The 107513-nt window shown below is 65.1% G+C and carries 124 protein-coding genes and 5 pseudogenes (1 of these 129 running past the window's edge); 57 read left to right on the top strand and 72 right to left on the bottom strand.

Annotation, left to right across the window (positions count from 1 at the left end):
• Together DVW87_RS16985 and DVW87_RS16980 are read left to right on the top strand one after the other, a co-directional pair.
• A protein-coding gene (locus tag DVW87_RS16985; RefSeq protein ID WP_239017982.1) for a DUF4396 domain-containing protein crosses the window boundary here: on the top strand, positions 1-565 show its 3' portion. Its footprint begins 323 nt before the window's first position; 565 of the gene's 888 nt are visible here — the last part of the coding sequence; its start codon lies off the left edge, out of view; it ends in the stop codon at positions 563-565.
• Between the two features lie 92 nt (positions 566-657).
• Entirely contained in the window at positions 658-990 is a 333-nt protein-coding gene (locus DVW87_RS16980) for a four-helix bundle copper-binding protein (RefSeq protein ID WP_114689004.1), read from the top strand.
• A 44-nt stretch (positions 991-1034) separates the two neighbouring features.
• Here the strand turns inward: DVW87_RS16980 and DVW87_RS16975 are convergent, their stop codons facing one another.
• From DVW87_RS16975 to copC, 3 genes are read right to left on the bottom strand one after another with little or no spacing between them, the layout of a single operon-like run.
• Complete coding sequence (locus tag DVW87_RS16975; protein ID WP_114688990.1) at positions 1035-1304, bottom strand: flagellar biosynthetic protein FliQ; 270 nt, start codon at positions 1302-1304, stop codon at positions 1035-1037.
• A 52-nt stretch (positions 1305-1356) separates the two neighbouring features.
• Positions 1357-2283 carry a copper homeostasis membrane protein CopD gene (gene copD, locus DVW87_RS16970; RefSeq protein ID WP_114688989.1) on the bottom strand — a complete coding sequence of 309 codons (927 nt, stop codon included), beginning with the start codon at positions 2281-2283 and terminating at the stop codon, positions 1357-1359.
• Between the two features lie 4 nt (positions 2284-2287).
• Positions 2288-2656: a copper homeostasis periplasmic binding protein CopC gene (gene copC / locus DVW87_RS16965; protein WP_114688988.1), complete on the bottom strand. Its 369-nt coding sequence runs from the start codon at positions 2654-2656 to the stop codon at positions 2288-2290.
• Positions 2657-2782: 126 nt separating this feature from the next.
• Here copC and DVW87_RS16960 point away from each other — a divergent pair, with 126 nt between their 5' ends.
• From DVW87_RS16960 to DVW87_RS16915, 10 genes are all read left to right on the top strand, one after another.
• Positions 2783-3052 carry a hypothetical protein gene (locus tag DVW87_RS16960; RefSeq protein ID WP_114689003.1) on the top strand — a complete coding sequence of 90 codons (270 nt, stop codon included), beginning with the start codon at positions 2783-2785 and terminating at the stop codon, positions 3050-3052.
• Positions 3049-3489, top strand: a complete 441-nt coding sequence (locus tag DVW87_RS16955; protein WP_114688987.1) for a periplasmic heavy metal sensor — start codon at positions 3049-3051, stop codon at positions 3487-3489. The genes DVW87_RS16960 and DVW87_RS16955 overlap by 4 nt, the downstream gene beginning before the upstream one ends.
• Before the next feature lie 14 nt (positions 3490-3503).
• Positions 3504-4091: an RNA polymerase sigma factor gene (locus DVW87_RS16950; protein ID WP_114688986.1), complete on the top strand. Its 588-nt coding sequence runs from the start codon at positions 3504-3506 to the stop codon at positions 4089-4091.
• Positions 4092-4166: 75 nt separating this feature from the next.
• On the top strand, positions 4167-4490 hold the full coding sequence (locus tag DVW87_RS17875) for a sulfite exporter TauE/SafE family protein (RefSeq protein WP_147276298.1): 324 nt from the start codon (positions 4167-4169) through the stop codon (positions 4488-4490).
• Positions 4491-4631: 141 nt separating this feature from the next.
• The gene (locus tag DVW87_RS16940; protein WP_114688984.1) at positions 4632-6695 is read left to right on the top strand and encodes a copper resistance system multicopper oxidase; all 2064 of its coding nucleotides are present in this window, start codon (positions 4632-4634) and stop codon (positions 6693-6695) included.
• Complete coding sequence (locus tag DVW87_RS16935) at positions 6692-7948, top strand: copper resistance protein B (RefSeq protein ID WP_114688983.1); 1257 nt, start codon at positions 6692-6694, stop codon at positions 7946-7948. Before DVW87_RS16940 ends, DVW87_RS16935 begins: the two co-directional genes overlap by 4 nt.
• 76 nt (positions 7949-8024) lie before the next feature.
• The gene (locus DVW87_RS16930) at positions 8025-8591 is read left to right on the top strand and encodes a c-type cytochrome (RefSeq protein WP_239017979.1); all 567 of its coding nucleotides are present in this window, start codon (positions 8025-8027) and stop codon (positions 8589-8591) included.
• Between the two features lie 25 nt (positions 8592-8616).
• Positions 8617-9369: a PepSY domain-containing protein gene (locus DVW87_RS16925; protein ID WP_114688981.1), complete on the top strand. Its 753-nt coding sequence runs from the start codon at positions 8617-8619 to the stop codon at positions 9367-9369.
• A complete protein-coding gene (locus tag DVW87_RS16920) occupies positions 9369-9959 on the top strand; it encodes a DUF305 domain-containing protein (RefSeq protein ID WP_220149845.1) in 591 nt (196 codons plus the stop codon). The genes DVW87_RS16925 and DVW87_RS16920 overlap by 1 nt, the downstream gene beginning before the upstream one ends.
• Positions 9960-10399: 440 nt before the next feature.
• Positions 10400-11785, top strand: a complete 1386-nt coding sequence (locus tag DVW87_RS16915; protein WP_181814887.1) for a calcium-binding protein — start codon at positions 10400-10402, stop codon at positions 11783-11785.
• A 102-nt stretch (positions 11786-11887) separates the two neighbouring features.
• On the opposite strand, the gene DVW87_RS16910 is transcribed toward DVW87_RS16915, so the two are convergent.
• On the bottom strand, positions 11888-12262 hold the full coding sequence (locus DVW87_RS16910) for a DUF305 domain-containing protein (protein WP_114688979.1): 375 nt from the start codon (positions 12260-12262) through the stop codon (positions 11888-11890).
• 275 nt (positions 12263-12537) lie between these two features.
• On the opposite strand from DVW87_RS16910, the gene DVW87_RS16905 reads away from it, so the two are divergent.
• The 5 genes from DVW87_RS16905 (at position 12538) to DVW87_RS16880 (ending at position 19954) form a co-directional block, all read left to right on the top strand.
• Entirely contained in the window at positions 12538-12978 is a 441-nt protein-coding gene (locus DVW87_RS16905; RefSeq protein ID WP_114688978.1) for a DUF411 domain-containing protein, read from the top strand.
• A 1072-nt stretch (positions 12979-14050) separates the two neighbouring features.
• Positions 14051-15028: a TolC family protein gene (locus DVW87_RS16895; RefSeq protein WP_476712797.1), complete on the top strand. Its 978-nt coding sequence runs from the start codon at positions 14051-14053 to the stop codon at positions 15026-15028.
• Positions 15025-16494 (top strand): efflux RND transporter periplasmic adaptor subunit, encoded by a 1470-nt coding sequence (locus DVW87_RS16890; RefSeq protein WP_114688975.1) that lies wholly within the window; start codon positions 15025-15027, stop codon positions 16492-16494. Before DVW87_RS16895 ends, DVW87_RS16890 begins: the two co-directional genes overlap by 4 nt.
• Positions 16491-19631, top strand: a complete 3141-nt coding sequence (locus DVW87_RS16885) for an efflux RND transporter permease subunit (protein ID WP_114688974.1) — start codon at positions 16491-16493, stop codon at positions 19629-19631. The genes DVW87_RS16890 and DVW87_RS16885 overlap by 4 nt, the downstream gene beginning before the upstream one ends.
• The gene (locus DVW87_RS16880) at positions 19628-19954 is read left to right on the top strand and encodes a copper-binding protein (RefSeq protein ID WP_114688973.1); all 327 of its coding nucleotides are present in this window, start codon (positions 19628-19630) and stop codon (positions 19952-19954) included. The genes DVW87_RS16885 and DVW87_RS16880 overlap by 4 nt, the downstream gene beginning before the upstream one ends.
• Before the next feature lie 57 nt (positions 19955-20011).
• Here the strand turns inward: DVW87_RS16880 and DVW87_RS16875 are convergent, their stop codons facing one another.
• Positions 20012-20779, bottom strand: a complete 768-nt coding sequence (locus DVW87_RS16875) for a MauE/DoxX family redox-associated membrane protein (protein WP_114688972.1) — start codon at positions 20777-20779, stop codon at positions 20012-20014.
• Positions 20780-20842: 63 nt separating this feature from the next.
• Between DVW87_RS16875 and DVW87_RS16870 the strand changes: the two genes are divergently transcribed.
• Positions 20843-21250 carry a MerR family DNA-binding protein gene (locus DVW87_RS16870; protein WP_114688971.1) on the top strand — a complete coding sequence of 136 codons (408 nt, stop codon included), beginning with the start codon at positions 20843-20845 and terminating at the stop codon, positions 21248-21250.
• A 3-nt stretch (positions 21251-21253) separates the two neighbouring features.
• Here the strand turns inward: DVW87_RS16870 and arsH are convergent, their stop codons facing one another.
• Genes arsH through DVW87_RS16840 form a run of 6 tightly spaced genes read right to left on the bottom strand, consistent with a single transcriptional unit; the run spans position 21254 to position 25119 of the window.
• Entirely contained in the window at positions 21254-21994 is a 741-nt protein-coding gene (arsH, locus tag DVW87_RS16865) for an arsenical resistance protein ArsH (protein ID WP_114688970.1), read from the bottom strand.
• Positions 21994-22428: an arsenic resistance N-acetyltransferase ArsN2 gene (arsN2, locus tag DVW87_RS16860; protein ID WP_239017977.1), complete on the bottom strand. Its 435-nt coding sequence runs from the start codon at positions 22426-22428 to the stop codon at positions 21994-21996. The genes arsH and arsN2 overlap by 1 nt, the downstream gene beginning before the upstream one ends.
• On the bottom strand, positions 22425-23711 hold the full coding sequence (locus DVW87_RS16855; RefSeq protein WP_114688969.1) for an arsenic transporter: 1287 nt from the start codon (positions 23709-23711) through the stop codon (positions 22425-22427). The genes arsN2 and DVW87_RS16855 overlap by 4 nt, the downstream gene beginning before the upstream one ends.
• Positions 23711-24139 carry an arsenate reductase (glutaredoxin) gene (gene arsC / locus DVW87_RS16850; protein ID WP_114688968.1) on the bottom strand — a complete coding sequence of 143 codons (429 nt, stop codon included), beginning with the start codon at positions 24137-24139 and terminating at the stop codon, positions 23711-23713. The genes DVW87_RS16855 and arsC overlap by 1 nt, the downstream gene beginning before the upstream one ends.
• A gap of 11 nt (positions 24140-24150) precedes the next feature.
• Positions 24151-24483, bottom strand: coding sequence for an ArsR/SmtB family transcription factor (locus tag DVW87_RS16845; protein ID WP_114688967.1), 333 nt, complete (start codon positions 24481-24483; stop codon positions 24151-24153).
• 60 nt (positions 24484-24543) lie between these two features.
• The gene (locus DVW87_RS16840; protein WP_114688966.1) at positions 24544-25119 is read right to left on the bottom strand and encodes a recombinase family protein; all 576 of its coding nucleotides are present in this window, start codon (positions 25117-25119) and stop codon (positions 24544-24546) included.
• Positions 25120-25215: 96 nt separating this feature from the next.
• Here DVW87_RS16840 and DVW87_RS16835 point away from each other — a divergent pair, with 96 nt between their 5' ends.
• Entirely contained in the window at positions 25216-26742 is a 1527-nt protein-coding gene (locus DVW87_RS16835; protein ID WP_239017976.1) for a transposase, read from the top strand.
• 23 nt (positions 26743-26765) lie between these two features.
• Here the strand turns inward: DVW87_RS16835 and DVW87_RS16830 are convergent, their stop codons facing one another.
• The 4 genes from DVW87_RS16830 to DVW87_RS16815 all read right to left on the bottom strand — a co-directional run bounded on the left by DVW87_RS16830 (position 26766) and on the right by DVW87_RS16815 (position 29843).
• Positions 26766-27410, bottom strand: a complete 645-nt coding sequence (locus tag DVW87_RS16830) for a recombinase family protein (RefSeq protein WP_114688965.1) — start codon at positions 27408-27410, stop codon at positions 26766-26768.
• Between the two features lie 284 nt (positions 27411-27694).
• Positions 27695-27982, bottom strand: coding sequence for a hypothetical protein (locus DVW87_RS16825; RefSeq protein ID WP_114688964.1), 288 nt, complete (start codon positions 27980-27982; stop codon positions 27695-27697).
• Positions 27983-28266: 284 nt separating this feature from the next.
• Positions 28267-28779 (bottom strand): MgtC/SapB family protein, encoded by a 513-nt coding sequence (locus tag DVW87_RS16820; RefSeq protein WP_114688963.1) that lies wholly within the window; start codon positions 28777-28779, stop codon positions 28267-28269.
• On the bottom strand, positions 28776-29843 hold the full coding sequence (locus DVW87_RS16815; protein WP_114688962.1) for a molybdopterin-dependent oxidoreductase: 1068 nt from the start codon (positions 29841-29843) through the stop codon (positions 28776-28778). The genes DVW87_RS16820 and DVW87_RS16815 overlap by 4 nt, the downstream gene beginning before the upstream one ends.
• A 146-nt stretch (positions 29844-29989) precedes the next feature.
• On the opposite strand from DVW87_RS16815, the gene DVW87_RS16810 reads away from it, so the two are divergent.
• From DVW87_RS16810 to DVW87_RS16790, 5 genes are all read left to right on the top strand, one after another.
• On the top strand, positions 29990-30862 hold the full coding sequence (locus DVW87_RS16810; RefSeq protein ID WP_114688961.1) for a LysR family transcriptional regulator: 873 nt from the start codon (positions 29990-29992) through the stop codon (positions 30860-30862).
• Entirely contained in the window at positions 30859-32010 is a 1152-nt protein-coding gene (locus tag DVW87_RS16805; protein ID WP_114688960.1) for a TDT family transporter, read from the top strand. Before DVW87_RS16810 ends, DVW87_RS16805 begins: the two co-directional genes overlap by 4 nt.
• 88 nt (positions 32011-32098) lie before the next feature.
• Complete coding sequence (locus tag DVW87_RS16800; protein ID WP_114688959.1) at positions 32099-33334, top strand: molybdopterin-dependent oxidoreductase; 1236 nt, start codon at positions 32099-32101, stop codon at positions 33332-33334.
• A 12-nt stretch (positions 33335-33346) separates the two neighbouring features.
• Positions 33347-33829 (top strand): c-type cytochrome, encoded by a 483-nt coding sequence (locus DVW87_RS16795; RefSeq protein WP_021224435.1) that lies wholly within the window; start codon positions 33347-33349, stop codon positions 33827-33829.
• Positions 33830-33921: 92 nt separating this feature from the next.
• On the top strand, positions 33922-35190 hold the full coding sequence (locus DVW87_RS16790; protein WP_239017975.1) for a site-specific integrase: 1269 nt from the start codon (positions 33922-33924) through the stop codon (positions 35188-35190).
• 112 nt (positions 35191-35302) lie between these two features.
• Here the strand turns inward: DVW87_RS16790 and DVW87_RS16785 are convergent, their stop codons facing one another.
• Positions 35303-36052 carry a hypothetical protein gene (locus DVW87_RS16785; protein WP_114688958.1) on the bottom strand — a complete coding sequence of 250 codons (750 nt, stop codon included), beginning with the start codon at positions 36050-36052 and terminating at the stop codon, positions 35303-35305.
• Between the two features lie 129 nt (positions 36053-36181).
• Between DVW87_RS16785 and DVW87_RS16780 the strand changes: the two genes are divergently transcribed.
• Positions 36182-36352: a hypothetical protein gene (locus DVW87_RS16780; protein WP_239017974.1), complete on the top strand. Its 171-nt coding sequence runs from the start codon at positions 36182-36184 to the stop codon at positions 36350-36352.
• A 5-nt stretch (positions 36353-36357) separates the two neighbouring features.
• Entirely contained in the window at positions 36358-36990 is a 633-nt protein-coding gene (locus DVW87_RS16775) for a hypothetical protein (protein ID WP_114688956.1), read from the top strand.
• 73 nt (positions 36991-37063) lie between these two features.
• Here DVW87_RS16775 and DVW87_RS16770 read toward each other — a convergent pair whose 3' ends face one another.
• Positions 37064-37546 carry a hypothetical protein gene (locus tag DVW87_RS16770; RefSeq protein ID WP_114688955.1) on the bottom strand — a complete coding sequence of 161 codons (483 nt, stop codon included), beginning with the start codon at positions 37544-37546 and terminating at the stop codon, positions 37064-37066.
• An 89-nt stretch (positions 37547-37635) separates the two neighbouring features.
• Here DVW87_RS16770 and DVW87_RS18180 point away from each other — a divergent pair, with 89 nt between their 5' ends.
• Entirely contained in the window at positions 37636-37797 is a 162-nt protein-coding gene (locus tag DVW87_RS18180) for an RNA-binding protein (RefSeq protein ID WP_181814885.1), read from the top strand.
• A gap of 48 nt (positions 37798-37845) precedes the next feature.
• Positions 37846-38685 (top strand): GIY-YIG nuclease family protein, encoded by an 840-nt coding sequence (locus tag DVW87_RS16765; RefSeq protein WP_114688954.1) that lies wholly within the window; start codon positions 37846-37848, stop codon positions 38683-38685.
• A gap of 10 nt (positions 38686-38695) precedes the next feature.
• Here the strand turns inward: DVW87_RS16765 and DVW87_RS16760 are convergent, their stop codons facing one another.
• On the bottom strand, positions 38696-39253 hold the full coding sequence (locus DVW87_RS16760; RefSeq protein ID WP_114688953.1) for a hypothetical protein: 558 nt from the start codon (positions 39251-39253) through the stop codon (positions 38696-38698).
• A gap of 160 nt (positions 39254-39413) precedes the next feature.
• Positions 39414-39737 carry an HNH endonuclease signature motif containing protein gene (locus tag DVW87_RS18645; protein ID WP_420822352.1) on the bottom strand — a complete coding sequence of 108 codons (324 nt, stop codon included), beginning with the start codon at positions 39735-39737 and terminating at the stop codon, positions 39414-39416.
• Between the two features lie 371 nt (positions 39738-40108).
• Between DVW87_RS18645 and DVW87_RS16750 the strand changes: the two genes are divergently transcribed.
• Genes DVW87_RS16750 through DVW87_RS16740 form a run of 3 tightly spaced genes read left to right on the top strand, consistent with a single transcriptional unit; the run spans position 40109 to position 42899 of the window.
• Positions 40109-40498 carry a LexA family protein gene (locus DVW87_RS16750; RefSeq protein ID WP_114688999.1) on the top strand — a complete coding sequence of 130 codons (390 nt, stop codon included), beginning with the start codon at positions 40109-40111 and terminating at the stop codon, positions 40496-40498.
• Positions 40495-41766 carry a Y-family DNA polymerase gene (locus tag DVW87_RS16745; protein ID WP_114688951.1) on the top strand — a complete coding sequence of 424 codons (1272 nt, stop codon included), beginning with the start codon at positions 40495-40497 and terminating at the stop codon, positions 41764-41766. The genes DVW87_RS16750 and DVW87_RS16745 overlap by 4 nt, the downstream gene beginning before the upstream one ends.
• 38 nt (positions 41767-41804) lie before the next feature.
• On the top strand, positions 41805-42899 hold the full coding sequence (locus DVW87_RS16740) for an ATP-dependent DNA ligase (protein WP_114688950.1): 1095 nt from the start codon (positions 41805-41807) through the stop codon (positions 42897-42899).
• On the opposite strand, the gene DVW87_RS16735 is transcribed toward DVW87_RS16740, so the two are convergent.
• Positions 42880-43557, bottom strand: a complete 678-nt coding sequence (locus DVW87_RS16735; protein ID WP_114688949.1) for an SOS response-associated peptidase — start codon at positions 43555-43557, stop codon at positions 42880-42882. The two genes, DVW87_RS16740 and DVW87_RS16735, sit on opposite strands and share 20 nt — an antisense overlap.
• 155 nt (positions 43558-43712) lie before the next feature.
• On the opposite strand from DVW87_RS16735, the gene DVW87_RS16730 reads away from it, so the two are divergent.
• The 3 genes and pseudogenes from DVW87_RS16730 to DVW87_RS16720 all read left to right on the top strand — a co-directional run.
• Complete coding sequence (locus DVW87_RS16730) at positions 43713-45332, top strand: site-specific DNA-methyltransferase (protein WP_147276297.1); 1620 nt, start codon at positions 43713-43715, stop codon at positions 45330-45332.
• Entirely contained in the window at positions 45329-47923 is a 2595-nt protein-coding gene (locus DVW87_RS16725; protein WP_114688947.1) for a DEAD/DEAH box helicase, read from the top strand. The genes DVW87_RS16730 and DVW87_RS16725 overlap by 4 nt, the downstream gene beginning before the upstream one ends.
• A 69-nt stretch (positions 47924-47992) precedes the next feature.
• Positions 47993-48940 (top strand): annotated as a pseudogene (locus DVW87_RS16720) (IS3 family transposase); the annotation flags it as partial.
• A 249-nt stretch (positions 48941-49189) separates the two neighbouring features.
• Here DVW87_RS16720 and DVW87_RS16715 read toward each other — a convergent pair.
• A complete protein-coding gene (locus DVW87_RS16715; protein ID WP_114688946.1) occupies positions 49190-50221 on the bottom strand; it encodes an IS110 family RNA-guided transposase in 1032 nt (343 codons plus the stop codon).
• A gap of 74 nt (positions 50222-50295) precedes the next feature.
• On the opposite strand from DVW87_RS16715, the pseudogene DVW87_RS16710 reads away from it, so the two are divergent.
• Positions 50296-50517: pseudogene (locus DVW87_RS16710) on the top strand (integrase core domain-containing protein); the annotation flags it as partial.
• A gap of 46 nt (positions 50518-50563) precedes the next feature.
• Positions 50564-50983 carry a hypothetical protein gene (locus DVW87_RS16705; protein WP_114688945.1) on the top strand — a complete coding sequence of 140 codons (420 nt, stop codon included), beginning with the start codon at positions 50564-50566 and terminating at the stop codon, positions 50981-50983.
• Between the two features lie 42 nt (positions 50984-51025).
• Here the strand turns inward: DVW87_RS16705 and DVW87_RS16700 are convergent, their stop codons facing one another.
• The 3 genes from DVW87_RS16700 to DVW87_RS16690 form a co-directional block, all read right to left on the bottom strand.
• The gene (locus DVW87_RS16700; RefSeq protein ID WP_114688944.1) at positions 51026-51322 is read right to left on the bottom strand and encodes a hypothetical protein; all 297 of its coding nucleotides are present in this window, start codon (positions 51320-51322) and stop codon (positions 51026-51028) included.
• Positions 51319-51924 carry a hypothetical protein gene (locus tag DVW87_RS16695; RefSeq protein ID WP_114688943.1) on the bottom strand — a complete coding sequence of 202 codons (606 nt, stop codon included), beginning with the start codon at positions 51922-51924 and terminating at the stop codon, positions 51319-51321. The genes DVW87_RS16700 and DVW87_RS16695 overlap by 4 nt, the downstream gene beginning before the upstream one ends.
• A 285-nt stretch (positions 51925-52209) precedes the next feature.
• Positions 52210-52524 (bottom strand): hypothetical protein, encoded by a 315-nt coding sequence (locus DVW87_RS16690; RefSeq protein WP_114688942.1) that lies wholly within the window; start codon positions 52522-52524, stop codon positions 52210-52212.
• Positions 52525-52681: 157 nt separating this feature from the next.
• Between DVW87_RS16690 and DVW87_RS18530 the strand changes: the two genes are divergently transcribed.
• On the top strand, positions 52682-53329 hold the full coding sequence (locus tag DVW87_RS18530; RefSeq protein WP_114688941.1) for a methyl-accepting chemotaxis protein: 648 nt from the start codon (positions 52682-52684) through the stop codon (positions 53327-53329).
• 12 nt (positions 53330-53341) lie between these two features.
• Here the strand turns inward: DVW87_RS18530 and DVW87_RS16680 are convergent, their stop codons facing one another.
• From DVW87_RS16680 to DVW87_RS16655, 6 genes are all read right to left on the bottom strand, one after another.
• Positions 53342-53680 carry a hypothetical protein gene (locus tag DVW87_RS16680; protein ID WP_114688940.1) on the bottom strand — a complete coding sequence of 113 codons (339 nt, stop codon included), beginning with the start codon at positions 53678-53680 and terminating at the stop codon, positions 53342-53344.
• 113 nt (positions 53681-53793) lie between these two features.
• On the bottom strand, positions 53794-54009 hold the full coding sequence (locus tag DVW87_RS16675; RefSeq protein ID WP_114688939.1) for a DUF5818 domain-containing protein: 216 nt from the start codon (positions 54007-54009) through the stop codon (positions 53794-53796).
• A complete protein-coding gene (locus tag DVW87_RS16670) occupies positions 54006-54269 on the bottom strand; it encodes a hypothetical protein (protein ID WP_114688938.1) in 264 nt (87 codons plus the stop codon). The genes DVW87_RS16675 and DVW87_RS16670 overlap by 4 nt, the downstream gene beginning before the upstream one ends.
• A 12-nt stretch (positions 54270-54281) precedes the next feature.
• A complete protein-coding gene (locus tag DVW87_RS16665) occupies positions 54282-54947 on the bottom strand; it encodes a DUF805 domain-containing protein (RefSeq protein WP_114688937.1) in 666 nt (221 codons plus the stop codon).
• Positions 54948-55198: 251 nt separating this feature from the next.
• Complete coding sequence (locus DVW87_RS16660; protein ID WP_114688936.1) at positions 55199-55396, bottom strand: hypothetical protein; 198 nt, start codon at positions 55394-55396, stop codon at positions 55199-55201.
• 153 nt (positions 55397-55549) lie between these two features.
• The gene (locus DVW87_RS16655; protein ID WP_114688935.1) at positions 55550-56092 is read right to left on the bottom strand and encodes a DUF736 domain-containing protein; all 543 of its coding nucleotides are present in this window, start codon (positions 56090-56092) and stop codon (positions 55550-55552) included.
• A 233-nt stretch (positions 56093-56325) separates the two neighbouring features.
• On the opposite strand from DVW87_RS16655, the gene DVW87_RS16650 reads away from it, so the two are divergent.
• Together DVW87_RS16650 and DVW87_RS16645 are read left to right on the top strand one after the other, a co-directional pair.
• Positions 56326-56592, top strand: a complete 267-nt coding sequence (locus DVW87_RS16650; RefSeq protein ID WP_220149844.1) for an antitoxin — start codon at positions 56326-56328, stop codon at positions 56590-56592.
• Between the two features lie 14 nt (positions 56593-56606).
• The gene (locus tag DVW87_RS16645; protein WP_114688934.1) at positions 56607-56996 is read left to right on the top strand and encodes a type II toxin-antitoxin system VapC family toxin; all 390 of its coding nucleotides are present in this window, start codon (positions 56607-56609) and stop codon (positions 56994-56996) included.
• An 89-nt stretch (positions 56997-57085) separates the two neighbouring features.
• Here DVW87_RS16645 and DVW87_RS16640 read toward each other — a convergent pair whose 3' ends face one another.
• The 13 genes from DVW87_RS16640 to DVW87_RS16585 form a co-directional block, all read right to left on the bottom strand.
• Positions 57086-57391 (bottom strand): hypothetical protein, encoded by a 306-nt coding sequence (locus DVW87_RS16640; protein WP_114688933.1) that lies wholly within the window; start codon positions 57389-57391, stop codon positions 57086-57088.
• Between the two features lie 467 nt (positions 57392-57858).
• Positions 57859-58908 (bottom strand): endonuclease domain-containing protein, encoded by a 1050-nt coding sequence (locus DVW87_RS16635; protein ID WP_181814882.1) that lies wholly within the window; start codon positions 58906-58908, stop codon positions 57859-57861.
• A 499-nt stretch (positions 58909-59407) separates the two neighbouring features.
• Entirely contained in the window at positions 59408-59626 is a 219-nt protein-coding gene (locus DVW87_RS16630; protein ID WP_114688931.1) for a hypothetical protein, read from the bottom strand.
• Positions 59623-59772 (bottom strand): hypothetical protein, encoded by a 150-nt coding sequence (locus DVW87_RS18170; protein ID WP_181814881.1) that lies wholly within the window; start codon positions 59770-59772, stop codon positions 59623-59625. The genes DVW87_RS16630 and DVW87_RS18170 overlap by 4 nt, the downstream gene beginning before the upstream one ends.
• Positions 59773-59774: 2 nt before the next feature.
• On the bottom strand, positions 59775-60242 hold the full coding sequence (locus tag DVW87_RS16625) for a DUF7673 family protein (protein ID WP_476712796.1): 468 nt from the start codon (positions 60240-60242) through the stop codon (positions 59775-59777).
• Positions 60243-60302: 60 nt separating this feature from the next.
• Positions 60303-60587, bottom strand: a complete 285-nt coding sequence (locus DVW87_RS16620; protein WP_114688930.1) for a hypothetical protein — start codon at positions 60585-60587, stop codon at positions 60303-60305.
• A gap of 10 nt (positions 60588-60597) precedes the next feature.
• Complete coding sequence (locus tag DVW87_RS16615) at positions 60598-61296, bottom strand: hypothetical protein (protein WP_114688929.1); 699 nt, start codon at positions 61294-61296, stop codon at positions 60598-60600.
• Positions 61297-61306: 10 nt separating this feature from the next.
• Positions 61307-61663, bottom strand: a complete 357-nt coding sequence (locus DVW87_RS16610; protein ID WP_114688928.1) for a DUF6915 family protein — start codon at positions 61661-61663, stop codon at positions 61307-61309.
• A 3-nt stretch (positions 61664-61666) separates the two neighbouring features.
• Entirely contained in the window at positions 61667-62095 is a 429-nt protein-coding gene (locus tag DVW87_RS16605; RefSeq protein ID WP_114688927.1) for a DUF6878 family protein, read from the bottom strand.
• Positions 62092-62601 (bottom strand): hypothetical protein, encoded by a 510-nt coding sequence (locus tag DVW87_RS16600; RefSeq protein WP_114688926.1) that lies wholly within the window; start codon positions 62599-62601, stop codon positions 62092-62094. The genes DVW87_RS16605 and DVW87_RS16600 overlap by 4 nt, the downstream gene beginning before the upstream one ends.
• A gap of 140 nt (positions 62602-62741) precedes the next feature.
• Positions 62742-63215, bottom strand: coding sequence for a DUF736 domain-containing protein (locus DVW87_RS16595; RefSeq protein ID WP_114688925.1), 474 nt, complete (start codon positions 63213-63215; stop codon positions 62742-62744).
• 150 nt (positions 63216-63365) lie between these two features.
• Positions 63366-63686 carry a hypothetical protein gene (locus tag DVW87_RS16590; protein ID WP_114688924.1) on the bottom strand — a complete coding sequence of 107 codons (321 nt, stop codon included), beginning with the start codon at positions 63684-63686 and terminating at the stop codon, positions 63366-63368.
• The gene (locus DVW87_RS16585) at positions 63683-63880 is read right to left on the bottom strand and encodes a hypothetical protein (RefSeq protein ID WP_064311150.1); all 198 of its coding nucleotides are present in this window, start codon (positions 63878-63880) and stop codon (positions 63683-63685) included. The genes DVW87_RS16590 and DVW87_RS16585 overlap by 4 nt, the downstream gene beginning before the upstream one ends.
• Positions 63881-63953: 73 nt before the next feature.
• Between DVW87_RS16585 and DVW87_RS16580 the strand changes: the two genes are divergently transcribed.
• On the top strand, positions 63954-64673 hold the full coding sequence (locus tag DVW87_RS16580; protein WP_147276296.1) for a CPBP family intramembrane glutamic endopeptidase: 720 nt from the start codon (positions 63954-63956) through the stop codon (positions 64671-64673).
• Between the two features lie 16 nt (positions 64674-64689).
• Here the strand turns inward: DVW87_RS16580 and DVW87_RS16575 are convergent, their stop codons facing one another.
• The 5 genes from DVW87_RS16575 to DVW87_RS16555 all read right to left on the bottom strand — a co-directional run bounded on the left by DVW87_RS16575 (position 64690) and on the right by DVW87_RS16555 (position 70330).
• Complete coding sequence (locus DVW87_RS16575) at positions 64690-65049, bottom strand: DUF3768 domain-containing protein (RefSeq protein WP_114688923.1); 360 nt, start codon at positions 65047-65049, stop codon at positions 64690-64692.
• A complete protein-coding gene (locus tag DVW87_RS16570; RefSeq protein WP_064311177.1) occupies positions 65049-65960 on the bottom strand; it encodes a hypothetical protein in 912 nt (303 codons plus the stop codon). Before DVW87_RS16570 ends, DVW87_RS16575 begins: the two co-directional genes overlap by 1 nt.
• A 13-nt stretch (positions 65961-65973) precedes the next feature.
• Positions 65974-68643, bottom strand: a complete 2670-nt coding sequence (locus DVW87_RS16565) for a DNA cytosine methyltransferase (protein WP_181814880.1) — start codon at positions 68641-68643, stop codon at positions 65974-65976.
• 74 nt (positions 68644-68717) lie between these two features.
• Positions 68718-69731, bottom strand: a complete 1014-nt coding sequence (locus tag DVW87_RS16560) for a deazapurine DNA modification protein DpdA family protein (RefSeq protein ID WP_114688921.1) — start codon at positions 69729-69731, stop codon at positions 68718-68720.
• The gene (locus tag DVW87_RS16555; protein ID WP_114688920.1) at positions 69728-70330 is read right to left on the bottom strand and encodes a DUF7007 domain-containing protein; all 603 of its coding nucleotides are present in this window, start codon (positions 70328-70330) and stop codon (positions 69728-69730) included. The genes DVW87_RS16560 and DVW87_RS16555 overlap by 4 nt, the downstream gene beginning before the upstream one ends.
• Positions 70331-70437: 107 nt before the next feature.
• On the opposite strand from DVW87_RS16555, the gene DVW87_RS16550 reads away from it, so the two are divergent.
• Together DVW87_RS16550 and DVW87_RS16545 are read left to right on the top strand one after the other, a co-directional pair.
• A complete protein-coding gene (locus DVW87_RS16550) occupies positions 70438-70935 on the top strand; it encodes a hypothetical protein (RefSeq protein WP_064311166.1) in 498 nt (165 codons plus the stop codon).
• A gap of 161 nt (positions 70936-71096) precedes the next feature.
• Positions 71097-71792: a hypothetical protein gene (locus tag DVW87_RS16545; RefSeq protein ID WP_114688918.1), complete on the top strand. Its 696-nt coding sequence runs from the start codon at positions 71097-71099 to the stop codon at positions 71790-71792.
• A gap of 23 nt (positions 71793-71815) precedes the next feature.
• On the opposite strand, the gene DVW87_RS16540 is transcribed toward DVW87_RS16545, so the two are convergent.
• The 12 genes and pseudogenes from DVW87_RS16540 to DVW87_RS16485 all read right to left on the bottom strand — a co-directional run bounded on the left by DVW87_RS16540 (position 71816) and on the right by DVW87_RS16485 (position 78366).
• Positions 71816-72481: a hypothetical protein gene (locus DVW87_RS16540; protein WP_064311168.1), complete on the bottom strand. Its 666-nt coding sequence runs from the start codon at positions 72479-72481 to the stop codon at positions 71816-71818.
• Between the two features lie 6 nt (positions 72482-72487).
• A complete protein-coding gene (locus DVW87_RS17870; protein WP_147276295.1) occupies positions 72488-73615 on the bottom strand; it encodes a hypothetical protein in 1128 nt (375 codons plus the stop codon).
• Positions 73612-74145 (bottom strand): thermonuclease family protein, encoded by a 534-nt coding sequence (locus DVW87_RS16530; protein WP_239017973.1) that lies wholly within the window; start codon positions 74143-74145, stop codon positions 73612-73614. The genes DVW87_RS17870 and DVW87_RS16530 overlap by 4 nt, the downstream gene beginning before the upstream one ends.
• Positions 74136-74339 (bottom strand): hypothetical protein, encoded by a 204-nt coding sequence (locus tag DVW87_RS16525; protein WP_064311170.1) that lies wholly within the window; start codon positions 74337-74339, stop codon positions 74136-74138. The genes DVW87_RS16530 and DVW87_RS16525 overlap by 10 nt, the downstream gene beginning before the upstream one ends.
• Positions 74340-74379: 40 nt before the next feature.
• Complete coding sequence (locus DVW87_RS16520; protein ID WP_114688915.1) at positions 74380-74991, bottom strand: DUF6927 domain-containing protein; 612 nt, start codon at positions 74989-74991, stop codon at positions 74380-74382.
• Positions 74992-75014: 23 nt separating this feature from the next.
• Complete coding sequence (locus DVW87_RS16515) at positions 75015-75332, bottom strand: DUF5983 family protein (protein WP_232318411.1); 318 nt, start codon at positions 75330-75332, stop codon at positions 75015-75017.
• A pseudogene (locus tag DVW87_RS16510) lies at positions 75329-75610 on the bottom strand (zincin-like metallopeptidase domain-containing protein); the annotation flags it as partial. The pseudogene DVW87_RS16510 and the gene DVW87_RS16515, both read right to left, overlap by 4 nt.
• A pseudogene (locus DVW87_RS16505) lies at positions 75601-76326 on the bottom strand (conjugal transfer protein TraB); the annotation flags it as partial. The pseudogenes DVW87_RS16505 and DVW87_RS16510, both read right to left, overlap by 10 nt.
• A 3-nt stretch (positions 76327-76329) precedes the next feature.
• A complete protein-coding gene (locus DVW87_RS16500) occupies positions 76330-77133 on the bottom strand; it encodes a type-F conjugative transfer system secretin TraK (RefSeq protein WP_114688914.1) in 804 nt (267 codons plus the stop codon).
• Positions 77130-77696: a type IV conjugative transfer system protein TraE gene (locus tag DVW87_RS16495; protein WP_114688913.1), complete on the bottom strand. Its 567-nt coding sequence runs from the start codon at positions 77694-77696 to the stop codon at positions 77130-77132. Before DVW87_RS16495 ends, DVW87_RS16500 begins: the two co-directional genes overlap by 4 nt.
• A gap of 1 nt (position 77697) precedes the next feature.
• On the bottom strand, positions 77698-77988 hold the full coding sequence (gene traL / locus DVW87_RS16490; RefSeq protein ID WP_064311467.1) for a type IV conjugative transfer system protein TraL: 291 nt from the start codon (positions 77986-77988) through the stop codon (positions 77698-77700).
• Between the two features lie 57 nt (positions 77989-78045).
• Positions 78046-78366: a TrbC/VirB2 family protein gene (locus tag DVW87_RS16485; protein WP_114688912.1), complete on the bottom strand. Its 321-nt coding sequence runs from the start codon at positions 78364-78366 to the stop codon at positions 78046-78048.
• A 351-nt stretch (positions 78367-78717) separates the two neighbouring features.
• Between DVW87_RS16485 and DVW87_RS16480 the strand changes: the two genes are divergently transcribed.
• The gene (locus DVW87_RS16480; protein WP_114688911.1) at positions 78718-79167 is read left to right on the top strand and encodes a hypothetical protein; all 450 of its coding nucleotides are present in this window, start codon (positions 78718-78720) and stop codon (positions 79165-79167) included.
• Positions 79168-79245: 78 nt separating this feature from the next.
• Positions 79246-79800, top strand: a complete 555-nt coding sequence (locus DVW87_RS16475; RefSeq protein ID WP_239017972.1) for an XRE family transcriptional regulator — start codon at positions 79246-79248, stop codon at positions 79798-79800.
• A gap of 13 nt (positions 79801-79813) precedes the next feature.
• Here DVW87_RS16475 and DVW87_RS16470 read toward each other — a convergent pair whose 3' ends face one another.
• Positions 79814-80944: a lytic transglycosylase domain-containing protein gene (locus DVW87_RS16470; RefSeq protein WP_239017971.1), complete on the bottom strand. Its 1131-nt coding sequence runs from the start codon at positions 80942-80944 to the stop codon at positions 79814-79816.
• Between DVW87_RS16470 and DVW87_RS16465 the strand changes: the two genes are divergently transcribed.
• A complete protein-coding gene (locus DVW87_RS16465; protein WP_114688909.1) occupies positions 80934-82229 on the top strand; it encodes a hypothetical protein in 1296 nt (431 codons plus the stop codon). The genes DVW87_RS16470 and DVW87_RS16465 overlap by 11 nt on opposite strands.
• A gap of 4 nt (positions 82230-82233) precedes the next feature.
• Here DVW87_RS16465 and DVW87_RS16460 read toward each other — a convergent pair whose 3' ends face one another.
• From DVW87_RS16460 to DVW87_RS16450, 3 genes are all read right to left on the bottom strand, one after another.
• A complete protein-coding gene (locus DVW87_RS16460) occupies positions 82234-82503 on the bottom strand; it encodes a hypothetical protein (RefSeq protein ID WP_114688908.1) in 270 nt (89 codons plus the stop codon).
• Positions 82504-82778: 275 nt separating this feature from the next.
• The gene (locus DVW87_RS16455) at positions 82779-83669 is read right to left on the bottom strand and encodes a nucleotidyl transferase AbiEii/AbiGii toxin family protein (RefSeq protein ID WP_338056396.1); all 891 of its coding nucleotides are present in this window, start codon (positions 83667-83669) and stop codon (positions 82779-82781) included.
• A gap of 23 nt (positions 83670-83692) precedes the next feature.
• Positions 83693-84550 (bottom strand): type IV toxin-antitoxin system AbiEi family antitoxin domain-containing protein, encoded by an 858-nt coding sequence (locus DVW87_RS16450; RefSeq protein ID WP_114688906.1) that lies wholly within the window; start codon positions 84548-84550, stop codon positions 83693-83695.
• A gap of 856 nt (positions 84551-85406) precedes the next feature.
• Here DVW87_RS16450 and DVW87_RS17865 point away from each other — a divergent pair.
• Together DVW87_RS17865 and DVW87_RS16440 are read left to right on the top strand one after the other, a co-directional pair.
• The gene (locus tag DVW87_RS17865; RefSeq protein WP_147276294.1) at positions 85407-85748 is read left to right on the top strand and encodes a hypothetical protein; all 342 of its coding nucleotides are present in this window, start codon (positions 85407-85409) and stop codon (positions 85746-85748) included.
• A 394-nt stretch (positions 85749-86142) separates the two neighbouring features.
• Complete coding sequence (locus DVW87_RS16440) at positions 86143-86388, top strand: hypothetical protein (RefSeq protein WP_114688904.1); 246 nt, start codon at positions 86143-86145, stop codon at positions 86386-86388.
• Here DVW87_RS16440 and DVW87_RS16435 read toward each other — a convergent pair.
• The 3 genes from DVW87_RS16435 to DVW87_RS16425 all read right to left on the bottom strand — a co-directional run bounded on the left by DVW87_RS16435 (position 86385) and on the right by DVW87_RS16425 (position 90031).
• Entirely contained in the window at positions 86385-87410 is a 1026-nt protein-coding gene (locus tag DVW87_RS16435; protein ID WP_114688903.1) for a ParB/RepB/Spo0J family partition protein, read from the bottom strand. The two genes, DVW87_RS16440 and DVW87_RS16435, sit on opposite strands and share 4 nt — an antisense overlap.
• 45 nt (positions 87411-87455) lie before the next feature.
• The gene (locus tag DVW87_RS16430; protein ID WP_114688902.1) at positions 87456-88655 is read right to left on the bottom strand and encodes an AAA family ATPase; all 1200 of its coding nucleotides are present in this window, start codon (positions 88653-88655) and stop codon (positions 87456-87458) included.
• Positions 88656-88819: 164 nt separating this feature from the next.
• Positions 88820-90031 (bottom strand): replication initiation protein, encoded by a 1212-nt coding sequence (locus tag DVW87_RS16425; protein WP_114688995.1) that lies wholly within the window; start codon positions 90029-90031, stop codon positions 88820-88822.
• 534 nt (positions 90032-90565) lie between these two features.
• Between DVW87_RS16425 and DVW87_RS16420 the strand changes: the two genes are divergently transcribed.
• From DVW87_RS16420 to DVW87_RS16395, 6 genes and pseudogenes are all read left to right on the top strand, one after another.
• Entirely contained in the window at positions 90566-91429 is an 864-nt protein-coding gene (locus tag DVW87_RS16420; RefSeq protein ID WP_114688901.1) for a DUF7146 domain-containing protein, read from the top strand.
• A 35-nt stretch (positions 91430-91464) separates the two neighbouring features.
• A complete protein-coding gene (locus tag DVW87_RS16415) occupies positions 91465-95355 on the top strand; it encodes a strawberry notch family protein (protein ID WP_114688900.1) in 3891 nt (1296 codons plus the stop codon).
• Positions 95356-95385: 30 nt separating this feature from the next.
• A complete protein-coding gene (locus DVW87_RS16410) occupies positions 95386-95745 on the top strand; it encodes a hypothetical protein (protein ID WP_114688994.1) in 360 nt (119 codons plus the stop codon).
• Entirely contained in the window at positions 95738-96430 is a 693-nt protein-coding gene (locus DVW87_RS16405) for a type-F conjugative transfer system protein TrbI (protein WP_114688899.1), read from the top strand. The genes DVW87_RS16410 and DVW87_RS16405 overlap by 8 nt, the downstream gene beginning before the upstream one ends.
• On the top strand, positions 96411-96746 hold the full coding sequence (locus DVW87_RS16400; protein WP_338056395.1) for a hypothetical protein: 336 nt from the start codon (positions 96411-96413) through the stop codon (positions 96744-96746). Before DVW87_RS16405 ends, DVW87_RS16400 begins: the two co-directional genes overlap by 20 nt.
• Positions 96712-97491 (top strand): annotated as a pseudogene (locus DVW87_RS16395) (conjugal transfer protein TraG N-terminal domain-containing protein); the annotation flags it as partial. The gene DVW87_RS16400 and the pseudogene DVW87_RS16395, both read left to right, overlap by 35 nt.
• Before the next feature lie 8 nt (positions 97492-97499).
• Here the strand turns inward: DVW87_RS16395 and DVW87_RS16390 are convergent.
• The gene (locus DVW87_RS16390; RefSeq protein ID WP_114688898.1) at positions 97500-97682 is read right to left on the bottom strand and encodes a hypothetical protein; all 183 of its coding nucleotides are present in this window, start codon (positions 97680-97682) and stop codon (positions 97500-97502) included.
• Positions 97683-97754: 72 nt separating this feature from the next.
• On the opposite strand from DVW87_RS16390, the gene DVW87_RS16385 reads away from it, so the two are divergent.
• The gene (locus DVW87_RS16385; RefSeq protein WP_114688897.1) at positions 97755-98075 is read left to right on the top strand and encodes a hypothetical protein; all 321 of its coding nucleotides are present in this window, start codon (positions 97755-97757) and stop codon (positions 98073-98075) included.
• 363 nt (positions 98076-98438) lie between these two features.
• Here the strand turns inward: DVW87_RS16385 and DVW87_RS16380 are convergent, their stop codons facing one another.
• The 4 genes from DVW87_RS16380 to DVW87_RS16365 form a co-directional block, all read right to left on the bottom strand.
• Entirely contained in the window at positions 98439-98876 is a 438-nt protein-coding gene (locus DVW87_RS16380; RefSeq protein WP_114688896.1) for a hypothetical protein, read from the bottom strand.
• Positions 98877-99703: 827 nt separating this feature from the next.
• Positions 99704-102685 carry a TrlF family AAA-like ATPase gene (locus DVW87_RS16375; RefSeq protein WP_114688895.1) on the bottom strand — a complete coding sequence of 994 codons (2982 nt, stop codon included), beginning with the start codon at positions 102683-102685 and terminating at the stop codon, positions 99704-99706.
• On the bottom strand, positions 102685-103071 hold the full coding sequence (locus tag DVW87_RS16370; RefSeq protein ID WP_064311444.1) for a type II toxin-antitoxin system VapC family toxin: 387 nt from the start codon (positions 103069-103071) through the stop codon (positions 102685-102687). Before DVW87_RS16370 ends, DVW87_RS16375 begins: the two co-directional genes overlap by 1 nt.
• Positions 103068-103313: an AbrB/MazE/SpoVT family DNA-binding domain-containing protein gene (locus DVW87_RS16365; RefSeq protein ID WP_064311443.1), complete on the bottom strand. Its 246-nt coding sequence runs from the start codon at positions 103311-103313 to the stop codon at positions 103068-103070. The genes DVW87_RS16370 and DVW87_RS16365 overlap by 4 nt, the downstream gene beginning before the upstream one ends.
• A 278-nt stretch (positions 103314-103591) precedes the next feature.
• On the opposite strand from DVW87_RS16365, the gene DVW87_RS16360 reads away from it, so the two are divergent.
• Genes DVW87_RS16360 through DVW87_RS16350 form a run of 3 tightly spaced genes read left to right on the top strand, consistent with a single transcriptional unit; the run spans position 103592 to position 107343 of the window.
• Positions 103592-105274, top strand: coding sequence for a Mu transposase C-terminal domain-containing protein (locus tag DVW87_RS16360; RefSeq protein ID WP_114688894.1), 1683 nt, complete (start codon positions 103592-103594; stop codon positions 105272-105274).
• Positions 105271-106194: a TniB family NTP-binding protein gene (locus tag DVW87_RS16355; protein WP_114688893.1), complete on the top strand. Its 924-nt coding sequence runs from the start codon at positions 105271-105273 to the stop codon at positions 106192-106194. The genes DVW87_RS16360 and DVW87_RS16355 overlap by 4 nt, the downstream gene beginning before the upstream one ends.
• A gap of 3 nt (positions 106195-106197) precedes the next feature.
• Entirely contained in the window at positions 106198-107343 is a 1146-nt protein-coding gene (locus DVW87_RS16350; RefSeq protein WP_114688892.1) for a TniQ family protein, read from the top strand.
• Positions 107344-107513 lie beyond the last annotated feature (170 nt).

The raw sequence follows: 107513 nt of genomic DNA, 5'->3' as shown, positions 1-107513 counted from the left end.
CCTGCCGATGTGGCAGGATGTGATGGCGGAATATGTGTTCGGCTTCGCGTTCGGCCTGCTCATCTTCCAGGCGCTGTTCATGCGCGACATGGCGGGCGGCTCCTATTGGGGCGCGCTCCGCATGTCCTTCATCCCCGAGTGGCTTTCGATGAATGCCGTCATGGCAGGGATGATCCCGACGATGGTGATGCTGATGAGCCGCGACATGGCGGCGATGCACGCCAGCTCGCTTCGCTTCTGGGGCGTCATGTCGCTCGCGACGCTTGTAGGCTTTGCAATCGCCTACCCCGTCAATCTCTGGCTTGTCGGGGTCCGGTTGAAGCACGGAATGGGCACGGTGCGGGCACTCGGTCATGGCGGGCACGACATGGCGGCCGAGGGCGCCCTGACCGCGATGCCGGGCATGACACATGGGGTAGGACATAGCGGAGCCAAGACCGTGGAAAGCATGGCGATGGAGCCCGAAGTCACCGGCGCACAGATCGTGGCTATGACGGTGCTGACGTTGTTGATGCTGGCGGGCGGCATCATTCTCGCGACGCTGTTCGGCCGCTGGACGATGTAGTGCTGAGCTACGCTGCAGGAAGCCGGCGACAAGGGGTTTTCGCGCAGGGTGCGTACATAAGGGTGGGCGGGGGCTCAGACGGAGAAAGACCGATGCACCAGATCGACCCTGACATGAAGGCGTGCATGGACGCCTGCCACGAATGTCACGTGACTTGTCTCCATATGGCGATGAACCACTGCCTCGAGATGGGCGGACAGCACGCCGCGCCCGAGCACCTCAAGATCATGCTCGATTGCGCACAGATTTGCGCCGTCGCGATCGACTTTATGGCACGCAAGTCCACTCACCATCAGCATATTTGCCGTGAGTGCGCCGAGATCTGTCGGGCATGTGCAGCGAGCTGCGAAGGGCTCGATGGGATGGAGGAGTGCGTTGCGGCGTGCCGCAGGTGCGCCGACGCTTGCGACAGAATGGCAGCCTAGGCCGCGCGTGCGCGGGTGGTCCGACCGCCCGCGCATTGCGGGGTCTACTGCCCCATTCGCGCGATCACGGCGAACAGCTCGCCGGTGAACTTCGTCAGCAATTCTACTGCCGCGCTTCCGAATACAACTAGGCACACTCCCAACGCGATCAGCTTGGGGACGAAGCTCAATGTCTGTTCGCTGATCGAGGTCGCCGCCTGAATGATGCTGATGATCAGCCCTATGATCATCATCGGCACAAGCAGCACGACGCAGATCAGGCCTGTCACGGCCAGCATCCTGCCCGTTTCGTCGAGGAGGATCGATTGATCCATCAGGCGTGGGAGCCTGGCAAGCCGGGAAGCACGAGGGTGCCCCGGCTGTGCATCACATCGCCGATGCAGGAGGAGCGAGTGTTCCAAGCCAGGCGACCAGCGCGAGGATCGCGACAACACAGGCAGTCTCAATCCCGAGGCTCGCCCGAAGCCCGCCAAGGGCGCGCCTCTGATCGGCAACGGCGATTGCCCGCTCGAAAGCCGGCGTTAGCCGGAAGCGATTGAGGGAGGCGAGCCCCAGCATCGCGGCGAACAGCAGCAACTTGGCGAGCAGGAGCTGGCCGTAGAGCGTTGTGGCGAGGATGGTGAGATTGCCGACGCCGACCAGCATCCATCCGTTGACGAGACCGGTAAGAACGATCGTTCCCACCACGATCGTTCCGACCACGCCGAATCCGTGCAGTGCTCGATGGGTCAGCCCGAGGTGCGCCGCGTCGACGCGCGCCGCGGGCCGGGAAACGAGCAGGACCAGCCCAAGCAGCGCGCCAACCCACACACCCGAGGCAAGCAGATGAAGGATGTCGGCGATGAGATGAGCCCAGCCCATGGCAGCTTCATCCATCGCGCCATGCCCGGTCCATGCGAGCGTCGCGAGAGCGACCGCTGAACAAAGTGCGACGGCGCTTAGCCAGACGGTGCGGCCGGCCACGAACATTGCCGCGACGGTCGCCAGGACGAGCATGACCATGCGAAGCTTCCATGCCGCCCCAATGGCAGACCCCGTGAGCAGCGCGGTGACCGCTTCATGGTCAACCGGCCAGACAGGCGTCCCTGCCATCGACGAGGCCATCATCACAACCGAGGCGGCCGAGAACAGCAGGCCAAGGGCGCCGCTGGCAACAAGCCATGGGCGAAGCGCGAGCGCGCTGCCGCGCTCGCGCAGACGCAAGCCGTAGAGGCTGAATGCCGAGAGGCCAAACAGCGCCGCCAGCGTCAGATAAAGCGCGAAGCGGACGCCGATCAGCGACCAGTCACTCATCGTCTTACTTCACCGCGAAGGCGTAGGTCCCAGCGACCTTGTGCGTGTCGGTCGAGACGACATGCCAAGCGACATTGTAGCGGCCGGGATGGAGTGGCGCCTTCGGCGTGACGACGAGGGTTTTGCCATCCGAGGCAAGCGCCGCGGTGCTGGCGATCTTCATCTCCGGCATGCCGGGCATTGCGGCCATGATCAGATCGGCCTTGGAGAAGGCGGGAACAAGCTTCTCACTGAAATGAAGTTGGAGACGAGCGGGTTTCGCAACCGTCGCGTTCGCGGCCGGCGATGCTGAGACGAGCTTGGGATGCGCATTCGCCGTGCCGGCAACCATGACGAGAGCGGCAGCAGCAGTGAGAACAGATACGCGACGCATGTGGGGCCTTTCAACTGAGGGTTCCTGTCATTCATTACGCGTGCCGCTCGCGGACCCCTCACGGTCCGATTTGAGGGATAGGGGCATCGCCTGCGTAATCTATGCTAGAGGGGTGGAGTGAACGACATGGACCTCGACGCAGTATTGATGAGGCTGGCGCAGGCACCCACGCCTGCGAGCCTTGATGGGATTGAAGACCGCGTGCTCGCGCGCATCGCCGTACGCCCGGCTGCGCGCGCCGGGATGGGCATTGGCGCAATGGCGATCACGGCGGCGCTCGTGATGGGCATATTCGGCGCCGGCGTACCGGCGAAGGAGGCCAGTGCGGCGTCGCTATCCCCCCTAGGACCGGTATCGCCCCTTGCCCCTTCTACGCTGCTCGTTGGCGAGCCATGAGCGGGCGCACCCGCTTCCTGCTTGGGGTCCTCGCGTGCTTCATCGCGGCAATCATTGGCGTGTTCGTAGGGCGAGCGCTAATCCCGGCGCGTGCGCAGCCGGGATCGGAGCTGCACGACGTGCTGCATCACAAGCTGGCGCTGGATGCTAATCAGGAAGCGCGCCTGGCGGTTTTGGAGCAGCGTTTCGCCGTTCAACGGCGCGCATTCGAGTTGGAATTGAGGGCGGACAACGCCAGGCTTGCCGAAGCGATCGAAACCGAACACGGGAATGGACCGCGAGTTGCTGCGGCGGTCGACCGTAGCCACGCGGTCATGGGTGAGCTTCAGAAGGCGACGCTTGCGCACATTTTCGCGATGCGGCAGCTTCTGAGACCCAATCAGACTGCCCAGTTCGACCAGGCCGTGGTGAAGGCGCTCACCGACGATCAGCGCTGAGCCGCGCCGGATCGATGAGCCTCGACTGGACCACGCTATCGGACGCGGAGCTGGCGACACTCAGCATTGCGGGCAGGCAAGCCGCCTACGCCGAAATCATGCGCCGCCATCGGCAGTCGGTCTTCCGCGTCGTGCGCGCATGCGTCGGCGAGGCCGACGAGGCGCTGGATTTGCTGCAGGAGACGTTCGTCGCAGCTCATCACGCTCTATCCCGCTACGACGGCGATCGTTCGATGCGTGCCTGGCTGTCGGCGATCGCGATCAACAAATGTCGTGATTGGGGGCGCAAGAGGACCGTGCGGCGCTTCCTGACGTTCGCTACCCCGATCGGCCCAGAGGCCGAGGCGGTCGCGGATGATCAGGTGGGGATCGACGATGCTGCCAGCGATCGACAGGAGCTGGACCGAGTTACGCGCGCTATTTCCGCCTTGCCGGCGAACCTGAAGGAACCGCTGGTGCTTCGTACGATCGAAGGACTTAGCCAGGCCCAGACGGCAGATGTCCTAGGGATCAGCGAAAAGGCGGTAGAGACCCGCCTCTATCGGGCGCGGCGTACCCTGGCGGACAGGCTTGCCGCGAGCGGTCGTTCCGCCCCGGCATGAACAGACCGTTACGATCGACTTCAATGGCGGTTCAAGAGCGACGGCCCAAGTCTCTTCATCGTGAGGAGAGGTGTCATGAATTTGTTCAGCAAGGCTGCGCTGGGACTAGGACTAACCGTTGGCATTGCCGTTCCCGCAATGGCCTACGATCAAGATTGGCGGTATCAACGCGACTGGCGACACGCCGGGCAGCACCAGCAACTGCGCGACGAGCATCACGACGACCACGATGCCCTCCAGGATGAGCATGCCGAGGCGCACGCCTACGGGCTGACGCGCCGCGAACATCGTCAGCTTCATCGTGACCTACGCCATGAGCACCGCGACGAGCACCGCGATCTCAGGAGGGAGCACGGCTATGACCACGACCGGGATTATGCCGGCCGCTACGGCTACTAAGCCGCCCGAGCCTTTCGCTAGGCGATGACAGGGAGACGGTAGCGAGCACTGCCGCTCCTCGATCGAAAGTGATGAGGGGCGGCGCGCTGCGGCGCGTATCAAGGCTAGAGAGACATTCTCTTCGGGAGCCTTGAGGACTGCATGAGCCGCAATATCGATCGTCGCCAAGTGCTGCGCGGCGCCGCCCTGGTGGGCGGCGGCATGGCGCTAAGCGCCTATATGCCCGCTTGGGCTCAGCCCGTGTCGGGCGGGATCGTAAAACCTCTCCCGACCGTCAGCGGCACCGACATTGCGCTGACGATCGACAGTTTCAAACTTCCTGTCGACGGCAAATCGACGCCCGCCATTGGCGTCAACGGCACTGTGCCGGCCCCTCTCATCCGGTTGAAGGAGGGGCAGAAGGTTCGCCTTTCCGTTACCAACAATCTCGACGAGGACAGCTCCATTCACTGGCACGGGCTGCTCGTGCCGTTCCCGATGGACGGGGTTCCCGGCATCAGCTTCCCCGGCATCAAGGCGCGCTCGACCTTCGTTTACGAGTTCCCGATCGTCCAGTCGGGCACCTATTGGTATCACAGTCACTCGGGTGAGCAGGAGCAAGACGGCCTTTACGGCCCGATCGTGATCGACCCGGCAGGTGCCGATCCGATCGCGTTCGACCGCGAGCACGTGATCGTACTGTCCGACCACAGCCAGATGACCGGCGCGGAAATCTTTCGCAAGCTGAAGCAGATGGGCGGCGCTTATTTCAATTATCAGCGCCCGACGCTTGCCGGTCTGCTTGCAGGCCGGGAGATGAAGCTGAAGGATCGTATCGAGTGGGGTAAGATGCGGATGGACCCCGCCGACATCGCCGACGTGACCGGCTCGACCTACACCTTTCTGGTTAACGGCTATGGCCCGTATGACAATTGGACCGGGTTGTTCAAGGCGGGCGAGCGCGTTCGCTTGCGGATCATCAATGCTGCAGCCCAGACCAACTTCAACGTCCGGATTCCCGACCTGCCGATGACGGTCGTGCAGGCGGATGGGCAGAATGTGCGCCCGGTCAAGGTTGACGAGTTTCAGGTCGGGGTTGCCGAGACGTTTGACGTGATCGTGACCCCCGAGGACCGGGCCTACAGCTTTGTTTCCGAGGCGATCGACCGCTCGGGCATGGGCCGGGCGACGCTCGCTCCGCGCGAAGGGATGGTCGCTCCGGTTCCACCGCTTCGCCCGCGCAAGCTGCTGACCATGACCGATATGGGCATGGACATGAGCGGCATGGGGGGCATGCAGGGCATGTCCGGCATGTCGGACGAGAGCCCGGTCAAGGAGCGCGGGCTGGATCCCACTTTGGTGCAGAATGCCTCGCGCAATTTGTGGAAGCTCACTGGCTGGAAGGCACCGACCGATCACGGAACTGTCGCGGTAGGGGCAGCGGCGGCAGGCATGGCCGGCATGGACCATAGTCAGATGGGCATGTCCGGCATGGCTGGCATGGATCACGGGCAGATGGGCATGTCCGGCATGGCCGGAATGGATCACAGCCAGATGGCGGCAGGCGGTGCCTCTATGGCCGGCATGGACCACGGCGCCATGCAGGGCGGCTCTGGCCAAGCCGGCGGCATGGCTGGCATGGATCATGGCTCAGGCGGCAGCATGAGCATGGACATGCGTGACCCGAAGAATGCCCCGGGGGTCAAGATGGGACCGGGCGTCCAGACCATCTCTCCCATGCCCAAGGATCGCAGCGGCGAACCGCCTCAGGGTTTGGAAGACCTGGATCATCGTGTCCTCACCTACCGCGACCTTATGGCACTGCAGCCCAACCCGGACGTGCGTGCCCCAACGCGTCAATTGGAGATACACCTGACCGGCAACATGGAACGCTACATGTGGGGGTTTGACGGCCAGAAGCTCAGCGATCCGGCCGATCCCATTCCGTTTCGCAACGGCGAGCGTGTGCGGGTCACGTTGGTGAACGACACGATGATGCCGCACCCGATCCATCTCCACGGCCACTTCTTCGAGCTGGTGACGGGCCACGGCGACCACGCACCGCGCAAGCACACCGTCAACGTGCCGCCCGGAGGCAAGATGACCTTTGACCTCACCGCCGACGCACCGGGGGATTGGGCGTTCCACTGCCACAATCTCTATCACATGACCGCGGGCATGATGCGTGTTGTGACCGTTCGGCCGCTTGAAGGAGCGGCCGCATGAATCGGCTGATTTCGGCGCTCGCCGCCACGTCCGTGCTTGGCATCGCCGCTCCCGCCGCGGCTCAGTCGATGCAAGGTATGAACATGCCGGGCATGACGATGCCTATGCCGGCCAAGAAGAAACCGGCGGCAAAGGCCGCGACGAAGGGCAAGGCTAAGGTCGCGACCAGACGGAAGACGGCGCCCGGAAAGCGGACCGCTGCTCCGATGGCAGGTATGAAGGGCATGGATCACGGAGCCATGTCGGGCATGGATCATTCGACCATGCCCGGCATGGGCCAAGCTGCCCCGCAAGGCTCTCAGCATGACATGCAATCGATGCCGGGGATGCAGATGCCCGGAAGCGATAAGACGCCTTCCCAGGGCGCGCAGCAGCCGATGCAAGGCATGGATCATTCCACGATGCCGGGCATGACGATGCCGGCTGACCAGGGCAGCGGCCAGATGCAGGGAATGCCCGGGATGCCGGGTATGGCGATGGAGGGTATGCAGCAGACAGGCACTGCGCTCCCCGCGGGAAATGCACCGCCTCCCCCGCTCCCGACGGACCATGCCGCTGACAATGTGTATGGCTCCGACGCGATGGCGATGGGCCGTCATCATCTTCAGCAGCATCACGGCGGCCAAAACTTCAACCAGGTGCTGTTGAACCTTGCAGAGTACCAGTTCCGCAACGGCCGCGATGGCTATCGTTGGGATGGAGAAGCGTGGTTCGGTGGGGACATCAACCGCCTGTTCGTCAAGTCCGAGGGCGAAGGTGCCTTTCGCGAGGGCATCGAAAGTGCAGAGGTACAAGCGCTCTATAGCCGGGCGATCGGCCCTTATTTCAACTTACAGGCAGGTGTCCGGCAGGATTTAGGACCATCGCCGAAGCGCACTTACGCCACTGTCGGAGTGGAGGGGCTGGCACCCGGGTTTTTTGAACTCGAAGGGGCGCTGTTCCTGTCCAACAAGGGCGACGTGCTAGGCCGGCTAGAGGGATATTACGATCAACGCGTTACCCAGCGATTGGTCCTGCAACCGCGTGCCGAGCTGAACTTCGCCGCTCAGGATGTGCCAGAGAATCGTATCGGATCAGGCCTCAGCAATGCCGAATTGGGATTGCGGCTTCGCTACGAGATCAGACGTGAGTTCGCGCCCTATATCGGCGTGTCGTGGGATCGTCGGTTTGGCGACACCGCCCGCTATGCTCGGGCGGAGGGCGACAAGGCCACGTCCAAAAGCATCGTTGCCGGCGTCCGCATGTGGTTCTGAGGTCGCTCTTACGCTGCAAGATTAGCCTCTAGCTAACCGATAAAAGGGGAAAGGCATGGAAAGGGAGAGGTCTGGCATGCTGCGACGGCACCTGCCGAGCTTGTCCTTTGTCGCCGTGCTGACAACGCTGGTAGCCATAGGCGCGGCAGTGTTCATCTACCTCGGCGTCTATGATGTTGCGGCGGATCAGCCGCACACGCGACCGGTCTTTGCACTGCTCGAGACGCTGCGGGATCGCTCGATCACTGTGCGTGCGCGTGGCATCAAGCCCCCACCCGATCTTGACGCCCCCGAGCGCGTCCGGATCGGCGCCGGACTTTACGGTGAGATGTGCTCTGGCTGTCACCTCGGTCCAGGCGTTGAGCAAAGCGAGATGAGCCAGGGTCTTTACCCGCGCGCGCCCGAGCTGGCCAAAGCCGAGCATACGCACGATCCGGCGGAGGCCTTTTGGACGATCAAGCACGGGGTAAAGCTCAGCGCTATGCCCGCTTGGGGGAAAACCCATTCTGATCCGCTGATCTGGGACATGGTAGCGTTCGTGCGCAAGCTCCCGGGGATGACGCCTGAACAGTACAAGTCGCTGGTCGCGAGCGCACCTGCCGACCACGACGAGATGATGAAGGATATGCCGGGCATGAAATGAGCCCGGCACGGATGGAGAGCCGACCCTGAGAAGCACCAAACTTCGGCTGCACCTTCTTGCGAGCCGCACTCACAAGTGGCTCGCGATCATCGTCGGTGCGCAGCTCCTCTTATGGTTCATGAGTGGCGCGTTGATGAGCTTCTTGCCCATCGATCGTGTGCATGGAGATCACCTGGTGGACCGCAAGGCCGTCGCGTCCCTGCCTGGCGGCGTCGTGCTCGCGTCGCCCTCAGCGATCATCGCGGCGAGTGGAACGCCGATCAACTCCGTGACCTACCGCATGTGGCTTGGCCGCCCAGTGGCCGAGGTGGCGACGGCTGAAGGGGCGCGGCTATTCGATGCGAGGACGGGGATACTGTTACCCGCCCCGACCGCAGCCCAGGTCCAGGCTGTCGCAAGGACAGCTTGGCGCGGCGAAGGCAGACCGAGGGCGACGGTGGAGCTGATCAAGCGCGCCAGCGCCGAGTATCGCGGCCCGCTTCCCGCCTGGCGGGTGACGTTCACGGATCCGGATTCCACCCGTGTCTTCGTCACGGCCGACACTGGCCGGATTGTGGCGGTGAGGACCGGCACGTGGCGGCTCTACGACTTCTTCTGGGGCCTCCATATCATGGATTGGAAGAACCACGAGGACTTCAACACGCCGTGGCTCCTAGGGTTCGCGCTCGGTGGCCTCGCCCTTTGGCTTGGCGGCGCCGTGCTTCTCTACATGCGTTGGCCGAAGCGGTCGCGTCGTAACGCCGGGGGGCAAACCCGTCTTCAGCAAGGGAATGCGTGATGGATCACAACGACGATAAAATGAACATGGGCATGGGCTATGGCCGGTTCGCAGCGATGATCGCGACCTCCACGGTCGTGATGTTCGGCCTCATGTACGTCAACGTCTATGCGCTCGGTCACATCGAATTTAGCCAAACGCGGTTCTGGATGGCGTTCGTCATGGGCTCGACGATGGCGCTCATCATGGTCGGCTTCATGTGGTCGATGTACAGAAACAAGCGAACCAACGCCTTCATCCTGGGTGGAAGCGTCGTGGTGTTCGCCGCAGCGCTCTGGCTGGTCCGCAGCCAGGAAACGGTTGACGACGTTTCTTACATGAAGGCGATGATCCCGCACCATTCGATCGCGATCCTGACCAGCGAGCGGGCACACATCAAGGACCCCGAGGTCCGCAAACTTGCTGATGGCATCATCGACGCTCAGGTGCGCGAGATCACGCAGATGAAGCGAATGATCGCCAAACTCGAGGCGCAACCAACGCCTGACGGTGCGCCGGACCTGCCGTCCTATCGCGACAAGGGCGTTGCTCCTCCGCCACCTGAAACGGACGAAAGCACCGGCATCAATAGCCTTCAGCCGATGCGCTGAACGGGTCCGCTCCGGGGCAACCAACGCTGTCGCGTGAGGCTGGGGCGGCGGCCGTCCGGGATAGGACGGGCGCCGCTCTCCGCTGGCAAGCGGCCAGGGTTGATGGGCGTGCGCCCTCCCCTTTCCCGTGAATTTTGCATGGCCGATGAGGGTTGGACCCTCGGGCCGCGTATAAGGTTTTGAGCGCGAACGTGAGGGATAGGGACCTTCTCGCGCGCTAGATGGAAGAGATTACGACCCGCCGTAAAGACTAGGCGGGCGGGCGTGACCACTTGTATTCAGCCGCCGCGAAGGACCTCTGCTAAGGCTTGAAACTTATATTGGTATAGTCTGCGATGCCTGCTGTCTGGCAGCGCTCGGAGGAACTGTAAGACCTTCGGGGTATTCTGTGAATCGCGCTTCTTTGAAAGATGTGGGCGCACCAATACGGGAGACAGACGATGACTTGGAAGCAGGATCGTGGTGGTTCGCGCGTTGATCGGGTGATCGATGATTACCACCTCACTATCGGAGACGCTGGTTCCGACGTGGAACTTGGGCAAAGCGGCAAAATGAACATATCCTTCGGTCGGGGCGGCAGCGACGTGCTCACCGGCGGTGTGATCGATGACGCCTTTTGGGGCGGTCGTGGTGCCGATTTCCTGCTTGGCGGGAACGGCATGAACTATCTCGATGGGGGGGCGGGGAGCGATGTGCTGCTCGGGGGTGCAATGGACGACACGCTCAGAGGTGGGGACGAGCGCGACCTCCTCAGCGAAGGCGATGGCCATGGGGATATCGAAGGCGGCAAGGGTGACGACATCCTGATGGGCGGCCGCGGCGCCGACGCCTTCGTTGTCGACCGTGATAGCGGCAACGACATCATCTATGACTTCAAGCCTGGTCCCGGTATGTTCGACCACCTCGCGCTGCGCGACATCTCGCCTGAGGAGTTGCGCTTCGAGGAAACCGCCTTCGGAACCCGTGTGAGCTGGAATGAGGGTGCGAGTTCGGTGCTGCTGGTCGGCGTGGCCAAGAGCGAGCTGGCCCAGAACGACTTCATGTTCACCGACGATCGCTACCTTCTCCAACCCGCGGACGCGAGTGCGGACCGGTTGCAGGCCACCAGCTTCGCCAAAGAGGAAGGCGGCGACGTCTCGGCACCCGCAGCAACCGGCGCCACGGACCCGAGCGCAGCATACAGCTTTGACGACTTCGATGTGAAATACGGCTCCGCGCGGGCCGACACCTTCCAAGCCACGGGTGACCGCGACGTCTTTTTCGGCCTTGCCGGGGACGACAAGCTATTCGGCGGTGCCGGTGAGGATCACCTGGAGGGCGGCGCAGGGCGAGACGTGCTCGATGGCGGCGATGGTGGCGATATGCTCAAGGGGGGCGATGGCGCCGACAAGCTTTATGGCGGTGCCATGGCCGATGGCTTGATGGGTGAAGCCGGTAACGACACGATCTACGCGGGGGCCGGCCATGACATGATCGACGGTGGGACCGGCAACGATAGATTGAATGGCGGCGACGGAGCGGATGCTTTCGTTGTGCGCCCTGACAGTGGCAACGACATGATCTTCGGCGGTTTCGATGCCGGCCCGGGAGCGTTCGATCACATTGCGTTCGAAGACATTTTGCCGAACCAGGTAAGCGTCCAGGATCAAAGCAACGGTGTACTGGTGTCCTGGTCCACCGACACAGGCAAGGGATCGGTCCTGATCGAGGGCGTTTACGCGGCTGATATGTCGCAGGACGATTTCATGTTCAGCAGCGTCGAAGGGGGCGCGTTTGTGAACAATCCTGCGATTACGTACGCGGGCACGGATCTGCTCTTCATCTAAACGTTGTTAGGGGGCGGGATGCCGTTCCGCTTCCTTGGAATGTGGGGAGCCGGACAACTACCAGCTCCCCACTTGCCATTACCGATGGTCGGAACGGCAGATTTACATCTTCGCCCTGAGTTCGGCGAGGGATTTACGGTTCTCTGCTGCGGTCTTTCGTGCCTCAGCAAGCACCTTCGGATCCTTGGTATGATGCTGAATCAGCTCGGACATATCGATGGCGCCCTGGTGGTGCGCAGCCATGCTCTTCATCCAGGCCCGGCCGGGATCAGGGTCCATCATGCCCTGCATCATTCCCTGATTCATTTTTTGCATGACGCCCATCATCTCACGCCGGGTAGGAGTCATGTTCTGCATGTGGCTCATGTCCATGCCGGGCATGGAGTGCATGCTGCCGCCCTGTTGGGCGATTGCGACGCCGCCCGTCAGCGCGATCGCGGCTGCGGTTGCGGCCAATGTGAAGCGAGGGAGTTTCATGATAGTCCTTTCGGCTGGTAGCGCTGGTAGCGCTGGGACAACTCCGCCCAACTGGGATCGGTTTCCTATTCCCGCACCAAGCAAAAAACATTGGGAAACAGTGAGGGATGCGCCCGGGAGCCGCGTATTATAATGTCATTGCCCAATCAGACCGGCGAAGCGAGCATCTGCAAGCAACTGGGAGTAATCACAGGCTTGTTCTCCTGTCCGATAGTGCCCAGAGCTGTTGAGATAAACTGCTGTGCCGGTAAATTGGCTAACGAGGAAGTCGATTAATGCTTAAAAAGGCTGGCCTGATGGCCATAACAGTTCTCTCTCCGACGATGGCATCCGCTGCCGATATTGCCATGCACCGCGACCCAGGGTGCGGTTGCTGCGAGAAGTGGGCTGCGCAGGTGCGCCAGCAGTTCGGCCGGAAGGTTCAGATCATCGATGATGCGCGTCGCGATGTTTTCCAGCGCAAGATGGGCGTCCCTGCAGACCTCGCATCGTGCCACACGGCCATCATCGGCGGCATGGCCTTCGAGGGTCACGTTCCGATCGCCGACATGAAGCGCGCCCTGGCGACGCATCCAAAGGGCGTCACCGGCCTTGCGGTCGCCGGAATGCCGATGGGGTCACCGGGCATGAAGATGCCGGGCATGAAAGCGCAGCCCTATGACGTCGTTGCATTCGGCCCCGGCGGTAAGCGCGTCTTCGCGCGCCACGGCGGATAGTCGTTGACACCTCCAAGTTCGTGGCCGATGCTCCTAAGGTTGTGATGAGGCGCGTCTCCCTCTTTCTCCTCTTAGGAGCGCTTTTTGGCTTTCTCGGCCAACAGGCCGCGTATGCCGGAGGCCCTGCCTTCGCGCCAATGATGGAAGCGAGCCACACCATGCCGTCGGGCATAGGCTGCCCCGAGGCGCAGGAAATGCCGAAGGCGTCGCATGAGGCGCCTTGCAAAGGGCTGACGCTGGCCTGTATCGCTCAGATGGGATGTGTCATCCCGATGACGTTGCAGGATCGGCTGCCGCTAGTTACGCCACCTGCCACTGTCCCGCTCGCGCTCCATGCCGCGGCGGTCACGTTCTTGACCGGACGGGACGTGCCGCCAGAGCCAGAGCCTCCCACCGTCTGAGCTGACGAACCCGACCTAGCGCTCTCTTTCCGCCTCCGGGCGGCGAGAACCCGGTCACATATTCAGCTCGGAACGGAATTTGCTATGAACAAGATACTCGTGGCGGCTTTGTCCGCCGTTGTTGCTGTATCGTCGGCATCGGCTTCGGCTGCTACGCCGTCGCAGGGGGTCACGGGGCATTGGGAATGGCGCCCAGCACCCCAGTTCGGGCCACGCTCAACCCCGGGTCAGCGACGCGAATGGGTTGCCGACGCGGCACCCGAAACCGCGTGTGCATGCCCCACGATGAAGCACGCTCCCAAAGCCTGCATGTCGATGAAGGATGAGAAGGTCGGCTGAGCCCGCCCTCAATCCGGTTCTGAGGCGGAGCGCTCCCGTGCTCCGTCTCGGATCTTCCATTCGCGATTGAAAGAGCAACGATGCGTGCATCCATGATGCTGGCTACCGCCGCGCTATCGACGAGCGCCGCGCAGGCACAGACACTTACCTATGACCAAGCCTTACGTGAAGCGGCCGCTAATGCTCCCGGAGCGGTCGCCGAGCGCGCGGGGGTGACCGCCGCCCAAGCCGAGGCTCGTGCCGCCGGGAGCCTCCCAGACCCGCGTGTGTCGGTCGGGGTTGAGAATTATCCAGTCTCGGGCCCACCGGCCTTCTCGCTTTCGCGAGATAGCATGACGATGAAGAGGGTCGGCTTCCAGCAGGACCTTCCCAACCTCGCGAAGCGCCACGCCGCACAGGCGCAGGCGCGAGCAGCCGTCGAGACCGCGCAAGCTGCCCAGGCGACCAAGGTCCGCCAAATCCGGCTGGGTGCGGGTCAGGCGTGGATTGATCTCGCCTATGCCGCGCGACGGCTGACCGCACTCGACGGCATCATTCATTCGCTCCGTGCCCTGCCGGCGGTCGCGCGAACCGCCGTGGCATCAGGGACGGCGCGCCCAGCCCAGAGTCTAGGCATCGACCAAGCCATTGCCGGCTTGGAGGATCGGCGCGACGAGCTGGTGGCTGGGGTTGCGCGCGCGCGCGCGATGCTGGCCCGCTGGACCGGCGTACAGGCTCCGGAAACGGTTGGCGACGTGCCGGCCATCGATCTGGCGCCGGCACGGCTGCGCGCGGCGCTTGAACAGCATCCCGACATCGTTTCAGCCGATGCGGGCATCCGCCGGGCTGAAGCCGACGTGGATGCAGCGCGGGCCGAGAAGCGTCCGGACTGGGGCCTTGAAGTGGCGTATCAGCGCCGCGACCCACGCTACGGGGACATGATGTCGGCCGGGGTCACAATGAGCCTGCCGTTGTTCGCGCGCTCGCGCCAAGATCCCCGCATCGCTGCGCGTCAGTCCGCCCGAGCGCAAGCCGAGGCGGAACGCGAGGAAACGCGACGGACGCTGGCGGCCGACCTCGAAGCTGCTCTTGCGGACCATCAGATGCATCATAGCCAGTGGCAGCGGGCACAACGCGTGCTTCTACCGCTTGCGCGGGAACGGTCCGAGCTGGAGACCGCCAGCTATTCGGCCGGTCGGGCGAGCCTTACCGACGTCGTCGATGCCAAGGCATCGCTCGCGGACGCCGAGCTGACGGTGCTCGATCGGGAAGCCGAGGTCGCGTCCGATGCCATCCGCCTCACTATTGCTTTCGGGAGCGAGGATCGATGAGCGACACGACGATCAGCCGCACGCGCCTCGCAACGGCCGCGGCTGCGCTCGCCCTTGTGGCAGGCGGCATTGGCTTCGGCATCGCGCGGCTCGAACATACAGCCAGCGCGCCATCCGGGCAGACCCAGACCGATCAGCGCAAGATCCTCTACTGGTACGATCCAATGATCCCGGCCGAGCACCATGATGGTCCGGGGCTGTCGTCGATGGGGATGAAGCTGATCCCCCGCTATGCCGACGAGGGGGGCAGCGCGAACGTCGGGCCGGGCGTGACCATCGACCCGGGCAGCGTCCAGCGCCTTGGCGCTCGGATCGTGCCTGTCGAGCGCGGAACGCTCACCAACGCCGTAACCGTGACCGGCAGCATCGACTTCAATGAGCGCAACCTGGCGGTGATCCAGTCGCGCAGCGCCGCCTTCGTTCAGCGCGTCTATGCGCGTGCTCCCGGTGACGTGGTCCCCGCTGGGGCGCCTCTGGCGGATCTGCTTGTCCCCGAGTGGGCAGGTGCCCGTGCCGAATACGAGGCCGTCCGTCGCACGGGCGATGCTGCGCTGGCGCGCGCTGCGCGCCAGCGCATGGCGCTCCTCGGCATGACCGGCGCGTCGGGCGGGCGCACGACGATCCGCACGCCGATCGGCGGGGTCATCAAGACGCTGAATGTGCGGGAGGGGATGACCTTGACCATGGGGCAGACTCTCGCCGAGGTGAATGGGCTCGGGACGGTTTGGCTCAATGCGGCCGTGCCGGAAGCGACCATGGGCGGCGTGCGGGTCGGCACGCCAGTGGCCGCCACGCTTGTGGCTTTTCCAGGCGAAACCTTCGCGGGCCGCATCGCCGCAATTCTCCCCCAGGCGCAGACCGAAACCCGAACGCTCACTGTTCGCATCGAGCTTGCCAACAAGGGGGGCAGGCTCCGGCCCGGCATGTTCGCCAGCGTGAGGTTGGGCCAGGGAGCACGCGACAGGCTGCTGGTGCCGAGCGAAGCCGTGATCCGCACAGGTCGCAGAACCCTCGTCATGCTCGCCAACTCCGGCGGGCGGTTCCGACCCGCCGAGGTGCGAACCGGCGCCGAGGGCGGCGGGAAAACCGAAATCCTCGCCGGGCTCGCCGAAGGCGAGAAGGTGGTCGCGTCGGGTCAATTCCTGATCGATTCCGAGGCCAGCCTTGCAGGTCTCGAGGCGCGGCCGATTGGCGGTGACGCAACAGCGCGGCCGAAACCGCAATCAGCTCCTGCCGGTCAAGTTTACGAGACGGTCGGTCAGGTCGAGGCAATGGACGCCAGCTCGATCACTTTGTCGCATCAGCCGGTGCCGGCGATCGGGTGGCCGGCGATGACGATGACCTTCCGCGTTGCCGATCCCGCCCTGCTGCGCGGCTACAAGAAGGGAGACCGCGTCCGGTTCGGCTTCGATCAGCCCTCGGAAGGGCCGACGCTTCGCCGTATTGTGCAGGAGGGTAGCCGATGATCGCGGCGATCATCCGTTGGTCAGTTGCCAACCGCTTCCTTGTCGTGCTGGCTGTCATCGCGCTCGCGATCGCCGGTGTCGTCGCAATGCGGGCAACGCCCGTCGACGCCTTGCCCGATCTGTCGGACACACAGGTCATCATCCGGACGAGCTGGCCGGGTCAGGCGCCGCAGATCGTCGAGAACCAAGTCACCTACCCGCTGACGACCACCATGCTGTCCGTGCCTGGGACCAAGACCGTGCGGGGCTACTCCTTCTTCGGCGACAGCTACGTCTATGTGATCTTCGACGAGGGCACCGACCTGTATTGGGCGCGCTCCCGCGTGCTCGAATATCTGAGCCAGGTCCAAGGCCGGCTGCCACAAGGGGCACAAGCCGCGCTTGGTCCGGACGCTACCGGGGTTGGCTGGATCTACGAATATGCGCTGGTGGATCGCAGCGGCCGTCACGATCTGTCTCAGCTCCGGTCGCTGCAGGACTGGTTTCTGCGCTACGAACTGAAGACGCTCCCCGGCGTCGCTGAAGTGGCGAGCATCGGGGGCATGGTGAAGGAGTATCAGGTCCTTCTCGATCCGACCCGGCTTGCCGCGCTCGGCATCACTCACGCGCAGACGGTAGAAGCCATACGACGCGCCAACCAGGAAGCTGGTGGTTCGGTGCTCGAGATGGGTGGGGCCGAGTATATGGTCCGCGCATCGGGCTATCTCCGCACGCCCGACGATTTTCGCGCGATACCCCTCAAGGTTGCCGGAGCTGGCGTGCCCGTCACGTTGGGCGACGTCGCCACGGTCCAGGTCGGCCCCGAGATGCGCCGCGGGATCGCCGAGCTCGATGGCGAGGGCGAGGTCGCAGGAGGCGTAGTCGTCTTGCGTCAGGACAAGAACGCCCGCGAGACGATCGAGGCGGTCAGGACGAAGCTCGCGGAGTTGAGGCAGAGCCTCCCTCCCGGCGTGCAGATCGTCACCACCTACGACCGGTCGCAACTGATCGATCGCGCGGTGGAGAACCTGTCCGGCAAGCTCGTCGAGGAGTTCGTTGTCGTCGCCCTCGTTTGCGGGCTGTTCCTGTGGCACGTGCGATCGGCCCTGGTCGCGATCGTGACCTTGCCGCTGGGGGTGCTCGCCGCGTTGCTCGTCATGCGGGTTCAGGGGGTCAACGCCAACATCATGTCGCTGGGCGGCATCGCCATCGCGATCGGCGCGATGGTGGATGCGGCCATTGTCATGATCGAGAACGCGCATAAGCGGATCGAGCATTGGGAGCATGAGAACCCCGACCGAACGCTCGCCGGCGAGGAGCGGTGGCGGGTCATCACCGAAGCGGCTGCGGAAGTCGGTCCTGCGCTGTTCTTCAGCCTGGTCATCATCACGCTCTCGTTCGTGCCAGTCTTCACCTTAGAGGCACAGGAGGGACGGCTGTTCGCCCCACTCGCCTTCACCAAGAGCTATGCGATGGCGGCGGCCGCCATCCTGTCGGTCACGCTCGTCCCGGTGTTGATGGGCTGGCTCATCCGGGGGCGCATTCCCGCCGAGCAAGACAACGTCATCAATCGGGGCCTGACCCGCCTTTACCGCCCCGCCCTGGATCGGGTGATGGCGCGCCCTTGGGTGACGATCGCGATTGCCGCCGCAGTGCTGGCGACGACAGCGTGGCCCCTTTCCCGTCTCGGGGGCGAGTTCATCCCCTCGATGGATGAAGGCGACCTGCTTTATATGCCATCGGCGTTGCCCGGCCTCTCAGCCGCGAGCGCTTCCGAGCTGCTGCAGAGAACCGACCGGCTCATCAAAACGGTGCCGGAGGTCGCAACCGTCTTCGGAAAGGCCGGACGCGCCGAGACCGCGACAGACCCGGCGCCGTTGGAGATGTTCGAGACGACCATCCAGTTCAAGCCACGTAGCCAATGGCGGGCAGGAATGACCCCGGCGAAGCTCGTAGAGGAGCTGGACCGGACGGTACGCGTACCCGGCCTCACCAACGTCTGGGTGCCGCCCATCCGCAACCGGATCGACATGCTCGCGACCGGCATCAAAAGCCCGATCGGCGTGAAGGTGTCGGGCGCCGATCTCGCCGAGCTGGACCGGATTGCGGCCAACGTCGAGCGGATCGCCAAGACCGTCCCGGGCGTCAGTTCAGCCTTGGCGGAACGATTGACCGGGGGGCGCTATGTCGACGTGGATATCGATCGCGCGAGCGCCGCCCGGTACGGCCTCAACATCGCCGATGTGCAGGAGATCGTCTCAGGTGCGATCGGCGGGGAAACAATCGGGGAAACCGTCGAGGGTCTGGCGCGCTATCCGATCAGCGTCCGCTACCCGCGCGAGTTGCGCGACGGCCTTGAGGGACTGCGCACCCTCCCCATCGTCACCGCCACGGGTCAGCAGATCACGCTCGGCACCGTCGCTACAGTGTCGGTTGCCGAAGGGCCGCCGATGCTCAAGACCGAGAACGGTCGACCATCGACATGGGTCTACGTCGACGTCCGCGGCCGTGACCTGGCCTCCACCGTTGCCGATTTGCAGCGCGCCGTGGTGAAAGGGGTGCGGCTCAGCCCCGGCGTATCGATCGCCTATTCGGGGCAGTTCGAGTATCTCCAACGTGCCGAAAGCCGGCTGATGCTGGTCGTTCCGGCGACGCTCGCGATCATCTTCCTGCTGCTCTATATGACGTTCGGACGGCTCGACGAAGCGGCGCTCGTCATGGGCACCCTGCCCTTCGCCCTGACAGGCGGGATCTGGATCCTTTGGCTGCTCGGCTATGCGCAGTCAGTTGCGACTGGAGTGGGGTTTATCGCCCTGGCGGGTGTTTCCGCAGAGTTCGGCGTCGTGATGCTGATCTATCTGAAGCACGCCCTCGCCGAGCGCGGGCCGACGCCTTCTCGGGAACAGGTGGTCGAAGCCATTCGGGAGGGGGCGCTGTTGCGGGTTCGTCCCAAGGCGATGACGGTGGCGGTCATCATCGCGGGCCTGCTTCCCGTCCTCGTCGGGCACGGTGCCGGCTCCGAAGTCATGAGCCGTATTGCGGCGCCAATGATCGGCGGAATGCTGACTGCTCCCCTCCTCTCCATGTTCATCTTGCCTGCCGCCTACATGCTGTTGCGGCAACGAGGTCTCACCAGCGCTAAAAGGAGTGCATCATGAAAATGCCGTCTACGCTTCGGGCCGGTCTCGTCCTGCTCCTCACCCCCCTCACTGCGAACGCTATGGCCGCTCCAGCATCGCCCCCGGCTTCGGCCGCGAAGGTCGGCAAAGGCGTCGGTACGATCACGGCTCTCGACCCTCGCGGTGGCACCGTGACCATCAAGCACGGCCCGATCGGCGCAATCGGTTGGCCCGCAATGACGATGACCTTTCGTGCCTCGCCGCCTGCGCTGCTCAAGAACCTGCGGGCAGGGCAGCGGGTCGGCTTCACAGCAAAGGCACAGGGCATGAACGCTGAGGTGATAGCGATCACGCCGCAGTGATGCGGGATGGATTGCAGGTTTCCCGACGGCTGCCTTGAGCGGCAGCCGTCGGGAAGCTCAGTACGGCATCGAAAGAACGGCCGGGGCTGCCACCATCCACAGCGCCATCGCGACCATCATCACGTTCTCGGTCAGTGAAAGAAAGCCGAGAGGTACGTTGCTGTCCCCGCCGACGCAGGCGCACTTGAGTTCGCGCTTGTCGACATACACCGCCTTGATGACGGACACGGCGCCGATCGTTCCGATGACCAGTGCGATCGGGACCGAGAGCCAGGTCAGCACGCCCGCCGCCATGAGCACGCCCGCCGCACCTTCCGCGTAGGGGTAGACATAGGAATAAGGCACCCAGCGCTTGGCGAGCAGGTCGTAGTTGAGGAACATGCTCGAGAAGCTCTCCACATTCTGGAGCTTGAGCATGGCGAGTACGCACATCGAGAAGGCAATGAACCACTCGCCGGTGCGAACGGTGAACGGCGTGCCGAGCACGGCATAGCTGGCGGCGAGCGCCATCAGCGCCGTCATGGCGAACACCGCGATCACCGGTCGATAGGTGACGGCCTTAGGATCTCGCACCGCCTTGCCGAAGAAGCGACGCAGATCGTCATAGCCCCCTACCCGCTCGCCCCCGATGAAGGTCTGCGGTGTGGTCTTCACGCCGTGCTCTGCCTTGAACGCGTCGGTTTCCTCGCGAGTGCGCAGCCAGTGATCCTCGACCTCGTAACCTTGGCGGCGCAGCAGGTCCTTTGCCTTTACGCCATAAGGGCAGGTGTGTGCCGGCATCACCATCCGGTAGATCGTCGCTTTCTTGGGCGCCGCTGTCGCCATCTCACTTCTCCGTCCTGTTCGCGGAGCCTATATAGGTTCCGTACTATGGTACGGAGTCAAGGCATGTCATCGCTGACAATTGCGGGTCTCGCGCGTGAGGGGGACGTCGGTGTTGAGACCGTGCGCTACTACCAGCGCCGAGGCTTGCTCGACACGCCGGATCGGCGCGGGGGCTCTGGCTTGGCCGGGGGTATCCGGCGTTACGGGGTTGATGACGTGCGCCGCCTACGGTTCATCCGATCGGCGCAGGCAGCCGGGTTCACGCTGGAGCAGATCAGCGAATTGCTGGCCCTCGACGCCACTGACGATCGTGCGCGGGCGCGGGAGCTGGCGCGAGCGCAAATCGCCGCTCTCGACGTCCGGATCGAGGAGCTTGAGCGAGCGCGCGCGTCACTTCGCGAACTCGCGCGCGAGTGCGGAAGCGGCTCAGTCGGGCCGTGTCCGATCCTTACGGCGTTCGATCGTTCTTGAGGGTCAGCGCGCGATGGCGATGCTGGAGAGATCAGTCTGCGGATCCACGGGGATCCCTGCCTGCTTGCGCTCCGAGTAGCGGTCGACGAGCTGCGCTGCGTGGGGGCGCAAGAGGACGGTGAAACGCACCAGCTCCTCCATCACGTCCACGATGCGGTCGTAATAGCTCGACGGCTTCATGCGTCCTGCTTCGTCGAACTCCTTGTAGGCCATCGCAACCGAGGATTGGTTGGGGATGGTGAACATCCGCATCCAGCGGCCGAGCAGGCGGAGCGTGTTGACCGCGTTGAACGATTGCGATCCGCCCGACACCTGCATCACCGCTAGCGTGCGCCCCTGCGTCGGGCGCATTCCCTTCATCTCGAGCGGAAGATGATCGATCTGCGCCTTCATGATGCCGGTGATTTGGCCGTGTCGTTCCGGGCTGCACCAGACCTGGCCCTCCGACCACATAGAGAGCTCGCGCAATTCGTGGACGGCCGGATGATCGTCCCCCGCGATCTGATCGGGGAGCGGCAGAGTAGAAGGGTCGAAGATGCGCGTCTCAGCGCCGAATAGGCGCAGCAGGCGTGCCGCTTCCTCGGTTGCAAGGCGTGAGAACGAGCGCTCGCGCAAGCTGCCATAGAGCAGCAGAATGCGCGGGGGCGGCTCGGTCGGCCCCAGGCCTTCGGCAGGACGCGAGCGAATATAGGCTGGATCTAGCGCTGGCAGGATGTCGGGATCGGCGAGTGTGCGAAGCGGCATTAAAGGGCTTTCACGAGATAGGCCGCCGAAGCGGGGCAGAGCGAGGTGAACTCGCGCGAGGCGGCGATCGCCGGGGGCGCCGCGTGCCTATCGGAAGGCGCATAACCCATCGTGCTAAAGAACGGGGCCGCGGTCGTTGTCAGCAGGTGGAGCCGCTGTACGCCCAACTCACGCGCTTCCTGTTCAAGAGCCGCGATCAGTGCGCGGCCGATGCCGGCGCCCCGGCGATCCGCCAGGACTACGATGGAGCGAAGTAGACGATCGGCGCCCTCACCTTCCAAACCCCCATAGCCGACCAGGGTATCCGCATCGAACCGGAAGAAGACACGAGCAGGCTCCGTGAGATCGGCGCTCGGCAGGTTTGCATCCTCAAGGAACGACGCCAGTCCTGCCAGCTCGCTCGCTTCGAGACGTGTGACCGTCAGCGCCGTCACGCGATGTTGATCCTGATCGCGAGCGCTGCGAGCGTGATGAGCAACACCGGCACCGTCAGGGTGACACCGACCCGGAAGTAATAGCCCCATCCGATCCGCACGCCTTTCTGGCCGAGAACGTGAAGCCACAGAAGCGTCGCGAGCGATCCAATGGGCGTGAGCTTGGGACCGAGGTCGCAGCCGATCACGTTGGCGTAGATCATCGCCTCCTTGATCGCGCCCGTGGCATGGGCCGCATCGATCGACAGCGCGCCAACCAGCACGGTCGGCATATTGTTCATCACTGAGGAGAGGACGGCCGCGATCACGCCCGTTCCCAAGGCCGCACCCAAAACACCGCCTTGCGCCGTGCGATCGAGCAGCGCGGCTAGATGATCGGTCAGACCGGCGTTCCGCAGGCCATAGACCACCAGGTACATGCCGAGCGAGAAGATCACGACTTGCCACGGTGCACCGCGGAGCACCTTCCGCGTCTCGATCACGTGCCCGCGTCCGGCGATCACCAGCAACAGAACCGCGCCGGCAGAGGCAACGGCGCTGACCGGCACACCGAGCGGTTCGAGCAGGAAGAAGCCGGCGAGCAGCAGAGCGAGAACAATCCATCCGGCGCGGAAGGTCGCGGCGTCACGGACCGCTTCGCGGGGCGTGCGTAGCGCCCCCACATCGTAAGCTCCCGGTATATCACGCCGAAAGAACAGCAGCAGCGCGCCCAGCGTGGCGGCGATCGACACCAGATCGACCGGCACCATCACGGACGCATAGTCGCCAAAGCCGATGCCGAAGAAGTCGGCCGATACGATGTTGACGAGGTTCGACACGACCAGCGGCAGGCTGGCCGTGTCGGCGATGAACCCCGCCGCCATGACGAACGCTAGCGTCGCCTTGTCCTTGAAGCCGAGCGCCCGCAGCATGGCAATGACGATCGGGGTCAGGATCAGCGCCGCGCCGTCATTGGCAAACAGTGCGGACACCGCCGCGCCCAGCAGGACGATCATAACGAACAGTCGGCGACCACGCCCCCTGCCCCAGCGCGCGACATGCAGTGCCGCCCATTCGAAGAACCCGGCTTCATCCAGCAACAGGCTGATGACGATGATGGCGACAAACGCGGCCGTCGCGTTCCAGACGATGCCCCATACCACCGGCACGTCGGACAGGGTGACAACGCCCGCGAGCAGCGCCACGACGGCCCCACCCATCGCGCTCCACCCGATGCCGAGGCCCTTGGGTTGCCAAATGACGAGCGCGATCGTGGCGACGAAGATCAGGACGGCCAGGAGCATCAGGCGACGCGCTGGCCCGAAGCGTCCACTACTTGCTCACCGTCTTCCTTGGCGAACGCGGCAAGCTGGCCGCTCGGCAGCAGATCGAGGACGGCTTCGGAAGGGCGGCACAGCTTCACGCCGAGCGGCGAGACGACCAGGGGCCGGTTGATGAGGATCGGATGCGCCATCATCGCGTCCACCAACGCTTCGTCGGACAACGACGTGTCGCTCAGGCTCAGCTCTGCATAGGGCGTGCCCTTCTCGCGCAGCAGATCGCGGGGCGTAATGCCGGCGCGGTCGATCAGCTCGACCAGCAACGCGCGCGAGGGAGGCGTTTTCAGATACTCAATAACATGCGGCTCGATGCCGGCATTGCGGATCATGGCGAGGGCGTTGCGGGACGTGCCGCACTCGGGGTTGTGATAGATAACGATATCGACGGCCACGGGGCGTCCTTTCAGCAGCAGGGGGCGAGTTCGGCGACAAGCGGCGCGCACAGTTCCGCGTTGCCGCCGCAGCAATCCTTGAGGAGGAACAGCATCAGCCCGCGCAGACCGTCCAGGTCAGCGCGATAGATGATCGAGCGGCTATGCCGTTCGGATTGGACGAGACCGGCGCGGGCGAGGATACCGAGATGCGCCGACATGGTGTTCTGCGGCACGTCGAGCTGACGAGCGATGTCGCCGGCTGCCATGCCGCTTGGCTCATGCCGCACCAACAGGCGGAAGACATCGAGTCGTGTCGCTTGCGCGAGCGCGCTCAAAGCGGAGATAGCCGACTCGCTTTCCATATATCCAGCATAGCGGATATATCGCGACAGGCTAGTCGCATTGGCCCGTCATTTCGTACCTTACCCTTCCGCGACGATCGCTTCCTGTTCCGGTGCGGGAAGGTGGCGGTACAAGGTCGGCACCGAGACGCCGATCGCCGGCGCGATCTCACGCATCGGCATACCAGACGCCAAGAGTTTGCGAGCCGCCTCCAGCCGCTTGGGCGTCATCACCGTTTTTCGGCCGCCTACCCTCCCCTCACGCCGCGCCACGGCCAAGGCGGCCGTCGTGCGTTCGCGATTAAGGTCGCGCTCCATCTCCGCCATCGCGGCCATGATGTGGAAGACGAGCTTGCCGGCAGTGCCTGCCGTGTCGATCCCGTCGGTCAGGGACCGGAACCCAATGCCTCGCTCGGCCAAATCAGCGGCCAGGTCGACCAGCCCTTTCATCGTGCGGCCGAGACGATCGAGCTTCCAAACTACCAGGACATCACCAGCGCGCGCGTGCGACAGCGCATCGGCCAAGCCGACGCGGTTCGCCTTGGCGCCACTGGCCTTGTCGCTGAAGGTCCGCTCGCAGCCCGCCTCGCGCAGCGCATCGAGCTGAGGCGTCAAATCCTGTTCGGGGGTCGAGACCCGTGCGTAGCCGATCAGCATGGAAGGTTCTCAAAACTCATCTCGCGTGCCTAGCATGGGCTCCAGCAATCGAGAATGTGTTTTGATACGCCCGCATCCCCTGCTAGACGTTCTCACATGGTGGCGCGTCAAAATCGATCGGGCCTGTTGAAAAATGCCGGACATGCTGGGTTGCTCCTTCGTTTCATGGCTGCCGAAAGGAGCGTCGCTATGATGGGACCAGCCTGTCGCGGTAAGCGGGACGGGGCGTCCCGCCGCACCATAGAAGCCATGTTGCCCACAGACCACCTGCTGCGTCGCGTCGATCGATGTCTCGACATCGGCGAGTTGAGACAGGCACTGGCCGGTCACTACAGCGCAAGGGGACGGCCATCGATCGATCCCGAACTCCTCATCCGCATGGCCTTGGTCGGCCGCATTTACGCGATCACGTCCGAACGGCGCCTGTGTGAGGAGCTGCGCTACAATCTGGCCTATCGCTGGTTCTGCCGTCTCGCGCCGGGAGACAAGGTTCCGCACCACTCGACGTTCAGCAAGAACCGGCACGGTCGTTTCCGCGATGCCGACGTGTTCCGGATCCTGTTCGAAAGCACGGTCCGACGCTGCATCAGTGAAGGACTGATTGGCGGAAAAGACGCCGCGATCGATGCATCGTTCATAGCGGCTGATGCGAGCTGGCAGCGCAAGACCGTTCCTGGCTACCTGCCGTATGTCGCCAACGCGTCGCGCGCGGTTAGGGAGTGGGTGCACGACACAAGAGATGCCGTCTTTGAAATGGCGCGCTCGAAAAGCTGCCAAGGCGTCTCTCGAACGGATCCTGCCGCGGCTTGGTCGGCGCGAACGGTGCGTGGCCGGTTCGGCTACGCCCTGAATGCGCTGGTCGACACCCCGAGTGGCGTCGCTCTCGATGTGAAGGCGACACCGGCTCGGTTCGCGGAGGAAGTTGATGCGGGGCGCGTCATGCTCGAGCGATCGGCCGATCGCTTTGATTATCGTCCCAAGCGGGTTGCGGCCGACAAAGCCTATGGCAGCGCCAACTTCCTCGGCTTCGTAAGGGATCACGGCGCAATCCCGCACATTCCGGTAATCGACCGTACGCAACAGACCAAGGGCAAGCTGCCGCGAACGGCCTTCAGCTATGATCGTGACATTGACAGCTTTACCTGTCCGACCGGAAAGCCGCTCCGACATCATGCCTTCCATCTGCCCACCGGCGTACACCGTTATGCAGCCGATGCGCGTGACTGCGAGGCGTGCGTGCTTCGGAAGAAATGCACGACGGCGCGGCGTCGTACCCTGGTTCGGCTGGACGATGAGGACGTCCGCGATCTTGCCAGAGCCGAAGTGGAAACCGGGCTCTACAAGCGGTCTATGCGGTTGCGGCGCGGGGTTGAACGGTTCTTCGCTGACGCCAAGGGTAAGCATGGCATGAGGCGGCTTCACCTGCGCGGTATCCGCGGAGCGGAAGAGGAGTTCCTGATCGGCGCGGCGGTGATGAACCTGATGATCCTTGCGCGATCGAACCGACTGAACGGCAAGCCGCGTCGGGGGGTGTGCGTCCCCGCGGCCCTGACTCCGGCTGAAATCTCGGCCCGGTCGATTGAACACGACGTGATCGCCTCGCCTGCTCGACGATATGCCTGATCGCTGAGGCGCGGCGTGATCTATCACGCGGCTTGCAGCCGTTCTTTGCGGTATGGCACACCGTCGAGCAGTGCCTGGCCCGGTGCCTTGGGCGTGCCGTCACCGTTCACGTACATATAGAGTGTCGTCGTCGTCATCCCGAGACGGCGCGCGACATCGGCTGCGATCGCGTTGCGATCGGACATGGCGGCCATCGCCATCGCCAGCGTTGCCTTGTCCATCTTGCGGGGTCGCCCTCCCATGCGCCCCCGCGCGCGTGCCGCGGCAAGGCCGGCCTGTGTGCGCTCGGCGATCAACTCGCGCTCGAACTCTGCAAAAGCGGCGAAGATGCCAAAGGCCAGGCGGCCGTTGGCGGTGGTGGTGTCAATCTGCGCGCCGGCGCCGGTCAGCACCTTCAACCCAATACCGCGCTCACGCAGCGCCTCGGCGGTGATGACCAAATGCCTCAGGTCGCGTCCGAGGCGATCCAGTTTCCAGAGCACCAGTGTATTGCCGGGCTGCAATGCCTTGAGACAGGCAGTCAGGCCGGGACGTGCATCATGACGACCCGACGCGAGATCCTCATAAATGCGCGAGGCATCGACGCCTGCGGCGAGCAGCGCATCGCGCTGCAGTGCCAGCGTCTGCGATCCGTCAGCCTTGGACACCCTCACATATCCGATGAGCATCGCCACTCCGCCAGAAAAGATATCTGACACCCTGCAATGTGCTGGTGGTTTCCGCAACGGGTATCCCGACCACAAGGCAGGGGGGACGAGGCAAAAACAGCAATCGCCAGAAAACCGGTCGTTTTTCTGGCACGCGCATTGGGATTCCCGTTTCTTCGTTACCAACGGCCAGTCTAGGGAGAAGGCAATCGGGAACACATTTCGTGAAAACAGCACCCTCCTTGCCGTCCAGCGTTCCGTTCTGCCGTCAGTCGTCCCGATCATCCTTTGTTTTCGCGATGCCCTCAATCCTTGGGAGGTTTGGCGAGCCGGTCGAGTAATTCGTTCAGCAACAGGCATTCGCCCGGCGTAAGCACCTCGGCGCTACCAAGGTGGGCGCGCAGCCCTACCGCCAACGACACCAGATCGGCTTGGTCTTGGTCGGGCGGGTTGGTGATGATAAATGCGATCACGCTGTCTCGTATTACGGACGATAGCTGAGGGTCGCGTTCCTCCTCGGGGATTGCGAGCAATGTCGTCACCGCGCCGACCCCGACCGCATGGATCAACGCCACCGCGCGTTCCACGGGCATCCGCAGCCGTGCTGCTCTAGGTGTTTAGTCCCGGCATCTGGTGGATCGGGTCGACGATGAACCGGTCTGGCTCTGACGTCCAGGATGAGGGGTCCTTTTTCGACGCCGATCACCCCGCTACCGGGGTCCCTTTTGCACGCCGATCCACAGTGGTGGGCGAGCGCCCCGCTTCCGAGCCGCATCCGATCGCCGACGAGGTCCGGCGCCAGGCCGATGCGGCGCTGGTGTCCTGATTGCACCTTGCCGCTTCCCGACGCCGACAGGCACCGGGCGATCCAGCGGGATCACGGCTTGCGCTCGACGTCCTTCCTGTCGGCCTCGGCCGGCGTCAGGCGAGCCCGCTCGCGGATGCGGCGTTCCAGCGGCGCACCGACGAACAGGACGAGCATTGCAAGGCTCACCCCGCCGATGATGAGCGGCCACACTGCCAACCCCGCTGCCGCGCCGATCGTGGCCGTCACCCAGATGCACGCGGCGGTCGCCAATCCATGCACTTCCTGACCCTGGCCGACCCGCAGCACCGCGCCGGCACCGATGAAACCGACGCCTGTCAGAATGCCCTGCATCGCCCGCCCTGCGGCGTCGGCGTTTACATTTGGCAGGCCACTATGCACGACCGCCTGCACGGCGATGCAGCTCGCCAGACCGACCAGACCCAGCGTTCGCAAGCCCATGATCTGCCGGTTCTCGCGCGAGCGTTCCCAGCCGAGCACCATCCCGGCCGCGGTCGCCACCACCAGCCGCCCGATCGCATCGATCCAGAAGCCGATGTCCGATGCCGCTGACGCTTCGATCATTCGACCAGCACGTGGACGTGATGCCAGGCAGTGCACAGATAGCCGGCGAAGTTCCACATCGTGTCCGGCCGTTCGGGCTGTCCCTGTCCAGCCCCGTCGAAGGCGCGCACGACAAGGTGCTGGCGACCTTTGGCAAGCGTGGCGTCGAGGGTCCAGCGCCGCCAACCCCAGTGCGTCTCCGGATCATCGGCGAACGTCGCCTGTTGCCACTCGCGACCACCGTTTACCGACACTTCGACCCGAGAGACGCGGCGATCATAGGCGATGGCATAGCCCTCGATCCGCACCTCCCCGGCCGGCAGGCTTTCGCCAGAGCCGGGCACGCAGATCGCGGCGTTGAGCGGCATGGCATTGATGGTCAGACCCCGGCTCCAGTCGACGGTGTCGCTCGTCACATCGGCGGGAAACAGCTTGTAGTCGTGCGCCTGGATCGGTGCGTCGGAAGGCATGTCTCGCACCTCGATCCGTGTCAGCCATTTGGCGCTGCGCACGCCGGCATAGCCCGGCACCACCATGCGGAGCGGTGCGCCGTGTTCGGGCGTCAGCGGCTCGCCGTTCATCGCCCAGACGAGGAGGACGTCGGGCTGCCGCGCCTTGCTCATGGCGATCGATACCCCGAACAAGGCTTCCTCGCCCTCCACGTCCACCTCGTCCGCGCCGGTGAACGCCACGAACAGGTCGGACGCATCAGGTGCGCCGACCGCATCGAGCACATCGGCCAGGCGTACGCCGGTCCACTCTGCATTGCCGATCGCGCCGACATCCCAAGGATCACCCGACGTTTTTCCGACCTGCTGGAGGTCAGTGCGCCGGTTGCCGGCGCACTGGAGAACTGCCGTCACCGTCCGCGTGGGGAACGTAGCTTTCAGTTCCTCTACCGAGAAAGAGCGGCTCGCCATGCCCGTCCCGCTCACCTCGATCCGATGATTGGCGGGCAGATCCGGCACTGGCCCGTGGCTGCGCACGTAGAACAGCGCCTGCGGCGTCAGGAACCGCTCGATCAACGCACCGGGCGTCGGCTCGGCGTTGTAGGGATCGGAATTGCGCGCGATCATATTGGTCATGGACGATCAAACGTCGCAGGCCCGCCTAACGCTTCAAGTCTTCGAGACCATCGCAGACGAAAGGCTGCCGATCATTCCGATATCCAGATTGGAATGACCATATCAAACGGTTGGTCGTATCGATCTAAGTACGCGATATATGCTGCATGACCCTGGAGCAGCTCAGAATCTTCGTCGGTGTCGCGGAGCGCGAACACGTCACCAAGGCAGCGGAGGCGCTGAACGTCACGCAGTCCGCTGCCTCCGGCGCGGTTGCGGCCCTCGAAGCGCGCTACGGCGTTCCGCTGTTCCACCGCGTCGGGCGTGGCATCCAGCTGACCGAGGTGGGCCGCGGCTTTCTGGAGGAAGCGCGCGCGGTGCTGGGGCGGGCAGCGCATGCCGAGACGATGCTCGCGGACTATGCCGGGCTTGCGCGTGGTTCGTTGCGGATCGTCGCTAGCCAGACGATCGCGAGCTACTGGTTGCCGGCAAAGCTCGCCGCCTTCCACGAACGCCACCCGCAGATCGCGGTTGAGCTCGCGATCGACAACACCGAAGGCGCGGCAGCGCAGGTGCTGAGCGGCGCGGCGGAACTCGGCTTTGTCGAGGGCGAGGTGGACGAACCGGCACTCGCCCACTGGAACGTCGGGCGTGATCCGATGGTGCTGGTCGGCCGCGAGGACGCCGAACGTGTCGACGAGGCCTGGCTGCGCACTGAACGCTGGATCGTCCGTGAGCTGGGATCGGGTACGCGCTCGACCTTCGAGGACGTGCTGCGAACGCGCGGGTTTGATCCGGCCCAGCTGACGATAGCGATGACGCTGCCGTCCAACGAGGCGGTGCGCACCGCCGTCGAGGCGGGTGCCGGCGTTGCCGTCTTGTCGCGATTGGTCGTCGCGCGCGCGCTCAAGGCCGGTGACCTTGTCGAGCTGCCGCTCGGGCTGCCCGACCGCGCCTTTCACGCGCTGCGCCACAAGGAACGCTATCGCACCCGCGCGGCCGACGCGCTGACGGACCTCATCAAGGAGCAGGTCGCATGACTGCCGACACGCACTCCGTTCTCAGCGGCCTCAAGCCGCTCAGCCGGCTCGATCATCCCCGCGAGATGATCCGTCAGTTCACGCCCAACTGGTTCGCCGCGACGATGGGCACGGGCATCCTTGCCCTCGCGCTGCCGCAGGTGCCCGGCATCGGGCCTTCGCTTAAACCCGTCGGCGAGGTGTTGTGGTTCTTCAATATCGCACTCTTCGCGCTGTTCGCCGGCCTTTATGGTGCGCGCTGGGCGATGTTCGGGCACGAGGCGCGGCGCATCTTCGGGCATAACACCGTGTCGATGTTCATCGGCACCATCCCGATGGCCCTCGCGACGATCATCAACGGCTGCCTCGCCTTCGGCATCGCACGGTTCGGGAATGGCATCGTACCGGTCGCACACGTCCTGTGGTGGATCGACGTCGCCATGTCGCTCGCCTGTGGCGTCCTGATCCCGTACATGATGTTCACCCGTCACGAGCACAGCCTGGACGGCATGACCGCGGTATGGCTGCTGCCGGTCGTCGCTGCCGAAGTGGCGGGCGCCAGCGGCGGGCTGCTCGCGCCGCATCTGACCGATCCTCACGCGCAGCTAGTCACGCTTGCGACCTCCTATGTGCTGTGGGCCTATTCGGTGCCGGTCGCGTTCGGCATCCTCGCCATCCTCATCCTGCGCATGGCGCTCCACAAGCTGCCGCATGAGAGCATGGCGGCGTCCTCCTGGCTGGCGCTGGGACCGATCGGCACGGGTGCTCTGGGCATGCTGGTGCTCGGGGCGGACGCGCCGGCGATCCTCGCGGCGCACGGGCTGGCCGGTGTCGGTACCGTCGCGGAAGGGATCGGCGTTGTGGCCGGACTCTGCCTGTGGGGCTTCGGCCTGTGGTGGCTGGCGCTCGCGACGCTCATCACCATCCGCTACTGGCGCGCCGGCGTCCCGTTCAACCTGGGCTGGTGGGGCTATACCTTTCCGCTCGGCGTCTACACCGTCGCCACCTTCCGCCTAGGCACGACGCTGAACCTCGGTTTCTTCGGTTTCGTCGGCACGGTGCTGACAGTCGCGCTTGCGGCGATGTGGCTGCTCGTCGGCGCCAAGACGCTGGCCGGCGCATGGCGCGGCAACCTGTTCGTCTCACCCTGCATCGCCACCCCGAACTGATCCGCCATGATGATCGGATCAGTCGGTCCGATCACTTGCGAAACGCCCCTCGATCCGCCAGCGTGGCTGGCCACAGGAGAGCCTTGTCATGGACAATTTCGACGCCGGACTGGCGAGTGAGACCAGCCGTCGCCGCTTTCTCAGGCATGCCGCGCTCGGTACCGCCGGCCTTGCCGCCGCGCCGGCACTGGCGCAGCAGCTCGTCGACCTGAAGCTGCCTGGCGGCAATGCCGAACGGCCGATGACCAGCGCCTTTCCCGGCAAGGGCAGCATGATCCTCCAGCGTGTCCATCCGCCCTTGCTGGAAACGCCGATGGACGTGTTCGACAAGTCGGTGTTCACGCCCAACGACCAGTTCTTCGTCCGCTGGCACTGGGCCGACATCCCGACCTCGATCGATGTCGAGACTTTCCGCCTCAACGTCTTCGGCCACGTCAACCGACCGCTGTCGATCAGCCTCGCCCAGCTGCTGCGCCTGCCGCGGGTCGAGATGGCGGCGGTCAACCAATGCTCGGGAAACAGCCGTGGGCTGTTCCAGCCACGTGTTGCCGGCGCGCAATGGGGCAACGGCGCGATGGGCAATGCCAAATGGCTCGGTGTGCGCCTGCGCGACGTGCTCGACCTCGCCGGGGTCAAGACAGGCGCGGTGCAGGTGCGCTTCGGTGCGCTCGATCAACCGGTCGTGGCGGGCGCCCCTGACTTTGAGAAGGCGCTCGACATCGACCATGCCCGCGACGGCGAAGTGATGATCGCCTTCGGCATGAACGGCGAGCAGCTGCCGCTCCTCAATGGCTTTCCCTGCCGGCTGATCGTGCCGGGCTGGTACTCGACCTATTGGGTCAAGATGCTGAACTCGATCGAGGTACTGCCCGGCCCCGACGACCAGTATTGGATGGCCAAGGCCTACAAGATCCCCGCGACGCCGGGCGCGAATGTCGCGCCCGGCGCCAGAGACTTCCCGACTGTCCCCATCAACCGCATGATCCCGCGCAGCTGGATGACCAGCCTGCCCGATGGCCAGACGATAGCCTATGAGGCATCGATCCCGGTCGGCGGCATCGCGATGGGCGGCGACTGCGGCGTCGCCAAGGTCGATGTATCGTCGGACGGAGGCCGCACCTGGTACAGGACGACGCTCGGAGCGGACGAGGGCAGGTACAGCTTCCGTCGGTGGGATGGTCGCGTGCCGCTGCGACGCGGTGCCAACCCGATCATGGTGCGCTGCTGGAACACCAACGGTGTCGCCCAGCCGATGAAGCCGATCTGGAACCCGGGCGGGTACATGCGCGGCAATATCGAGACCACCACCATCATCGCGGCCTGAGGAGCGAGTAGCATGAAGACCCCGTCTCCCGGCATCATGGCCGCTGGCCTGATCGGCCTGACCGGCATTATCCTCGTCTCGATCGGGGCGCCGAGCAGCCGCAAGGCGCCTGCCCCGATCTCCGAGACATCCGAGCCGGCACCGCCCACCAGCGTCTCAGCCCGCGGCTTTTCGCTCGCCTCGACCAGCGTCGACCTGCCGGTCGATGACGCTACCTACCCCGATGGTCCGCACGCCGACGTCATCAACGCCAACTGCACTTCGTGCCACTCGGCCAGCATGGCGCTAACTCAGCCTGCGCTATCGGCGGACCAGTGGAAGGCGACCGTCACCAAGATGCGTGAGGTGTACAAGGCGCCGGTGGCCGAGAAGGACGTTGACGCGATCGTTGCTTATCTCACCGCTATGCCGAGCCAGAAAGCGGCACCCGCAACCGGCAAGGCACAGGATCCCGACCCCAAGGTGGCTCCTGATGTCTCAGGTGGAACCGGATAAGCAAACCTCTCGCATAATCTAAAAAGGCGATTTCGACAGACGATCGGCAGCCTTCAGTAGGACTTTTTCAACAGCCACATCGTTTGCGAGAGATGCGGCTGCGCTCGCGCAAAGGGAGCCGCGCGGCTCAATCGGCGCCCGTGGCTGACAGCGAGCATGTCACGGCTGGGCTAGACGGCTCCGTCGTCCACTGTCTCAGGTGTAAGTCCACCGTTTCAGGTGACGATCGCTCGGACCAGAACGTCCACCCTTTTGGGGAAACCGACAGGGCAGAATCGGGAAAGGAGTTTCCGAAAACCGGCAACTCCTTTCCGAGGCTGGCACCGACCTTGAACGACCCGATCGACCCCGCGCCACTGCCCCCGTCGCAATCGCTCATCGTGGCGACGGCGAGCGACCTGGTGGTGCGGCCGGCGCCGATGCTGCCCGGGATCGTCGACCACGAGACCGAGCGCGCCGATGCTTATGCCCGCGCCGCGCGCGCCGGCAACACTCAGCGCGCCTATCTCGCTGACTGGGCGATCTTCACCGCCTGGTGCGCGGTGCGCGGCGAATGTCCGCTCCCGACCACGGCCGAGGTCGTGCGCCGGTTCGTCGCGGCCGAGGCAGACGCCGGCAAGTCGCCCGCGACTGTCGAGCGCCGGGTGGCGGCGATCGGGCACTTTCACCGCGCCGAGAACCTCGTCGCGCCGACCGCTCAGCCCGATGCCGGCAAGCTGCGCGAGACCATGGCCGGGATCCGCAACAGCCGCGGAGGCAAGAAGACGCGCAAGCGCGCGGCCGACGCCGCGGTCTTGACCGCGATGCTGGGCGCCTTCCCCGGCGAGGGCCTGCGCGCGGTGCGCGACCGGGCGGTGCTGGCGATCGGGATGGCCGCCGCGCTGCGCCGCTCCGAGCTGGTGGCGCTCACGCTCGACGACGTCGAGCTCGTGGCCGAAGGGCTGCGGCTCTCGATCGGGCGGTCGAAGACCGATCAGCGACAGGACGGCGCCGAAATCGCGGTGCTCGAGGGCACCGGGCTGCGACCCAGGTCGCACCTGCTGGCCTGGATGGCGGCGGCCGGGCACCAGTCCGGGCTGCTGTTCCGACGCCTGACGCGCGGCGACGAGCTGACCGAGGACGGCATGAGCGATCGGGCGGTCGCGCGGCTCGTCCAGACGGCCGCGCGCAAGGCGGGGCTCGACGAGCGGCAGTTCGCAGGCCACTCGCTGCGCGCAGGCTTTCTCACCGAGAGCGCCGCGCGCGGTGCGACCATCTTCAAGATGCAGGAGGTTAGCCGGCACAAGACCGTCCAGATCCTCTCCGAGTATGTCCGCTCGGCCGAGCGGTTCAAGGATCATGCGGGCCGTGGCTTTCTATAGGTGCGCTGCCCACATTACTCCCGGACCGAGATCGTCTAGGGCGCAGCAGCGGGTTTAACCACGCATGGCCGTACTGAGGACAACCCATTGGTTTTAGGCGCAGAGAAGAAATTCACCAATTCGCGTTCAGCACATCCAGAAGCCACCAGCCCCATCGAAGCTTCCAAGAAGCATCTTTCGGCACGACCACGGGCTTTCCTCGGTAAGCCTCAACGACCGTGATCTTGGCGACATCAACGGTTTCCACCTTTCCGGATGCGACGACGACCGCCATGCGCGTGGCATTGGCGGCGATTGGACGCCCTATGACGGGCGCGGGCCGTCCCTCTTCTCGGTAGGAGAAGCATCCGCTAGCGCAGTTGTTGGCGGCGACCAGCCATTCGGCTTGTGACACGCGCCACTGCCCGATTGCAGATCCTGACCAGAACAGGAGAAAGGCCAGAAGAGGTACGATGACGGTTGCTCCCGCCATTATCGCCCGGGGCTTCTGCTTGTCAGGGTCGGACGTGATCCAGGCTTCAAGGCTGGACAGCTTCGCTGGCTTTCCGAACCTGCCAACATACCTGCCGCTTATCCACCCGCTTACTTGGGTCACGGGCCAGCCAATTGGCCAATAGAGCGCAAAGAAAACTAGTGAGAAGGCGAGGAGAGTTCCGGCCCCGCCCATGATCATCTCACCCGCCGACCCGGAGAAGCCGGAAGCGTCCAGGCCGTAGGGCGACAGAGCGGCCTTCGTCGCGGTTTGGAACAGGAACAGAAGCGCCCCTGAGAGCACGGCCACGATCGTCGCGCCATAGGTCAGCACCCGTTTCGCCCAGCGGGCGAGGATCAGGTCCGATGTGGGCGTAGCGGGAGAGGTCATTGCAACAATGTAGCTCTCCGCTAGAGCGGATCAAACCTAGTCGCCCGGTCTGAAAGGCCGGGCTCCGGCGGACGGCTGCGATCGGCTCGAGTGCTTGCGGAGGGTCGCTGGAAAGCGCATATATCTGCCATGGCGACCAGGTCCGATACGATCAGCTCCAAGGCGGCGAAGGCAGGCGTGCTCGGGCGCAGCGCCGTCACCGGGCGCTATGTGCTGGCGCCGGCCTCGACGAAGAAGGCAACAGTTTCCGACCAGCGTATCGCTGCGGCCGTGAAGAGCGTGCTCGCCAAAAAGAAGTAAGCTCCGTGGCCGGCCAGACGTCGACCGACGACGTCTTCATCAATTGTCCGTTCGACGACGCTTTTGCGCCAACCTTTAGGGCGCTGATCTTCTCGATCCTGGTTTGTGGCTTCCGTCCACGCTCGGCACGCGAACTCGACGATGGCGGGCAGACGAGGATCGACAAGATTCTTGGGCTGATCGAGCAGTGCCGCTACGGCATCCATGACCTGTCGCGGACCGAACTCGACGCGGTTCACAACCTTCCGCGCTTCAACATGCCACTCGAGCTTGGGCTATTCCTGGGCGCCAAGCGCTACGGAGGCAAGCATCAAAAGGCCAAGCGCGTCCTGATCCTCGACGTCGAGCAGTTCCGGTATCAGCGTTTCATCTCCGATCTGGCCGGAATGGACATTCACCAGCATGGGGGCGAGCCCGCGCGCGCGCTTCGGGAGGCCCGCGACTGGCTGGCGAACGTCTCACGCCGCGAGCTGCCAAGCGCGGATCGGGTGCAGCGAGTCTATGAAGCATTCCTGGGCGACTTACCCGACCTTGCTGCCGCGCTGGAGTTCGACCCAGACCGCATTCCCTATGTCGACTTTGAGCGGATCGTCGGGCGTTGGCTGGTCGAGGCACCTCCGGCCGTCGGGGCGGACTAACACCGGAATAGGTTCAGAGTGGCTCAATCCTGCCAAACCGGACGTTGACGGTGCGCTAAAGGTCTTAGGTTAATCAAGCGGTCCCGGAAGGGCTGAGCGACTGCGGAGTGATCATCCGTATCGACAGCTCCCCGTAGCTGCTGAGCTGCTCAAGGAGCGCGATGCTGTGTTCCTCGACGTCGTCTGGATTGTCGAATACCTCCATTGTGTAGCAGCCCCGCGCCATGTCGCAGCCGGGTGTGACCTCGGCAGCTCGTGAATATGGCTCCGGCCAGCGGCAGACGAGAACCCAGGGCCACCCCTCCTCCGGCGGCTCGTAGCGCGATATAAGGACGTTGTCGGAGACCATTGCCGACGGGCGACGGTCGAGAAGGTCGGGCGCCACGGCGGCCGAACGCGGCTCATCGAGAAAGCGCTCGAGCTCGGCACGCTCCTCGTCGGTTTCAAGGATGATCGCGTAATAGCGGCCGAGTGCCAGCCCCTCCCCCCGGTTCCGGACGGGCATGTCTATCAACATCACGCTCGGTGCGGCGATCATCGGCGAGGCATACAGCATGCGCACGCGCGCGAGGGTCTGCGAAAGGCGGTGCATGGTGCTGATCGGCCGTTTCCAGTTTACCTGTGCGGTCGGGGGGATATGGTCGCATGATGACCGACACCGAGCAACTCTCTGCGCAGCAATGGCACGAGCGGATCCAATCGCTTAGCGACCGTGAGGTGATTGCCCTGTACGAGCGGGAGGAAGGCCTGGGGCCGATCGCCGACGTAGCCGCCGACGAGATGGAGCGCCGCAATCTCGATTACTGATCACCGGGCGGCAGGCGCTGCCTCGATCCTGTTCGCGAACTCTAACGCATGGCGCTGACCTTCAATGCCCTGCTGGACGACGCCGGCGTTGCGCCGGCCGAGGTGCGGCTTCTCCGGCATCAGACCCAGGCGGGCACTGGTCGCACTCCCTATTCGCTGTGGCGCGACGATCGAGCGGGCTTCCTGACCTACCAGAGCCTGCAGACGGCGCAGAATCGGCCGCGCCTTGCTGGCAGCTATTGTGCGAGTTTCGTCGTGACGCCCGCGGCCGCGACGTTGTTCGTCGGTCTGTACGAAGTGTCCCTGATCGGGGACGCCCCTGACGATCTGGTCGACCCCTTACGTCACAAGCTCGCCACCGAAGGCGGCGCGCGGCCGCTTGATCTGTACGCGCAGCGCTCGGTTGCCGACCTAGAGGACCTGGTTGGCCGCGTGACGATCGACTGGGGTGCCGGCACCCGCAGCTGGATCCAGCGCGCCGGCAGTCAGTCCAAGCCGATCCTCGAACTGAGCCGAGCCTTTCAGGAAGAGGCCTTTCCCGGCTTCGTCCGCTTCCTCGGCAATCTATCGACCCTCGAAGCGCTGCCCAAAGGGTGGATCGCGGCGCTGGCGGCTGCGCGCGGGGTGTACCTGCTGACCTGCCGCCGCACCCGCGAGCAGTATGTCGGGTCGGCGACCGGCGAGAGCGGGTTTTTCGGCCGCTGGTTGACCTATGCCGGTGACGGTCACGGCGGCAATGTCGGGCTGAAGAGCCGCGATCCGAGCGACTACCAGGTGAGCATCCTTGAGGTGAGCGGGTCGAGCGCCACGGTGGAGGAGATCATCGGCGCCGAGCAGCTCTGGAAAGCCAAGCTGCAGAGCCGCGAAATGGGCCTCAACCGGAACTGATTGGCGAGCCTTAGCGGCCGGGGTGAAGCGCGCGACGCGCCTCGTCGGTGATGGTGTAGACCGCTTGGCGCTGGGCGCCGCGGTTGTGATGATCGATCCGGTAGCCCTGATAGTGCCGGCGGACCAACCCCGCCCTAACGAGCTCGGAGACGGCACGGCTGACGTTCGTCCGGCCGGACTGGCGAACCCGCTTGCGGACCTGCGCGTCGACGATCTGCTCCGCCGCCTCGGGGTCCAGCGGGAGCGCGCGCTTGGCTTCGAGTTCCTGGCGCACCTTGTCCGCAATCGCACGCCGGCGGGGATCGCGCTGCGCGACCGGCACCAGCGCGTCGCAGAGCCAGTCGCGCACCGGGATTCTTCGGCTTCCCTCTCGGATGTACGGACCGGCCGAGCCCGTTTGCGCGCTCGCCTGGGCGATTAGGTTCAGCACCATAAAGCTGTAGCGCGGTCGCTCGCAGACGACGGTCAGGCGTTCGAGGATCGCCGGCAAGTCGAGTGGACGCTCCTGCACCTCCGCTCCAACCGGCCGAGCGCGCTCCTCGAGGGAGAAGAGGTCAGGCTGAAACATGGAACATTAAGAGCACAGACGGCCCATCAAGTGAATCCCGCATGATGGACCGGGATGAACTTTGACCGCTCGCGGCACTTCACCGGGGGGCAAAGTGCCGCTGGCGATCCTGTGTTTGGCCCATCGTCACGTCGTTGGGGCGTTGCTGCTTTCCGCGCCGTTAGAGTTGGACGACTGACGACGGGCGAGGCGGAGTGCCGCCTCCGGCAACGTCGACCAGCGGCCAGAAGCCGTGCCAGCCTTTGCGCGCCCGGCGGCGCTGAACGTGGGCGCGGTACTTGGCCGGTGACAGAGCGGGTGTTGCGCGACCCCGTGGGTGCCGGTGATGGTTGCAGTAGGAGCACGCGGCGGCGATGTTCGCCGCGACGTCTCGGCCTCCATCGCTTTTCGGTCGGAGGTGCTCGGCGGTGGCCTGATGGCGAGCGGCTTGCCTTCGCGACAGGCCCCATCGCGCTGCAAAAGCCGTCGGATCGGCCAGCCACATCGGCTGATCGCAGTAGAGGCACCGTCCTTCTTGCGTGTGAAAACTGGCTGAGAGGTGGTTCTTGATACTCGGCATGACCGGGCTCCTTGATGTTGATCAAGGTGGTGCGCCGCGGCTTACGCCGGTTGGGAGATGAGCTGCTGCTCGCGCACAGACGGCCTTCAGCTCGTCCCACGGTCCCATGAACGTGGCTGTTGCCTCCGTTCCGGTGCAGAATGTCACGCCGGAGCGGTGGCTGCAAGCCACCGCTTTGCGCCAGTCCGATCCGCTACCCCGTTCCCAAAATGTTCTCATGCGCGTTATGACGGGTCGATTGCCCGCACGAGACCCGATTCATGTATGCCGTTCGCCTGACAGAGATCCCCTATGAAATGGTCCCGCTCGAGGTCCGCATCCTGCTGTGCCGGACGCCCGCCGGCTTCCCCTCCCCTGCGCAGGACGATCTCGAGGAGCCGATCGACTTGGGCGAGTGGCTGATCGAGCAGCCGGCTGCGAGTTACGTGATGCGGGTGGACGGTCACTCCATGACTGGCGCCGGCATCACTGACGGGGATCTGATCGTCGTAAGTCGCGCGAAGACGCCCCGACCGGGGCACATCGTGGTCGCCCTGGTCCATGGCGACCGCACCCTGAAGCGGCTGAAGCGGATGGATGGTCGACTCTGGTTGGTCCCGGAAGCGGAAGGCTATCCGCACACCGTCGTCGACGAATATGTCGAGATTTGGGGCGTGGTCGTCGGGCTCGCACGTCGGTATGTATGAGCACCCCGATCGCGCTCATCGACTGCAATTCCTATTATTGCTCGGCCGAACGCGCCTTTGACCCCAGACTAAAAGGCGTGCCCGTCGTGGTGGCGTCGAACAACGACGGCTGCGCTATCGCTCGTTCCGACGAGGCCAAAGCTCTTGGTATCAAGATGGGCGATCCGGTCCACAAGATCAAAGACAAGATCAAGGCGCACGGCATCCGTGTGCTCTCATCTAACTACACGCTTTACGGAGATATGCAGCGCCGAGTGCTCGCGGCTGTCGAGCCCTTCGCGCGGGACATAGAGGTCTACTCAATCGATGAGAGCTTCCTCGATCTGGGTGGTTTCGAGGATCGCGACCTGGTGGCGCACGCGCAGGCAATGCGCGCCCAGGTCCTGCAGTGGACCACTATCCCGACCTGCGTGGGGATCGGTCCGACGAAGACGCTGGCGAAGCTCGGCAATGCGGCCGCGAAGAAGAATCCGCTGTTCGACGGTGTCGCCGACCTCCGCGACGAGCCGATCCGCGACTGGGTGCTCGAGCGGTTCCCGGTCGAGGACGTCTGGGGCGTAGGCAGCGCGACGGCGCGGAAGGTGAAGGATCTCGGCATCCACACCGCGGCGGCGCTTCGCGACATGCCGGTCAAGCAGGCCAGGAGCATGGGGACGGTCGTGTTGGAGCGCCTCGTGGCTGAGCTGCGCGGCGTGCCGGCCGCGGTGGTCGAGACGATCGAGCCCCAGCGGAAGGGGATGGCGGTGACGCGATCCTTCGGCCAGCCGGTGACGGATTTCGACGTGCTGATGGGCGCGATCGCGCAGTATGCGATGCGCGCCGGCGAGAAGCTGCGGTCGCATGGGCTGGTCGCTGGTCGACTCACGGTCCTGTTCCACACCAACCGCTTCGCCGATCGGCCGCAATATGGCGCGTCGAGGACTCTGAGCCTCCACCCGATGACGGCCGACGGGCTGGAGCTGGTCCGTGTAGCGCGGAAGGGCGCGGAGCATGCCTGGCGCGATGGCTACGCCTACACCAAGGCAGGCGTGATGTTGGAGGATCTCGTCTCAGCCGAGCTGCGCCCGCGCACTCTCTTCGAGGACGAGACGGACACGGGACGGCGTGAGAGGTTGATGGCGGCGCTGGACGACATCAACGGCAAGTTCGGCCGCTTCACCGCGGTTCCGGGCACCCAAGGCTTCAAGCGGGAGTGGCAGATGCGGGCGGCAGCGAAGTCGCCGGCGTACACGACGCGGATCGCCGACGTGCCGGTGGTGCGCGCGTAGCGACGGGAACGAGTCCGACCGGCGAGCGATTCCTCCCGGTGAAGCGCCTCGAATCGCCTCTGAGCCGGGAAGAGCTTAACGCCCTTCCAGTGGTCGCGCCGGACCTGCCGGAAGCGATGCACTTCATGGACTGTCCGACTTGCGGGCAGGCGATCGACTGTCGCAACCTGGGCGACGTCCTCCACCACGACCAGCCGGGCCACGCTTCGATCCCGAGCGCCGCACTGGCGGCCGCCCTCGCCTTCGTCGAGCCGATGCTCCCTACCCTGGTCGACGAGCCGCCGGCCGGCGAGGGCTGGATCCACGAAATCAAATATGACGGTTATCGCACGCAGATCGTGATTGACGGCGATGGGGTTCGGGCGTTCACCCGTAATGGTCACGACTGGAGCGACAAATATGCTCCTCTGCTGAAGGCGGCAGGGCTGCTCGGCTGTCGACACGCGATCATCGACGGCGAAGTCATCGTTCAGGACGAGGCCGGTCGCAGCGACTTCCCGGCTCTCCGGACGGCGATCGGGCGGACACCGGAACGGCTCGTCTTCATGGCCTTCGACCTTTTGCACCTCGACGGCACGGACCTGCGGCCGCTCGCGGTCGAGCAGCGCCGGGAGCGCCTCGAGGAGCTGGTGGGTGACTTCGACCCCAGCGCGACGATACATTTCAGCGCCGAGGTGCGCAGGGGCGGCGCGGACTTCTTCCGCGCGGTTGACGCGATGGGGCTGGAGGGGATCGTGTCGAAGAAGCGAGGCACCCGATATGCGAGCGGTCGCGTGAAAACCTGGCTGAAGATCAAGGCGTGGACTGAGGGGGACTACCTCGTGGTCGGAACCGAGGCGAACCCTGGCGAGCCGGTGTCAGCCCTCCTGGCGCGCGAGACGGATGAGGGGCTAGAATATGCCGGGGGCGCGGCGATCACCCTGTCGGCGGACAGCCGAGAGCTCTTCTACTCGGCCGCAGAGCAGCTGCAGCGGGATCGACCGCCGCCAGGAATGCCGCGATCGAAGCGAGCGCGCTGGATCGACCCCGAGATGCGGGTCCGCGTCCGGCACCTCAAGGGAAGCGAGAAGGTCCGGCACGCGACGGTGGTCGACGTGACCGAACTAGCGGGTGTCAGGCGTCGATCTCGATAAGGTCGTCGGATGGCGTTTCGACCTGGCGGACCATCTCGCCGTCATAGGGCCGCACCAGCTCCAGGGCCTCGGCCGCGCTCCCGTCGAGCCATTGCAGGAGATCGCACGGGCGCAGGATGACCGGCATTGCTTTGGGGTGCCACGGCTTCACGAACTCGTTTGGGTTGGTCGTGGCGAACGCATATGCCTCGCCCCGCTCGGTCGGCCGCCACAGGCCCGCAAAGAAGCCGATCGGCTGATCCGGCAACGCGAACCACATCTGCCGCGGCTTGCTGTCGTCTCCTACCCCGCCTTCGGGATGCGGCTCGGCGAACCAGGTGAACGGCACGATGCAGCGCCGCTCCGCGCTCGCGATCGACGGTTTCCACATCGTCGATGAGAGGTTCCTCGCGTTCGTGACGTACTTGTCGAGCTTGATCTCGGGGTTTCGCTTGCTCGGCACCTTTGTCGGGAAACCCCACTCGAGGAGCACCATTTCGAGGGGGCGGTTGCCGGCCGTGCTGCGGCGGACGATCGGACCGTGCCTCGCGGTCTTCTTGCCGGTCGGGAAGATCTCGCGCGCGGGCGGGAACACCTCGTCGGGCGCGTATGGCGGCTCGAATCCGCACGCGCGCATGACGGCAGCCTGTTTCGCAGAGATACGATAGCGGTTGCACATGAGCCCCTTTCTGCCACCATCCGCCACGCCTGTCAGGGCCGATCCCCTGGCTGGCTTTGTGGGGGACTCGGCGGTCGCCGGCTGGCCAGGAAGCGGGGCGTAGGCTAACAGGGCGGCTGTGTCGGGAGCATCGAGAGAACGTGGGGCAGTTGTAAGTGACGTCGAAATATGAAGGTCTGTCCCAAGCCGAGCTCGTCAATCTCCTGATAAAGCGCGACGCTGAAGCAAAGCTCGGGCTCGTTTGGGAGCGCGACGAGATAGAGCGTGATCAAGCGCTAAACGACAGCTTTGTCGCTCTTGAGTTGAACACGGAGGCGTCTTTAGGTCGCGGCCCGTTCAGAAATCTTATCGTCCGCGGCGAGAACTTCGACGCGCTCCGCTGGCTGCGAATGACGATGGCTGGCCGTGTCAAGCTGATCTATCTGGACCCGCCCTACAACACGGGCAACAAAGACTGGGTTTATAACGACCACTACGTAAACAAGACGGATCGGTTTCGCCATTCGATGTGGCTGGAGTGGATGCACACCCGCCTCGAACTCGCCCGTGATCTGCTCGCGCCCGATGGCGCGATCTTTGCGTCCATCGACGACAACGAGGGCGCGCAGCTCAAACTTCTGATGGATCAGGTGTTCGGTGCGCGTCGCTTCCGCGCCTCCTTCGTCTGGCAGAAGGTCGACAGCCCGAACGACAATAAGCCCGTGATCGCAGCCGATCACGAGTTCATCCATTGCTACGCCTCGGAAGAGGCGCTCGCGAAATGGTCGAAGATGCCGGATGCCAGCGTGCTCGCCGGTTTTAGCAAGCGGGACGAGGAAGGCCGCCTCTACCGGGATCGCATTCTGCGCAAAAACGGCAAAGCAAGTCTCCGGACCGACCGCGAAAGCATGTGGTTCAAACTCGACGCCCCCGACGGCACGCCGGTCTGGCCGATCCGAGCCGATGGCAAAGAAGGTCGGTGGTCGCACGGCGTCAAGGGCGTCGAGGAACTCCAACGCGACAAGCGGCTAATCTGGAAGGAAGTGACCCAGCCCGACGGCAGTTTGCTGTGGACGCCCTACGCCCGGGAGTTTGCGAAGGAAGAGCCCTCCAAGCCCTACCCGACGATTTGGGCGGACGTGGAGACCACGCGCCAGAGCAAGGACCATCACAAGCAGATGTTTCCTGGTGAGGAGCCGTTCGTAACGCCGAAACCTGAGCCGCTGATGGCCCGCATCCTCCAGATCGCCACACAGGAAGAGGACCTTGTTCTGGACCTTTTTCTCGGCTCCGGAACGACTGCCGCCGTTGCGCTCAAAATGAATCGACGTTTCATCGGGATAGAGGCCGTTCCCGAGATCGCGGACGGTGCGATCCGCCGGCTGGATGCGGTTAGGCGCGGCGAGGAAGGCGGCATCTCGAAAGCTGCGGAGTGGGAGGGAACGGACGACGGAGTTGCCGTGCTGTCCACCAAGCGGATCGAAATGGCTGACCTGGTGTACGATCTCTCGCCGCCGCAAGTGTGGTGCGCGGTTCAGGCGCTGGCGAATGTGCCGATCACCGAATGGGACGCGGGCAGGCCGGTTCAGTCGGTTGAGACGAGCCAGGCGACCGTCTGCTATTGCGATCGCGTCAGCGATGACGCGCTCGAGGCCATTGTCGGCTTCGCCCGCTGCGGGCGTCCGCTGTCGGTCTACGCCTACACGCCCGGCCCAGTCCGCGAGGCCCTGCGCGAGTTTCGGTCCAGCGAGGTTCACGCGCTGCCAGACGTGTTGCTCCGGAGCTTTGCCTCGTGACCGCGATCGCCGTCGCGACCAGCGCGCCGAGCGCAGCGGATGATGTGTTGCTCCCCCTCAAGGGCTTCCAGCAGCAAGCACGAAACGTCCTCGTACAGGTGATCACGGAGACGGATCGCTTCATCGACGCTGATCCGAGCCGGCGCCGCGAGATCTCGCTGCAAGTCGGAGTGAGCCTGCTTCGTTCCCCAACGGGTTCCGGCAAGACGCTCACGATCGGACGGTCGCTCGAGGGCGCGGTGGGTCAGCTTCGCGGTCGAACCGTCTGGATCTGGCTGACGCCGTACTCCGGGCTGGTCACGCAGTCCCGCGACGCGCTGGCCGAGCAATGTCCGGGCCTCCGCCTGCGAGACGTCGCCGCGGATCGCAATGTCGCGATGGCTCGCGATGGCGACGTGTACGTGACGACATGGTCCAACGTGGCGACCGAGAACAAGGACGCTCGCATCATCCGGCGCGATGATGAATATACGCCTGGGTTCGACCTCTTTGTAGCTGCTCTGAGGGCGAGTGGCTTTCGTATCGGTCTGGTGATCGACGAGGCGCATCAGAACTTCGGCACCACCGCCGTCCAGGCGAGCGCGTTCTACTCGAATGTGCTGGCCCCGGATTTCACCGTGCTGGCGACGGCCACGCCACGAGATCAACAGCTTCAAGCCTTCGAGGCAGCGGTCGGCATTCGCGAGATCAACCGCATCGACGTCCCGCGGGAGGAAGTGGTCCGGGCCTGCCTCAACAAGGTCGGGATCAAGGCGGTGCATTTCCGGGCCGACGAGAAGGACGAGCGCGTTCTCGACATGGCTGAGGTCGCGATCTTCGCTGGCCTCGAACGTCACCGGCGGGTTCGGGAAGCCCTCGTGGAAAAAGGCGTCGACCTTGTCCCGCTGTTGCTCATCCAGGTCGAGAACGCCGGTCCCGGCGAGCCTGACCCGATCGCTCGGGTCAGGTCTATCCTAGACAGCCTTGATGTCGATCGCAGTCGGGTTGCTGTTCATACGTCGAAGGAGCCAGATCCGTTCTTTCACACGCTCGCTTACGATGAGCGCAAAGATATTCTCGTGTTCAAGATGAGTGCGGCCACCGGGTTCGACGCTCCGCGGGCTTGGACGCTGGTGTCGCTGCGGTCGAGCGTCGGCCCGGAGTTTGGCCTGCAGGTCATCGGCCGGATCATGCGGGTCCATCCCAAGGTGCAGGCGCTTCATCCGTTCGCCTCAGAGCCACCGCGGACCGATCTCAGCCTGCTCGACTTCGGCTATGTCTTCCTTGCCCACCCTGCGCAACAGGTCGGGCTTGTTCAGGCGGCGGCAGAGCTCAACAACCTGAAGGGCGCGATCGAGACGCTCACCGATAACGTCCACGTCATCGACTTCGGGCAGGGAAGTCAGATCCTGCTCGATCCGACCCAGGGCTTCAAGGAGCTGCTGGTTCCTTCAGTGCCGGCCGCGGCGGCGGATGAGCGCCTCCCGGAGCGGTCATCCACGGCCAATCCGGATGTCGGGCAGCCCGACCCAACCGCCCCGGTCTATCTCCCGCTGGTATCGGCTCAGCCCTACCTCGCGCTGCTGTCAGCCGAACTCGATGCCCCTGCTCGCGTGAACGCTGCGACAGCCAAGGAGGAGGATGAGGCAAAACGGCCGACGCCACTGTTCGGGTATCGGTTGCGGGACGACCTCGTTTTCCCGAAGGCCTTGGCACGAGAGGTCATGCCGAAGTCGATGGACGGCCTCGTAAAGTGCATCTCCGAGCGTGTCGCCATCGACGATGAGACCGTCAATCTCATCTACAGGAACTGGGGGCGGGTTCACGTCACCGAAGAAGAGCTGTTCGGGGGAGAGCGGCAGACGAGCGTCAGCAACGCACCGATCTCTGCGGCGCGCATCGCAGCCGGTGCTCAGGCAGCATTCCGGTTTAATGACTCGATTGACGAGCGTGACCTGAAACCGGCGCTCCTTAACCGCCTCCGCGCCGCCATCATCGAAAAGGGCCTGCGGGAGCCGGAGGAGCGCGATCTTCGACGAGGAGTGGATCTTCTCGGCCTGCTTCGGCCGAACCTGCTCACGGACGCTTGCCGCAGCTGCCTCGCCGGTGCCGTCGAGGTTCTACAGAACGAGCCCATCCCGGAGCTTTATCAGGCCCCGCCTGGCCTCGAACATGCGCGGCTTGGTCTTTACCGCGTCTTCCCGAATGATCTTAACCGCGAGGAGCTGGCCTTCGCCCGGCTTCTCGATGAGGACAAGACGGGCACGGTACTCTGGTGGCTGCGGAATCCGCATAACGCGCGGTGGGCCGTTAGCATCGTACTACCGAACGGGGAGCGGCATTTCCCGGACTTCGTCATCGGCGTGAATGGCAACCGTCGCACGCTCGACAACATCGCACTTGCGGAGGTGAAGGACGACGGCACCACAGGGCGGCTCTTCTCCGAGAAGAATGGGCGAAAGGTTCGCGTGCAACATTCCCAGTATCGGCGGTGCCTGATGGTCTACCGGGATGATAGCTCGGGCTGGTACCAGGTGGCGTGGCGAGCCGATCTGCAGCGTCACGTACCGGCCGATCGTTTCGACATCCGGCAGCTCGAATGGACGGAGTAGAGCATGACGTGACCCCCGTTTCTTCATCCACCTGGACCTAGAGACCGGCCCCTCGAAGGGACGGACGGAATGAAGCGGAAGCAGTTTTCGGAAGAGCAGATCATCGGCATTCTGAAGGAAGGCCGAGGCGGGTGCGGTGGTGACAGAGCTGTGCCGCAAGCACGGCATGTCGAGCGCGACCTACTACGCCTGGAAGGCCAAGTATGGTGGCCTGGAGGTGTCCGAGGCGAAGCGGCTGCGGGCGCTGGAAGACGAGAATGGCAGGCTCAAGCGGCTGCTGGCCGACGCTATGCTGGACAATGCGGGGTTGAAAGACCTGCTGGCAAAAAAGTGGTGAGCGTGGCCGCCAAGCGGGAGGCGGTCGCGCGGTTGCAGGCTGGGTTCGGGATGAGCGAGCGGCGCGCCTGCGCCGTGATCGGGGCCGACCGGACGAGCATGCGCTACCGCTCGTGTCGCGATGGCGACGAGGATCTGCGGGCACGTCTGCGCGAGTTGGCCGGCCAGCGGCGCCGTTTCGGCTACCGCCGACTGCACATCCTGCTGCGGCGGGACGGCGTCACGATCAACCGCAAGAAGACGCAGCGGATCTACCGGGAGGAGGGGCTGACGGTCAGGCGCAGGAAGGGGCGAAGGCGCGCCGTGGGCGCGCGGGCGCCTGGGCCGGTGCTGGCGCTCCCCAACCAGCGCTGGAGCCTGGACTTCGTGCATGACCAGCTTGCCACTGGCCGGCGGTTCCGCGTGCTCAACATCGTCGACGACGTCACGCGCGAATGCCTGCGTGCGGTGGTGGACACCTCGATCTCCGGCAAGCGGGTCGTGCGCGAGCTGGTCGACCTGGTTGCCGAGCGTGGTCGGCCAGGCATGATCGTCAGCGACAACGGCACCGAGCTGACCTCGAACGCGGTGCTGGTCTGGTCGGGCGAGGCAAAGGTCGAGTGGCACTACATCGCGCCGGGCCGCCCCATGCAGAACGGCTATGTCGAGAGCTTCAACGGCCGCATGCGCGACGAGCTGCTTCTGTAGTCGGGGCCCTCACGTCAAGCTGGTCCGGTCCAAAATCCTCGGCATGGGGTCATGCTTCTGTCCGCGGTCGTTGTCGCCGCATGATGGGCATCGATGGTGAGGCGGACCATGCTAAACGGCGGGCTCGCTTTGGCATGCGCTTGCGGCCCAGGCACTCGTGCGGCCTTCGCCTCATCCCCGGCCCTGCCGGGACCTCGGATCGGTCAGGCTGACGCCTGGTCCCGATCAGGGTTCTGGTGTTAGTTATGCCTCCTGCGCTGTCCAGCGGAAGGGAGTGCCATCGCGCCACATGCGATGCATGATGACGGCGAGCTTACGGGCCACTGCCACCTTGGCCTTCTTGAGCGAACTGCGCCTGGCGAGCGTCACGCCCCAGTGCTTGAGCGCAGTCCACTGTGTCGACCGGCTGAGCATCACATTGGCGGCGGCGAAAAGCGCCGTTCGGGTCAGGCTGTCGCCGCCCTTGCCGATCCGACCGCGTCGATCGGTTTCGCCGGACTGGAACTGGCGCGGGGTGAGGCCGAGGTGAGCGCCGACGTCGGCTGACCGTCGGAACCGATCGGGTCGGTCGATGGTGGTCTTGAACGCCAGCGCCGAAACCGGGCCGACGCCCGGGATGCCCATGAAGCGCACGCACAACTCGTCGTTCTTTACGACCCGGAGCAACGCGTTGTGAAGGCTGGCCAGTTGCTGGCGCAGGACCTCGCGCGAGGCAAGCAGCGCCTCCATGCAGACCGCCAACCGCGGCCGGTCGGAGACGAGGTCGCGAATGCGCTGGGCGAACCCGCTCGCGCTGACCCGTCCGACCTTTAGCCCGAACGGCCTGAGCGCGCCGCGCACCTCGTTCTCATGGTCGCGGACCTTGTTGACCAGGAACTCGCGACTGGTGAGCAGCGTGCGCAGTTCTTGGCTCTCGGTCGACTTCACGTGCACCGCCTTGAACCAACCCGAGCGGACGATCTGCGCGATCGAACGCGCGTCGTTACGATCGTTCTTGTTGCGCGACATCGCCGTGATCGCCGCCTTGGCGTGCCGCGTCTCAATGCACACAGCCGGAAATCCTGCATCCTTCAGGCCGAAGAAGAGCCATTGCGACAGCGGTCCCGCTTCGAGGCCGACGCGATCCCACGTGCCTTCAACCAGCAACAGTGCCTTGGTGATCGCCTCCGGATCCGAGCTGACCTGCTTCTCGGCCAACAGGCGCCCTTCAGCGTCAACCACGCATACGCTCGTCATCTCGAGCGAGACATCCAATCCAGCATAAAGCGTCGACATGGGGGTGCTCCTCTTCCAGCAACACCGAAGCATGGACCTCGCCAGCAGCCGAGCCCATGCCCCGACTACGCCATCTCAACGAGACCCTGTTCCTCAGCCTCGCGCATGCCCGCTCCGTGGTCCGGGCGTGGGCCGACGACTACAACACCGAGCGGCCGCACTCGTCGCTCGGCTACGCCACCCCGGCGGCCTTCGCCGCCGAGATCGAGAAGCAACGGCCTGGACGCGTCCAGGCCGTTGCTTCGGGTGCGCTCGTGCACCACAACAATCGCCGGTCTCTGGTTTCGGCTGGATGAAAGCCGGGGGTCACGTCAAGCATCGCGAATCGGTGGAACTGTTCCTATGAAGCTCACCAGCGATGCCGTCGAGGTGGTGAACCGCAACGCGCTCGTCACTGTGGCGCTCAACCAGGGCTACAATGCCTATCTGCCTGTCTACGACAACGGCATCGACCTGATTCTGCTGAACGAGGCGACCGGTGACACCAGGCTTGTTCAGCTGAAGGGCCGGTGGACGATCGACAAGAAGTATATCGGTCGGAACATCTGGGTCGCATTCCCCGACCGCGGCGTCTGGTACGTGGCTCCCCATGACGAGATGTTGCGCCTCGGCGAACGTCACACCGGAACTGACAGCTGGGCCAAGGGGACCTATAGCAAGAGCCCGCTGAGCAGGGCCGATCGCGACGAGCTCGCATCCTATCGGTTCGGCGACCCTGATACGGTCATGGACGACGCGGCGAAGCTGGCGGTTGACGGATGATCCCCGGTGCGCGGTCGGCGCTGACGGCCTCCAATTTCGAGGTCAGACCCTGTGTTCGGTGAGGATCGGGACATTGCGCTCTAGCAGCGCCGCTTCGTAAAGCCGGACGCCCTCGCTCGACAGCGGCGAGGCGCCGAAGCGCGCCATGAAGGCGGCTTGCTCGCGCATGGCGGTGAGCCATTGCTCGTCGGGCTCGCCATCCTGGTTCAGGCGGCCCGCTGCAAGGTCGGACATCGAATACCAGCAGTAGCGCAGCGATCGCCACCGCTTCTCCAGCTGATAGTTGCGGCGGACAAGGAAGGCGATCACCGCCAGCGCCAGGGTCAGTAGGAGGGTCATAATGCGATACGCCCGACTTCCTCGCCCTGGTTCACGATCACGGCGCATTGCGCGATCATTCCCAGGTAGAACTGCAGGTACGTCACGTCGTTCGGATCGCTGATCGTCGGCCTACCGCGCTGACGCTCATAGGCGATGTACGGCGAAAGCAGCGATCCGACCAGAACGAGCGAGCCGTTCTCTTTGAGGGAGCGAGCCGCGTCGGGCGCCATGGTCGAAGTTATGGCGGTCTGTCCCCGGGCGGGCAGCAGCATGTAGAACTGTGTGAAAGTATGCCGGGAAACTTCGGTCGACGCACCGTAGGCGTTGCTGCCGACATAGGTGCTCTCGCCATCGATGTCGCTGTAAGCCTTGACGGTGATGACGTTCTCTTTGACCCGCTTGTCGACCGGGTTGATGGTCAGCGTCGACGTGTCCGCGTCGTACTTCATCATGTCCCGGATCGGAATAACGGCAACGATGCGATCGGTGCCCCCGAGCTTGGCGTTTAGCTCGTCATGCACCCGCTGATCGAACGCGGCCGTGGACTCGAACTCGCCTTTGGTTGGCGGCCCCCAAGGGTAGGCGCTGGCGATCCCGTGTAGCGCCTTCTCGATCGGCACGACCGACTTGGCTCGTGCAGCGACATTCGTACAGTCCACGCCTTCGACGCTGGCTGCGTAGGTTTGGGATCGAACGGTCGGGGCGCTGGTGCGACCGCCCGTGCCGGTGCCGATCGGCGCGCTGTTGCTCGTTTTTGCGGTGCGGCCGTCACGCCTGTAGCGACAGCGACTAGCGAAACAGCAACCGCTAATTTGAATGTCCGAAGCATCTTTCCCCCAATTTGTGCCATGAAGTTCACGGGCGCGGATGGATAGGTCCAGCAGGCGTCCAAGCGCCCTGCCGGATCACGCGCCGCTGTCGGCCGCGGCCCGCGCTTGCGCGGCTGTGCTCACTGTTTTGAGCGCCGCAACGTGCTCATCATAGAACTTCATCTTGTCGCGAAGCGACCACATGCGACCGAGCACGCCAGCGAAGCCGATGTCGTCAAGCGAGCGGCCCTGGCCCACTGCGGTCTCCGCAAAGCCGGCGTAGAAGCGCGTCGCCGCGTCGAACGGCGTGCCACCGTCCTTTCGTGTGAGGTTCACCGCGCCCCGAAGAAGGCGCGCCTCAAACGGCGGCAGCGGGTTCTTCAGCGGTTGATCGTAGTAGGTCTGCAGCACGCCAAGCGATCGAGCCTCAAACCATGGGCGTGTAAGCCAGCCTAACATTCCTTCATCCCCCGTCCTTCAGCTATGCCACGTCCAGCCGAGCCTCTCCACGCCGAATATCTTAATCATCTGCGTGTAGCGTCCCGCCACGAGGGGGTTCGCGGAAACCATGACGCCGCGGAGCACGGCTCTTACCGAAGCCGCTTGGGCCGCGCTGTGCCGGTCGCAGGCCGTGATCGAGTTCGACACATCGGGAACGGTGCTGTGGGCGAACGACGTCTTCTTGTCCCTCATGGGGTACAGGCTCGCCCAAGTCGTCGGGCAGCACCACCGCATCTTCTGCACCCCGGAGCTGGCCGCCTCGCCTGCTTATGCGGAGTTCTGGCGGAAGCTCGGCTCCGGCGATTTCCTGACGGGTGAGTACCCACGCCTGACCCGCGGCGGGAAAGTTGTCTACCTGCAGGCGACGTACAATCCGGTCCTCGACGCCGATGGTCGACCGGGGCGGATCTTGAAGATCGCTGCCGACGTCAGCGATCGGCGTGAGGTCCAATCTGAGCTTCAGCGCGGCAACGAACAGCTGAAGGCGGCGCTTAAGGAGCTCGGCGGCATCGTGACGAGCATCGGCGAGATTGCGAGCCAGACGAACCTGTTGGCGCTGAACGCGACGATCGAGGCGGCTCGGGCTGGAAACTCGGGGCGAGGTTTTGCCGTGGTCGCAGGTGAGGTAAAGAAGCTCGCCGGCGACACGCGCGCTGCAACCGAGCGCGCGGCCGGGATGATGGCGCGGGCAGGCGCCAGCAAGGCAGGCGGTTGAACGAGGCGCTCGCTACAGGGTCAGGCCGACGCATAGGAGCAGGATCGCCGCCAACCCGGAAGCCAGCTTCCCGCCCGCGAACACCCTTGCTCCAGGTCCGGAGCGGAAGCGCTTCCCCGTCTTGTCCATGCCGGTCCGCAGCCCGAGCACGCCGTCGGCCGCCAGCACGCTCCCGACGATGAAGAGAAGGACCGAGAAGCCCTTGGCGAAGGCGTGGGGCGAGAGCCCGGTGACGACGAACGTCGCGACCAGCCCGATCGTCAGCAGGCCATACAGAGCGAAGCCGACGTCGAGCAGGCCGCGCAACCGCTTCGGTCCGTTCCAGTCGGTCGGCCACCGCAGGAGGACCATCGGACGGAGGCAGAGCTGGCAGCTTTGAAGGTTGGTGTCGCGGGGCCAGTGGTCGATCAGGTGCCCGCAATATGGGCACCCAGGGCGACGGTAGGGGAACGCGCTCGCAGGGCTCAGCATGTTGGTGCCTCCGTTCGCGCCGCCAGGTAGTAGGCGGCGATCGCCGCCCCGTTGATCGTGCCCTCGACCGTCACCGGCGTCCCGAGCAGGTGCTCGGTCTCCACGTCGCCGATCAGCCGCCAGCGCATCCCGTCTGCCTCGAGCAGCATCGGACCGCGTGGCGTCATCTCCACCACGCCGGCGAGCCGGGTCGGGCCGCTGACCGTCATTCCGCTGCCTCCGCAAAGGTCGGGGTCTCTTCGGCCGACGCGCCATTGAAGCACTCCATGGGGCAGTGGAGGAGGAGCCGGCCATGCGAGCGCAGTTCGCGTCCGTCCAGTCTGACCGGGTCTCGGGCGAGGCGCTGGCATGGATTGTTCGAACGGTTGCGGAAGCCGCAGGGCGCGGCGAGTGGCGGGAGGTGCAGCTCGACCACCTGCTCCGGTTCGGGAGGTGGCAGCGGGTCGCCGAAGAGGTCGCATTGGTCCATGACAAGCTCCGTTCAGCCCCCGATGGGAGCAGCGTTGCCGAAGCGGTTGGCTCGGCGGGTGCCAGGCTCGATGCAGAGCCACAGCTGCGCGAAGATCGAGTCCGCGGCCATGCCCATCAGGAGCGGCGCGCTCGTATCGAGCGGGTCGCCGAGCAGCGCGAGGAGCGCGATCCAGATCGTATTGAGGCCCGACCATCCGACGTCGTGGAGCCGCTTCACCATCACCGCCGAGGCGATCCAGGCGACCATCGCCATGGAGCCGAAGAGCGCCGGTTGCGAGAGACCGGCAAGGAAGTGGACGAAGCGGAGGTCGTAGCGGCTCGCGAACAGCATGGTCCAGCAGGCGAACGTCGTCAGCACGAACGGCACCCGACCTACACGGCCTTCGGCTGACGCGACAGTCTTCGTCGCCTCGTCGCGGTCCTTGCAATCGGCGCAGTCTGCGCAATCTGCGCAGTCAGGGCAGTCCTTGCAGTCGCCCTTCGCGTGGGCGGCCGCGTGCGCCTTCCAGTGCGCCTTCTTCAAGCTGACCTTGGCGACCGAGTCTTCCCCGGCCTTCTCGCCGACATAGCTCGCCATCGCGAGCAGGACCGGGCTGGCGGGCATGGCGCTGGCCGCTGCCGGCATGCCGACGGCGAGGGCGATCGCCCCCAGCGCGGCGAAACGTCGTAGCATCATGGTAGTCGTTCCTTCCTTGCTCTGAAAAGACCGCGGTGAGTCCGCAGCCTGGTGGGATCACCACCATTCCCGCGAGCCACTCGTGGCCCGTCGAGCTCCTTGCCGGTGCGATCTCGCAGCCGAGCGTCATGTTGGCCGGGGATCTCCGCGCCAGATGGTTGTCGCTGAAGGCGGTTCACCGCCATCACAGCGGCTCCGGGCTGGAGACGTTGAGCCGTGTTTTCAGGTTGCCATCCGGGCGACGGCGTAGATCAATGATCCGCGTCGCTCGACGCTCGAAGGTCCTCGTTGATGAGGTCGTCCGTCATCGATGCTTCCCGCGCGAACTGTTCCTCGAGGGCGGTCCAGTCGAGCGCGTCGAGGAACCGCTCGCGTCGAACCGCGAAGCGGGAGAGCGCGGCGTAGTCGCGTGTCGCGATGGCGAGGTGGTGTTCGAGGGAGATCGGCACCGCGGCGGCTCCTGTCGGTGAGGCCGTAAGGGCGAACAAAGACAGGGCCCGCCTCGCCGGGGGAGCGAAGCGAGCCCTGCAGGTCCGCGCGCGGGGGCTTCGACGCGCGATGGGGAGGAGAAAACCGGGGTGGGAGGCACCCCGGCCGGTCGGTCAGACCGTCTCGGGCTCGGCCGGCTGCGCGGCGCGACGGCGGCCGCCCTTGGCGGGCGTCTCCGGCGCTCCGCCGAAGGCGTCGCCGGCGGTGGATTCGCCGAGGCCGTCGCTGGCGGTGCCGGCGGGCTCGCCCGCGCCGGTGCCGTCCTCGGTGCCCGGGAACGGCGGCAGGCCGTCGTCGCCGCCCTTGGGCGCCATCGCGGCCGTCACGTCGCGGCGGCGCTGCGGGCGCTGCCAGACGAGGTTGTACGAGCCGTCCTGCTGGCGGAACGCCGAGATGTAGAGCGGCTGCGCGAGGCTCGGATCGTCGATCCGGCCGTTCAGGAACGCCTCGCCGGTCGCGCTGGCGGTCAGCTCGAAGAGCGCACCGACCTGCACCCACGACCGCGACGCCTGGTTGAGCGCGTGGACCTCGTACTTCGGCGCCTTCGGGTTGGCGCTGCGCACCTCGCGAAGCGCGATCGTCATCACGACCGTCAGGGTCGACACGCGGCCGATGAAGATGCCGGCGTCGTTCTGCTTGATGGAACCAATGTTCATGGGGAAAACCTCCTGGTCGATGCTCTCGAACCCCTTGTCCGAGACACCTCACTCTCACCCACTCCTCTCCCCGGCCTCCGGCCGGGCAGGCGCGAGAAGCGCCCTCATCGCCAGCGCACTTCGCGCGGCGATGGACGTCGTCACGGGAGCGTTACGGGCCCTTTGGTCAGGCTTTGCGGTTGCGCGGATCGGCGTGAGTTGGCATATACATGGCATATCCAAGGAGATGAGCCATGGCTCAGGCAATGCCGGCGACCGGCGCTCGCGCAGCGAAGCTGTTTCGCAACAATCGTAGTCAGGCGGTGAGGATCCCAGCCGAGTTTGAATTGCCCGGGACCACTGTTCTCATCCACAAGGTGGGCGACAAGCTCATCATCGAGCCCGAGCCCAAGGCTGATCTCGCCACGATCTTGCGATCGCTTTCCCCACTTGGACCGGAGGATCAGCTTCCCGGGGATTTGGACGACGGCCTTGGTCCGCTCCGGAGTGTCGATTTGTGACCGCTAGACGATACATGCTCGATACGAACATCGTGTCTGACATGGTTCGCGATCCGCAGGGACGCGTGTTCCGCAAGGTGGTTGAGCTCGACGGCGAAGCGCTCTGTGTCAGCATCATCACCGCTGCGGAGCTGCGTTATGGCTGCGCCAAGAAGGGGTCGCCCAGGTTGCTCGCTCAGGTCGAGGCGATCCTCGAAGGCTTGGAGGTGATCCCGCTCGAGGTGCCGGCCGACACGAAATATGGCGGGCTGAGGGCTGAACTGGAGGCGGAAGGCAAGACGATCGGTCCGAACGATCTACTCATTGGCGCACATGCGCTCACGGTTGGAGCAACGCTCGTTACCGCCAACGAGGGGGAGTTCCGACGCATTCGAGGCCTTGCGGTCGAGAACTGGCTCGCTTGAGCTTTTCAGCGGGGGCTTCCGGGTTCGCCGCGTGAGCGGGAAATGCAGCAGTGGCGGTCGAGCAAAAATGGGGCCGCGGCCCCCATGGATTAGCCGAGGCCGATCATCTTGAGGGCCAGCGGACCCACGGTCCCGCCGCTTGCAGCGATCCCGAGAATGGCGGCCAGCTGGACCCGGCTGAGCGTGATGCGGTTCTCGAACTTGCCGTCGATGTTGTCGAGCTTGCCGTTCATCGTCTTGAGCTGCGCCACGAGATCGCGGTTCGCGGTATCGACTGTCCTCACGATGAAGTCCTCCGTGACGTCGCTCAGATGTTGCGCCTCGTCGGGACTGATACCCGCCTTTAGCGCCGCGCGAAAGAAAGTGATTTGAAAGCCAGCCACGTGAACCTCCATGATTTGATGGCGGTTCCGCCGGGGCATGCGCGTCCAGGCCGTCAGGGACGCCGTTTGCGGCGCCGCGGAGCGGGCGGTGGGGGAGCCGATTTCGTGACCGCGCGGCGGGCGCGAAATTGGGGGCACCGCCGATCCTTGACGGCCGCCAAGAGGCGCATGTCATGCTGGGCGGACCAGCGAGTCTCCTTTGAGACCGAAACCGAGCCTCTGTGACAGGGCCGGCCCTTTCCCGCTTCTCCGTCGCCGATCAGCCATTTCGGGAAAGGGCAATCGGGAACACATTTCGAAAAAACGGGAGCGCCTGACCGCGCCCACGAGGCGCTGCCCGAGCTGTTAATCCCGTTGGCGGTTCGTTTGCGGCAAAGATGCCTCGTCCGTTTTCGACCCGTTCCGGACGCCTTGGTCTCACCGTGCGGCAAAGCTGTGAAGGTACAAGCGGCAACAGGCTTTGCCCGCCTTTCGCGATGTTATGCTTTTCCCTCTGAGGCAATCAGTGGAATTAACGGTGAGCATTCGAGCCGATGCAGCACGCCGATAACCCCGTTTTTGAGTCCAGCATCCTCCTCCAATCGCCTGCGTATCGAGCGCAGGTAGCTGGTCCTCTCCGCTTGTATCTCAGCAAACTTGCGGCCGATCTCCTCGGCATGCGGATCTGAAAGAGGTACGCTCGTGGGAAATGCGTGCAAGACGAGCTTCTCTCTCTTGTGTTTATCCGAAGCTTCTAACTCGGCAAGCCGCTGTTGCAGGCGCGCAGAGAATGCATCGAAGGAAGCTCGCTTCTCCTCGGTGTCGAGGTAGGCTTCCGTCCGGCGATCAAGTCGCACTGTCTCGATTGCCTGCTCGATCATCGATTTTTCGAAGTGGAAAGCGAGGTGTGCAGGCTCAAGCGCACGTTGCACTGTCAACAAGCGAGAGGAGTGTTCGGCAGCCTCGGACAGCGCCTTCGCCATCAGCGAACCCGTTTCCGCTAAGCGCTGGAAACCAGACCTCGGGGTTGGTGGAGCAAACTCAGGCAAGCGACGCTTGCCCTTTGATAGTGCCATTCTAACGCTCGAGATGGCGTTGGTTGGCTGGTACAGTGCTATCTTCGCGGCGATACGCAAGACGGTGTAGCCGAGGCTTTCGAAGTAGGCGTCGCGTCTTGCGTCATTGGCCTTGGCTTCGTCGGATGAGTGCCAAGCCGCGCCATCGATCTCGACAACTAACCAGCGGTCGATCATGAAATCGGCTCGATACTGTCCTTGCTCGACTTGAAGGTCGAGCCGCAGACCATCTGAAAACAGCGCACCGTTTTTTGGCTTCAGGTCGAAACCGTCAATCATCGCATTGAGAAAAGCGATCTCAGCCGGCGACTCAGTATTGGTGTAGAACTTTTCACGCCAAAACAAATCATTTCCGCTAGCATTAACGTGGCGCGGCTTGGGATTGGCTCGCTCTGGTTCTCGCACCTTCTCCGGCAAAAAGTGATAACCGACTGCCACTATGATCAGCAGCGCAATGATAGTTAGGGTGGACACTACTGCTGCGTCTCCAACGTGCTGGCTCCCAACCGAGCGGTCATGATAACACCGCTCTGACCTTGCCCGCCAGTGGATCCCAATCGGGACGGCTCGCCCAGCTTGATCGGGCATGGACGTGTCAAAGAGCCGCCCCGTTGGACAACAGGGCTGTTACCGGGTTGTGCCAAATCGCGTTTCGTCCTGGCGTCACGGGGCAGGTTTTGGTGTCAACGGACAGCGAGAACCAATCACCCTGACCTCAAGGTCGTTAGGTGAACGGCAACCTCATTTCTGTTAACCGTCCGCGCGGGCTCGAACCGATCCGTTCGTCGCGGGTTGTTGCGGCATGCCCTTCGATGGGGACCGGCGCTCCTGCCAGGGCGTCGGTCCTTTTCGCAAGCGGATCGTCACCCGGTAGGGCGGAGACCCGCCCGCGGGGCTCCGCTCGGCAAAGCCGAGTAGAGCCGCGGTCCCGGTCGGCGCTTATGCGACGGGCGGGATGCGCCGCCCTCCCCTGCTACAGGTCGCCGATCTCGGCGATCAGCGTCTCGGCATGAACCGCAGGAACGATCCAGTTGCCGTATTTCGGCTTCCAGGCCGCCCGGCCGTCGATGATGTCGACGACGGCAGGCCCGACGCGGGCGCGATCGGGCCACCAGAGCGCGGCGTCGCCGTTGTCGAAGTGCGTCACCCAGACCTTGCCAAGGCTGGTCTCGATCGTCGACTTGCTCGTCACGCGAACAGGCCCGCGACCAGGTGCCAGAGCTCGATCGCGTTCGCGTACCAGCCATAGGCGGTGAGCAGGCAGATGATGACGATGAAGATTTTGGTGCTGAGCGACATCGGCTCGGCCGGCTCGCGATCCTCGAAGTCGATCATCATGGTCAGGCGGCGTCCTCGACGGTGATGCCGCGCCAGCGGGCGAGGAGGTCCATCACGTCGCCGCGATAACCGAGGCTGTCGGCGTACACCGCGCCTGGGTGTCGGCCGAGAAAGCGGACAGCGGCGGTGATGTCGTCGGCGATCGCGCGATCGAGACCGAACAGGTCCGCGATCGGGAAATGGCCGAGATCGGCGCCGTTCCACCATGCCAGGAGGAAGTTGGCGACGCGTGCCGACTGGCCGGTATCGGACTTGGCGATGGCGAAGAGCCGGTCGAGCGCCGCGGTCGGCGGCTGCTCGGCCTGGGTCTTCGGATGGCGGCGGAAGCTCAGGAGGTGGTCGGCGCACACGCGCAGCGTGGTGTCCGAATAGTCGGCGCCGATCAGGTCGCGGAGCAGCTCGCGCGCCGCGTCTTCCGCTTCGGCGCGTTCGGCGCGTTCGGCGGGATCGATCGGGATGGGTGTCGGCATGTCAATTCCCCTCGTTGGGACTGTATCGCTGAAACGCGAGCGGCGCGACCCGCATCTGCGTCAGCAGTAGCGGGGCCGTTCCGCGGGGTAGGCCGGCGGCGCCGTCGTGGTGAAGACGTGCGCGCGATGGCGACCGCCTTCATAGGCGGCGGAGTCGACCGGCCGCTTGTGGCGCTGGAGACGGTCGAGCAGCCGGTTCGCGCGTGCGGCGATGGCGACTGCGGCATCGTTGGTCGGGGCGAGCGCGAGCGGCCGGCGAAGCTCGCCAGTATCGTACCACCAGCCACCTTCCTCGGGACCGCCAAAGACACGGTCCACCTCGTACAGGGCGACAATGAAGCGCATGGTTCTGTCCTCAGGTCAGGGGGGCGGGCATGGCGAGCCATTCCGGCTCGTCGGCGGCGATCGGCTTGTCGAAGGTCGCGGCCTCGGCCTCGGTGAACACCGTCGCGTCGCGCAGCCGGCCGAAGCCGGTGTCGTTGTTCCAGAAGCTGAGGCCGTATTCGGGGTGGCGTGTGGTCAGCACGAAGCCGTCGACGCCCTCCTCCTGGCTGCGCTCGAGAGCGCGCTCGAGCTGCCGGGCGGAGTTGCCGAAGCTGACGCCCGTGGCGGTGATCGCGGCGTAGCCGCCCCCGAACTCGCCGGGGCGCAGCCGATCGCAGTCGAGCGCATACTCGAACCCGCAAGGGAGCGCGGATTTGCAGGCCGCGAAGATGAGGAGCGCGACGGCATCGACGCTGACCTGGTCGCCGTGAAAGAACACCTGGATCTTGCCCGCCTCGCCGGGCGTGTCATCGACGTCGATCCGGCAGCTGAAGATGGGAAAGCCGGCGTCGTCGAAGAGCGCGAGGAAGCTCCCGAAGGGATCATCGTCGGTCGGCGGGAAGGCCGCGGCAAATGCCGGGCCGAGCCCGTCGAACGCCTCGCGACGGCCGAGCGCGTCATCGTCGTGGTTCTCGAGCATGTCGCTCGCGTCCTTGGCGAGTTCTAGGAGCTCGGCCTCGTCGGGCTGGACCTGCAGGAGGAAGCTAGCCTTGGTGAAGTTGTTGGACATGGGCACATCCTCAGTGGGAGGTTTCGAGGCCGGGGCTGTCGGCAGGGTTGCCGCGGAGCATCCACGGGGCGGGTTGGATTTGGCGCGCCCAGTCGGCGAAGCTCGGGATGCGGCCGAGGTCTTCGGTGACGTGTTGTTCGCCGATCAGGCGAACGGGCACGTCGCGGCCGTCGCTGTTGAGGATCGTCACGCCGAAGATCGTCTCCAGCATGAAGATGCCCTCGGCATGGTGGCGGAGCGCGCGGTGGCGGGGGTCGGCGATGATCTTCTTGGACTCGTCGAACCACGAGTGCAGCGGGAGGTAGTCCTCCGGCTTCCCGCCCCATCGCTTCACCGAGCTGAGCGCGTGATAGTAGCAGTGGGACATGGCTCAGAGTTCCGAGACGGTGGTATCGAAGGTCTCGATCCGCCAGTTGTGGGTGAGCGTCACCGTCCTGGGCGCGGTGAGGATCTCCAGCTCGCCGCAGGAGCCGGCGTTGTCCTCCCAGCCCATGTAGAGCGCGCAGAGCGCCTCGGTGGCGAAGCTGTCGAGCGCGCTGGCGAGGTCGGTGACGTCGCTGGCGATCGTCCCGTCGAAACCGAGCTGATGGCGTTCGCAGTCGACGGCGGGGAGGTCGACCTGATCGCCGGCATCGTCGAAGGCGGCGACATCGTTGACCTGACCCTCGTCGCCTTCGCCGTTGTAGCCGATGGTGACGCGCGCGATGCCGTGCGCCGCGAGGATGGGAAAGAACGCCTGCTTGCAGGCGTCGAAGGCGCTGCCGGCGGCGGGCGGCGCGGCGGTGGCGGTGTCGCTCATGCCGACACCTGTTCGAGACGCGCCTTGGCCTCGGCAGCGATCTGCGGATAGGCGGCGGCGAGGTTGCCGTTGAGCAGTTCGAAATCGGAAACGGGAAAGCTGCCGTCGGCAGCGGGCCGCGTCGTCATCATCGCGCCGAGGATCACCTCGTCGAGGCTGCGCGGGGCGGTGGCGCTGTGGCCGTCGTCATAGCGGACGGGGGCGGTGAAACCCGCCTCGATCCAGCTGCCGAGGCCGTCCTCGACCTCGGCGACATAGGCGTCCACGGCCTCGTTGCGCGCCACCTCCCAGACCTTCAGGCCGAGCGTGTAGTAGGTCCCGAAGTCGTGCCGGTTGGTCAGCACGACGAGCGTGCAGCCTTCGGGTGGCGGGCCGAACCGGGCCGTGATCGCGGCGCGGTAGCATTCGACCTCGAGCCGGTTGATGCGGGAGAAATCCTCGGTGTGGCCGAGCTGGGCGCACGGCTCGTTGGCGGGTGTCCCGCCGAGATCGTAGGTGTCGTACATCGTCGGACTCCACTGGTTCGCTGATCCGAGACCCCGATCCCCCTCCCCTCGAACCTGGGCCCGGGGGACCAAGCCGGAACGAGGACAGGGCCCGCTTCGGGATGAAGCGAGCCCTGTCGGAGGGGTCGGTGGTGGCGGGGTCAGCCGGCGAACGCGCCGGCGGTGGATTCGCCGAGGCCGTCGCTGGCGGTGCCGGCGGGCTCGCCCGCGCCGGTGCCGTCCTCGGTGCCCGGGAACGGCGGCAGGCCGTCGTCGCCGCCCTTGGGCGCCATCGCGGCCGTCACGTCGCGGCGGCGCTGCGGGCGCTGCCAGACGAGGTTGTACGAGCCGTCCTGCTGGCGGAACGCCGAGATGTAGAGCGGCTGCGCGAGGCTCGGATCGTCGATCCGGCCGTTCAGGAACGCCTCGCCGGTCGCGCTGGCGGTCAGCTCGAAGAGCGCACCGACCTGCACCCACGACCGCGACGCCTGGTTGAGCGCGTGGACCTCGTACTTCGGCGCCTTCGGGTTGGCGCTGCGCACCTCGCGAAGCGCGATCGTCATCACGACCGTCAGGGTCGACACGCGGCCGATGAAGATGCCGGCGTCGTTCTGCTTGATGGAACCGATGTTCATGGGGAAAACCTCCTGGTCGATGCTCTCGAACCCCTTGTCCGAGACACCTCACTCTCACCCACTCCTCTCCCCGGCCTCCGGCCGGGCAGGCGCGCAAGCGCCCTCATCGCCAGCGCACTTCGCGCGGCGATGGACGTCGGTCTGGAAGCGTCAGGGGCCGAAGAGCCGCTGTTTCAGGCGGGTCTGCCAAGGGGTGTCGACCTGGTCCGCGGTCGCGGCTCGATCGGCGCCGAGCGTCGCTGCCATGTGCTCGGGGATCTCGGCATAGCCCGCCGCAACCGCGATCGCGGCCTCGGGCGTGGGAAGCTCGCCGGGCGCGGTGCCGCGCCATTCGAGGACGCGGTCCTCGCCATCGCCGTCCGCGGTCGCGAACGCCTGAAAGAAGAAGGTTGCGAGCGGGCGGTCCCATCCGATCGCGGCTTCGGCGACGTCGGGGCGGTCGGCGCGCGGCTGCAGCGTGTGGCGGCTCATGCTGCCTGGGTCCGGCGGATGCGGTGGCGGACGTGGCGCTCGGCCCCTTCGGCACTCTTCATCGCGGTCGCGACCGCGCGCGCGGCCTTGGACGCGCCGGCCTGGCGGAGGAGGTTGCGAGCTTCGCGCAGGCAGTCGATCGAGGTCAGGATCGCGGTCGCGTCCTGCTCGGTGGCGGGTCGTATCGCGGACATGGCTGCTCCTTTCGTGATGGGACATTGCCGATGCGCGCGCCGGTGATAGGCTGCGCGTCTCAGGAGGGTGGTCATGGCGACCAATGCGATGAGCGTGCCGGGGACGGGCCGCGCGAAGCTGTTCTCGGGGTGGATCGTCGCAGGGCTTCTGGTGCTGCATCTCGCCACGTTGACGGTGGTTCATTATGTCGCCGGGCCGATGCTCGGCCTCTCGCCGGCATCGCCCGATCTGATCGCGGCGACGATCGTCATCGGCGCGGCTGTCGTCCTGGCGCTCGTCTCTCGCGACCTTGGCGCTGCCGATCGCCGGCGGCGGATCCTGGCCGTGCTGCCAAGTCCGGACGGTAGGACCGTCCTAACGACGGTCGGGGGACTGGCGATCAGTCAGATCCCGCTTGCGATCCTCGCGCTCCAGGGCAACACGATCTGGCAGATGGGCACGGCCGAGAAACTGGCGATCGGGAAGGCGCTCGCGGCCTCGGGGGGCGCGTCGTCGATCGCGCTGGTGGCTGCGACCGTGGTCGTCGCGCCGGTGGTCGAGGAGCTGCTCTACCGCGGCTACCTGCTCGGCGCGCTGCGCGAGCGGATGCCTGGGTTCGCCGCGGTGCTGTTGTCGGCGCTGCTGTTCGTCTTCGTGCTCCACTTCGAGCCGGCGAACCTCGTCGCAGCGCTCTGCCTGGGGCTCGCGACCGGATGGTGTGCGCTGCGGACCCAATCCCTGCTGCCCGGGATGATCGTCCATGTGGTGAGCAATGCGTTCGGGTTGTGGTATCTGTCGGTCGCGGCGGGCTGAGGTCCGTGGCCTGGAGTCAGTAATCCCGGGCGAGCATGATGGTGAGGACGCGCGTCGTGATCGAGGCGTCGGCCGGGTCCTCGGAGCCGAACTCCATCGCCGCGTCGTAATAGTCGATCTTGAAGAAGATCGTCTCGCCGTCGAGCTCGAGCGAGCCGAAGTCCCGTTCGGAGCGCTCGTCCGGCGCGAAGCGGTAGTCGCGGACCGCCTTCAGGACGCGGGCTTGGGCGATGATCATGTCCATGTTCCGGTCGCCCTTGGCGATGGTGGCGAGGCAGTCGCGCGTGGCGACGATGCGCGCCGTGCGGTCCAGCCCCATCCTGCAACGGTCGTTGAGGTCGGCGATGCGGGTGTTGGGCGGTGCGAGCGTTGCCATTATGCGGCCTCCTTCAGTCCGGCGTTGAAGCGGTCGAGCCAGTCCCGCATCGTCGGGCGCTCCTCGAGCGGGATCGAGGCGGCGACGTCCTGGAACCGGATCAGGTCGAGCGGCGCGTCGCGCTCGATCGCGTCGATCTCGGCAGCGGGGAGCAGCACCTCCCAGCGGATGAAGTCGCTCATGCGGCCGGGACGCGCCCGGGTCGTCTTCCGCCAGAGCCCCTCTACCGTGCGGAGCCGCGGGGCGGCGCGAGCCTCCACGAGGACGATCAGGCGCAGGCACCAGCTCGGGAGCGCGCGGACCTCGTCGGGCGTCATGCCGATGCAGAACCAGCAGCTCGATTTCGGCGGCACCGGGAGGCCCTCGGCCTCGATCCGGCGCTCGCACGCGACGCGGTCCCAGCCCCATTCGCGAAGGGGGTACTGGCAGTCGTAGAGCGGATCGTCGATCGTCGCGGCGTGGCTGTAGCGGATCGTATCGCGCTTTCCCGCGTCGAATCCGATCAGCCGGACGACGCGCTGGCCGCGCGCCCATGCGTCGATCGCCGGCTGCCAGGTGCGCAGGAAGGCGTCTTGCGGGGCCTTCTTGTATTTGAGGCTGCAGCTCGAACCGCCCAGAGACTTGCTCGGCAGCGTGGCGTTCGTGAGCGCCATTTCGAGCAGCGAATAGTACGGTGGCCAGTGCTTGAACCGCTTGGGAGTGTACGAAACGATCTCGTGCCGGATGCCATGCGAGCGGAGCCAGGGTCCGATCACATCGAGATAGGCGTAGGTCTCTGGCTTCTCGACGCCGGTATCTGCGGTCAGCACCAGGTCGGGAGCCTCGCCGCGGGCGACCTTCTCGACCAGCAGCGCGGTGCTGTCGACGCCGACCCCGTAGGCGAGCACGACGGGCGGCGGCGCGGCGACCATGATGATGTCGGGGTTACGGGCGGCGGTTGAGCCGTCGTTCCTGGCGTCGGGCCTCGTGCCGGAGCGGGCGTCGACGGCCAATGCGGCGGGTGCGTCGTTCGCGGCGCGCATCGCGGGCGTCGTGCTGATCGTCGGCATGGGGGCGCTCCGGGCTCTGTTCGATCACATGATCGATCAAGCACGCGCCCCCTCCCCTTTCCGTTGGGGCGTCGAGCGCCAGGATGTCTCCCAGCGTCGGTGTGGGCGTGCGAAGCGGACGTCGGCCGAAGCGGATGCCGTGGTTGGTCGCGTACTTGCTGACCGAGCACGCCTTGCGGTCGAGGGCGGCGGCAAGATCGGCGATCGCGATGCTGTGGCGGAACGCGAGATCGAGCGCCCGGGTCTCGTCGGCGCTGAACGGGCGGATATAGCCGTGGACGAGCCCGAGCAGGTTGGCTCGGCTGAACATGGCAGCCTTGGTGCGGCCGAGCTGCGCCGCAAGCGCGTCGTTCGGCATCTTGCCATAGCGCTCCCGCAGGAGCGCCTCCTGGGCCTCGGTCCAGTCCGGACCCATGCGCCAACCGTTCCGATTGGCGTGGGTGCCGCGCAGCCCGAGATATTCGGCGCGCCAGCGAAGCGAACAGGCGGTACGGCCGAGCCTCGCGCGCAGCGGCGTCAGGCTGGCGGCCGCCTCGTAGGCGTGGCGCAACAGCGCATCCTCGTCCGGCGTCCACGCGCGGCCCCAGCCACGACCGTAGCCGAGCTTGCGAATGATCTGCCCGAAGCCGGAGAGGGTTCGGGCGGGGAAGCCTTCCGCGGCCATCATCGCGATGATCTGGGTGTAGCGATAGCCCTCGGTCGCGAGGTCGAGCGCGCGCGCCATCTCGGCCTGCCCCCAGTCCGGTGGGTGGCTGGCGTGGGTGATGCCGAGCAGTCCGGCGCGTCCGGAGAGACCGCTCAGCGGTCTGCCGATCAGTGCGGCGAGCTGGAGAAGCGGGACGCTGCGGGCGTAGCCGGCGCGCAGTTGAGCGTCCTCCCACTCCGTCCATTCCGGGGGGTTGCCTTCGGTCAGCTCGAGACAACCAGCGCGCGCGTAGATCGCGCTGCACGATCGGCCGAAGTCGAGCGCGAGGGTGGCGGTCGGGCCTGAGCCGACCCACATATTACCGGTGACGACGCCGGCAGGCTTCGACCACTCGCGAATCCCGCATTGGACGCTCGACGGATGTCCGTCGATCCGGGGGTCGGCGACGCAGTGCGCGCCGCTCGTCGGCTTGGGATTGCCCGTAAGGACGCCGCTCGCGGCCGACCAGGCATGAACCCCGAGAACATGGCGGTGGGTGTCCGGCCCGTAAGCCGGGCGAGGGTCCGCGATCGAGAAGGTGCCGTTGGTCGGCCCGCTCTTGCCCTGAACGACGCCGGTCGGCATCGACCAGGAGAGGACGCCGAGGGTACAGTCCCGCTTCTCGCCATAGCGCGGATCGGCGACACTGAGCGCGCCACCCGCGACGTGGACCGCGCCGCTGACGACGCGGGTCGACTGATCGAACGACGTCACCGACAGGAGGTTGGTGTGCGTGGCGGGGCCGTAGCCCGGACGCGGGTCGGCGATGGCATAGCTGCCGTTGGTCGGTCCCCCTCGGCTGCTGATCGTTCCGACGTGGCCGATCCAGCTGTTCACGCCGAGGAAGCCCGAACCTTCGCGCGTCGTGAACGGCCGGGGGTCCGCGACCGAGAAGCGGCCCTGCCCTGGAGCGCGCGCGCTGGTCACAAGCGGGCCGCGGTCCTCCCAGCGACAGACGCCATAGGCGTTCTCGCGCATGTCGGGCTCGGGGACGATGCCGTAATCGGCGAGCACGCCGTTCTCGACGCGAAGCCGGTTGAGCGACCGCCAGTCGGAGCCGGCCTCGACGAAGGCAAGGCGCACCCAGGTCTTCCACTGCAGCGCGGGAACGCGGTGCATCGAGCCTGCGCGGGGGTCGCCCGGGAGGGGCAGCTCCCCGATCACCTCGCCGACGCCGCGCAGCGGGTATAGCCGGGGTTGGTAGATGAAGGGTGGCACCTTGTCGGGATGCCGCGCGATGAGGAGGAAGCGTTTGCGGCTCTGCGCAAGGTTGCCGATCAGGCCGCAGTCGTGAACATCCTCGTTCACGCTGTAGCCGTAGGCGTGGAGCAGGGCGACGATCTGGTCAAGGAGCCAGCGCCCGCGTGTGGCGATCCGGGGCACGTTCTCGAACAGCAGGATCGGGATCGGGTCGTCCTTGTACGCCTCGAGCGTGAGCCACATGCCCCGCAGGGTCAGTGCGTTCAGCGCCTGGTACTTGGCGGTGAGGCTGGCCGCTTGGGACAGGAGGGAGCTGAACCCCTTGCAGGGGTAGGATGCGAGACAGACGTCGACGTGGCCGAACACGCCGCGGACGTCGGCGGGGATCGCCTCCCGCCAGTCTGCGCCGGGCTCGCGGCCGTGAAAGGCGCGGTACTGCTCCCGGTTGAACAGGTCCATGACCGTGCCCTTGACCCCGGTCAGGCGCTCGAAGTTGCGGATCGCCCCGGGATCGACGTCGATGCCGCCGGCGCACTCGAAGCGCGCGCGAAGATGGCCGACGCGCGGCTGCGCGCCGTTGAAGCCGCGGGCGCCGGAGCCGATGCCGCAAGCCATGTGCGCGTGCCGGAATACGCGCTCGGTGACGGGAGAGAAGTGCATGGGGGTCTCCTTGGGGTCCGGCGCGGGCTCTTCGCCGCTTGCTCGGCCGCCCTCCCCCCTCCCCCTCGCCTCGCTCAGGCCGCCAACCGGCGGTCCCGATAGAGATCGGCCGCCCATTGCTCGACCCAGGCTTCCGTGACCTCGTCGTGCTCGAGGTCCCCGCTCTCGATCAGCGCGCGGATCTCCGCCCGAGCCGCAACGATGGCGGCCTCCCAAGGACCGCTTGTCGCTTGCACGTCGAGCGACGGTGCGACGAGGGGGAGCCGTTTCGCAGGCTCGCGGAGGCGCGCGAGCTGGGTGCGGGTCCAGCGCTCCAGATGGGTCGCGACGAGCGCATCGCTCTTGGAGACCCGCCGACGCCGCGCGTCGTGACGGGCGGCGATGCCGTAGGCCTGGGAGTCGATCGAGGCGAGCCGGTGCGCAAAGGGTGTCAGATACGGAAGCGCGGAGCCCTTCACGCCGAAGGCGTGCAGCCGGATCGTTGCCGGTAGATGCCGGTCGAGATGCTCGATCACGGCAACGAGGCCCTCCGGTCCGCTGATCTCACGCCGGCACATGCTCCCGACCCCGATCACCGTGTTGGGGACGAGCGACCAGCTCAGCGCGTCCGCGCAGCGGATGTAATCCTCGGGGCGACGGCCCTGGATCACCGGCATGAAGCGGTCGATGATGCCGAGGTCGAGCGCGCGATCGCGGCAGTCGCGGTTCGCCCGGATGGTGCGCGACATGCGGTCGAGGACGGCCTCGCGGTCGCCGGCGAGCTCGGGTTCGACGCACCAATCGATACTGGCGAAACGGCGGAATGGATAGGAAGCCGCGAGCGCCATGTATTGATCGACGGTCCACGGCATCCCGCCATACCGGACGGCGCAGACATAGCCCCCACTGTCGAGGTCTAGGCTCGGCAGTCCGTGCGCGTTGCGGAGCATCTTCGTCTGGAAGCCCTGCCAATCGGGCCAGCCCCGCGCGCGGGACCAGCGGGACAGGCAGTTCGCGGAGATGAGCACCGGCTGCTGAAGCAGGCGCGCATGCTGCAGGATTGGCCCCTCGTTGAGATGCGGGAGCCCGACGACGATCTCGATCGTCATGGGAGCGGTTCGACGTCGAGCGCGGCGAATGCGTTGGGGCTCTTGCCGCTGTCGTAGCGATCGGCTGCTACGAGACCGCGATGCTCCGGACCTTCGTAGGTCGGCCATCCGAGATAATCGACGGAGGCGACCTTGCGGCCGACCACGCCGACTTTACCCTCCGGCACCCATTCCGCCCATGAGCCGGATGCCGAAGTGACGACGACGCTACCGATCAAGGCCTCGTAGGCGGCGCGCCTGCGCATGACGTGGCTGTCCCGCGGTTCGATGGCCGTGCCGGTGAAGGCAGCATAGGCATCCGGCCGCCAGTTGCGGGCGATGTCATGGGCAAGCTGGAGCATGGTGCTCGTGCCGACCGCGGCGGCGTTGGCAAACTCCGCCTCGAACGCGAGAACCGGGAGCGACCAGAGCACGTCTTCCTCATACTGCGGGGCGTCGTGCCGGAGTGCGTCGGGCATCGCGGCTTGCCGATCGTCGGAGAGGACCAGCCCCCCATGCGTTGAGGTCTCGACGCGCCAGATACCGGGCAGGACCTGCTCGGCGGTCTCGATGACGCCCCAGAGGCTCTCGCGTGGCTGTGGTGACGTGGCGAACGGCATCTCTGCTCTCCCTTCCAGGTTCACAGCCGCCCTCCCCCCTCTCCTCTGTCGGATCGCTTGACGGTCGGAGGTGTTCACGTTATGTTCTGCGCGCCAGGAGATCCGCCATGGGTAAGTTGAAGGCTACGCGTTTCCACGACCGCTTCGATCTCGACGTGACGCTGCGCGATGCGTCGTGCGACGAGCATCTGACGCCGACGCAGCGGATGATCGCGGGTGCGTCGATCGGTAAGCCGGTGGAGGACGCCTATTATTCGGTGCGCGAGCTGCGGGAGGCGGCCGTCTGGGTGCATGAGGGCGATCCCGACGGCAAGCCGCGCCTGGCGAGCATCCTCAGCAACGACGGGACCGACGATTACCAGCGGTGCATCTACTACTGCCTCGCGGGCCGCGGGGTGGTCGCGATGCTGGACGATCTCATGTGGCTCGAGGACCTGCTGGAGGCGCGAGGCATTGTCGCCGGCAAGCTGATGCGCGCCAAGGTGCGGCAGATGCCAACCACGGATCCTTACGTGTCGGCCGAGCCGGACGGCCCGGTCGGGGTCGTGTCGGACGATTTCAGGCAGGGTCCGTCGTGGTGGATGGATCCGACGCTGGCGGAGTGACCTGCGCCTCGAGCGCCGGCAGGTCTTCGGTTCTGTTCGGTGATGTGGGGCGGTGAAGACGTGTTGCCGGCTACTGCGCAGCGGGCATTCTGTCCAAGCCCTTTCCGCCTGACGAGCCAACTTCATGCTGCTATGCCGAGGGTCAGAGAATTGGGGGTAGCATGAAACACAGTCTTGTCGTCGTCCTGGCGACCATCAGCTTTTCGACGCCAGCGATCGCTGGAACGAAGCTCTGGGGCGACTTCGAGTCCGGGATGACGCCGCAGCAGGTGGTTGAGGTGGCCGCCAAAATCCCAGGTGTCAGCGGCGCCAAGATCAAGCAGAAGAAGGACCGCGTTGAGGTCGATGTTAGCCACGGGATGTATTCCAAGTTTGAGGTGGCCGGTAAAAAGAGCAGGCTTAGCTTCACCTTCCGCAACGAGAAGCTGTTTGCGGTAAATATTTCGCCTGAACCCTATGAATTCGGAACGCCGGGCTGTATTCAGGGCGGGGTGCAAGCGTTCCGCTATTATGACCAGCTCTTGCAGACGAAGTATCAGCGGAATTATGATCCGACACCGAATATCGATGACTCTCAGATCGATGTGATGATTGCACGTGCGAACCTCGCGTCATTGAGCAAGGAGCGGTATAATGTGCCGGTGGACAGCATGGCGGCTGGCTACACCGATGGTAAGGTGCAGATCATCAATCGAGTACGCTTCGCCTTCCTCACGGTCGGCTTGTGTGGTCGCCAAGGAAATCTACGCGGATCCACTACGCTCAGTTATATGGACAAAAGTGATTTCGAGGCGGCGGCCAAGCAGAACCAAAGCAACCGTGACCAGGCGGTGACTAACTTAGGCAAGGACTTGTAGGCAGCCGCAGAACGACGTGACGCCTAGGGCTCTTCCTTGCGCCCATCCATGTCATAGAGCATCGCATCGTCACGGCCCGTCATCATGCCATATGCGAGGGAGGTCGTGTTGATCGTCGCCAGGCTGTTCTCGACGACCATCGTCGTAACGTGGAGACAGTCGACGTAGCGAAGGGTGGGCTCGATTTTGTTCTCCCTCATATAACGGACCACGAAGTCAGGCGACCAGACCGCCCCGCCGCTCTGCTGTCCGACTAAAACGTCATTGGTCTGAAGGGAGTGAGATGCGCCGCCCTCGCCATTCTGGAAAATGCTTTCCCGGATCATTTTCCCATTGATGAATTGACACGAGTAGCCGCCTCGAACGGCATCATCACCGATCCCGATCGCCGGATCGGTATAGCGGGCTTTGATGTACCGACTGGCAAAGACCGTAGGGGGCTCGATGTCGCCGACCTGGACTAGGGTCGACGCGCTTAGGCAATCCCACCGGCCTTTGCTGGGCCAGCATCGCTCAGCCTGTTCATTGGCAAACTTCTCGCTCGGCGACGCCTCCAGCCATCCCCAGCTCCCATCAGGGAGCTTCCTCCAAGGACGTTTGGGTGCCTGTTCAACAGCGTTCTTTTGGGAATCGTCGGAGGCCGCCTGACAACCGGCAACTGCCAGCGCCGCAATGACGAGAAGTCTCATTCGAACCTACTGCTTATTGGGGAGACGGAAGGTCACTTCCTGCGACGATCCCGACAAATCCTGCCCGGTGTCGGTAATCGTCCGCCCGGTAGAACTGAAGGAGGAAACCTTCAGACCGCACAGGTTTCCGTAGGCCGAGCTGGAATATGACTTGCTCACTCCGTTGTCAGTGAAGCGCCACTTTCCGCTGTTCGTGGCAAACTCCCTCGGTTTGACAAGAGCTACCCAAAAGGCACGGTAGAACTCGCCTTCATCGGCCGATCGGCATGATGGCAGCACCGTCGCCATAAAGTTTGCAAAGCCGGAGCCTTGGTAATCGGCAGGGTTGTCGGACAGGATCGGAAAACGACCCGAAAACGAGATTGACTCGACCTTGTCTTCGACGACCGACGCGCTGATCCCCACAACATCCAGAGGTGGTGACGTGTCTCTAAACCCGAAATCCTTCACGTATGATCGAGAATCCGTATGCGGAAGAACGATCTGAAGAGTGAGGTTCCGGCGCCGGGTTTTCTCCGGATCGAAGCTCGCTTGGCTGCTCCAATCGTAAAACGGAATGTCGGCCGCGGTCGTCATGAAAAGGTTTGCAGCTAGATAGGAGATACAGGCAGCTGGGCTTTGTCCTAGACACCCTTCGCCGTTGGTCGCCTTACTCTCATCGATCAGTGCCTTTTCGACGAACGTTGCCTTGGCGGAGATCGAGCGGTCTCCCTCTTGGCGCATCTCGACAAGAACGCTCTTCTGCGCCTGAACGCCAGCGTTGAGCGTGAACGAGTGTTGGGTTTGTGGATAGGTGATAGGCGAGCAATAGGGATAGAACCCGTTGGGCCGGAACGTCAGAGCGGCCTCGCAGTAAGCCGCTGGCGACTTGCTTTCTAAGGAGATTCGAAGCTGCTCTACACGTCGCTCTTCTTTGCTCGGCTTCCGGTCCCGCGCCGCAGCGGTCCCAACTGAAACCGCGCAAATCATCAACCCCGTTACAAATGCCCGCATCGCTTCCCCCTTTGATGCAGGTCTTACCAGCCTTCCTCCGGATCGGAAGAGCGGCGGTTCGAACAATGCGCCGCTAAGCCAAGCGCGACGGCGCGCCCGGGCGCCGTGCCTGATCTGGCTGAGGATGTCGGCGAGAGTCATCGCTCGCACTCCAGTCGTTCGCCGCGCCGCCACTTCGCGGGATCGAGCCAGGTTCCGGCATGGACACCGACATGGCCGCGCTCGGCCGCATCGTAGGCGGCCGCATAGGATGAGGCCCGCTCGGGGTCGTGGCGGAGGTACTTCAACGCGGGGATTGCCAGACCGGCGCGGATCATGGACTCGCCAAGATCTTTGCCGTCGACCGTGACGGTGGCGACGGGGCGCCCGTAGGTCTCGTCGGGGGTCAGTGTGAACGCGGCCGAGGCGTTGCGGACCTGCCGGGCGGCAAGGTCCTGCGCGGCTTTCCCGCACGCCCAGCACGCGCCGTCGCGCTGGCAGAGCTGCTTGCGCTCGAAAGCATCGACCCCGAGCAGGCGGAAGTCGACGCTCACCGTGTCGCCATCCAGCGCCCGCGCTTCGGCCTCGAACCGGGGCGCCCGCTGGTCGGCATCGCCACGGGCCGCACCGCGGCTGTCCGCTGCGCCGCACGACGCCAGCATCCCAAGCAGGAGAAGCGGGGTCAGGCGCACAGGACCATCTCCACCTCGTCGCTCCGGGTCGGCACCTCGACGGCGCGATAGGGCTGGAGCGGATGGCCGGTCCGCACGACGCAGGCACGGCGGTTCTGATCGAAGATCTGCGCGGCGACGCGAGCGGCGTTCTCGCGGCTGCAGAGCAGCAGGCGCTTGGTCGAGAAGATCGGTAGCGAAGCGAGCTGGGTCATGGCGGGTCTCATAGCCGGGGGTTGTCGCAGATGGTGAGCGTCAGGCGAAGATCGTCTTGTGGACCTTGGTCTGGGGCACGACGGTCCACGCGCGTTCCATGAAGCCGCTGATGCGATAGCCAAGACGGCTCGTCGGATCGCGGAGCACGACCCGGCGGCCGCGCTTCTCGACGATGAACTCGTCGCCCTCATGGCCGTCGGTGAACTTCATCGGCGAGGCCAGCTTGATCCGGTCCCCATCCTGGAGCTTGCGCGACCGGCGCTGCAGGTTGGCGAGGCAGCGTTTGCGCCAGTCGAGAGCATGTTCGTTCTGGGTCGGTGTGAGCAGCTTGAGGATCGCCTCGGGGCACGATGCCTCGTTCGGACCCATCGTCTCGTCCATGTCATTGTAGCCGAAGATCATCCCCTCCTTGTCGTTGAGGTTCCAGCGGACAAGGCAGACGATCGCGAAGATTTCTCCGCCGATGCCGTTCGCGAGGACCTGCGCAGCGGCGTAGTAGACGCGGTTGCCTGGGCAGGACGAGGCAATCACCTTCAGCCCCTGGGTCGAGCCGTCGTCCTGGTCGCGGGTGTAGGTGAACTGGTCGTCGAGATAGGCCGTCGGCGAGGCGTGCCCGGCCATCGAGCAACGCGGCATGTATAACCATCCCATGTCGGGTCTCCTGCAGGATCGGATTACCAGTCGTGCGTCGGGAGCGCGGCGATGGGCTCGCAGTCCCGGTCGAGTTGCAGCCAATCGGCGCCCGCGGCCTCGGCCGCATCGAGGCAGGCGCGCAGGGTGTCGGGCATCCGGTCGCGGCCGTCCGACCCGACCAAGATCCACCAGCCATAGTCGCGCCAGCGCTCGGCGACGATGAGGCTGTGCCAGGTCGCGTCGCCTCCGGCGATCGGCACGATGCCGGCAACCACGGCGTCCAGCTGGCGGGCGACATCGGCGGAAAGGTGGGCGGTCGACAGACACGCGAGCCGCTGGATCTCGATCGTGTCCATCATGCCGCCTCCAGAAGAGCCGGCACCTCGAGGTCTTCGGCCTCGTCGGTCACGATCGCGGCAGGCTCGCCGAAGGCGCGGAGATAGTTGTAGGCCTGTTCCGCCTTCGAGGCCGCGTGGATGATGGCGGTCTTGTCGGCCCGGAGGATGCCGAGCCAGTGCGCGACGTAGCTGGCGTGATTGTCGTGAAGCTCGTTGGGGAGCCCGATCTCGGCGCATGCGAGGCCAGCACCGATCTCCGCGACAAGCTCCTCGAAGGCGTAAGCCTTGTCGCCGAGGCGAAGCTGTTGGGCGGCAGGTAATTCGGGCTGTCGGTATAGACCGTGTTGCCCTTGGCGACCTTCGACGCGGTGCCGGTGTCGGTGGTCGAGAAGCTGACCATCTTGACCTCGGCCGGGCGGCCGACCGGCGCCGCGCCATCGCCCCCGGCACCCGACCCGTCCGGCCGCTGATAGGCCTGCGGACCCCGGGGGCCGTACATCGCGGCAGGCCCGGGGGCAGGCGCCACGGCCGCGGGACGATCGTTGATCTGCTTGCGGAGCTGCTCGTTCTCCGCCTGGTAGGCCGAGAGGACGCGCTGCCCGTCCGCCTGCATCGCCTGGTTCTGGCCCTTCAGCGCCTCGATCTGCGCGGCGAGGTTGTCCACGCGCGCGGTTTGGCCGTTGACCGACTTCAGCTGGTTTTCCGTCGACTGGAAGCGGTTCTCGGAGAGCGCCATCCACTCCTGCTGAGACAGGTTGCGGTTGACCATGTCCTTGGTCGAGACCTCGACCTTCTCCGCGCCCTCGGTGTCGGCGACCTTCTTCCCGTCGTCGCCGCTGAAGATCCACATGGAGGAGACGACCAGCCCGACGCCGGCCACGCCGGCGAGGAGCATGCGCTGCTTGCGCCGCACCGCCTCGTTGCCGGCGAGCTCACCGCCAACCGGAGAGACCCCCTCCCCTTCCGGCTCGTCGAGAGGCTTGCGGGAGCGCTTGAAAATGTCGGCGAAGGCCATGGCTTACCTCACATTCTGGGAGACGAGGTAGGCCGTCGTGACCTTCCCCGGGGCGAGCTTGGGCTCGGCGATGGAGACGGCGAGCGCGCTGGCGGGAGCCACCGTGCGCTCGGTGAGCTCGGTCGGAGCGTCGCCCGTATTCTCGATGCGCAGCACCTTCCCGGTCAGGTCCTGACCGCGATATTCGGCGATCATCTGGACCTTGAGCTTGCCGACATAGACCGGCTTGAGCGCGCGCTGGCGCATCTCGTAGCCGTCGGCGACGCTGTTCGAATACATCGCCTGCACCAGCTCGACCGCCGCGTCCTGCGGCCCGGCCGCAACCTGCTGCGGAGCGGCTTCCGCAGCCTTCTCCTTGGCGATCGCCGGATTCGACACGAACACCTGCGCCGCCGCGTCGCCCGAGATCCGGCACATGAACTTGTAGACGTAGCCCCGCTTGGTTGTGCCGAAGAACGACAGCGCCTGCCGGCCGTAGCCCTCGGGGACGCTCAGGTAGATGTCGCCGCGCACCGGTTCGTTGACGACCGAGAAGTCGTCCTGCGGGTTGCCGGTCGAGATCTTCGACACGCTCGCGAACTCGTCCTCGACGAGGCTGATGCGCGTCAGGTCCTTCGCGGACGCCTGGCAGTCGACCTGTGCGTTGTCGGCCGCCATGATCGTCTGATCGGCCCAGGCGGGCTGCGCGAAGAAGAGGATCGCGAGCGTGAACAGGCAGGCGCCGATCATTCTGCTCAGGATGCAGCTGATCCGGGACATCAGGACGGTACCAACCGCCGCGCTGCCGACGGCGTAAATAGCGGTCATTGGTCTAGCTCCTTGCCCGTGCGGACCATTCCGAAGCCGACGAGACGGAGAGACAGACCCTCGTACTCCCAGTCGTACCGGAAGGTGCGGCGCTCGTTCGAGATCACCTTGTTGCCGACGATGGTGTGCAACTCGCCCGTCACCTCGGAGCGGAGGTTCTTGGGGTCGATCGCCATCGACTGGATCGTGAAGAACTGCGCGATGGACGACCCGCGCTGCTCGTTGACGATCTTCAGCAGGTCGCCCTTGATCTTGCCTTGCGCGCGGGGCGAGGTGATCGCGAGGACCTGGTTCATCCAGTATTCGAGGTTCTGCGGGCTGCGATCGAGCGTCAGGACGACGACGTCGCGCGTGATCATCTCGAGATACTGGCGCGAGACACCTGCGCTGCTGACCGTCACCGGCGACTGCAACACTGGTTGCAGCACGACCTCGCGGTCGCGTGAGATGCCGAGGGTAAGGAGGAGCGCCGCCAGCCCGGCGAGCGCGGCCGCGACAACCACCAGGAGGTTGCGCTGCTTGAGGACGCGCTGGTTCTGCGCGTGGCTGTACGAGAGATCCATGTTACCCCGCCATCAATCGAAGGTATGAGGGCGGCGTGGCTCTCAGGCCGGTGAAACCGGCCGGCAGATGCCAATAGGCCAGGTGAAGCAGCCAAGACGCGGCACGACCAGCTTTCGCTTTCTTCAATCCCCACCAGCCCGCGAACGCCGCGATGATGCCGATGACGATGTGCTGGGTCATGATCCCCCAGACGAACGGCAGAACCATCGCCAGGAACTCATCCAACGTCCACAGCCCGATCAACTCAGGATCGTCGAGATGAGATGGGATCGCGTACTTGTCTGCTGCCATTGCGCCGCCCTCCCCGCGACGCGACCAGGGCTGCCACCCTGACCGCGCGTGGATGCGTCAGATCGTCGCCGTCACCGTCGAGGTGACGATCGGAATGCCGGTCCCGGCACCGACGCCGACGCCGACCGGGATCGCGATCTGGCCCATGGAGAAGCGGCCCGAGGCCAGCGCCACGATGCCGCCCGCGAGCGACAGCACGGTGATGATCTTGCCGCCCGACCCCTCGAGAAAGTCCGTGAACTTCGTAAGCGCGGTATCGAACGTGGTGTCGGCGCCGGCGAAGGCCGGGCCGGCAAAATAGAAGAGCGCGAACGCCAGCATGGCGAGGGCGAAGATCGCCATCTCCATGTGACCGCTCCGCCTGAGCGAGTAATGCATGACGACTTTCCTTTCGAGTAGGGCGCGCCAACGTCGCGTCCGATTGAAAGGTGAGATCGCCGCGATCGGGCGGGCAATACGAAACAGCTTCTTCCGACAGACGTTCTTCACTTTACCGCACTGCACTCGTGATTTCGGCTCAACAACGGGACGGGCGTCTCAAGTTGCTGATGTCCTCGGCCGCGAGCGCGACGGGCGGTCGCTAATCCGCGTCTCCCTGTCCCTAATTTGAGACATTGCCGCACTTGGATTCGAGGCATAGCTTCCGCAGCGCCGGAGGTGATTCGGGGGTGTTGCTTACGGCAGCTGGTGCCGCTTGCGTGATGATGGCCATTATTGGGGGACGGGTGGATGACTGGGGTCGACACACCGCGCGTGCTCAGCGTGTCGACACACCTGTTCCGCCTGATGACCGAAGCGATACGCTTACGCTCAAACGAGGTGGGGAGATTCGTGTGCCTGACGTCAATCATCGCTGATCGTGCGGAGCTAGCGCGAAGCGGCTTCGAGCAGCACGATGCGACCACCCTCCGCGGGCATTTCGCGACGGTGCCAACAAACGGACCAGTGAATATCGAAGTCCAGGTGAGCCGCTCAGCCGCCATTTGCCTCGACGAAGCCGCTGAGCGGCTTGGCACTCAGCTTCGCTTCGTCGCCACCTTCGATGATGCCGTTTCAGCGACGCTGTTCGATTACCTCGTCGATAAGAAAGCGGCGGAGATCCTCGACGGTTTGGGTTTGCGCAAAGGTGCTCCTCACCGACAAGGATCGGCGCACGTCCAACCCGTTGCGCAGCCATAGTGGTCCCTTTTTGTTCTCTTTTCGCTTGCGTCGAGTCCGAGCCCCCGACTACCGTTCAGCGAATCGATCGGGGGTCGCATGGCATCCGCAGAACGGATGCGAGAGCCGGTCTGCGCTGCTGAGGCAGACGAGGGCTCTTGCGTCGGACAAAAGATTGGGACTGGGTACATCGGGCTGATCCAGCATGCGCTGGAGGTCAAGCAGATGCGCCTTCGCCAGCTTGAACTCAGGACCCGGATCAATCGGGCGCGGCTAGGCCGCATCCTGCACCGCGATGCGGCGAAGCGACACGCGATGACATTGGTCGAGTTCCGCACGCTGCTTCACGCCCTCGACATCGACCCCGTCCAAGCGATAATCGCGGCGGAGCTCATCCAAGACCCGGTGATCGCGAATGACGAGCGCTTCGCCAATCTCGCCGTCATGCTATCAACGCTTTTGAAGGGCCTGCCTCAGCGCCTCGTGGGCGCCCTCTGCGAGGTCGACGGGATGGACGGCTCGGAGATCAGGCAAGAGTGGGGTATCTACTTCCAGAGCGCCGTCGTAAATCGGATGGTGCAGGAAATCGGCGACATCATTGAGCGACGGTCACGGATGTCCAAGGACGCGGATCCTTTCGTGTTTGACCGGTAAAGAACGCTGAGCCTCAGAACACCGCCACGTTCGCGGTACGTGGTCGCTGCATAGGTGCAGCGGTAGCGACATCATAGCGGCGTCTTGTGTCTTGGCGTCCCGCAACGCCGCTGAGCCGTGACCAGTTCAACAGGATGTTCGACACGTAATCCTGCGTCTCAGTGATGCGCGGCACACGGCCGTTCTTTACTCTCCCCGGCCCCGCATTGTAGGCGGCGAGCGCGAGGTGATACTGACCGAACCTATCGAGCTGCTGGCGCAGGTAGCGCGCCCCGCCCCTGAGGTTCTGCTCGACGTCGTAGCGATTGACGCCGAGCCCCGCGGCCGTGTCGGGCATCAGCTGGGTCAACCCGAACGCGTTCTTGGGCGAGTAGATCGAGGCGTTATAGCGGCTCTCCCGGATGATCATCGCGTCGAAGAGGCCGACAGGGAGGCCGTACTCGCAAGCGACGTTCGACATTATGGTGAAGTAGACGCGGCGCCGGAACTCGCCATCGGGGCGCAGTAGCCCGCTCGGCCGGTAGTCCGTTGGGACGCATCCTGGCACGTAGGAATTCGCCGCTGCGGCGAACACCTGGCCCCCACGCATCCACAAGGGAACCGAGATGGCCGAGACGGGCGCGACGCTCACGGCAGAGGCGTAGGCCGGGACGCCAGGCTGTGCGACCCCGATCGGAGCGAAGGGATCCTCGTTCCCGATCGCGCCCGCCCCTGCCCCTGCCCCTGCCACCGCCGGTCGGGGCGCGAGGCTGTTCGCCATTTGGTAGGCGACCCACTGCCGGCTGAGATCGTGGACCCGGAACGCCTCGGGGAGCGCCGCGGCCTCGGGCGGCACGGCTGCAAGGGCAGCGGCCGGCGCCGGTCCGGAAGGTTCCTCTGGGGCCGCCTCCGGTGCGAGCGAGGGCGCGCCCGTCATGCTGATCAGCTGGACAGTCCGGACGGATCGGGCGGGCTGCGCCCCCGCCGCCGCGACGGTCGGCACCATCGAAATCAGTGCCGCTCCGGCAAGAAAATACGCTCGCATTTGGTCCTCCCGACCCCGTTCCTGACGAGTGAGATCGACGGATTCCCGGTTGTCAATCCCCCCGGCCTGGGTGAGACTGGCTTCAAATCGAGCCGTTGGACCGATCGAAATGTGGCTCATCGACCGCGACACGACCGGCGTCGGAGGACGTCGCATCCCCCTCCCCCCACCCCTGCGGGAGGCTTTGGTGCGCTGGTACGTCGGCGAAGGATCCCGCGGTGACGAGGAAGCCGGCATCACGCTCGTCCAGAACGCGCGCATCGGGGCGAAATGGATCGCATGCGACTGCCGCGCGGCCGAGGATGCCCCGCCGATCCTGACGCCGGCGTTCCTCTCGGAGGCGGAAACCTACTATCTACGGCGCCTCACCAGCACCAAGCGGCCCGAACATCGCGAGGAGTGCCCCTTCTTCCGCGACCAGGTGACGCATCGCATCACCGAGATCCGCTCGCGCGAGACACCGGCCGACCCTCCGTCAGGCTTCTTCGAGGTGTTGCGCCCTGCCCCGGAGAAGCTCGCTCAGAGGCCGGATGAGGCCGCCAGCGACGATCGGACCCGCCACGCGTCTGTACCGCGTCTGGCGCGGCTCCTGTGGCGGCTGATCGATGCTGCCGGCACCAACCGGATCCCTCCCTCGCAGCACGAACCTGAGCCCGCCTCGATCAAGCGCGAGTTCGAGGCTCTCGGCCGAGCCGCTGCCAAGATCGAGATCGCTCCCGGTATCCAGCTCGGCCGAGCGTTCTGGACACACGCCAACGCCCTGCACAGCCGGCGGGCCTATGCCATGCTGCGGCAGCTTGCGAAGAGCTGGCCGAGCGGTCACGCACCGCAGGGTTTCTTGGTGCTGTTCTCGCCGCACATCCGCGGTCACATCGTGGACGTTCCCGGCGCGGAGCCCATCCAGGTGGCGAACCGCGTCCAGTCGCCGTCCGTGCGCGGCAACCTCATCAAGGGACCGTTCCTGGTGATGATCGTCGCCGGCGAATATCCCGAGGCTCACGGCTATGCGCCGCTGCGCGCCTACGCCCAGCCCATCTTCTCCGGGCACCGCTTCATTCCGGTCGACTCCGAGTTCGAGCGATCGGTGCTGCGCGAGCTCTTCAAGGCGCGGCGCCAACTGGACAAGGCCGGCGTCGACCTCGCGATCGAGAAGCCCATCTTCGACCGGCTCACCTCTCAGGGCTCCTGCAGGCCGGACTTCCTCCTCGAGGCGCGCTCGCGCGTCACGGGAGAGATCAAGCAGCTCGTCGTGGAGGCCATGGGGTTCAGCGACGAGGAGTATCTGGCCTCGAAGACGACGACGCACCCCCGGATGCGGCTTCTCGGTCCCCTGCTGACGATCCAGCCCAGCGACGTCGAGGGCGACCGCGTCTGCGATCAGCTCGCTAGCGCGCTCGACATCTGACGGGTCAGCTCCAGGTCAGGCTCATCCCGAACGAGACGACGATCGCCAGCGTCACCGGCGTCGACAAGAGGTAGAGCTTCTGCCAGCGCCACCAGGTTTTCGGCAGGAAGAGCACGGCGCCGCGAATGGTGCGGACCTCCTGCCAGGACTGCTCGCGATAGAGGCGGATGCCGGCGACTGACACTGACAGGACCATCGCGATCGCACAGCACAGGCCGGTGGCCGTGTAGAGCGCGACCCAGTTGGTCAGGTCGATTTGGGTCAGGTGCGCCATGGTCAGCCTTATAACTCGCCCTCGAGAACGATGCCGCCGACCACTGGCCGGTTCCGGGCAGGACCGAGGCGTGTTGATCCCTGAACTGAGCAAATTTTGCGATCCGCTTGTGAACACAAGCCACACCGCTGCTCATCGGGGGCGCAGATAGAAAGACAAACGGTCGACCTCCCGCGCAAACATCGTGTCGTACTTAGCGCCTCGGTCCTATACCGCCGTCGAAAACACCGAGGCTGTTCCAGCCTCGGATCACAGCGCTCAGAGATTTCTCCACTTCACGCCCCTAGGAAATCGTCGAGTGCCGTTACCTGATCCTTAAACTTTGCCGGCTGCTCGGACGCGAGCTTCGCCAGATTGAGAAGCTTCCAGCGCACTGCCGGAAGTGCTGCGACATCCGTGTCGAGGCCGAGCAATGTCCATTCCGGCTGGCCCGAGTAGAAGCTCCGCAGGAAACCGCGCGCCGGCGGCTGCCGGCTGCGATGGCTGATCTCCGTGATCAGCGTGTCGCGCGCGCCGAGCAGCTGCTCGAGCGAGACCTCCTCCAGCGTCATTCCCGCAAACTCACCGTGGTAGGCCGCTGACAGATCGAGCAGGTGCGGCGCCAAGAGTTCGTGCGGCGGACGATTATGGCTTACGAGATAGACCAGGAAGGCGGTGAACAGGTCGTCGGTGATCCCCTCGTTGGAGAGGAGGTAGAGGATGTCGAACAGGTCGCGGGGATGCTGCCGGTCAAGCGCGGCCGCGATCTTGCCGGCATAAAGGTCCGGGATCGAGACCACCTGGATCTCCGCATAGCCGAAGCGATCCTCGACCGGCGCGCGGACGCTGCGGAGCTCGGGTTCGAACACCGTTCCGCGAAGCACAGGGTTCGCCTCGATCTTGACCGCAGTCGCCCCGCTTCGAACCAGGAGGCGCGTGCCGTCCTTCGCTCCCTGCTGCTGGACCTCGGCGCCGGTCCTCGCGCGCACGCGGTCGGCAATGCGGTTTAGGGCGGAGGTCACCCCGGCCAGCGACTCCGCGCGCTCGGCGACAGGAAGGTATGTCAGGTCGATATCGACCGACAACCGTGGCAGGTCGCGTATGAACAGGTTGATGGCGGTGCCGCCCTTTAGCGCGAAGCTTTCCTCCTCGGCGATTTCGGGCAGCATTCGGACGAGCAGGGCCACCTGCGCCGCATATCGCTCGACCGTCATGGCTTGCGCCTCCTGGCCCCCGGGCCGCGCTCATGAGGAACCGTGATGAGGTAGTCCGGGTCGAGCCGGCCACCGATGACGATCTGCCGCTTGCCTGATCCGATATCCACCTCCTCGCGCCGGACCGAACGTACCCAAGCGTAGCTGTGCTGGCTGGCGAAGTAGAGGAACAGGCGCTTCGCCTTCACGCTGCGGCATGCGTGCAGGAGAGCAGTGGCGAGGCGCGGCCGCAGCGTCGTCAGGCCCTCGAACAGCTCGGCCGCATGGTCGAAGCTTACGGTGCCGGGGACCTCGTCCAGCGTTTCCAGGATCGCCCGCTCGAGGCTGGAGGCGCGGAGCAGCTGGAGGTGCGACACGGGCGACTTGTCCCCCGCGAGCATCTCCGGGCCGAGCGATCCGGTGACGAGGTCCAGCGCCCGCGTGGCTACACCGAGTTCGGGCTCGCTGAACAGCTTGCGCGAGCGCACAACAGGGTCGGCGTCAAGCGTGAGCCGGTTGAGCAGAGTCCGAGTCCGCTGGCTATCGCTGTAGATCCACAGTCGCCGCCGTCCCACAATCGCGTAATGCCAGTATCCCGCGAGTTCGAGCGCGGTCAGACCGCCGACGTGCAGCGGCTCGTTGAGCAAGTTCATCAGCGATAGGAGCGTCGTCTCCCAGCGAAGCGGCGATGTGTCGTTTGCCGAGTCTCGCCGGTAGAGACGTGGCCCGACCCGCTCGAGCCAGTCGCGTTTCACATAGTCCCGTACCGAGGATGCCGAGAGGCCTCGCTCGCGCAACCAGGCGGTGTCGACCAAATAGCCGCTTGGTAGGTCCCGCAGGAGACGGTTCAGCAAATGGCCGCGAACTGCGCTCATGACGCATCAACCTAGCAGAGTGCTAAACCAAGCGATACTACCGGTTTATCAACCAGGCCGTAAGTGCATCGTGGCCGCATTCCTGATTGCATCGCACAAACCAAGCTGGACCTAGGCCAGTCGAGTTCGCACCACCTACCACCGGTAACTCTAAAGCGTGTGCCAGCGCCACGCACACCGACCGCGGAGGGCCGACGCCCGGATCGTTCCCCCGGCTTGATCGGTCTTTGCTGCCGGCCCACCCTCGCACGATGGCATCGCCAAGTATCCATTTCGAGCGCACCGGCGGCTATTGGGTTTCGGAGCGCAAAAGCGTCGGCTTCTCGGGCGAGACCGAGATCGGACCAGTAGAGTTTCTGATCACCAGCGAGGCGCTCGCTTACCTGGTCAGTCCGAGCCTCGATGCGATCGGCCGCGCCGTTCGACCACCGTTGACGAGTTCGCTTCCTATGCAGGGTGGACCGGACGCTTCCGGGACAACGGCCGCCGTCACTGGACTGATGGGCTTCCGTTCACGCCCGCATCGGTGTCGGACGACCCCCCTTCCCCTTCTCCTGCGAACCTTCGAGCTTACCCGCTGCCACGCCCTCGCCGATCGCTCGATCGCTGCGTGGCTCGAGCTCCCGCTGATCCTCCAGCGCATTGGTTTCACCCGATCGGTCCTGCCCTGCCTCGTTATCGGCGACAAGCGGCTGAGGCTCGGCGGAGCCCCGCCCGAACTGATCGCAGCACGCTTGCTGGACGCCGCGGCGGAGGCAAGCGACAAGGCCTCGATCGACTGCTCGCCCTTGAGCAACATCGTGCACGCAGCGTCGCGGCCATTGTGCAGGAACGCCGTCCCGGGGCACTCACCAGGTTGCTGGCGCTTGCACAACTGCGGCCCTTGCTCAGCCCCCAGAGCGCCGCGCACGCACTGGGACTGACGCTATCAGGGGCCGGGAAGCTGCTAGCGAGAGCTGCCGCGCTGGAGCTGCTGGTCGAGGTGAGCGGGCGGCGGGCCTGGCGCGTCTACCTCGTGCCCGATGTCGCGGTGGAGCTCGGGCTCAAGCCGCCGCGACGTGGCCGACCGACGAGCCGGCTTCCGACGCCTGACCCTGCAGGGCCACTTTCCCACGTGATCGCCGCATTCGACCGTGAGATGGCCGCGTTCGAGGCTCGCTACGGCGCAGCCCTCACGATCGATCAGGAGAAGACCTGAGCGCTTCTCAGGTCGAATTGACATAGCGGCAATCTAGATGTCCAGGGCGGGAGGTTCCAAGCCAGGAGGGCCTTTCGACGGGTTCGATACCAACGTCCCGTTGCGGGTTCCAAGATCAACGACTGCCCCGACCAGCCCTCCTCGGCGCCTCTGCCGCGGCTTTTCAAGACGGCAATCATGACCTAGGCTGACCACTCCTGCGGAGACGCAGGCGGGGCGTGGAAACCTCGAAGAGCAAGAGCCGGTCTCTTTTTGACCGGGTGGCGGACGCGCATGTCCAGGCCACCCGGCTAAAGGCGTTCGCGCCTAGCTTGCTCTAGGTTTCCAACACCCGGTTCCGAAGTGACGACGCGCCCCGCAACGGGCGCGTCGCCGGCTTTGGCGGGGAGACGAAATGGACGACCAACGACTGGCTCATGCCCTGGCGATCGGCCTCATGCGGAAGGCGCTCGCGATCATCGACGAGCACAAGGGATCGGCCGCAGGCGCGCAACTTCAGCACGCGATCGACTGCGCGCTCGTGGAGGATCCACTCGGCCCCGAAGAGCATATCTCGCCCGACGAGGCCGTGCTGATGGTGGCGATCCCGCTCGAGGAGCCGCACGGCCACCGACTAGAGCACCAAGCTTCGGGCGGTTAGTCCGGCGACGCCGGCCAAACGCGGTCGAGTAGCTCGCGAAGGGCTTCCTCTGCTTCGAACCGAGTAGCACCACCACGCGGAAGCAGCGTTATCGTGACGCCCTTCCGACCCTGCTTGTCGATGCGCATGACTTCCGCCCCCGACGTCCCCGTCACGGCGCTCGGCGCCTTTCCTGTCTTCTTGGGGGTTCCTGTCTTCTTGGGGGCGTCAGCAGCAAGCGCCAGTAATCTCACGACATCCGCAGGGGCTTGCGGCACGCTCTCGCCATCTGCCCTCGCCTGCGCGAGGCGGCGACCCTCGGAGAGTACCCGATCTCGCCGGTCCTCGGGCTTCAGCAACGGCTTGATTTGGGTAACGTGCTTGATGCCGAGGTCATGCGGTGATGCGAACGCACCCGTGATGTCGGACGGCAATCTCGCCAGGTCGAGATAGCGGCTCAGCCAGCTCGTCGAGACGTGGATCCGCTCTGCCATCTCGAGCTGCTTGCCGCCATAGTAAGCGTCCAGCGCGCGCAGGTAGTCGCGTGCGCGCTCGTAATCCGAGATGTCCTCACGTGCCCGGTTCTCGATATCCGAGAGCCGAAACGCTTCTTCATCCGTGAGCTCGCGAATCTCGACGAGAAACCGGAAATCAGGATAATTGTGGCTGCGCAGCCAACTCACGGACCAATGCCGGCGAGCTCCGGAGATCACCTCGAAGTCATGATCCGGGTCGTCGCGTATACGGCGGACGAGCGCCGGAACTTCCTGCTTGCCTTGCGCCTTGAGGCTGTCGATCAGGTCACGGCAGCGCTCCTCGGAGAGAGCAGCGTAATCGCGATTGTGACCGTGCCACATTCGGCATCGCGCCGGGTCGATTAGTTCGACGGCTCGATTGACCAATGTTCCGGTGGCCAATTCCGCCAACCGGTTCCCCCGCCCAGCCAGCACGCCCATGCCAAGTCGCGACGACCGCGGCTGATCGCCTGGGCTCTCGATCGCATCCGCGAGCCCAGCAGCGAAATTACGGTTCTTGGCGGCCATCAGCCCCCTCCTTCCTGCGAAATTGCACCGGTGCAATTTGACCCATTACGCCAGCCCCTCACGCCTAAGCCGGCTGTCGTGGCTGGGCCACATCGAGCGGATGTCGACCTCGATCTCGCTGTTCACCCCGTCGAGATACGTCAGGCAGCGCTCACGTACCGAGCGGCTCGTTGTCGGCCCCTCGAGTTCGTAGACCGTCATCAATCGCGCGCTCGCGTTGTCGATCTCTGCGGAGTCCTTCAGCGGCGTGCGAACCAGCGCATTGCCATAAAGTTGGCCCATGAGCCCCATCAGTTCACGCTGCATCGACTTGTTCTCGTCGACCTTCGATGCGACGAACCTCAAGAAGTTGAGCTCGGTGTTCATGCCATGCTCGAGCAGCACCTGCATCGTTTCGTCGAGCATCGCCAGGAACGCGGCCGTCGAGGAGAAATCCATCACCGTCGGCGGTACCGGCACGACCAACGCGTTCGCCGCGCGCAGCACCGAGAGCGAGATCGCGCCCAAGGCGGGAGGCGGATCGATGACCACGACATCGTAGCGACCCGCAACTGAGGCGATCCCCTGCTGCAAGCGATCGAGCAAGGCCCCCTGCCCCCGCGCCATTCGCGCCGCCAGCTCGTACTCCGACTGGAACAGGCGCAGGTTCGCCGGAATCAGGTCCAATCCGTCGAAGTGTGTAGGACGGATCGCATATTCCAGACTGGTCAGCTCATCCTGCCGCAGGAAAGGGTAAAGCGTATCGCCCTCTTCGAGGTCGAGATCGGGAATATAGCCGAAGAGCGTCGACGCGGACGCTTGGCTATCGCAGTCGATCAGCAACACTCGATAGCCTTTAATGGCGAGATACTGAGCCAAGTGAACCGACAGCGTCGACTTCCCAACCCCGCCCTTGAAGTTCTGGACCGCTAGGATGGCGCACGGATCATCAGCGGCGCGCCATGGTCGCGTGCCAAACACCCCCCGCATATCATTCAGCTGTGCGAGCGTGTAGCCCACCCGCCGGTTGCTCTCCGTCCGGTCGACCTCGGGCAGCCGACCGTCCTTCTCGGCTTCTCGAATAGCCGCCGGCGTTCGGCCGACAAGATCCGCAGCCCGACCGATGGTAAAGGTCGGTTGGCGCCGATCGTCGGCGCGTCGGCTTTGCGCCCCATCGCGCAGACGTTCGAGAATGCTGGAACACCGTTCCGCCAGTGCGCTGACACGCGATTGATCCGGTCTGACGCGCGAAATAGCGGTTGCCATGCTTCTCCCTTTCGCAAGCTGAAGGAGACCTGCCGGATTTGCGCTTTTTGGTCAACGGTACGCCGCCTTTCGCAAGTGGCGGAGCGGGTGCGTCGGGAATGCCGCAAACCTGTCCGTATGGGGGCCCACCAACGGCGTTCTAAAGCGAATTGCACCGGTGCAATTTACGTCGGACGACCCTTCCGAGTGACATAGCTCTCGCAAAAGCCCTGCCAAGATTTCTGCAGTTTTGTGCCGCTGAGTTTGGCAAGCCGATCGCCCATATGACCGCGATACGCCTCCGCGATCATGTCGATGTCCCACCCGCCTCCGTGCGAGCGCCCGACCGCCAGGAATTCTTCTCCACCGAGCCAGCGAAGCGACCCGGACGGAAAGCTCGCGAACTTCGGACGGGGACCAGCGTCGCTCGCGTTCATGCGTCCAGCAAGTTGTTTGACGATGCTCGAGACTTCGGCCGCTCGTTCCCCCGACGGCTCGTCATCGGTCGCAGCTCGCGCGACCGCGCCGGGTGTCGTGCCTCCTTTAGCCTTCCCGACCGGCGCAATCGTATCCGGCGTTTCAATCAGCAGCTGCTCTACAGTTCCTTCTCTCCGCGCCCGCCGCCCCGCCGAATGGCGATCAAGCTCGTCAACGGTCCCGATCTGGGCCGGTGCATCCTTCGCCTCGAAGCGAAACTCGACCTCCGCAACCGCCCGCCCTTGTCGCGTCTCTTTCCACTCGACGCGAAAATGCGCGAGCTGGTCGATCTCGCTCTTGGCCGTTTGAAGAACCTTTCGGCGCAACTGCGCGAAATCTTTGTAGACGTCGGGAGCAATGCCCAGTGCCGCGCGCAAGGCAGTAATGTCGCAGCGCCACGTGGGCTGCCGCCGGTGAATTCGGAGCGCACCGATCTCGTAGAGCTTCAATGCATAGCTGGATCGAAAGCCCAGCACGGCTTGGCGGTTGAGGACCGCATAGGTCTCCGACTCCTGGATCAGCTTTCGTGCGTCCGGCGTGAATTCCCATTCGATCCAGCCGCTCTCAGCGCCGTCCTCGTCCTCAACTTCCTCCTTCGACATCTGGATCAACGAAAATCTGCGCGTTGCCTTCCGGCCTCGCCAGCTTCGATCGTCCTCCGCGAACAGCGTCCGGTGCAGCTCTTCGAGCATGTCGGAGATGCGCTCGTTGCCTTTGTGCCCGCGGCGGATGTCAGCCTTCCGCATGCGATGCGGCACATCTCGCCAGGCATCACCACCAGCCGTGAGGATCATCAACGCGAGCAGGCGGGAGGCCGTCAGACTGAGCGATTGTCCCTTAACGAACCGGACTTCGACAAGCCTGCCCGGCTTCGCAAACTCGTCCGTCTGCTTAGAAGAAAGAGCCTGAGCGACACGCATTGCACGACCAGCGCGCTCCTGCTCTTCTTCGGTATCTACTTCGACCAGCTGCGAATCGCTCATCGCACACGCTCCCACGCGATGGCTGCCTGACCTGACCGCCCGCGTCAAGACAGGACAGGTAAGGCGCCCTAGGCTTGCCCCCCAAGAGGTCAGGAATGTCGGCAGAAGCCAAGGGGGCGCGATCGACGGGATTGCGCGAGTCGCTCGCTGCGGCTGTTTTCTTGTGCTCGGGGACTGTTTGGAGCGAATATAAGCCGAAGCGAATAGTTGACCCCAAGAGGACAGGATGTCCCCAGCCGGTCAGGATTGTGCCCCCGATTCGGCAGGTCAACGCCCCCGAAAGGTCAGGTATAATCCCCCATCCGGTCAGGTAGGAGCGCACAACCGCCTGAAAACGCGCCGCTAATCTAGCCCGAATCAGAATCTGGAGAATCACTGAATCACTTCCGCTGCTGGCGCAGCGGCGGTTTTAACGATTTTAGAGATGAAGAAGGGGAGGGGGGGTCGAAGGCATGACCCAGGAGATGAGCCATGCCGCTGACCGCAAGACCACCCACGCAGCACCTTGTCGATCTGGTCGGCGCTCTCGGCGGCTCCTGGCACGGTTATGTTGCGACTGCTCGATGCCCAGCTCACACGGATCGGACGCCGAGCTTGTCCATCCGGCAGGGCGATCGCGGGATCTTGGTCACGTGCTTCGCCGGCTGCTCACCTCAGGACATCCTGCGCGAGCTGCATCGCATACCGCTCAGGCAGCGCTTCGACACGCCCAAAGCCGACCTGCGGCGCACCGGCAACGTGAAGCGGCTGTGGGACCAAGCGCTTTCGATCAATGGAACGCTCGCGGAGCGCTACCTTCAAGGCCGATACATCGCTCACGGTCCGGCAGATCTCCGCTTCCACCCGCGCTGTCCGCTAGGGCCCAAGCCCCGCACCGTCTTCCGACCAGCGCTGCTCGTCGGGGTTCGTGAATCTCGCCGCCTTGTGGCTTTTCAAAGGATCTTTATCGACCCGGCGAGCGGTCGCTACGACTGCAAGGTCATGCTCGGGCAACCGGGGCAGGGGGCATGGCAAGGTTATGCGCCCGCCGGCGACATCCTCGCGATCGCCGAAGGTTTCGAGACCGCCGCGGCCTTCACAGCGATTCATGGCGTGCCCTGCTGGGCAAGCCTCGGCGCACGGCGCCTTGACCAGCTCCGCTTGCCGTCAGGCGTAGAGACGCTCCTGATCGCGGAGGACAACGATCCCGAAGGCGCGAGTGCGGCCAACCGCGCTGAAGCGCATTATGCGCGCCCTGACCTGACCATCCGGCGCGCGCCGCCTCCCAAGCCTCTCAAGGATTGGGCGCTCGTTCTCGAGCGCGAACGGGAAAGGGGAGGGGGGTCGAGAGGGTAATGCTGCCGATTTGGCGGCCGATCCAGGAGACCCCCATGACCGACCTTTTCTCGACGGCAGCGAACGCCGACCGATGCGCCGCGCTCCTGCTGCAGGATCGATTCCGGTCGGGTGAGACGATCACCCGCGCCCTTCTCAACGCTGCGATGACGGAGGCCTATGGCGGCAGCGACGCACAGGGCCGCTGGACACAGCGCGAAAGTTTCGAGGTGCTGGAGCACGCCCTCGCGCTCCACCTGCGGACGCGGCCCTATGAGCTCCAGGCGCTCGCCGACGTCAGGGCTCCGATCCGCCTGATGGCGAACCTGCCGACCCAGACGGTCAGGAGCGAGGAGCAGCTCGAGTGGCAGCAGTTCTCGACGCCGGCCGACATCGCCGCGCTCGCCGTCCTCCTCGCCAATGCACAGCCCGGCGACGTCGTGCTAGAACCCAGCGCCGGCAATGGCCTCCTCGTGGCCCAGCTGCGCCAGGACGTCACTCTACAGCTGAACGAGCTCGACCCCGCCCGACGCTCCCGGCTCGCCCACAGCTTCCCCGGTGCCCAGATTTCGGGGCACGACGGCGCGGCGATCACTTCGCTGATGGCGGCATCCGAACGCCCGACACTGGTGCTGATGAACCCGCCGTTCTCCCGATCGCTCGGCCGCGGGGCCGACGATCTCGCGGCCGTGCGCCATCTGCAGGCGGCGTTGCGCCGGCTCCGGACGGGCGGTCGCCTTGTGGCAATCATGCCCGACTGGTTCGGCCCGAGCGCTCGCCTCCGCGACCTCTACGGGGCGACGCTGCGCGACGTGGCGGTGCGGACCTCCCTACGCCTCGAGAAGTGCTACGCCAAGCACGGCACGTCGATCGCCGTGCGCCTCTACGTCATCGACAAGGCGCCCGGGACCAATGTGCCGTCCACGATCCAGAGATCCTCCGTCGCGGAGTTCCTCGACGTCCTCACGATCATCGACCGGCTGAAGCCGAAGATGGACGTGCCGGCGCCCCCGGTCCGCAAGACCGGGACCACGACATTGTTCCGAGCCGTGAAGAGCACCCGCCCGGCCGAGCCCCGCGCGTTCCACGCCCCGACCCGCAACGAGGTCCTGCCCGTCGAGTTCACGCCGCTGGACACCCCCGCGCCGATCCTCGAGCAGACCGGCGTCTATCTCCCATACCGTCCGAGCCGCCTCGTGTTCACGACCGCCGGCGAGCATCCGACGGCGCTGGTCGAGTCCGTCGCGATGGGATCGATCCCGGCGCCGGTCCCCCACCATGTCCCGCGCTTGCCCGAGCGCACCGTCGCCGATCGGCTTCTGTCCGCCTCGCAGCTCGAAACCGTCGTCTACGCCGGCGACGCCTGGACCCAGATACTGCCGGGCAAATTCCGCCCCAGCAAGGAAGGCGTCGGGCTTGAGCTTGCCGACGACGGCCGCGAGTACCGGAAGGGCTTCTTCCTGGGTGACGGCACGGGCGCGGGCAAGGGGCGGCAGATCGCCGCCTGCATCCTCGACAACTGGCTCCAGGGCCGGCGCCGGCACATCTGGATCACCAAGAACGAGCCGCTGCTGGAGGACGCGCGGCGCGACTGGACCGCATTGGGCGGCATGTCGGCCGACATCCAGCCCCTCACCAACTGGAAGATCGACGACGTGGTCAAGCTCGACCAGGGCGTCATCTTCGTGACCTATCCGGCGCTCCGATCGGCGAGGAGCGACCACACCCGCCTGAAGCAGCTCATCGACTGGGCCCGCGAGGACTTCGACGGCGTGATCGCGTTCGACGAGGCGCACGAGATGGGCGGCGTCGCCGGCGGGGAGGGCGCGCTGGGGGCCAAGAAGGGGTCGCAGCAGGGGATCTGCGGAGTGCTCCTCCAGAACCACCTGCCAGGCGCCCGCGTGCTCTACGCATCGGCGACCGGGGCCAGCGACGTGAACAACCTCGCCTACGCCGTGCGGCTCGGGCTCTGGGGGCCGGAGACCGCCTTCGCCGACCGCGAGCAGTTCATCAGCGGCATCCGCAAGGGCGGGATCGCGGCGATGGAGCTGGTCGCGCGCGACCTCAAGGCGACCGGCCTCTACATGGCGCGCGCGCTCAGCTTCGCCGGTGTCGAGTACGACATCCTGAAGCACGCGCTCACCCCCGACCAGATCAAGATCTACGACACCTATGCCGATGCGTGGGGGATCATCCACCGCAACATGGAGCAGGCGCTCGAGCTCACCGGCGTCGTCGACGCGCTCGAGAACGCGACGCTCAACAGCGGGGCGAAGGCGTCGGCACGCTCGCGGTTCGAGTCGACCAAGCAGCGCTTCTTCGGCCAGGTACTTCTCAGCCTGAAGCTGCCCACCGTCATCGCCGCGGTCGAGGAACACCTAACCGATGGCAAGTCGGTCGTGCTCCAGCTCGTCACCACCGCGGAATCGATCCTCAACCGGCGTCTCGGCGAACTCAGCCCCGACGAGCGCGCGGACCTGGAGATCGACCTCTCGCCGCGGGAATACGTCATCGACTACCTGCAGCGGGCTTTCCCGACCCGGCAGATGAAGGTCTTCACCGACGACACCGGCACCGCGCGCTCGATGCCGATGGTCGATGACGACGGCAACGCGGTCTACAACCCGGAGGCCGAAGCGGCGCGCGAGCGCCTGATCGAGCACCTCTGCGCGCTGCCCCCGATCATGTCGGCGCTGGACGCCATGCTGGAGCATTTCGGGCACGACAACGTCGCAGAGATCACGGGCCGCACCAAGCGCCTCGTCAGCCGCGGCGATGGCGGCCAGAAGCTCGAGTCGCGCTCGACGCGGACCAGCCAGGTCGAGGCATCGGCGTTCATGGAAGGGCGCAAGCGCGTCCTCGTCTTCTCGGACGCGGGTGGCACCGGCCGGTCCTACCACGCCTCGCTCGATGCCAAGAACCAGCAGCAGCGCGTCCACCTCCTGCTGGAGCCGGGCTGGCGCGCCGACCGGGCCATCCAGGGCCTCGGGCGCACCCACCGCACGCATCAGGCCTGCTCGCCGCTGTTCCGGCCCGTCACGACCGACTGCAAGGGCGAGCTGCGCTTCACCAGCACCATCGCCCGCCGCCTCGACAGCCTCGGCGCGCTGACCCGCGGCCAGCGGCAGACAGGCGGGCAGAACCTGTTCGACCCGGCCGACAACCTCGAAAGCGAGTACGCCTGCGCCGCGCTCATCAGCTGGTTCCACCTGCTCCACGCGGGCAAGCTGACCAGCACCACGCTCGGCGAGTTCCAGGATCGCACCGGCCTCGAGCTCTGCGACCAAGATGGCGTGCTGAAGGAAGAGCTGCCCCCGATCCAGCGCTGGTTGAACCGCCTCCTCGCCCTGCCGATCGACCTGCAGAACCGCATCTTCGACGAGTTCCTGGCGCTTGTCGAAACCCGCATCGCCGCGGCGCGGGATGCCGGCACGCTCGACGTCGGTGTTGAGACGATCATGGTCGACCGGGCGACGGTCCGCGACGACACGCTGCTCCGCACCGACCCCGTGAGCGGGGCCACGTCCCACCTCCTGACGATCGAGATCGAGCGACGCCGCAACCCCGTGACGCTCGAGCGGATCCTCCGCATCGTCGAGGCGGACGGGACGGCCATCCCGATGAAGAACGCTAAGTCGGGAAAGGTCGCCGTCCATAGCCGACTTCAAGAAGCACGATCGCTTCGAGATGGACGACTATACGGACGCGCTCCTGCGCTCGCTCAAGCGCAACGGCTTCGAATATTCGGACATCATGATCAAGGGGCCGGAGACGCTGGCGGTCGGCCGGCTCGTTCTCGATCCCTTCTCGGCCGCGCTGTTCTCGTCGAGCCCGCGCACGTTCGCGGCGATCGAGGCGCTGGTGGCGCAAGGCCTCACGATGGACCAGGCGATCGAGCGGATCGCCTACCCCGACAACCCCGAGAAATGGGCGATGCCTGCCGATGAACCGGCCGCCATCGCGGCGGAGTGATCTTCATGGCGACGATCCCGGCAGTCGTCGACGGCGCTACGAAGGCCCCCCGGCCTAAGGTCGACGTCGGCTTCCTCCTCTACTTTTACCTGCACATGGCGGGGTTCCTGGCGACCACGCTCCTGATCACCTGGGGGCTGTTCGTCCTGTTCTTCCTCGCGATCGGCGGTCTCTCAGTCGACGGCATGATGCACCAGCTCAACAACATGGCGAGCCGGTACGTCGCGGCCGACGCGGCGCGTATCGCCTCCTTCAAGCACGTCCTCATCGTCGCGCACCTGGCTCTGTCGGCCGCGGTCATCTTCTTCCGCCGCCACAGCATCCTCCCCTCGCGCGACCCCAAGCGGAGCAAGGCCAATGGCTGACCAGCCCGAACTCGACCTCCCTTCCCCCGCGAACTCCGCCGCCCCGGCGCCGGTCGTCCGCGCCAAGCGCGGGTTCGGCGGGTTCACCCGCGCGCAGCTCGTCCTGGGCGCAGCGCTCGTGGTCGCGCTGATGTGGTCGATGTGGGTGACGAAGGCGCTCGTCGCTCCGCGCGAGGAGCATATCGTCAAGGCGAGCCTCTCCAGCATCGTCGGCGAATATGTGACCGCCCAGGCCCGCGCCGCGTCGCCACCCGCGCAGGTCGAGGCCGAGATGCGGACCTTCATGTCGTCGCTCAAGCACGAGATCCAGCGGCGCAGCGCCAAGGGTCAGGTGGTCCTCGTCGGCGAGGCGGTGCTCACCGAGAACGTGCCGGACATCACCGACAGCCTGAAGAAGGCGGTCTATGCGAGCGGCGTTCACCAGCCGCGTCCGGCGAGCGCGCAGGAGATGCAGCAGCTTCAGCAGCAGCTCGCCCCTGCCGCGGCGGCGGTTCCGCAGGCCTATGCCGTCCCGCCCGCGATGGCCGGGGGCGGCGCGACGATCGATCCGATGTCGGCGGCGCCACCTGTCGCCGGCGGGCAGCAGCCGATGCAGGTGCCGTCTGCGATGCAGGGCGTGCCCTCGGGCGTGCCCGCGGCGATGACTTCGACCTTCGGAGGTCCGAATGGCAACGGCGGTCAGTGACCCCGCGCCCCGGGCCAGCGGCCGCAAGCTGCGCTGGGGTCTGTTCGGCGCGTTCGTCGCCGGCAGCGTCATCCTCGGTGCGATCAGCGACTGGCGCGACAAGCACGCCCTCTTGATCAACACCACGGACTCGCTGCCGAACTGGGCGTTCGTCATCCACAAGAACCAGGTGCCGACGCGCGGCGAATACGTCTTCTTCCTGCCTCCCAAGAGCGATCTCGTCCGCCGCCATTTCGGCTCCAAGCCGGAGATGTTCGGCAAGATCGTCTACGGGATGCCCGGGGAGCCAGCAAGACACGCTGCGTCACGGCACTGACAACACACGCTCCTCGGACAGCTCAAGCACTTCCAGCAGCGGCGTTCGGGATGAGCACTCGAATGGTACGGGTGCAACATCGTCTGACGGCACCTACGACCGTTCCGGGGTGTTCAGCCGCGCGTCGAGCACGTCGAGCTCGTCGCTGACCCACGAACAGGCGCTCGCCCGTGCGCGGTCGTACACCGAAACGGCTCGGAAGCTGGAGGAACTGTCGCAGTCGCTATCGCGTGATGCCAGCTACGCCGAGACCCACGGCATGCAGTTGAGCGAGAACATGAGCCAGGATCTCGCGCAGTGGTATCGGGCGCAGCAGGTTTCCAATCCCGGCCTCGACGCGCCGGAACTCTGGGCGACCGACCTCAGCGATCATCAGCGGGCGGTCCGTGGCGAGATGATCACACGTTGGATGCGCGAGAAGCAGGACGGCATTCGAGAGGAGATCGCCGGGAGACTGCAGGAGCCGGACCTCGTCCAGGTCCACAGGCCCGGGGTCGACAGTGCGGCCGACGTAAGCGGATCGTACCGCCCGCACGGCGTGGCTGGCATCCCGGCTGGACCTGGGGGTGGAAACCCCGGAGCGGCACAGGCGGTCATCGAAAGGGGTGGGGAGCAGCTTGAGGGCGACCGAGCGGCGGCTCGCGCGGGGCGCACCCTTGCTGCGCAGGGCTCCGTCGACGTGCAGAGCGAGGTTAACCGCGACCACAATCGCGGCTTCTTCGTCGATCCGAAGCTGCGGGAGTGATCGCGGTGTTAGATTGCCAGCGTCATGTAAACGCCAAGAGCGATGACGAGCGCGAAGCCAAGGATTTGGCCGATGACGGTCCCGACAGTCTGGGTCTGAGCGGCGTCGGCAACCACCGGCGCATCTTCGATCAGCAGAAGTGGCCCCGACGGGCGGTCCTGCGTGACCAAGAGAGTGTGCGTGTCCAGCATGTGACGAACCTCCGAACCTTTCCAACATACAAGGTTCGAGGTTTGTTCACAAGCAGAGCAGGGAGCAGCTGAATGGCGACGCGGCAACCCCGGCAAGAGGATCGGAAAAGCCCGTTGGACGAGCTGAACCTCGCGGATACGGCGGTATTCGGGTTCTCATGGATGTTGGTGATGGCGGTCGGGCTGATGCCGATCGTCGAGGCGAGCCTGAAGCGCTCTCCGTCGATCTCGATGCCCGTCACCATCGCGTTCTTCGTCGCGGTCGCGAGCGGGATCGCGCTCCGCCGTCGCTACAGCTGGATGGGGCTCGTCCTCCACATCTTTAGCCAGATCGTGATCTGGCTCTCGATCTTCTGCATATCCCTGGCGATCGCCCTCTATGCAGCCGGGTAGATTGGGTCGGGCCCGGGATCGTGGTCGCCATCGAGTCAATCGAGCTTGGCAGAGCTATCGCGAGTCTGTGTGGGGCACGGCACCGAACGCGCGCACTCCTCGGCTTCCGCTCGCGCTGTGGCTCATGCTCGCGGCGTGCGGCTGGGCTGTGGCGCTCCATTCTCGATTTCCGGAACACGCGGCAGGGTTGCTCGGCCGATCGTGAAGTCGGGCGATACGCTCGGCCGGACGAAAGAGGATCGAGCAATCCGGACCCTGATCGGCCAGAGCCGGGCGTCGCGCAACGGCTCCACGAGACCCTTGCGGCTCGAGTGCGCCTGAGATCGACTACGGTCCTACAACGGGTGGGGCGAGAGCCGTCGTTTATCCCGCCTCCCGAGCTTTCGCGGGTGCGACGAAGGGGAATGCAAGAGGCGGGGCGTTGTGGGCAAGCAGCCAGGTCCTCGCTTGTGCCTCGTCAAAGAAGAATTGCGCCCCGCGCCCATGCGCGGCGAGCTGCGCCTGCATGCTCGCTAGGTTCGTCACGATCAGGAAGGCCAGGCGCAGGGCGCGCGGTTCCTGCCGCATCAGGAGCTGGCCGAAGGCGGCGAACCCACTCAATCCCTGGGGCGTCATCTTCCTGATGTCGACAAGAGCGACGTGTCGGTTCTGTGCCGAGGTCAGGGAACCGAAAGCGCGGTCGCGTTCTGCAATCAGGCGTTCAACGTCTTCGGCCGCGAAGGTGCCAGCAAGTCGGAAGCAGGCGAGATGGACATCGGGTTCGACGTCGACCGTGAACCAGCAGCTCGACACCTCTCCCATCCTATGTCGTCGGCGTTCGGCGGATGGTCGATCACACCACGCCCGAACTCAAGGAAAAATGGGGCTGACGTGCGACGTTCAACCCGTCAGGTCGTCATCGTGGCGCATTGATTCGTGCTTTTGGGTACGGATTGGCGATAGGCCCGCGTTGAACGGTGGTCATCGGGTTGCTTCAACCACCGGACGGCTCCGGTTATGGTCACGCGCTATGACCAAGCTCCGTCACGATCGCCCAGCCTTACGTTTTTCCGACAATGTTCGTCGGGAGCTGCACGATCGTCGTCGCTTCCTGGTGCCGCAGCTCCGGTGGCCGTGACGAAAGCCACTCCTCGACGTCTTCTACGTCCTCGCGATGACAGAGCCTATGACAGGCACCTGGCTGCATTCGATCAGCTTCCCGAGGGAGCACGGGCAACTCTCGACCAGCTTTTCGCGCGAGCAGGGCAGATGATGGAGTCGCGTTTAGCCTATGTGGAGAGCATAGGCACTCGAAAGCGCCATGGCGAACGGTCAAGCGCCTATGCGGCTGACAAGCGGGCGCTTTACGCCGCATGTTGCATCTACAATGCTCATTGTAGGGATGAGGTTCAGGACGGGCGGTCGGTGACGCGCGAATGGTTCGCTAGATTGCGCGTAATAATGGGTGCCGATTGGGGTCATTTCAGCGAGCTTGACGAGCTCCATGCGGAGACGCGAAACGGCTGACTCCATCAGGCTTCAGCTGTTCGAATCGATGCTCAGCACCTCTTCGACTACCTATGATCGGGATGGAACGGCGGGAGGTCGACAAGCTGCAGGAAGCGCGACTTCATCGACGCCATGTTAGGTCAACGCCGGAAGCGGACGCGAAGCCGCCGTGCTCGTTCGCGGAAGGCGTGCTCGCCGCCTTCCAAGATCTCGCAGACGCGTTCTCGGATGGCCGCGTCCTCCAAGCCGCCCGCCATGTAGCTGATCCCCGGCAGGCCGCCCGCCTCACGCGGCCCGGCTTCCGCGATGATGATCTGATCTGCGTCCGTGTTGACGACGAGGTTGGCGTTGTGCGTGACCATGATCACCTGGCGCTTGGCCTTGGCAGCAATGAACAGCCCGACGAGCTCGTCGAAGATGGACTTGGGATCAAGGTTCTCTTCGGGTTGGTCGATGATCAGCGGGCGATCGTCTTCCGTGTCGAGCGCGAGATAGAGCAGGAGCAGCACGATTCCGCGCGTGCCGGGGGACAGGCTCCGGATGTCGGTGCCGTCATAATCGACACTGTAGCGAACCTGGATGTGATCGGTGCTGTAGAGCCACTGCGCGAACCGCTTGAGCCACGCCCGATAGTCGACGGGGTTGCCCTTCGGCACACGCGCAGCCTCCAGCAGCTCGTCCTGGTTGTCGTCGCGAAACGAGGCCATGGCCGCGGTCACCGCTGCCGCGTCGCCGGTGCGCCAAGCCGACGCCAAGCCACGCTCAGCTCGCTCCGCCACGGAGCCGCGGCCCTGAAACTTCCCGGTATGGCGAAGGTCGAGCAGCTTCTCCCCAGCCGCGGCCCAGCGTTCCACATCGACCGACCGGCGCACGCTAAACGACAGTTTGCCGAGTGTGCCTTTCTCGGCCTCCAGCCTCTGCCGGATTGGTGCATACAGATCCCGCAGGACTTGCTCTTCGGCGAGGATGAAGTCGAAGACCCGCGCATAGCCGCTTTCCCGATCACGCAGCAGCGGTGGGATACGATCCTTGGCGGCCTGATAGTCCGCCAGGCGATCAGACAGCTTGCCGAGCTCGATGTTCTCGGCCGCGATCTTCTGTGTCAGGGCGGTGAAGCGCTTTTGGGTGTCGGTGTCGAGCGCCACCAGCTTTGTGAGCCGTGCGACTTCGGCGTCGAGCAAGGCTTGCGTCTGCTTCGACAGGTCGGCGTCGGCGGCGATCAACGGGACGGTCATGTCCGCGGGTACGGCCACCGGCTTTCCACGCCAGCCCGCGGCCCCGGAACGGGCGCTCGCCACCTCGGCCGCGATGAGAGCATCGACGTCGCCCTCATAATCCAGCAGGAATGGTGCCCAATCCGGCTCCTTGATCCGACTGGCCTTATGACGCTCCTTCGTGGCGCGCAGCGTGGCCGGTGCGCGGTTGGTCCGCAGGTCGGCCACTTCGTCGCGCAGGACGAGCAGCGCCGCCTCGCGGTTGGTGAACCACCGCACATTGCCTGCCGCCTTCTCCGCAGCCGTTGCGACTTCCGCCAGACGCTCGGCTCTTTCTTCCGTCCCCTTCGACACGAGCCGCGCACGATCGGCGGTGTACCGGGCGACCGTCTGGCGTTTGTCCTCGACCTGCTTGGCCAAGGCAGCCACGCCTTTGGTCTTCTCGATCTCGCTGCCGATGCGGTCGGATAGCGACACCAGCGCCTCTTCCTCACGTTCTCGTGCGAGACGGTGGCGGCTGACCCGGGCTTCCAGGAGATCTTGGAAATCGACCGCGCCATCACGGCTGTTCGCGTCGTGAGCATCGAACACGACACGCTCGACCTCGGCGAGCAAAGCGTCGGTCATGCCGTCGGCCGAGCACAGCCCGTCGACAAATTGCTGGGACAGGTAACGGGCTTTCGGATAATCCGAGGCGTCGGGATCATAGCTGCCGTCGAGTGGCCGCGTGTCGGTCGTGCCGTCACCCCATGTCAGGCGGACGCTGTTGCCGGCGAGCAGCTCGGAAGCGCGCGCCAGGAACGACATGGCATTTGGTGGATCCTCGGTTGCGTCGCACCCGTGTGCGATCGCGTCGGCGAGTGCGGTCTTTCCGGAGCCACGCGCACCGATGATGGCGACAAGTCCGGGGTTCAGCGGGATTCGGGGCGTCACCGCCCATGGCGCATCGACCAGATCGACGGTCGACAATACCTGAGAAAAGCTTGCGGTCGCAGGCGGTGCTTCCCCGATCCACGCCCGGCCGGCTGGCTCGATCTGCGCCTGGCGCAAGGCGTCGAAGTGTGGTGCTCCCTTTATCCACGAGTAGCGGTTGAGGTCGGGAGCCGCCACCTTCTCCAAGCTATGCGCGTCGCTGCCGTGGAGGCAGGGCTTCAGCGCGCCGTAGCGGCCGATGATGTCCGCGGTCGACGACTTGTGACCGAGCCAATAGTCCCGCTGCGACGGTGTGCTTGCGAAGATGATGTGCGCAAACGCCTCGATCTCCTGGCGAAGCGTCCGATCGGCTGCGTCGCGCACGCCCGAAGCGCCATCGGTGCTGCCGCCGGCGACCGCGATCAGCACGTTCTCCTGGGCCCAGTCGCTGTTTGCATAGGCGTCGCGCAGCTGGTCGAGCGAGACCTTGAATTGCCGTGACCCTTCCGAGAGCGCCGCTACCGTGTCCCGGATCTCGGGGTCGCTGCGGCGTCCCAGCGCCACCAGCTCCTCAGGCGTGCAGGCGAACGTCTCGCCATGGGCACGGAAGGTCAGGCGGGTGAGCAGGCGTTTGATCTGGCTGACATGATCGTCGGTTTCGGGGCTGACCAGAAGATGCACGTTGACGAAGGCGTTCCGGACCGTGCCGATCCCAAGGCGCATCTCGATGTTCGGAAACAGCAGGGCGCAGTCAGGAAGCCGCCCGGCTCTCTTATCCGCGCGGAGGCGTTCATAGCAGTCCAGACTATAATAGTCGGTCACGCCGATCGCGCGCAGCGTCGGCTGCGCCTGCTCGAGTCGATCGAGATAGTCGTCCCATGAGGTGGCGCCGCCGAACTGATCGTTCAGCTTGGTGCCGGGCGCGTGAACGTGCGGGTCCCAGCGATGCCATTGCGCGCCGATCGCCAATGACGCGCCTGCGTTGGGGTCAGGCATCACCGGATCGCCACGACCTTGACGCCGGCAGCGTCGGCGACCTTCTTCCAGTCGAGATCACTGGTCCAAGCGGGCAGACCGTCGCGCTGCGCCAACGCAAGACAGACCCGGTCGCCCAGGCTCAGCCCCGCTTCGGCTGTGACGGCACGAAGCCGGCCGGCAAGCTGAGCGAGACTCTTGTCGACCGGCACCACGCTCATCGGCAACGGATCGAGCATGGCGTCGACTTCGCGGGCAGGCATGCCGGCATGGATAAAGTGGCTGACAACCTCGGCATAGTTAACGCTGCTTACCCGCGCGTCGGCGATGGCACCGGCCACCTTCGCAGCACCGCGCTCGCCTTTGAGCATGGCGATGAGGGCGGACGCATCGAAGACGACGCTCATTCGCCGCTTTCGTCGCGTCGGCGGGCAAGGAAAGCGTCGACCGAAGCGTCGGGGTTGCCGCCGGTGAATTGTTTGGCGAGCGCCTGAGCACGCGCCACGGCCTGCGCTGCAGTGCGCAGCACGATACCGTCGTCCGTCTCGTCGACATAGACCGCGCCGCCTTGGGCAAGCCCTAAGCGTTTTCGGATGTCTGCCGGAAGGCTCATGCGCCCACTGGCTGTCACTGTGACCTGTAATGTCATCGCAAACCTCCGCTGCCTTGGTGTGGCGGACAAGTCCCAGTGTGGCGTGTTCCGCCCGATCCGGCAAGAGCCCTGCCCTGCGCCAAGACAGCCCTCTGTCCGATAAACTGCCTTATCGGACACTGGACAGCAGCGCGGGGAAGGGGCATGTCGGTTCTCCTGAAAGGGTGGACTCGCGGCTAGATTGCCGCTGAGCGATGACCTGCACCTGAAACAGTGGACATTGTTCCCGAAACAGCGGACGATCGCCTAGCTGGGACCAGCCGAGGCGTCGTGCCATGCGAACCGCGGACCTGAGGACGGCGAGCGACGCCGACTGGGCGGAGGCGCATCGCCGCGAGAAGATCATTCGCCCGCTCGCCTCGATGACGCGCGTGCCCGGCGATGTGGCCACCCAGGCCATGGTCCAGCTGGAACTCGGCCGCGCTCGCTTCCACAAGCTCCTGCAACTCTACCGAGCCTCGCCCGCTGCGGCGTCACTGCTGCCGCGACCGCGAGGAAGGGGGAAGGGGGAGCAGCGGCTCTCGGCCGCGGCTGAGCATCTTATCGCTCGCGGCATCGCTGATTTCTACCTCACGCTCGAGAAGCCCAGCGTTCAGGCGCTCCGCCGCTGGCTGCGACACGAAGGAACGAAGATCGGGGTCAAGGTGCCCAGCACCAAGGCGATTCAGGCCCGATTGGACCGGCTCGCTCCCCAGATCGTTATGGCCCGCAGACAGGGTGCCAAGGCATCCGCTGACAAGTGGGAGCCAACGCGAGGCGTGCTCGAGGCGAACTACGCGCTTGAGCTCGTCCAGTCGGACCACACGCTGGTCGACGTGATCGTTGTCGACGACCTGTACCGCAAGCCTATCGGCCGGCCCTGGCTCACGCTGATGATCGACGTGGCGAGCCGAACCGTGCCCGGCTTCCACCTCGACATGCTGGCGCCGTCCGCTGTTTCGGTCGGTATGTGCATGCGGCACGCCGTTCTCCCCAAGCGGGACTGGCTGGCCGAGCGGAGCATGACGGCACCGTGGGACAGCCAGGGGCTCATGGATCGGCTTCACCTCGACAATGCGCGCGAGCACCGCTCAGACGCGCTGAAGCGCGGCTGCCGAGCTCATTCGATTGCGCTCGAATATCGGCCGGTGCGTCGGCCGCACTTCGGCGGTCACATCGAGCGGCTGATTGGCACGATGATGGGGGCCGTCCACCTCCTACCCGGAACGACCTTCTCGAACGTCGCCGAGCGTGGCGACTACGATGCGGAAGGTGAGGCGTGCATGACGCTGAGCGAGCTGGAAGTCTGGCTCGCCGCGCAGATCATCGGCCCATATCATGCGGAGCGGCACCGCGGGATCGGCATCCCGCCCGCCCTTGCTTGGGCCGAGGGAATGGAACGACGCCCGGAGCTGGTCCGCCTTCCGGCCGACGATGCCGCGTTCCTGTTCGACTTTCTACCCTGCGAGCTGCGCGCCGTGACACCACACGGCATCGAGCTGTTCCGCACTCATTATTGGGATGATGCGCTATCCTGCTGGTACACGCGGCCGGGGCAGACGATGCCGGTGCGCTGGGATCCCCGCGACCTTTCGCGCGTCTGGCTCGAGCTACCACACGGCGAGCACCTCGAGGTGCCCTACCGCGATCTGCGGCGTCCCGCGATCACCCGCTGGGAACAGAAGGAGGCGGTTCGCACTTTGCGGGAGCGCGGCCAGCAGGCTGTCGACGAGACGCTGATCTTCCAGGCTGTGGAGACCCAGCGATTGATCGTCGCGGAAGCGGCGCACAAGACCAAAGCCGCGCGGTTCGCGCTTCAGCGGACCAAAGCGGCACTGCGCGACGCCCGTCGGGCGAGGGGTGGCAGCAAGCTCCGGCTTGAGCAGGTAACCCCTGCCGTTGGCTTATCTGCGGTAGAGGAGAGGACGGGCGGCGATCAGCCGGGGCTTCCTTATCTTGTCGAGGAGATGCCCCGATGAGCGACCTCTCCCATCTCGCCGATCGTTATCGCGAGCGCGCGCGTTGGCCCGACGCCGACCGGATCGCCTGGATCCGCAAGGACCGGTGGCTCGGCTTCCCGAAGGCGGAAGCGGTGCGCAAGACCTTGGACGCGATGCTGCGCTATCCGCCGCGCACGCGCATGCCGTGCCTGCTGATCTACGGCCAAACCGGCATGGGCAAGTCGCGCATCGTGGAGCGCTTTGAGGCAGAGAACCCGCGCGGGTTCAATGAGGCGATCGGCGTGGCGACGATACCGGTCGTCGCCGTCCAGCTTCCACCGCAGCCGACCGACGGCGAGTTCTACGGCGAGGTGATCGAGAAGCTCGGCGCCGGCTTCGCCGCGCGGGGGGACACGCAGCGTGCGCGCCTCCTGACTCGCCGGCTGATGGGGCAGGTGGGTGCTCGCATGCTGATCCTGGATGAGATCAACCACATGCTGGCCTGCACGCCGCGCCAGCAGCGCATCTTCCTCAACACGATCCGCTATCTCGCGAACGACCTGCAGATCCCGCTCGTCTGTACCGGCAACCACGAGGCGCAGGCGGCGCTGCTCACCGACGCGGCGCTCGCCGAGCGGTTCGACGCGGTCGAGCTGGCTCGGTGGCAGAACGACGAAGCGTTCCGCCTGTTGATGGTCACGCTAGCTGCGATCCTGCCGCTTCGGAGACCTTCACAGCTGGAAGAGCAGCGTTGCCGCACGTCGGTACTCGATCTCTCCGACGGCAATACCGGGCGCATCTTCCGCCTCGTGGAGACGTTGGCTGTTCGTGCGATCGAGAACGGCAGCGAATGCATCGAGGCCAGCGACCTCGATGCCGACGACCTCGTGCTGCCCTCGGTCAGCATGAAGGTGATTGCCCAGCGCCGGGGGCGGGCGCGGGCCAGGGAAACGGTCTGAGCCGTGCCGGGCGCGCTGCCGATCGCGCCACGGCCTCATTCTGACGAGCTCATCTCCTCCTGGCTGGCGCGCATCGCCGCTTGTTACGAGGTGTCCATCACTGAGTTGCGGCAGGAGCTATCCCCCGGCAATGCAGGCACCAAGGTCAGAGCGGACGTAGGATGGAAGGGGTCGGAGGCGAAATCCGCGGCGCAACGGCTCCGCGTCGATCAGAATGCGATCATGCGCCTCAACCTGAAGCGCCGCTGGCCGTGGCTGGTGACCGCCTGGTTGCCACGAACCGACGGAAAAGGGCGAGCGCGAGGCGAGCTCGATCTCGCCTGGTGCCATGTCTGCCTTGCTGAGGGCCACGCCACAGGTGGCGCCTACCTCGATGCCGAAGCGGCGCTCCCGCTCATCTTCTGTCACCGGCACGGCACCTGGCGGCAGGACTTCTGCCGCCGCTGTCAGCCCCACCAGGAGCCCCGCTTCAGCTGGCGGAGCCGGATCGAGTTCACCTGCACCGACTGCGGCGTACCTCTCAGAATGAACCATTGGAGCGGCCCGAAACCAGCGTCCGACTGTCGGTCGGAGGAAGTGTCCGCCGCCTTAAACCTGCTGTTCGCCTTCGATGGCGAGTTGCGGAAGGCGCTGCTCGGCAGGTCTGCGTCGCTGAGCGGGGTAGGGCAGGTCTCGGCTCGGCAGTTCCTCGCCGTGTTGGACGGGCTCACGCGAGCTTTTCTCGCTCCCGACATCAACCGCACCAGCCGCATAAACCTGTTCAACAGCCCGCTGGTACCGAACTTGCCCAATCACGAGCCGCAAACCTGGGAAGAGCAGCCCTTTCACGAGCTGTCGCCTGCATATCGTGCTCACGTCTCATGCGCTGTCATCGCACTGCTGTCGGATGAGCCGGTCAGCCGCCTGATGTCGGGCGTGAGGCTCGCTTGCGAACGGCATTCGCTCGAATGGCTGCTCGCCAGCACGCCCAAATGGGTCCAGGCGACGCTGGTCCGCGAAAGCACCCGCTGGCCGGCACCGCTCCGCGCGCGCGTCGTGGCGCATCATCGGCGGACGGGCCTGGACGTCGACGACATTCTGGAGCAGTTTGGCGCGTGGCTTGACGAGCGGGAGCAGCGCTTACGCGAACGAACGTCGCTGATCGGATAAGGGCGCAACAAACCCCTAAACAGCTAATCTATCGAGCAAATCTGTGTTGCTGCCAGTTAGAAAAGACACATTCGCCGCCAATTAGAAATGACACTCGGTTGGTAGCAGCGGGGGCAGCGTGGAGCCATCCACAAGCGCAGCGCTGACCCCGCTGTGGCACTGCCCTGTCC

The organism is Sphingomonas aracearum, assembly GCF_003345355.1.
Taxonomy (GTDB): Bacteria; Pseudomonadota; Alphaproteobacteria; order Sphingomonadales; family Sphingomonadaceae; genus Sphingomonas; species Sphingomonas aracearum.
This window is presented reverse-complemented; position numbering and strand designations above follow the sequence as displayed.

Excerpts from the sequence above, each read along its gene's own strand:
- DVW87_RS16980 (WP_114689004.1), top strand. The coding sequence starts at position 658 with ATGCACCAGATCGACCCTGACATGAAGGCGTGCATGGACGCCTGCCAC.
- DVW87_RS16975 (WP_114688990.1), bottom strand. The coding sequence starts at position 1,304 with ATGGATCAATCGATCCTCCTCGACGAAACGGGCAGGATGCTGGCCGTG.
- copD (WP_114688989.1), bottom strand. The coding sequence starts at position 2,283 with ATGAGTGACTGGTCGCTGATCGGCGTCCGCTTCGCGCTTTATCTGACG.
- copC (WP_114688988.1), bottom strand. The coding sequence starts at position 2,656 with ATGCGTCGCGTATCTGTTCTCACTGCTGCTGCCGCTCTCGTCATGGTT.
- DVW87_RS16960 (WP_114689003.1), top strand. The coding sequence starts at position 2,783 with ATGGACCTCGACGCAGTATTGATGAGGCTGGCGCAGGCACCCACGCCT.
- DVW87_RS16955 (WP_114688987.1), top strand. The coding sequence starts at position 3,049 with ATGAGCGGGCGCACCCGCTTCCTGCTTGGGGTCCTCGCGTGCTTCATC.
- DVW87_RS16950 (WP_114688986.1), top strand. The coding sequence starts at position 3,504 with ATGAGCCTCGACTGGACCACGCTATCGGACGCGGAGCTGGCGACACTC.
- DVW87_RS17875 (WP_147276298.1), top strand. The coding sequence starts at position 4,167 with ATGAATTTGTTCAGCAAGGCTGCGCTGGGACTAGGACTAACCGTTGGC.
- DVW87_RS16940 (WP_114688984.1), top strand. The coding sequence starts at position 4,632 with ATGAGCCGCAATATCGATCGTCGCCAAGTGCTGCGCGGCGCCGCCCTG.
- DVW87_RS16935 (WP_114688983.1), top strand. The coding sequence starts at position 6,692 with ATGAATCGGCTGATTTCGGCGCTCGCCGCCACGTCCGTGCTTGGCATC.
- DVW87_RS16930 (WP_239017979.1), top strand. The coding sequence starts at position 8,025 with ATGCTGCGACGGCACCTGCCGAGCTTGTCCTTTGTCGCCGTGCTGACA.
- DVW87_RS16920 (WP_220149845.1), top strand. The coding sequence starts at position 9,369 with ATGGATCACAACGACGATAAAATGAACATGGGCATGGGCTATGGCCGG.
- DVW87_RS16915 (WP_181814887.1), top strand. The coding sequence starts at position 10,400 with ATGACTTGGAAGCAGGATCGTGGTGGTTCGCGCGTTGATCGGGTGATC.
- DVW87_RS16910 (WP_114688979.1), bottom strand. The coding sequence starts at position 12,262 with ATGAAACTCCCTCGCTTCACATTGGCCGCAACCGCAGCCGCGATCGCG.
- DVW87_RS16905 (WP_114688978.1), top strand. The coding sequence starts at position 12,538 with ATGCTTAAAAAGGCTGGCCTGATGGCCATAACAGTTCTCTCTCCGACG.
- DVW87_RS16895 (WP_476712797.1), top strand. The coding sequence starts at position 14,051 with ATGACGATGAAGAGGGTCGGCTTCCAGCAGGACCTTCCCAACCTCGCG.
- DVW87_RS16890 (WP_114688975.1), top strand. The coding sequence starts at position 15,025 with ATGAGCGACACGACGATCAGCCGCACGCGCCTCGCAACGGCCGCGGCT.
- DVW87_RS16885 (WP_114688974.1), top strand. The coding sequence starts at position 16,491 with ATGATCGCGGCGATCATCCGTTGGTCAGTTGCCAACCGCTTCCTTGTC.
- DVW87_RS16880 (WP_114688973.1), top strand. The coding sequence starts at position 19,628 with ATGAAAATGCCGTCTACGCTTCGGGCCGGTCTCGTCCTGCTCCTCACC.
- DVW87_RS16875 (WP_114688972.1), bottom strand. The coding sequence starts at position 20,779 with ATGGCGACAGCGGCGCCCAAGAAAGCGACGATCTACCGGATGGTGATG.
- DVW87_RS16870 (WP_114688971.1), top strand. The coding sequence starts at position 20,843 with ATGTCATCGCTGACAATTGCGGGTCTCGCGCGTGAGGGGGACGTCGGT.
- arsH (WP_114688970.1), bottom strand. The coding sequence starts at position 21,994 with ATGCCGCTTCGCACACTCGCCGATCCCGACATCCTGCCAGCGCTAGAT.
- DVW87_RS16855 (WP_114688969.1), bottom strand. The coding sequence starts at position 23,711 with ATGCTCCTGGCCGTCCTGATCTTCGTCGCCACGATCGCGCTCGTCATT.
- DVW87_RS16845 (WP_114688967.1), bottom strand. The coding sequence starts at position 24,483 with ATGGAAAGCGAGTCGGCTATCTCCGCTTTGAGCGCGCTCGCGCAAGCG.
- DVW87_RS16840 (WP_114688966.1), bottom strand. The coding sequence starts at position 25,119 with ATGCTGATCGGCTACGCACGGGTCTCGACCCCCGAACAGGATTTGACG.
- DVW87_RS16835 (WP_239017976.1), top strand. The coding sequence starts at position 25,216 with ATGGTGGCGCGTCAAAATCGATCGGGCCTGTTGAAAAATGCCGGACAT.
- DVW87_RS16830 (WP_114688965.1), bottom strand. The coding sequence starts at position 27,410 with ATGCTCATCGGATATGTGAGGGTGTCCAAGGCTGACGGATCGCAGACG.
- DVW87_RS16825 (WP_114688964.1), bottom strand. The coding sequence starts at position 27,982 with ATGCCCGTGGAACGCGCGGTGGCGTTGATCCATGCGGTCGGGGTCGGC.
- DVW87_RS16820 (WP_114688963.1), bottom strand. The coding sequence starts at position 28,779 with ATGATCGAAGCGTCAGCGGCATCGGACATCGGCTTCTGGATCGATGCG.
- DVW87_RS16815 (WP_114688962.1), bottom strand. The coding sequence starts at position 29,843 with ATGACCAATATGATCGCGCGCAATTCCGATCCCTACAACGCCGAGCCG.
- DVW87_RS16810 (WP_114688961.1), top strand. The coding sequence starts at position 29,990 with ATGACCCTGGAGCAGCTCAGAATCTTCGTCGGTGTCGCGGAGCGCGAA.
- DVW87_RS16805 (WP_114688960.1), top strand. The coding sequence starts at position 30,859 with ATGACTGCCGACACGCACTCCGTTCTCAGCGGCCTCAAGCCGCTCAGC.
- DVW87_RS16800 (WP_114688959.1), top strand. The coding sequence starts at position 32,099 with ATGGACAATTTCGACGCCGGACTGGCGAGTGAGACCAGCCGTCGCCGC.
- DVW87_RS16795 (WP_021224435.1), top strand. The coding sequence starts at position 33,347 with ATGAAGACCCCGTCTCCCGGCATCATGGCCGCTGGCCTGATCGGCCTG.
- DVW87_RS16790 (WP_239017975.1), top strand. The coding sequence starts at position 33,922 with ATGCGGCTGCGCTCGCGCAAAGGGAGCCGCGCGGCTCAATCGGCGCCC.
- DVW87_RS16785 (WP_114688958.1), bottom strand. The coding sequence starts at position 36,052 with ATGACCTCTCCCGCTACGCCCACATCGGACCTGATCCTCGCCCGCTGG.
- DVW87_RS16780 (WP_239017974.1), top strand. The coding sequence starts at position 36,182 with ATGGCGACCAGGTCCGATACGATCAGCTCCAAGGCGGCGAAGGCAGGC.
- DVW87_RS16770 (WP_114688955.1), bottom strand. The coding sequence starts at position 37,546 with ATGCTGTATGCCTCGCCGATGATCGCCGCACCGAGCGTGATGTTGATA.
- DVW87_RS18180 (WP_181814885.1), top strand. The coding sequence starts at position 37,636 with ATGATGACCGACACCGAGCAACTCTCTGCGCAGCAATGGCACGAGCGG.
- DVW87_RS16765 (WP_114688954.1), top strand. The coding sequence starts at position 37,846 with ATGGCGCTGACCTTCAATGCCCTGCTGGACGACGCCGGCGTTGCGCCG.
- DVW87_RS16760 (WP_114688953.1), bottom strand. The coding sequence starts at position 39,253 with ATGTTTCAGCCTGACCTCTTCTCCCTCGAGGAGCGCGCTCGGCCGGTT.
- DVW87_RS18645 (WP_420822352.1), bottom strand. The coding sequence starts at position 39,737 with ATGTGGCTGGCCGATCCGACGGCTTTTGCAGCGCGATGGGGCCTGTCG.
- DVW87_RS16750 (WP_114688999.1), top strand. The coding sequence starts at position 40,109 with ATGGTCCCGCTCGAGGTCCGCATCCTGCTGTGCCGGACGCCCGCCGGC.
- DVW87_RS16745 (WP_114688951.1), top strand. The coding sequence starts at position 40,495 with ATGAGCACCCCGATCGCGCTCATCGACTGCAATTCCTATTATTGCTCG.
- DVW87_RS16735 (WP_114688949.1), bottom strand. The coding sequence starts at position 43,557 with ATGTGCAACCGCTATCGTATCTCTGCGAAACAGGCTGCCGTCATGCGC.
- DVW87_RS16715 (WP_114688946.1), bottom strand. The coding sequence starts at position 50,221 with ATGTCGACGCTTTATGCTGGATTGGATGTCTCGCTCGAGATGACGAGC.
- DVW87_RS16705 (WP_114688945.1), top strand. The coding sequence starts at position 50,564 with ATGAAGCTCACCAGCGATGCCGTCGAGGTGGTGAACCGCAACGCGCTC.
- DVW87_RS16700 (WP_114688944.1), bottom strand. The coding sequence starts at position 51,322 with ATGACCCTCCTACTGACCCTGGCGCTGGCGGTGATCGCCTTCCTTGTC.
- DVW87_RS18530 (WP_114688941.1), top strand. The coding sequence starts at position 52,682 with ATGACGCCGCGGAGCACGGCTCTTACCGAAGCCGCTTGGGCCGCGCTG.
- DVW87_RS16680 (WP_114688940.1), bottom strand. The coding sequence starts at position 53,680 with ATGGTCCTCCTGCGGTGGCCGACCGACTGGAACGGACCGAAGCGGTTG.
- DVW87_RS16675 (WP_114688939.1), bottom strand. The coding sequence starts at position 54,009 with ATGACGGTCAGCGGCCCGACCCGGCTCGCCGGCGTGGTGGAGATGACG.
- DVW87_RS16670 (WP_114688938.1), bottom strand. The coding sequence starts at position 54,269 with ATGGACCAATGCGACCTCTTCGGCGACCCGCTGCCACCTCCCGAACCG.
- DVW87_RS16665 (WP_114688937.1), bottom strand. The coding sequence starts at position 54,947 with ATGATGCTACGACGTTTCGCCGCGCTGGGGGCGATCGCCCTCGCCGTC.
- DVW87_RS16655 (WP_114688935.1), bottom strand. The coding sequence starts at position 56,092 with ATGAACATTGGTTCCATCAAGCAGAACGACGCCGGCATCTTCATCGGC.
- DVW87_RS16650 (WP_220149844.1), top strand. The coding sequence starts at position 56,326 with ATGGCTCAGGCAATGCCGGCGACCGGCGCTCGCGCAGCGAAGCTGTTT.
- DVW87_RS16645 (WP_114688934.1), top strand. The coding sequence starts at position 56,607 with ATGCTCGATACGAACATCGTGTCTGACATGGTTCGCGATCCGCAGGGA.
- DVW87_RS16640 (WP_114688933.1), bottom strand. The coding sequence starts at position 57,391 with ATGGAGGTTCACGTGGCTGGCTTTCAAATCACTTTCTTTCGCGCGGCG.
- DVW87_RS18170 (WP_181814881.1), bottom strand. The coding sequence starts at position 59,772 with ATGATGATCGACTTCGAGGATCGCGAGCCGGCCGAGCCGATGTCGCTC.
- DVW87_RS16625 (WP_476712796.1), bottom strand. The coding sequence starts at position 60,242 with ATGCCGACACCCATCCCGATCGATCCCGCCGAACGCGCCGAACGCGCC.
- DVW87_RS16620 (WP_114688930.1), bottom strand. The coding sequence starts at position 60,587 with ATGCGCTTCATTGTCGCCCTGTACGAGGTGGACCGTGTCTTTGGCGGT.
- DVW87_RS16615 (WP_114688929.1), bottom strand. The coding sequence starts at position 61,296 with ATGTCCAACAACTTCACCAAGGCTAGCTTCCTCCTGCAGGTCCAGCCC.
- DVW87_RS16610 (WP_114688928.1), bottom strand. The coding sequence starts at position 61,663 with ATGTCCCACTGCTACTATCACGCGCTCAGCTCGGTGAAGCGATGGGGC.
- DVW87_RS16605 (WP_114688927.1), bottom strand. The coding sequence starts at position 62,095 with ATGAGCGACACCGCCACCGCCGCGCCGCCCGCCGCCGGCAGCGCCTTC.
- DVW87_RS16600 (WP_114688926.1), bottom strand. The coding sequence starts at position 62,601 with ATGTACGACACCTACGATCTCGGCGGGACACCCGCCAACGAGCCGTGC.
- DVW87_RS16595 (WP_114688925.1), bottom strand. The coding sequence starts at position 63,215 with ATGAACATCGGTTCCATCAAGCAGAACGACGCCGGCATCTTCATCGGC.
- DVW87_RS16590 (WP_114688924.1), bottom strand. The coding sequence starts at position 63,686 with ATGAGCCGCCACACGCTGCAGCCGCGCGCCGACCGCCCCGACGTCGCC.
- DVW87_RS16585 (WP_064311150.1), bottom strand. The coding sequence starts at position 63,880 with ATGTCCGCGATACGACCCGCCACCGAGCAGGACGCGACCGCGATCCTG.
- DVW87_RS16580 (WP_147276296.1), top strand. The coding sequence starts at position 63,954 with ATGGCGACCAATGCGATGAGCGTGCCGGGGACGGGCCGCGCGAAGCTG.
- DVW87_RS16575 (WP_114688923.1), bottom strand. The coding sequence starts at position 65,049 with ATGGCAACGCTCGCACCGCCCAACACCCGCATCGCCGACCTCAACGAC.
- DVW87_RS16570 (WP_064311177.1), bottom strand. The coding sequence starts at position 65,960 with ATGGTCGCCGCGCCGCCGCCCGTCGTGCTCGCCTACGGGGTCGGCGTC.
- DVW87_RS16565 (WP_181814880.1), bottom strand. The coding sequence starts at position 68,643 with ATGCACTTCTCTCCCGTCACCGAGCGCGTATTCCGGCACGCGCACATG.
- DVW87_RS16560 (WP_114688921.1), bottom strand. The coding sequence starts at position 69,731 with ATGACGATCGAGATCGTCGTCGGGCTCCCGCATCTCAACGAGGGGCCA.
- DVW87_RS16555 (WP_114688920.1), bottom strand. The coding sequence starts at position 70,330 with ATGCCGTTCGCCACGTCACCACAGCCACGCGAGAGCCTCTGGGGCGTC.
- DVW87_RS16550 (WP_064311166.1), top strand. The coding sequence starts at position 70,438 with ATGGGTAAGTTGAAGGCTACGCGTTTCCACGACCGCTTCGATCTCGAC.
- DVW87_RS16545 (WP_114688918.1), top strand. The coding sequence starts at position 71,097 with ATGAAACACAGTCTTGTCGTCGTCCTGGCGACCATCAGCTTTTCGACG.
- DVW87_RS16540 (WP_064311168.1), bottom strand. The coding sequence starts at position 72,481 with ATGAGACTTCTCGTCATTGCGGCGCTGGCAGTTGCCGGTTGTCAGGCG.
- DVW87_RS17870 (WP_147276295.1), bottom strand. The coding sequence starts at position 73,615 with ATGACTCTCGCCGACATCCTCAGCCAGATCAGGCACGGCGCCCGGGCG.
- DVW87_RS16525 (WP_064311170.1), bottom strand. The coding sequence starts at position 74,339 with ATGACCCAGCTCGCTTCGCTACCGATCTTCTCGACCAAGCGCCTGCTG.
- DVW87_RS16520 (WP_114688915.1), bottom strand. The coding sequence starts at position 74,991 with ATGGGATGGTTATACATGCCGCGTTGCTCGATGGCCGGGCACGCCTCG.
- DVW87_RS16515 (WP_232318411.1), bottom strand. The coding sequence starts at position 75,332 with ATGATGGACACGATCGAGATCCAGCGGCTCGCGTGTCTGTCGACCGCC.
- DVW87_RS16500 (WP_114688914.1), bottom strand. The coding sequence starts at position 77,133 with ATGACCGCTATTTACGCCGTCGGCAGCGCGGCGGTTGGTACCGTCCTG.
- DVW87_RS16495 (WP_114688913.1), bottom strand. The coding sequence starts at position 77,696 with ATGGATCTCTCGTACAGCCACGCGCAGAACCAGCGCGTCCTCAAGCAG.
- traL (WP_064311467.1), bottom strand. The coding sequence starts at position 77,988 with ATGGCAGCAGACAAGTACGCGATCCCATCTCATCTCGACGATCCTGAG.
- DVW87_RS16485 (WP_114688912.1), bottom strand. The coding sequence starts at position 78,366 with ATGCATTACTCGCTCAGGCGGAGCGGTCACATGGAGATGGCGATCTTC.
- DVW87_RS16480 (WP_114688911.1), top strand. The coding sequence starts at position 78,718 with ATGACTGGGGTCGACACACCGCGCGTGCTCAGCGTGTCGACACACCTG.
- DVW87_RS16475 (WP_239017972.1), top strand. The coding sequence starts at position 79,246 with ATGGCATCCGCAGAACGGATGCGAGAGCCGGTCTGCGCTGCTGAGGCA.
- DVW87_RS16465 (WP_114688909.1), top strand. The coding sequence starts at position 80,934 with ATGTGGCTCATCGACCGCGACACGACCGGCGTCGGAGGACGTCGCATC.
- DVW87_RS16470 (WP_239017971.1), bottom strand. The coding sequence starts at position 80,944 with ATGAGCCACATTTCGATCGGTCCAACGGCTCGATTTGAAGCCAGTCTC.
- DVW87_RS16460 (WP_114688908.1), bottom strand. The coding sequence starts at position 82,503 with ATGGCGCACCTGACCCAAATCGACCTGACCAACTGGGTCGCGCTCTAC.
- DVW87_RS16450 (WP_114688906.1), bottom strand. The coding sequence starts at position 84,550 with ATGAGCGCAGTTCGCGGCCATTTGCTGAACCGTCTCCTGCGGGACCTA.
- DVW87_RS16440 (WP_114688904.1), top strand. The coding sequence starts at position 86,143 with ATGGACGACCAACGACTGGCTCATGCCCTGGCGATCGGCCTCATGCGG.
- DVW87_RS16435 (WP_114688903.1), bottom strand. The coding sequence starts at position 87,410 with ATGGCCGCCAAGAACCGTAATTTCGCTGCTGGGCTCGCGGATGCGATC.
- DVW87_RS16430 (WP_114688902.1), bottom strand. The coding sequence starts at position 88,655 with ATGGCAACCGCTATTTCGCGCGTCAGACCGGATCAATCGCGTGTCAGC.
- DVW87_RS16425 (WP_114688995.1), bottom strand. The coding sequence starts at position 90,031 with ATGCGTGTCGCTCAGGCTCTTTCTTCTAAGCAGACGGACGAGTTTGCG.
- DVW87_RS16420 (WP_114688901.1), top strand. The coding sequence starts at position 90,566 with ATGCCGCTGACCGCAAGACCACCCACGCAGCACCTTGTCGATCTGGTC.
- DVW87_RS16415 (WP_114688900.1), top strand. The coding sequence starts at position 91,465 with ATGACCGACCTTTTCTCGACGGCAGCGAACGCCGACCGATGCGCCGCG.
- DVW87_RS16410 (WP_114688994.1), top strand. The coding sequence starts at position 95,386 with ATGGCGACGATCCCGGCAGTCGTCGACGGCGCTACGAAGGCCCCCCGG.
- DVW87_RS16405 (WP_114688899.1), top strand. The coding sequence starts at position 95,738 with ATGGCTGACCAGCCCGAACTCGACCTCCCTTCCCCCGCGAACTCCGCC.
- DVW87_RS16400 (WP_338056395.1), top strand. The coding sequence starts at position 96,411 with ATGGCAACGGCGGTCAGTGACCCCGCGCCCCGGGCCAGCGGCCGCAAG.
- DVW87_RS16390 (WP_114688898.1), bottom strand. The coding sequence starts at position 97,682 with ATGCTGGACACGCACACTCTCTTGGTCACGCAGGACCGCCCGTCGGGG.
- DVW87_RS16385 (WP_114688897.1), top strand. The coding sequence starts at position 97,755 with ATGGCGACGCGGCAACCCCGGCAAGAGGATCGGAAAAGCCCGTTGGAC.
- DVW87_RS16380 (WP_114688896.1), bottom strand. The coding sequence starts at position 98,876 with ATGGGAGAGGTGTCGAGCTGCTGGTTCACGGTCGACGTCGAACCCGAT.
- DVW87_RS16375 (WP_114688895.1), bottom strand. The coding sequence starts at position 102,685 with ATGCCTGACCCCAACGCAGGCGCGTCATTGGCGATCGGCGCGCAATGG.
- DVW87_RS16370 (WP_064311444.1), bottom strand. The coding sequence starts at position 103,071 with ATGAGCGTCGTCTTCGATGCGTCCGCCCTCATCGCCATGCTCAAAGGC.
- DVW87_RS16365 (WP_064311443.1), bottom strand. The coding sequence starts at position 103,313 with ATGACATTACAGGTCACAGTGACAGCCAGTGGGCGCATGAGCCTTCCG.
- DVW87_RS16360 (WP_114688894.1), top strand. The coding sequence starts at position 103,592 with ATGCGAACCGCGGACCTGAGGACGGCGAGCGACGCCGACTGGGCGGAG.
- DVW87_RS16355 (WP_114688893.1), top strand. The coding sequence starts at position 105,271 with ATGAGCGACCTCTCCCATCTCGCCGATCGTTATCGCGAGCGCGCGCGT.